This is a genomic window from Pseudomonas sp. NPDC088322 (assembly GCF_044740745.1).
GTDB lineage: Bacteria > Pseudomonadota > Gammaproteobacteria > Pseudomonadales > Pseudomonadaceae > Aquipseudomonas > Aquipseudomonas shirazensis.
Window position 1 is genome coordinate 569355 of the sequence record NZ_JBIURK010000002.1, and the last position, 115343, is coordinate 684697.

84 protein-coding genes and 3 pseudogenes (2 of these 87 cut by a window edge) are annotated in these 115343 nt (G+C 62.6%); 49 read left to right on the forward strand and 38 right to left on the reverse strand.

Going from position 1 to position 115343, the window contains the following annotated elements:
• Both ACIOAU_RS06865 and ACIOAU_RS06870 read right to left on the reverse strand, forming a co-directional pair.
• Positions 1-1130, reverse strand: the 5' portion of a protein-coding gene (locus ACIOAU_RS06865) for an ABC transporter substrate-binding protein (RefSeq protein ID WP_150569528.1). Its footprint begins 481 nt before the window's first position; 1130 of the gene's 1611 nt are visible here — the first part of the coding sequence; the start codon lies at positions 1128-1130; its stop codon lies beyond the left edge, outside the window.
• Between the two features lie 69 nt (positions 1131-1199).
• On the reverse strand, positions 1200-2354 hold the full coding sequence (locus ACIOAU_RS06870; RefSeq protein ID WP_101318620.1) for a mandelate racemase family protein: 1155 nt from the start codon (positions 2352-2354) through the stop codon (positions 1200-1202).
• Between the two features lie 352 nt (positions 2355-2706).
• Here ACIOAU_RS06870 and ACIOAU_RS06875 point away from each other — a divergent pair, with 352 nt between their 5' ends.
• Both ACIOAU_RS06875 and ACIOAU_RS06880 read left to right on the forward strand, forming a co-directional pair.
• Positions 2707-3432, forward strand: a complete 726-nt coding sequence (locus ACIOAU_RS06875; protein WP_101318618.1) for an oligogalacturonate-specific porin KdgM family protein — start codon at positions 2707-2709, stop codon at positions 3430-3432.
• An 83-nt stretch (positions 3433-3515) separates the two neighbouring features.
• Positions 3516-4340 (forward strand): NAD(P)-dependent oxidoreductase, encoded by an 825-nt coding sequence (locus ACIOAU_RS06880; RefSeq protein ID WP_150572971.1) that lies wholly within the window; start codon positions 3516-3518, stop codon positions 4338-4340.
• A gap of 21 nt (positions 4341-4361) precedes the next feature.
• Here the strand turns inward: ACIOAU_RS06880 and ACIOAU_RS06885 are convergent, their stop codons facing one another.
• Positions 4362-4841 (reverse strand): isochorismatase family protein, encoded by a 480-nt coding sequence (locus tag ACIOAU_RS06885; protein WP_401180868.1) that lies wholly within the window; start codon positions 4839-4841, stop codon positions 4362-4364.
• 150 nt (positions 4842-4991) lie between these two features.
• Between ACIOAU_RS06885 and ACIOAU_RS06890 the strand changes: the two genes are divergently transcribed.
• The gene (locus tag ACIOAU_RS06890) at positions 4992-6299 is read left to right on the forward strand and encodes an MFS transporter (RefSeq protein WP_401180870.1); all 1308 of its coding nucleotides are present in this window, start codon (positions 4992-4994) and stop codon (positions 6297-6299) included.
• 22 nt (positions 6300-6321) lie between these two features.
• On the opposite strand, the pseudogene ACIOAU_RS06895 reads toward ACIOAU_RS06890, so the two are convergent.
• Both ACIOAU_RS06895 and ACIOAU_RS06900 read right to left on the reverse strand, forming a co-directional pair.
• Positions 6322-6547: pseudogene (locus ACIOAU_RS06895) on the reverse strand (hypothetical protein).
• Complete coding sequence (locus ACIOAU_RS06900; protein WP_101318610.1) at positions 6544-6858, reverse strand: DUF2834 domain-containing protein; 315 nt, start codon at positions 6856-6858, stop codon at positions 6544-6546. The pseudogene ACIOAU_RS06895 and the gene ACIOAU_RS06900 overlap by 4 nt, the downstream one beginning before the upstream one ends.
• A 109-nt stretch (positions 6859-6967) precedes the next feature.
• On the opposite strand from ACIOAU_RS06900, the gene ACIOAU_RS06905 reads away from it, so the two are divergent.
• Positions 6968-7780: a helix-turn-helix domain-containing protein gene (locus ACIOAU_RS06905; RefSeq protein WP_401180874.1), complete on the forward strand. Its 813-nt coding sequence runs from the start codon at positions 6968-6970 to the stop codon at positions 7778-7780.
• On the opposite strand, the gene ACIOAU_RS06910 is transcribed toward ACIOAU_RS06905, so the two are convergent.
• Positions 7777-8718 carry a LysR family transcriptional regulator gene (locus tag ACIOAU_RS06910; protein ID WP_401180877.1) on the reverse strand — a complete coding sequence of 314 codons (942 nt, stop codon included), beginning with the start codon at positions 8716-8718 and terminating at the stop codon, positions 7777-7779. The genes ACIOAU_RS06905 and ACIOAU_RS06910 overlap by 4 nt on opposite strands.
• A 156-nt stretch (positions 8719-8874) precedes the next feature.
• Between ACIOAU_RS06910 and ACIOAU_RS06915 the strand changes: the two genes are divergently transcribed.
• From ACIOAU_RS06915 to ACIOAU_RS06925, 3 genes are read left to right on the forward strand one after another with little or no spacing between them, the layout of a single operon-like run.
• Complete coding sequence (locus tag ACIOAU_RS06915) at positions 8875-10017, forward strand: iron-containing alcohol dehydrogenase (protein ID WP_401180880.1); 1143 nt, start codon at positions 8875-8877, stop codon at positions 10015-10017.
• Positions 10018-10063: 46 nt separating this feature from the next.
• Entirely contained in the window at positions 10064-11407 is a 1344-nt protein-coding gene (locus ACIOAU_RS06920) for an MFS transporter (protein WP_401180883.1), read from the forward strand.
• A gap of 20 nt (positions 11408-11427) precedes the next feature.
• Positions 11428-13017 carry an aldehyde dehydrogenase (NADP(+)) gene (locus ACIOAU_RS06925; RefSeq protein WP_401180886.1) on the forward strand — a complete coding sequence of 530 codons (1590 nt, stop codon included), beginning with the start codon at positions 11428-11430 and terminating at the stop codon, positions 13015-13017.
• Between the two features lie 55 nt (positions 13018-13072).
• Here ACIOAU_RS06925 and ACIOAU_RS06930 read toward each other — a convergent pair whose 3' ends face one another.
• Positions 13073-13555, reverse strand: coding sequence for an Lrp/AsnC family transcriptional regulator (locus tag ACIOAU_RS06930; protein ID WP_101318597.1), 483 nt, complete (start codon positions 13553-13555; stop codon positions 13073-13075).
• 161 nt (positions 13556-13716) lie between these two features.
• Here ACIOAU_RS06930 and ACIOAU_RS06935 point away from each other — a divergent pair, with 161 nt between their 5' ends.
• From ACIOAU_RS06935 to ACIOAU_RS06945, 3 genes are all read left to right on the forward strand, one after another.
• Positions 13717-14757: a zinc-dependent alcohol dehydrogenase family protein gene (locus tag ACIOAU_RS06935; protein WP_188035748.1), complete on the forward strand. Its 1041-nt coding sequence runs from the start codon at positions 13717-13719 to the stop codon at positions 14755-14757.
• A gap of 386 nt (positions 14758-15143) precedes the next feature.
• Positions 15144-15542 carry a GFA family protein gene (locus tag ACIOAU_RS06940; protein ID WP_181089490.1) on the forward strand — a complete coding sequence of 133 codons (399 nt, stop codon included), beginning with the start codon at positions 15144-15146 and terminating at the stop codon, positions 15540-15542.
• On the forward strand, positions 15539-15991 hold the full coding sequence (locus tag ACIOAU_RS06945; RefSeq protein WP_401181119.1) for a GNAT family N-acetyltransferase: 453 nt from the start codon (positions 15539-15541) through the stop codon (positions 15989-15991). The genes ACIOAU_RS06940 and ACIOAU_RS06945 overlap by 4 nt, the downstream gene beginning before the upstream one ends.
• 40 nt (positions 15992-16031) lie before the next feature.
• On the opposite strand, the gene ACIOAU_RS06950 is transcribed toward ACIOAU_RS06945, so the two are convergent.
• Positions 16032-16544: an AAA family ATPase gene (locus tag ACIOAU_RS06950; protein ID WP_401180891.1), complete on the reverse strand. Its 513-nt coding sequence runs from the start codon at positions 16542-16544 to the stop codon at positions 16032-16034.
• 274 nt (positions 16545-16818) lie between these two features.
• Between ACIOAU_RS06950 and ACIOAU_RS06955 the strand changes: the two genes are divergently transcribed.
• The gene (locus tag ACIOAU_RS06955; RefSeq protein WP_401181122.1) at positions 16819-18045 is read left to right on the forward strand and encodes an MFS transporter; all 1227 of its coding nucleotides are present in this window, start codon (positions 16819-16821) and stop codon (positions 18043-18045) included.
• Between the two features lie 8 nt (positions 18046-18053).
• Here the strand turns inward: ACIOAU_RS06955 and ACIOAU_RS06960 are convergent, their stop codons facing one another.
• Entirely contained in the window at positions 18054-18347 is a 294-nt protein-coding gene (locus ACIOAU_RS06960; RefSeq protein WP_401180894.1) for a hypothetical protein, read from the reverse strand.
• Positions 18348-19159: 812 nt separating this feature from the next.
• Here ACIOAU_RS06960 and ACIOAU_RS06965 point away from each other — a divergent pair.
• The 7 genes and pseudogenes from ACIOAU_RS06965 to ACIOAU_RS06995 form a co-directional block, all read left to right on the forward strand.
• Positions 19160-19297, forward strand: a pseudogene (locus ACIOAU_RS06965) (HAMP domain-containing protein); the annotation flags it as partial.
• A 33-nt stretch (positions 19298-19330) separates the two neighbouring features.
• Positions 19331-20152, forward strand: coding sequence for a methyl-accepting chemotaxis protein (locus ACIOAU_RS06970; protein WP_401181125.1), 822 nt, complete (start codon positions 19331-19333; stop codon positions 20150-20152).
• Positions 20153-20421: 269 nt separating this feature from the next.
• On the forward strand, positions 20422-20574 hold the full coding sequence (locus tag ACIOAU_RS06975) for a hypothetical protein (RefSeq protein ID WP_401180896.1): 153 nt from the start codon (positions 20422-20424) through the stop codon (positions 20572-20574).
• Positions 20575-20748: 174 nt separating this feature from the next.
• Complete coding sequence (locus ACIOAU_RS06980; RefSeq protein ID WP_401180899.1) at positions 20749-21462, forward strand: AraC family transcriptional regulator; 714 nt, start codon at positions 20749-20751, stop codon at positions 21460-21462.
• Positions 21463-21566: 104 nt separating this feature from the next.
• Entirely contained in the window at positions 21567-23006 is a 1440-nt protein-coding gene (locus ACIOAU_RS06985; protein WP_401180901.1) for an efflux transporter outer membrane subunit, read from the forward strand.
• On the forward strand, positions 23003-24148 hold the full coding sequence (locus tag ACIOAU_RS06990; RefSeq protein WP_401180904.1) for an HlyD family secretion protein: 1146 nt from the start codon (positions 23003-23005) through the stop codon (positions 24146-24148). The genes ACIOAU_RS06985 and ACIOAU_RS06990 overlap by 4 nt, the downstream gene beginning before the upstream one ends.
• Positions 24138-25652, forward strand: coding sequence for an MDR family MFS transporter (locus ACIOAU_RS06995; RefSeq protein ID WP_401180907.1), 1515 nt, complete (start codon positions 24138-24140; stop codon positions 25650-25652). Before ACIOAU_RS06990 ends, ACIOAU_RS06995 begins: the two co-directional genes overlap by 11 nt.
• A 2-nt stretch (positions 25653-25654) precedes the next feature.
• Here the strand turns inward: ACIOAU_RS06995 and ACIOAU_RS07000 are convergent, their stop codons facing one another.
• A complete protein-coding gene (locus ACIOAU_RS07000; protein WP_401180910.1) occupies positions 25655-26569 on the reverse strand; it encodes a LysR family transcriptional regulator in 915 nt (304 codons plus the stop codon).
• Positions 26570-26688: 119 nt separating this feature from the next.
• Between ACIOAU_RS07000 and lysA the strand changes: the two genes are divergently transcribed.
• Positions 26689-27921, forward strand: coding sequence for a diaminopimelate decarboxylase (gene lysA / locus ACIOAU_RS07005; RefSeq protein ID WP_150572987.1), 1233 nt, complete (start codon positions 26689-26691; stop codon positions 27919-27921).
• A gap of 255 nt (positions 27922-28176) precedes the next feature.
• Here lysA and ACIOAU_RS07010 read toward each other — a convergent pair whose 3' ends face one another.
• From ACIOAU_RS07010 to ACIOAU_RS07020, 3 genes are all read right to left on the reverse strand, one after another.
• Positions 28177-29199 (reverse strand): methionine synthase, encoded by a 1023-nt coding sequence (locus ACIOAU_RS07010; RefSeq protein ID WP_401180913.1) that lies wholly within the window; start codon positions 29197-29199, stop codon positions 28177-28179.
• A 27-nt stretch (positions 29200-29226) separates the two neighbouring features.
• Positions 29227-30210 (reverse strand): DUF1852 domain-containing protein, encoded by a 984-nt coding sequence (locus ACIOAU_RS07015; RefSeq protein ID WP_401180916.1) that lies wholly within the window; start codon positions 30208-30210, stop codon positions 29227-29229.
• Positions 30211-30404: 194 nt separating this feature from the next.
• Entirely contained in the window at positions 30405-30992 is a 588-nt protein-coding gene (locus ACIOAU_RS07020) for a TetR/AcrR family transcriptional regulator (protein WP_401180919.1), read from the reverse strand.
• Positions 30993-31127: 135 nt separating this feature from the next.
• Between ACIOAU_RS07020 and ACIOAU_RS07025 the strand changes: the two genes are divergently transcribed.
• Positions 31128-32336 (forward strand): MFS transporter, encoded by a 1209-nt coding sequence (locus ACIOAU_RS07025; protein WP_401180922.1) that lies wholly within the window; start codon positions 31128-31130, stop codon positions 32334-32336.
• Positions 32337-32424: 88 nt separating this feature from the next.
• Here the strand turns inward: ACIOAU_RS07025 and ACIOAU_RS07030 are convergent, their stop codons facing one another.
• The 4 genes from ACIOAU_RS07030 to ACIOAU_RS07045 all read right to left on the reverse strand — a co-directional run bounded on the left by ACIOAU_RS07030 (position 32425) and on the right by ACIOAU_RS07045 (position 36771).
• Positions 32425-32712, reverse strand: coding sequence for a hypothetical protein (locus ACIOAU_RS07030; RefSeq protein WP_375139959.1), 288 nt, complete (start codon positions 32710-32712; stop codon positions 32425-32427).
• Between the two features lie 14 nt (positions 32713-32726).
• On the reverse strand, positions 32727-35201 hold the full coding sequence (locus tag ACIOAU_RS07035; protein WP_401180925.1) for a TonB-dependent siderophore receptor: 2475 nt from the start codon (positions 35199-35201) through the stop codon (positions 32727-32729).
• Between the two features lie 92 nt (positions 35202-35293).
• The gene (locus ACIOAU_RS07040; protein WP_220633405.1) at positions 35294-36253 is read right to left on the reverse strand and encodes a FecR domain-containing protein; all 960 of its coding nucleotides are present in this window, start codon (positions 36251-36253) and stop codon (positions 35294-35296) included.
• Complete coding sequence (locus ACIOAU_RS07045) at positions 36250-36771, reverse strand: sigma-70 family RNA polymerase sigma factor (protein ID WP_150572992.1); 522 nt, start codon at positions 36769-36771, stop codon at positions 36250-36252. The genes ACIOAU_RS07040 and ACIOAU_RS07045 overlap by 4 nt, the downstream gene beginning before the upstream one ends.
• Positions 36772-36930: 159 nt before the next feature.
• Here ACIOAU_RS07045 and ACIOAU_RS07050 point away from each other — a divergent pair, with 159 nt between their 5' ends.
• The 5 genes from ACIOAU_RS07050 (at position 36931) to ACIOAU_RS07070 (ending at position 43364) form a co-directional block, all read left to right on the forward strand.
• The gene (locus tag ACIOAU_RS07050; RefSeq protein WP_220633404.1) at positions 36931-37452 is read left to right on the forward strand and encodes a sigma-70 family RNA polymerase sigma factor; all 522 of its coding nucleotides are present in this window, start codon (positions 36931-36933) and stop codon (positions 37450-37452) included.
• Entirely contained in the window at positions 37449-38420 is a 972-nt protein-coding gene (locus ACIOAU_RS07055; protein ID WP_401180929.1) for a FecR domain-containing protein, read from the forward strand. The genes ACIOAU_RS07050 and ACIOAU_RS07055 overlap by 4 nt, the downstream gene beginning before the upstream one ends.
• A gap of 137 nt (positions 38421-38557) precedes the next feature.
• Positions 38558-40897, forward strand: a complete 2340-nt coding sequence (locus ACIOAU_RS07060; protein ID WP_401181127.1) for a TonB-dependent siderophore receptor — start codon at positions 38558-38560, stop codon at positions 40895-40897.
• 153 nt (positions 40898-41050) lie between these two features.
• Entirely contained in the window at positions 41051-41866 is an 816-nt protein-coding gene (locus ACIOAU_RS07065; protein ID WP_150569559.1) for a protein phosphatase 2C domain-containing protein, read from the forward strand.
• Positions 41867-42005: 139 nt separating this feature from the next.
• Positions 42006-43364 (forward strand): hypothetical protein, encoded by a 1359-nt coding sequence (locus ACIOAU_RS07070; RefSeq protein ID WP_401180932.1) that lies wholly within the window; start codon positions 42006-42008, stop codon positions 43362-43364.
• 61 nt (positions 43365-43425) lie between these two features.
• Here the strand turns inward: ACIOAU_RS07070 and ACIOAU_RS07075 are convergent, their stop codons facing one another.
• Both ACIOAU_RS07075 and ACIOAU_RS07080 read right to left on the reverse strand, forming a co-directional pair.
• On the reverse strand, positions 43426-44595 hold the full coding sequence (locus ACIOAU_RS07075; protein WP_401180935.1) for a GGDEF domain-containing protein: 1170 nt from the start codon (positions 44593-44595) through the stop codon (positions 43426-43428).
• Between the two features lie 285 nt (positions 44596-44880).
• The gene (locus tag ACIOAU_RS07080) at positions 44881-45765 is read right to left on the reverse strand and encodes a LysR substrate-binding domain-containing protein (RefSeq protein ID WP_401180937.1); all 885 of its coding nucleotides are present in this window, start codon (positions 45763-45765) and stop codon (positions 44881-44883) included.
• 102 nt (positions 45766-45867) lie between these two features.
• Between ACIOAU_RS07080 and ACIOAU_RS07085 the strand changes: the two genes are divergently transcribed.
• Positions 45868-46824, forward strand: a complete 957-nt coding sequence (locus ACIOAU_RS07085; RefSeq protein ID WP_150569561.1) for a DMT family transporter — start codon at positions 45868-45870, stop codon at positions 46822-46824.
• Here ACIOAU_RS07085 and ACIOAU_RS07090 read toward each other — a convergent pair.
• The 4 genes and pseudogenes from ACIOAU_RS07090 to ACIOAU_RS07105 form a co-directional block, all read right to left on the reverse strand.
• Positions 46800-47519 carry a DUF2063 domain-containing protein gene (locus ACIOAU_RS07090; RefSeq protein ID WP_401180941.1) on the reverse strand — a complete coding sequence of 240 codons (720 nt, stop codon included), beginning with the start codon at positions 47517-47519 and terminating at the stop codon, positions 46800-46802. The two genes, ACIOAU_RS07085 and ACIOAU_RS07090, sit on opposite strands and share 25 nt — an antisense overlap.
• Positions 47516-48346, reverse strand: coding sequence for a DUF692 domain-containing protein (locus ACIOAU_RS07095; RefSeq protein WP_401180943.1), 831 nt, complete (start codon positions 48344-48346; stop codon positions 47516-47518). The genes ACIOAU_RS07090 and ACIOAU_RS07095 overlap by 4 nt, the downstream gene beginning before the upstream one ends.
• 105 nt (positions 48347-48451) lie before the next feature.
• Positions 48452-48706 (reverse strand): annotated as a pseudogene (locus ACIOAU_RS07100) (hypothetical protein); the annotation flags it as partial.
• 215 nt (positions 48707-48921) lie between these two features.
• Complete coding sequence (locus ACIOAU_RS07105; RefSeq protein ID WP_101318527.1) at positions 48922-49485, reverse strand: DUF4174 domain-containing protein; 564 nt, start codon at positions 49483-49485, stop codon at positions 48922-48924.
• Positions 49486-49771: 286 nt separating this feature from the next.
• On the opposite strand from ACIOAU_RS07105, the gene pvdM reads away from it, so the two are divergent.
• The 8 genes from pvdM to ACIOAU_RS07145 all read left to right on the forward strand — a co-directional run bounded on the left by pvdM (position 49772) and on the right by ACIOAU_RS07145 (position 62361).
• Positions 49772-51145, forward strand: coding sequence for a pyoverdine-tailoring dipeptidase-like protein PvdM (pvdM, locus tag ACIOAU_RS07110; RefSeq protein ID WP_150569565.1), 1374 nt, complete (start codon positions 49772-49774; stop codon positions 51143-51145).
• Positions 51142-52422 (forward strand): aminotransferase class V-fold PLP-dependent enzyme, encoded by a 1281-nt coding sequence (locus tag ACIOAU_RS07115; protein ID WP_401180947.1) that lies wholly within the window; start codon positions 51142-51144, stop codon positions 52420-52422. Before pvdM ends, ACIOAU_RS07115 begins: the two co-directional genes overlap by 4 nt.
• Before the next feature lie 96 nt (positions 52423-52518).
• A complete protein-coding gene (locus ACIOAU_RS07120) occupies positions 52519-53328 on the forward strand; it encodes a formylglycine-generating enzyme family protein (protein ID WP_224786383.1) in 810 nt (269 codons plus the stop codon).
• Positions 53329-53363: 35 nt separating this feature from the next.
• Positions 53364-54380 carry a GNAT family N-acetyltransferase gene (locus tag ACIOAU_RS07125; RefSeq protein ID WP_312389384.1) on the forward strand — a complete coding sequence of 339 codons (1017 nt, stop codon included), beginning with the start codon at positions 53364-53366 and terminating at the stop codon, positions 54378-54380.
• A 330-nt stretch (positions 54381-54710) separates the two neighbouring features.
• On the forward strand, positions 54711-56459 hold the full coding sequence (locus ACIOAU_RS07130; RefSeq protein ID WP_401180950.1) for a BCCT family transporter: 1749 nt from the start codon (positions 54711-54713) through the stop codon (positions 56457-56459).
• A 197-nt stretch (positions 56460-56656) separates the two neighbouring features.
• On the forward strand, positions 56657-58312 hold the full coding sequence (locus tag ACIOAU_RS07135; RefSeq protein ID WP_150569569.1) for a cyclic peptide export ABC transporter: 1656 nt from the start codon (positions 56657-56659) through the stop codon (positions 58310-58312).
• Between the two features lie 93 nt (positions 58313-58405).
• Positions 58406-60877, forward strand: a complete 2472-nt coding sequence (locus ACIOAU_RS07140; protein ID WP_401180954.1) for a TonB-dependent siderophore receptor — start codon at positions 58406-58408, stop codon at positions 60875-60877.
• A gap of 287 nt (positions 60878-61164) precedes the next feature.
• On the forward strand, positions 61165-62361 hold the full coding sequence (locus tag ACIOAU_RS07145) for a colicin-like pore-forming protein (protein WP_401180957.1): 1197 nt from the start codon (positions 61165-61167) through the stop codon (positions 62359-62361).
• A 23-nt stretch (positions 62362-62384) separates the two neighbouring features.
• On the opposite strand, the gene ACIOAU_RS07150 is transcribed toward ACIOAU_RS07145, so the two are convergent.
• The 7 genes from ACIOAU_RS07150 to ACIOAU_RS07180 all read right to left on the reverse strand — a co-directional run bounded on the left by ACIOAU_RS07150 (position 62385) and on the right by ACIOAU_RS07180 (position 90366).
• Positions 62385-62720 (reverse strand): hypothetical protein, encoded by a 336-nt coding sequence (locus ACIOAU_RS07150; RefSeq protein WP_150569572.1) that lies wholly within the window; start codon positions 62718-62720, stop codon positions 62385-62387.
• 284 nt (positions 62721-63004) lie between these two features.
• On the reverse strand, positions 63005-73474 hold the full coding sequence (locus tag ACIOAU_RS07155) for an amino acid adenylation domain-containing protein (RefSeq protein ID WP_401180960.1): 10470 nt from the start codon (positions 73472-73474) through the stop codon (positions 63005-63007).
• The gene (locus ACIOAU_RS07160; protein ID WP_401180963.1) at positions 73471-76551 is read right to left on the reverse strand and encodes an amino acid adenylation domain-containing protein; all 3081 of its coding nucleotides are present in this window, start codon (positions 76549-76551) and stop codon (positions 73471-73473) included. The genes ACIOAU_RS07155 and ACIOAU_RS07160 overlap by 4 nt, the downstream gene beginning before the upstream one ends.
• 10 nt (positions 76552-76561) lie before the next feature.
• The gene (locus tag ACIOAU_RS07165) at positions 76562-77620 is read right to left on the reverse strand and encodes a TauD/TfdA family dioxygenase (RefSeq protein ID WP_401180966.1); all 1059 of its coding nucleotides are present in this window, start codon (positions 77618-77620) and stop codon (positions 76562-76564) included.
• Between the two features lie 69 nt (positions 77621-77689).
• A complete protein-coding gene (locus tag ACIOAU_RS07170; RefSeq protein ID WP_401180969.1) occupies positions 77690-86941 on the reverse strand; it encodes an amino acid adenylation domain-containing protein in 9252 nt (3083 codons plus the stop codon).
• Between the two features lie 91 nt (positions 86942-87032).
• Complete coding sequence (locus ACIOAU_RS07175; RefSeq protein ID WP_401180971.1) at positions 87033-89393, reverse strand: DNA polymerase II; 2361 nt, start codon at positions 89391-89393, stop codon at positions 87033-87035.
• Positions 89394-89445: 52 nt separating this feature from the next.
• Positions 89446-90366 carry a LysR substrate-binding domain-containing protein gene (locus ACIOAU_RS07180; RefSeq protein ID WP_101318503.1) on the reverse strand — a complete coding sequence of 307 codons (921 nt, stop codon included), beginning with the start codon at positions 90364-90366 and terminating at the stop codon, positions 89446-89448.
• 159 nt (positions 90367-90525) lie between these two features.
• On the opposite strand from ACIOAU_RS07180, the gene ACIOAU_RS07185 reads away from it, so the two are divergent.
• The 8 genes from ACIOAU_RS07185 to ACIOAU_RS07220 all read left to right on the forward strand — a co-directional run bounded on the left by ACIOAU_RS07185 (position 90526) and on the right by ACIOAU_RS07220 (position 96113).
• Positions 90526-91302 carry a YqcI/YcgG family protein gene (locus tag ACIOAU_RS07185; protein WP_150573473.1) on the forward strand — a complete coding sequence of 259 codons (777 nt, stop codon included), beginning with the start codon at positions 90526-90528 and terminating at the stop codon, positions 91300-91302.
• A 3-nt stretch (positions 91303-91305) separates the two neighbouring features.
• On the forward strand, positions 91306-91944 hold the full coding sequence (locus tag ACIOAU_RS07190) for a LysE family translocator (protein WP_150573474.1): 639 nt from the start codon (positions 91306-91308) through the stop codon (positions 91942-91944).
• A gap of 35 nt (positions 91945-91979) precedes the next feature.
• On the forward strand, positions 91980-93053 hold the full coding sequence (locus ACIOAU_RS07195; RefSeq protein ID WP_401180976.1) for a hypothetical protein: 1074 nt from the start codon (positions 91980-91982) through the stop codon (positions 93051-93053).
• 192 nt (positions 93054-93245) lie between these two features.
• A complete protein-coding gene (locus tag ACIOAU_RS07200) occupies positions 93246-93890 on the forward strand; it encodes a hypothetical protein (RefSeq protein ID WP_101322984.1) in 645 nt (214 codons plus the stop codon).
• A 92-nt stretch (positions 93891-93982) separates the two neighbouring features.
• Entirely contained in the window at positions 93983-94684 is a 702-nt protein-coding gene (locus ACIOAU_RS07205; RefSeq protein WP_101322983.1) for an AzlC family ABC transporter permease, read from the forward strand.
• Complete coding sequence (locus ACIOAU_RS07210) at positions 94681-94995, forward strand: AzlD domain-containing protein (RefSeq protein ID WP_101318495.1); 315 nt, start codon at positions 94681-94683, stop codon at positions 94993-94995. The genes ACIOAU_RS07205 and ACIOAU_RS07210 overlap by 4 nt, the downstream gene beginning before the upstream one ends.
• On the forward strand, positions 94992-95825 hold the full coding sequence (locus ACIOAU_RS07215; protein ID WP_401180980.1) for an AraC family ligand binding domain-containing protein: 834 nt from the start codon (positions 94992-94994) through the stop codon (positions 95823-95825). Before ACIOAU_RS07210 ends, ACIOAU_RS07215 begins: the two co-directional genes overlap by 4 nt.
• 60 nt (positions 95826-95885) lie before the next feature.
• A complete protein-coding gene (locus tag ACIOAU_RS07220; RefSeq protein ID WP_101318491.1) occupies positions 95886-96113 on the forward strand; it encodes a hypothetical protein in 228 nt (75 codons plus the stop codon).
• Between the two features lie 68 nt (positions 96114-96181).
• Here ACIOAU_RS07220 and ACIOAU_RS07225 read toward each other — a convergent pair whose 3' ends face one another.
• From ACIOAU_RS07225 to ACIOAU_RS07245, 5 genes are all read right to left on the reverse strand, one after another.
• Complete coding sequence (locus ACIOAU_RS07225) at positions 96182-96664, reverse strand: copper chaperone PCu(A)C (RefSeq protein ID WP_101322982.1); 483 nt, start codon at positions 96662-96664, stop codon at positions 96182-96184.
• A 6-nt stretch (positions 96665-96670) separates the two neighbouring features.
• Positions 96671-97276, reverse strand: coding sequence for an SCO family protein (locus ACIOAU_RS07230; RefSeq protein WP_101318489.1), 606 nt, complete (start codon positions 97274-97276; stop codon positions 96671-96673).
• A 234-nt stretch (positions 97277-97510) separates the two neighbouring features.
• Complete coding sequence (nfuA, locus tag ACIOAU_RS07235; protein WP_101318487.1) at positions 97511-98095, reverse strand: Fe-S biogenesis protein NfuA; 585 nt, start codon at positions 98093-98095, stop codon at positions 97511-97513.
• A gap of 58 nt (positions 98096-98153) precedes the next feature.
• Positions 98154-99188, reverse strand: a complete 1035-nt coding sequence (locus ACIOAU_RS07240; protein ID WP_101318485.1) for an acyltransferase — start codon at positions 99186-99188, stop codon at positions 98154-98156.
• A 142-nt stretch (positions 99189-99330) separates the two neighbouring features.
• Entirely contained in the window at positions 99331-101640 is a 2310-nt protein-coding gene (locus ACIOAU_RS07245) for a fatty acid cis/trans isomerase (protein ID WP_181089356.1), read from the reverse strand.
• Between the two features lie 164 nt (positions 101641-101804).
• On the opposite strand from ACIOAU_RS07245, the gene metH reads away from it, so the two are divergent.
• Both metH and ACIOAU_RS07255 read left to right on the forward strand, forming a co-directional pair.
• On the forward strand, positions 101805-105512 hold the full coding sequence (gene metH, locus ACIOAU_RS07250) for a methionine synthase (RefSeq protein ID WP_150569582.1): 3708 nt from the start codon (positions 101805-101807) through the stop codon (positions 105510-105512).
• A 103-nt stretch (positions 105513-105615) separates the two neighbouring features.
• Positions 105616-105834 (forward strand): DUF2970 domain-containing protein, encoded by a 219-nt coding sequence (locus tag ACIOAU_RS07255; protein ID WP_101318479.1) that lies wholly within the window; start codon positions 105616-105618, stop codon positions 105832-105834.
• 272 nt (positions 105835-106106) lie between these two features.
• On the opposite strand, the gene ACIOAU_RS07260 is transcribed toward ACIOAU_RS07255, so the two are convergent.
• Positions 106107-107183 carry an ABC transporter substrate-binding protein gene (locus tag ACIOAU_RS07260; protein ID WP_401180987.1) on the reverse strand — a complete coding sequence of 359 codons (1077 nt, stop codon included), beginning with the start codon at positions 107181-107183 and terminating at the stop codon, positions 106107-106109.
• Positions 107184-107394: 211 nt separating this feature from the next.
• Between ACIOAU_RS07260 and ACIOAU_RS07265 the strand changes: the two genes are divergently transcribed.
• The 5 genes from ACIOAU_RS07265 to ACIOAU_RS07285 all read left to right on the forward strand — a co-directional run bounded on the left by ACIOAU_RS07265 (position 107395) and on the right by ACIOAU_RS07285 (position 114165).
• Positions 107395-109047 carry a nitrite/sulfite reductase gene (locus ACIOAU_RS07265; RefSeq protein ID WP_101318475.1) on the forward strand — a complete coding sequence of 551 codons (1653 nt, stop codon included), beginning with the start codon at positions 107395-107397 and terminating at the stop codon, positions 109045-109047.
• The gene (locus tag ACIOAU_RS07270) at positions 109031-109525 is read left to right on the forward strand and encodes a DUF934 domain-containing protein (RefSeq protein ID WP_101318473.1); all 495 of its coding nucleotides are present in this window, start codon (positions 109031-109033) and stop codon (positions 109523-109525) included. The genes ACIOAU_RS07265 and ACIOAU_RS07270 overlap by 17 nt, the downstream gene beginning before the upstream one ends.
• A gap of 149 nt (positions 109526-109674) precedes the next feature.
• Complete coding sequence (locus tag ACIOAU_RS07275; protein WP_401180991.1) at positions 109675-111264, forward strand: hypothetical protein; 1590 nt, start codon at positions 109675-109677, stop codon at positions 111262-111264.
• Between the two features lie 389 nt (positions 111265-111653).
• A complete protein-coding gene (gene nhaA, locus ACIOAU_RS07280) occupies positions 111654-112844 on the forward strand; it encodes a Na+/H+ antiporter NhaA (RefSeq protein ID WP_259074157.1) in 1191 nt (396 codons plus the stop codon).
• Positions 112845-113247: 403 nt separating this feature from the next.
• A complete protein-coding gene (locus tag ACIOAU_RS07285; RefSeq protein ID WP_101318467.1) occupies positions 113248-114165 on the forward strand; it encodes a LysR substrate-binding domain-containing protein in 918 nt (305 codons plus the stop codon).
• Positions 114166-114214: 49 nt separating this feature from the next.
• On the opposite strand, the gene madM is transcribed toward ACIOAU_RS07285, so the two are convergent.
• Together madM and madL are read right to left on the reverse strand one after the other, a co-directional pair.
• Positions 114215-114976 carry a malonate transporter subunit MadM gene (gene madM / locus ACIOAU_RS07290; RefSeq protein WP_101318465.1) on the reverse strand — a complete coding sequence of 254 codons (762 nt, stop codon included), beginning with the start codon at positions 114974-114976 and terminating at the stop codon, positions 114215-114217.
• A 1-nt stretch (position 114977) separates the two neighbouring features.
• Positions 114978-115343, reverse strand: partial view of a malonate transporter subunit MadL gene (gene madL / locus ACIOAU_RS07295; RefSeq protein WP_150569602.1) — the 3' portion only. The gene runs 51 nt beyond the window's last position; only the last 366 of its 417 coding nucleotides appear in the window; its start codon lies beyond the right edge, outside the window; the stop codon is at positions 114978-114980.

The window sequence follows — 115343 nt, forward strand, 5'->3', positions numbered from 1 at the left end:
TCGGTGAGGACACGAATGGTGGTCTTGAAGCCGTTCGGGTAACCGGCGTCAGCCAACAGCTGTTTCGCCTCGGCGACGTTCAAGGTGTAGCCCGGATCATCCAGCCGCGCCGGCAAGCCGAGCGGCAGCGGGCGCTGGTTGAGCTGGCCGTAGTGCGGCATGACCGTCTGGTTGATGCCCTGATAGTCGATCAACGAGCGCACTGCCTTGCGTACACGGGCATCGTCATAGGGTTTGTTCTTGACGCTCAGTGCCACGTAGTAAAGGGTGCCGCGCTGGACGGTCTGGGTGCGAACCTTGTCGGACTTTTCCAGTGCTTCGATATCCGGTGCTGACATGCCCTTGGCCAGGTCCAGATCACCGCGCTCGACCATCAGGCGCAGCGACTGCGATTCGGTCATGTTGCGCATGACGATGCGCTTGAGCTTGGCCGGACCACCCCAGTAACCGTCGAAGCGGGTCATCAGGATCACATCGTTGGCGCGCCAGTCATTGAGAATGAACGGGCCGCTGCCGGCCGCATGAGTGGTCAGCCAGGCGCCGCCCATGTCATTGCCTTTCTGGTGCTGCTGGACCACTTTGCGGTCGAGGATGAAGGCGCTGGGCGAAGTGGCCAGGGTGTTGAGCACCAGCATCGGGTCGGTCGGGCGTGGCAGTTCGAGGACGAAGGTATGCTCGTCGCTGGCGCGCAGGTACTGCTCGGCGTTGCCGGCATTGAAACCATAGGCTTTCCAGGTCGACGCCAGGGCCAGGTTGAGCTTGAGCACGCGCTGCAGCGACCAGGCTACGTCTTCGGCGCTGAGGGCGTTGCCGGACTGGAATTTGACGTCCTTGCGCAGGTTGAAGGTAAGGGTCTTGCGGTCTGCGCTGACCTGCCAGCTTTCGGCCAGGGCCGGCAGCAGCTGGTCGGGTTGTTTGACATCCTGCACCAGCAGCATGTCGTACAGGTTGGCATTGACCTCGGAAACATCCAGCCCGGTCGCCGCAGCGGGGTCGAGCGAGAGCAGGTTGATCATGCTCATGCCGACGATCAACTGATCGGCCGGGGTCTTGGCGAATGCTGCAGGGACTGAGGTGAGTGCCAGCGACGCGGCAAACACCCCTGCCCAGAATGTGGGAAGTACGTTCATGTGAGATAGCCTTTTTATAGTTATTGGACTCTCGGGCGGCACGCGATGGCGCGCGCCGCCATGCACGAATCAGAAGCTGTGCAGCGTATTGGTCTCGACGTAGTCGAAGTCGATCTCCTCGCCCAGGCCCGGCAGGTCAGACAGGTGCACGAAGCCGTCCTGGTCCATCGGGTCGACCAGGCGCTTGAGGTAGGCCGGGACGTCGTCGTACTCGAGGAACGGGTGCAGCAGGCCGCGCTCGTACCAGCTGCAGTTCTTGATGGCGCCGACCACCGCCAGGTTGGCCGCGCCGTTGCCGTGGATCTCGCAGTCCATGCCAAACGCTTCGGCCATGTGCGCAACCTTCAGGCACGGGGCGATCCCGCCGACACCGGCAACCCCGGCGCGGAGAATGTCACAGACATCGTTCTTGACCCAGCTGGCGCGGCTCAGGTGCTTGCCGCCCAGGCTTTCCGGGCCAAGGATAGGGATGTCCAGCTGCCCCGCCAGCCAGGCATAGGACTCGGCCGAGTCTTCCATCATTGGCTCTTCGAACCAGGCGAAGTCGAGCTTCTCCAGCGCGCGGCCAACGGTCAGCGCTTCGGTCCGGCTGTACCAGTGGTAGCCATCGATCATCAACGCGATGTCCGGGCCAACCGCCTCACGCACCGCGGCGCAGGCCTTGATATCCATGCTCACGCTCGGCGCGAACGACACCGGCGGCATCCAGGTGTGCAGCTTGATTGCCTTGTAGCCACGCTTGACCAGGGTTTCGGCGAAGCGGCCGTACTCTTCCGGGGTCGACAGCCCACCTTCGAGCTCATCGCCACACATGGTTGAACCGTACGCCGGAACCTTGTCGCGAAAGCCACCGATCAGCTTGTGCACCGGCAGGTTCAGCTTGCGCCCGGCCCAGTCCCACAGCGCCTGTTCAACCAGCGCCAGCGCGCGGTCGGTCAACTGGCTGGCACTGCCGCGCTGCCAGTGTGCCAGGTCGTGCCAGATCTTTTCGCGGTCGAAGGCGTTGGCGCCGACCAGCACTTTGCGCACGAAGCCATCCAGCACGTACGGGCGAATCAGCTCGGGCGCACCCAGTGCAAAACCCTCGTTGCCGCATTCGGTCTTGATCCGCAGCAAGGCCATTTTGGCCTGGGTGACATCGCCCGGATGGGCATGGCCGGCGCTGTCTACGGCGCGTCGGGTGGGGTAGGAAAATACCTGGACGTTTACTGCAGTGATGATCATGGACGTCTGAGCCTTCTTATTGGAATTGTGGCGGAAAGGTCACGCTCTGGGGATGATCCTACGTCATCATACAACAATTGAAAAGCACCCCTTTGAAACTTTATAAACCGCGCAAAACCTCCCTTCTCTATACGCCATCAGCGACCTGGCACCCCGCCACGAACCTCTACAAACCTTGATATAGATGGCCTAATCCATGTCATCAGACAACATTTCAATAAAAAATAGACAACCCTAAAGTTGTACGATAACTTATTTGAAACATTTGCCACGGAGGGCATCCCCCACCCCGCACTCATCCTCACTGCCCGACCTCATAACGACCTCAACAAAAACAAAAAAAGAAGATCGCATGAACACCACACTCCGCACGCTTATCGCTGTCAGCACGCTTGGCCTGTCGCTCTACGCCCACGCAGATTCGGCCAGCATCAACTACCGGCACGGCTTTACCGAAGACGACAGCATTCACTCCGACCGGATCAAGCTGAACTACCGGATGGACAGTGGCCTGGGTTTTGGCGCCGAGATCAAATACAAGACTGCCGGCGACCGCGAAGACGTCGCCTACGACAACATGGTCAACAACGGCCATGAATTCACCGTCGACTACAACCACAAGCTCAGTGCCAAATCGACGCTGACCCCGGCCTTCCAGATGGACAGCTCGAAAGACGCCACCACCTACAAGTTCGGCCTCAAGTACAGCTACAAGATCAGCGACACCTGGTACGTCGCCAGCCGCGTACGCCACGACGCGCGCAGCCTCGACCGTGATCAGATCGATCACAGCAAAGAGCACCGCGCCAAGGACAACCAGAACACCACGCGCCTGGAAGGCTGGCTCGGCTACACCCCCAAAGGGCCGTGGGCGTTCGAGTATCAGTACATCCACTTCAGTACCGATTACATCCGCTACGACAACAAGAAGAGCGACTACGAGCAGAACCTGATCATCAAGTACAAGCTCAACAAACAGTGGGCGCCATTCATGGAGATCGGCGACATCAAGGTCAATTCCTACACCGATGACCGCCAGGCGCGCTGGCGCCTGGGCATCCAGTACAACTTCATGTAAGGCCTCGCTGGCGGGCGGCCACAAGGCCTGCCCGCTGCTACCGAGCACCGCCGAACCTGCACCTCCAACTACAGGCACCCGCCATGACTGCACCCTCCTCCACCTCGACCAAACCCTTCAACCGCCTGCTGCTGACCGGCGCTGCCGGCGGCCTCGGGCAGATCCTGCGCGATGCCTTGCAGGCGCACGCCAATGTCGTGCGAGTATCCGATATCAGTGAGATGGCGCCCGCTGCCGGCGACCATGAAGAAGTGGTCAGCTGCAATCTGGCCGACAAAGCCGGCGTGCATGCGCTGGCCGATCAGGTGGATGCCATCGTCCACCTGGGCGGTATATCCACAGAGCGCAGGTTCGAAGATATTCTCGACGCGAACATTCGCGGCACCTTTCATATCTATGAAGCGGCGCGCCTGCACGGTATCAAACGGGTGGTGTTCGCCAGCTCCAATCACGTCACCGGGTTTTACCCGCAGGATGTCCAGCTCGATGCTCATTCGCCGCGCCGACCGGACTGCTACTACGGGCTGTCGAAAGCCTACGGCGAAGACCTGGCGACGTTTTATTTCCATCGCTACGGCATTCAGACCGTGAGTTTGCGCATAGGCTCGTCATTCCCGGAACCGCGTAACCTGCGCATGCTCTCGACCTGGCTGAGCTACGCCGACCTGGCCCACCTGGTCGAACGCGCGCTGCTCGCAGAGGACGTCGGCCACACCGTGGTGTATGGCGTGTCTGCCAACCGTGACCTGTGGTGGAACAACCGCTACGCCGCGCACCTGGGGTTTGCGCCGCAGGACAGCTCCGAGCAGTTTAGGGGCAAGCTGGAGCAACTGCCCCAAGCCGCGGCGGACGAGCGCAGTGCCCTGCTGCAAGGCGGCGCCTTTACCAGCGCTGGCCCATTCGATTGAGCCCGGTCAGGTCGCAGCGGATCAGCCATGCAACCCGGCAAGTACCTCGGCCCGCGTGGTGACTTGGCGAAAGTGGTGCTGCCACAGCTCGATGCCGAGTTTGCCGGAACGGTCCAGCGACGAGCCGATGGTGAGGTCGGTGACCAGCGTCGGCGACAGACCGGCATCGAACAGGGCAAAGCCTGCGGCGAGCACGCAGGTTTCAGCTTGCAGACCACACACCAGCACACGCTCGACGTCCATCTGCTTGAGATAGTCGAGCATCGCTGCAGTGGGCCCGTAGCCGTGCTTGATAAACACCTGATCGACCTCCACCAGGCACTCATCCTGCGCCGCAGGGTGCCAGCCAAGCTGGCGCTCGAAGGGCGTCACCTGCTCGTCATGCAACTCGACCGAGGCAATGGTGGGGATGCGCGCAGAAAACGCCCGCACACCATCAACCAGCCATTCCGGCGGGCTGAACGTGGCCTGAACATCGACAACAAGCAAAACCTGACGCATAGGTTGTTCCGAATACCTGCAGAAGCCGGGCATTATATCGACGGATCGGCATGCCGGGTGTTTCCCGCCGGCATTGCCTCTGTTCTTTAGCTGCGGCGCCCGACAAAGCGCTGCAGCATGCGCTGCTCGCCCGCGCGTCAGGAGACCCGAATGCACCACCCCACAACCGCCCATGGCGCAGTCGCGCAGGGCCCGCACGCGCTCTATCGCAGGGTTACCTGGCGGCTTATCCCGTTTCTGTGCCTGTGCTACCTGGCGGCCTACCTGGACCGCATCAACGTCGGCTTCGCCAAGTTGCAGATGCTGACTGACCTGCAGTTCAGCAGCGCCGCGTATGGCCTGGGCGCGGGCTTGTTCTTCGTCGGCTATATCCTCTTCGAGGTACCCAGCAACCTGATCCTGCAACGGGTCGGCGCCAAGCTGTGGATCGCCCGCATCATGATCACCTGGGGCCTGTTGTCGGCCTGCACGCTGCTGGTAACCACCGCCACTCAGTTCTACCTGGTGAGGTTTCTGCTCGGCGTGGCCGAAGCGGGCTTTCTGCCGGGCGTGCTGTTCTACCTGACCCAGTGGTACCCAAGCTACCGGCGCGGGCGGATCATTGCCCTGTTCATGATTGGCCTACCGCTGTCGAGCGTGATCGGCGGGCCGTTGTCTGGCTGGATCATGAGCAGCTTCGACCAGTTGCACGGCCTGCGCGGCTGGCAGTGGCTGTTCTTGCTGGAGGCGATCCCCAGTGTGCTGCTGGGCGTTGCGACCTTGTGGATTCTGCCCAACAGCTTCCAGCAGGCACGCTGGTTGTCTGATGACGACAAGGCACAACTGGCTGCCGACCTCGCGGCAGACGATGCCGAAGACACAGGCAGCAAGCAGCGCTTTCGCGATGGCTTCTTCAACCTCAAGGTGTGGATGCTCGGCGGCATCGACTTCTCGATTTTGCTCAGCGCCTATGCCATGGGGTTCTGGATGCCGACCTTCATCCGCGACGCGGGGGTCAGCGATACCTTCCACATTGGCCTGCTCACGGCCATTCCGAGCCTGGCAGCGCTGATCGGCATGCTGCTGATCGGCGCCAGTTCCGACCGCTATCGCGAACGCCGCTGGCACATCATCGTGCCCTTCATTGTCGGCGCGATTGCCATGGCCAGCAGCACCTTGTTCAGCCATAACCTGCTGATGACGGTACTGCTGTTTGCCATCGCTTCAGCAGCGATCATCGGTGCAGTGCCGGTGTTCTTCAGCCTGCCGGCGACGTTTCTCAAGGGCACTGCGGCGGCCACTGCCTTCGCCCTCGCCTGCTCGCTGGCGAACATTGCCGGGCTGGTCAGCAACTCGCTGATGGGAGTGATGACCGACCTGACCGGCAACGCCCATGCCGCGCTGTGGGCATTTGCCGTCTGCCTGCTGCTCAGTTGCCTGCTGGTGATCGCTCTGCCGGCCAGGCTGGTCAACCGTTGATAGCCGCCGTAGCGGCGCGGCGTCATCCCATCGCCAGTTGGGTGGCAATGACCGCGCAAAAGCCCAGCAGGCATACCAGCGCAACCGCATAGCAGATCGTTCGCCACGGCTGCACACCGGCCAGATAGGTCAGTGTTGTGGAACGCCAACACGCTTAAGCGCAGGTGGCCCTGATAGCAAGAGATCGCAAGCAGCTTGAGAAACAGCAGCACAACACACAGCGCATACACCTGCAGGGCGTCATTCATGCTGGACGCTCACTGCTAACGCCTCGGATGGCCAAATACAGCAGCGGCCCCAGCGAGACGAACACCGCGGTCAGCAGCAAGTAAGGCAGCAGAGAAATCCATGTTCCACGACGGCGACAGTTATCGCTGACCATCCAGCAGCAGCCCAGCCCTGCCATCAGATACAGGTCGATGACGACCTGAGCTGTATCAGGGCGCGCCATCAGTTCCAGGCCAAACGCGACGAGCGACTGCTCGGCATTCAGCAGAGTCCAGCCGGTATACGCCGCAAACGGCACCAGCAAGGTCAGGGCAAGCAAACGCAGGGTCATCAGCCACTCCTTGGGTAGGGTTCGCCGGCAGAGTAGTGATAGTGTTGCGCCCTCTCAATGACCTGACAGGTCATGGACACAGGGCACCAAGGACGGTCAGAGTCGACGTATGAACCAGCCAATTTTCCATCGCCAGCAACCGGCCCCGAGCGCCTCGGCCGGTCAGCAGGTCCGCCAGTTGCGTCAGAAGGCGCGCCTCAGCCAGCTCGAACTGGCGCTGCTGGCCGGGGTTTCGCAGCGTCACTTAAGCTGCGTCGAAACTGGCCGTGCCAAAGCCAGCCCGAGCACTCTGCATGCCCTGCTCTCGGCCCTGGCCGCACCGCTGGAGCAGTGCAACCAGGTGTTCGTCGCCGCCGGCTACGCCCCGCGCTACGCCACATCGCCGCTGGATGCGCCGGAGATGAAGATGGTCCACGAAGCTATCGAACATATTCTGCACGCGAACAACCCGGCGCCGGCCATCGTCATCGCCAGCAACTGGGATGTCACCGCGGCCAATGCCAGTGCCGGCTTGCTGTTTGCCATGGCCGGCATCGCGCCCGAGGCGACTGCACGGCTGAATTTGCTCGACACACTGCTGCGCCCCGGCGGGTTGGGTGATCGGCTGGCCAATGCCGACGAGATTCGCGCGGTCGCCTGGCAGCGTGCGTCGCGGGAGGCCGTGGCTAGTCCCGAGCTCGCGCAGTTACTACGCGAGCTGCCGGCTCCCGCTGCTCAACTGCACGCGCCCGCAGCCATGCCGGTGTTGCTGACGCGGGTGAATACCGCGGAGGGTGAGCTGAGGTTTCTGTCAACCTTCACCACCTTTGGCATGCCGCTGGACATCACCGTGGAGTCGATGCGGATCGAGCATCTGATTCCGGCAGATGCGCCGACCCGGCAGCGGATGACGGCGGCGTATGAGCACTGGCTCGCTGGTTAACGCGTCGAGCCGCCAGCAGCAGCGCTGAGCAGCAAGCCGCGAAGCTGCTGCATGGCCGGCGTTTCCTGACTGGCCTGGCGTGTAACCAACTCATACGGGTCACTCACCGATTGGATTGCCAGCGGCAGAATGCAGATGCGGTGATGCTGCAGACACTGCTGGGCCACATCGATAGACACCAGCGCGACGAATTCAGGCTGGTTCTGCAACAGCGACAAGGTCGCCAGAATCGACGTGGTTTCCACCAGGTGCAGCGGGAAGCGCAGGCCGGCATCGTGGAATTCACGCTCCAGTTGCACGCGCATGGGCATGTTCGCCCGGTAGACAATCCAGCGGTTCTCGGCCAGCTGCTCCAGCCTCAAGGTCGCGGCGTCCTTGAGCGGATGATCGACGCTGGCGATCACTGCAAGTGTCTCGTGCTGGACGAACTCACTGGCGAACAAATGCGGTGAGCTGCTGACAGAGGTTCGGCACACAGCCATGTCCAGGCGGCCACTCTCAATCTGGCTGAGCAGAAACTGGCTGGTGCCCTCGACGATCTCGAAGGACATTTCCGGCTGGATCGCCGTGAGTTCTGATACCGCCTTCATCAGCAGCGGCACGGCGCCCATGATCGCACCCACCGCAAGCCTGCCGCCGACTCCACGCAAAATCGCATCGAGGTCATGCCGCAGGTTGGACAGGTCGGCCTGGATCACCCGAGCGGATCTGATCGCACAGTGGCCGGCAGCGGTCGGCTCCAGGCCACGGTTGGTGCGTCTGAACAGCAGCGTACCAAAGGTCGTCTCGATCTCCTGCAACGCTTTGCTCGCACCGGGTTGAGTGAGCCCGACGCTGTCGGCCGCGCCGAGCAGCGAGCGGTGCGCATCCAGCTCGATCAACAGGCGCAAATGCCTGGCGTGCAGCCGGGACATGATCGAGTTCAGCGATGGCGTCATTGGCTATGAGTCCTGGTTATAGCTGTATGGATTGTTCTCAGTACCACAGCCGTCAGGGGATTTCTATACTGGCCCCGCACGATGACGCACCCGGTGCGCCAGCAAGGCCCTGAGATTGGCCAAAAACAAAGAAGCCAAAAGGCTCCAGGAGAGCGCATGTCCCTGATCAACTACATCACTCAAATCCAGTTCGAGGTCGGCGCGATTACGCTGCTGCCCGTCGAATGCCAGCGCATTGGTATAACCCGACCTTTGATCGTGACCGACCGCGGCGTACGCGCCGCCGGGCTGGTCGACCGCGCGCTTGACGCCTTCGAAGGCGCTGACATGGCCCTGCCGATCTACGACGCTACGCCACCCAACCCAAACGAGAGCGCAGTCCGCGAAGCAGTCGCCATGTTCCGCGAATGTAACTGCGACGGCATCATCGCCATTGGTGGCGGCTCGGCCATCGACCTGGCCAAAGGCGTGGCCGTCTGCGCCCGCCATGAGGGCCCACTGAAGCGCTTTGCCGTGATCGAAGGCGGCCTTGCCCACATCACCGCCGCCACTGCGCCAGTGATTGCGGTACCGACCACTGCTGGCACGGGCAGCGAAGTCGGTCGCGGCGCCATCCTGATCCTCGATGACGGTCGCAAAGTCGGCGTGATCTCACCGCATGTAGTCCCTAAGTCAGCCATCTGCGACCCTGCGCTGACCGTAGGTTTGCCCGCCGCAATGACCGCTGCCACCGGCATGGACGCTATTGCGCACTGCCTCGAGACGTTCATGGCGCCTGCGTTCAACCCGCCGGCCGACGGCATTGCCCTGGACGGGCTATGGCGCGCCTGGCGCTTCATCACCGCTGCCACCGCCGACCCGCACAACCTCGAAGCGCGGACCAACATGATGAGCGCGTCACTGCAGGGCGCCCTGGCATTCCAGAAAGGCCTGGGCTGTGTGCATAGCCTGAGCCACGCGCTGGGCGGCATCAATCCGCGCCTGCACCACGGCACGCTCAACGCGATCTTCTTGCCGGCGGTGATTGCCTTCAATCGTCAGGCGGCGACGATGACCGCTGAACAGAAGACGATGCGCATTGCCCAGGCCATGGGCCTGGCTGACGACAGCCAGATCGAAACGGCCCTGCGTGACATGACCCGTGCCCTGGGCTTGCCGACAGGCCTGCGTGAACTGGGCGTCAGCGAAGCGATGTTCCCAGGCATCATCCAGGGTGCCCTGGCCGACCATAGCCACCGCACCAATCCCCGTGAAGCCAGTGCCGAGGACTACCGCTGGATGCTCGAGGCGTCCATGTAAACCCAAGCCGACAGCTAATCCCCAATAACAATAAAAGTGAACAGCCATGACCAGTAAATATGCGCAAGCCGAGCTTGACCGCACCGCAGAGACGGTGGCCAGCCGAAACCCGTTCAAGAAATACCAGTTCATCACTGTCAGCCTGCTGCTGGTGATTGGCATCATCAACTATGTCGACCGCAGCGCTCTGTCGATTGCCAACACCTCAATCCAGCGCGACATGGCCATCACGCCTTCGCAGATGGGCATCCTGCTGTCGGCGTTTTCCCTGGCCTATGCCTTCTCGCAACTGCCGCTGGGGGTGATCATCGATCGCCTGGGCAGCAAACTCTCGCTCGGCGCCGCCCTGTTGGGCTGGTCGGTGGCGCAGACCGCCTCGGGCCTGATCAACAGCTTCTCGGCATTCATCGGCCTGCGCATCGCGCTGGGCATCGGCGAAGCGCCGATGTTCCCCTCGGCGGCCAAGGCCCTGGCGGAATGGTTCGAGGCAGAAAAACGCGGGACGCCCACCGGCATCGTGCTGTCCTCGACCTGCATCGGCCCGTGCATCGCCCCGCCGCTGCTGACCCTGCTGATGATCAACTGGGGCTGGCGCGGGATGTTCATCGCTACCGGCGTGTTCGGCATCGTCATCGCGCTGTGCTGGTTCGCCTTCTACAAGAGCAAGGAGCGTTACCTGGCTGAATTGCCTGCCGAAGAACGCGAGCGCCTGCTGGCGTCGCAGACTCAGCAACAGGCCAACGTGGCACCGAAGCCAAGTTTGAAATCCCAGCTCAGCGCCTGGGCTGAACTGTTCCGCCACAAGAGCACCTGGGGCGCAGTGCTGGGCTTCATGGGCGTGATCTACATGCTTTGGCTGCACCTGACCTGGCTGCCCGGCTACTTCGAGCGTGAGCACGGTCTGGGCCTGTATCAGACCGCCTGGGTGGTGTCACTGGCTTACGTGTTCGGCGCCTTGGGCACCATCGTCGCCGGCCGGCTCTGCGACCGCCTGGTGAAAAAAGGCGGCACGGTGCTGGGCAGTCGCAAACGGGTGGTGATCAGCGCGTTGCTGGCAGCAGCGGCGTTCACCGTGCCCCTGGCCTTTGGCAGCGGCATTGTGCTCAGCCTGGCCCTGCTCTGCTGCGCCTTGTTCAGCATCAACATGGCCAGCTCCACCGCCTGGATGATCGCCAACACCATCGTCGACAGCCGCCAGGTCGCGTCATTCGGCTCCATTCAGAACTTCGGCGGCTACCTGGCAGGATCGGTGGCACCGATCGTCACCGGCTTCAGCATTCAGCAATCGGGCTCGTTCGCCTCGGCATTCCTCATCAGCGCCGTCGTCGCAGCGGTTGCCGCCATGGCTTACCTGTTGCTGTTGAAGCAGCCGATTTCTTCTGACAAGTAAATGGTTTACGGAGTAGAGCAATGCCACTTACCGGCGAACAAATAATCGGGCATCAACTGATTCGTGGCCAAGGCCGTGAACTGCTGGCGATCAACCCCGCGACTGAAGAGGCCATCCCCGCCCCTGTGTTCAACTGCGCCAGCGCCAACTTGGTCAAACAGGCCTGCGAGCTTGCCGACCAAGCGTTTGACAGCTTGCGTTCGACCAGCCCGGAACGGCGCGCGCAGCTTCTCGAAGCGATTGCCGACGGTATCGTCGGCCTGGGCGCAACCCTGCTTGAGCGCGCCCACAGCGAAACCGGGCTGCCTCTGGCCCGCCTGGAAGGTGAGCGCGGGCGTACCGTGGGCCAACTGCGGCTGTTTGCCTCGGTGCTGCGCCAAGGCCGCTGGCAGCAGGCGACCTTCGACTCTGCCCTGCCCGACCGAGCGCCACTGCCGCGCCCGGATCTGCGTATGTGCAAGGTGGCGCTGGGACCTGTGGTGGTGTTCGGCGCCAGCAACTTCCCGCTGGCGTTCTCGGTCGCGGGCGGCGACACGGCCTCGGCACTGGCCGCAGGCTGCCCGGTGATCGTCAAGGCGCACCGAGCACACCTGGGCACCAGTGAGCTGGTCGGGCGCGTGATCCAACAGGCTGTACAGCAGCTGGAGCTGCCCGAAGGCACTTTCTCGCTGGTGGTGGGTGACGGCAATGACGTTGGCCAACAACTGGTCGCCCACCCGGCCGTCAAGGCCGTTGGCTTCACCGGCTCGCGCAGCGGTGGCCTGGCCTTGCTACGGGCAGCCGCGGCGCGTGCCGAGCCGATCCCGGTGTACGCCGAGATGAGCAGCGTCAACCCGGTGTTCCTGCTGCCAGGCGCACTGGCAGCGCGAGCCGAGACAATAGCCGCAGGCTTTGCCGACGCGCTGGCACTGGGCGCCGGCCAGTTCTGCACCAACCCAGGCATCCTGCTGGCCGTTGCAGGGCCTGAGCTGGAAACGTTCGTTGCCCGTGCCGGAGCCTGCCTGGCTGACAAGGCCAGCCAGACGATGCTCACAACGGGCATTCACCAGGCATACCTGACCGGCCTGCAACGGATCGCTGCGCAGCCCGACACAGCACTGGTCGCCGCTGGCCAGCCGCCTTCTGGCGCGACGCAAGCGCAGGGTCATTTGTACCGCACGACCTTCGCCAATGTCGCGGCCAACCCGCAGCTGCTGGAAGAGGTGTTCGGCCCTGCGGCAATCGTCATCAGTTGCCAGAGCGTGGACCAGATGCTGGCCTTCGCCAGGTCGCTTGAAGGTCAGCTGACGGCAACCTTGCAGTTGACGGAGCAGGACCTGGAGGTTGCGCGCAGCCTGGTTCAGACGCTGGAGAAGAAAGCCGGCCGGCTGCTGGTCAACGGCTTCCCTACCGGCGTCGAAGTCTGCGATGCGATGGTCCATGGCGGCCCCTTCCCGGCCACCTCCGACAGCCGCAGCACGTCGGTCGGCTCGACCGCCATCGAGCGCTTCCTGCGACCGATGTGCTATCAGAACCTGCCGGATGCCTTGCTGCCTGACGCGCTCAAGCAAGACAACCCACTGCAGATCTGGCGCCAGCTTGACGGGGTAACCACAGCGCCGCTTGGCTGAATGAGCTTCGCCAGTAGCCAGCGCAAACGGTGCCCTGGTTACTGGCATCCGCCTGTCAAATACTCACCAGCTCGGTCACCGGCAGTCGATTGGAAGTCTTCAGCTCACGCAGGGAAATATTGGACCTGATACTGGAAACGCCCGGCAGGGTCCTCAGCACTTTTTCAACAAACCGGCTGTAGCTGTCGAGATCTCTGGCCACTACCTGCAACAAAAAGTCGGCCTCCCCCGTGGTGTTGTGACAGCTCAGCACCTGCGGCGCCGATTCGATGATCCGTTCGAATTTTGCAGTCGCTTCCTCACTGTGGTCCGTGCAGGAAATCTGCACGAAAGCCATCACCCCAAGGCCCAGCTTCTTTCTATTGAGCACTGCCTGGTAGCCTTCGATGACCCCACACTGCTCCAGGCGCTTTTGCTTTCGCCAACAGGAGGCTTCGCTCAAGGACAACTGCTCGGCAAGCTTGACGTTGGACAGCCTGCCGTCGCGTTGCAGTCTGTCTGATATCGCAACATCTACCTTATCCAGGCGTTCGGTCATGAAAGGACTCTTCAAAAGAAATGACTTTAAGCAAAGTTAATTTCAGCCAACCCTCAAAGTCAATTGCACTCTGAAAGGCAATTTCAGCTTGATTGCGGATAATTGACCGCACCCCAAGCGCTGAACCAGATTGTGCTGCCATGCACACGGAGGTCGTTGCCATGAAAGCTGTAGTGTACGAAGCCTTTAACCAGCCACCGCGCCTGATGAACGTCGCCGACCCAACCCCGGAGCGCCACGGCGTGGTCATCGAGGTCAAGGGCACCGGCGTATGCCGCAGCGACTGGCATGGCTGGAAAGGCCATGATCCCGACATTCAGTTGCCACACGTGCCAGGGCATGAACTAGCCGGAGTCATTGCCGAGGTCGGCAGCCACGTCAGCCGGTGGAAAGTCGGTGACCGCGTTACCGTACCGTTCGTGGGGGGGTGCGGGGCATGCCCGGAATGCAACAGCGGCAATCAGCAGGTCTGCCACAGCCAGTTCCAACCTGGCTTCACCCACTGGGGCTCGTTCGCCGAATACGTAGGCATCCACCACGCGGATCTGAACCTGGTCGCGCTACCCGAATCGATGGACTATGCCACTGCTGCTAGCCTGGGCTGTCGCTTCGTCACCTCATTTCGTGCGGTAGTTGATCAAGGCAAGGTCAGCGCGGGCCAATGGGTCGCCGTGCACGGCTGCGGTGGGGTTGGCCTGTCCGCGGTGATGATCGCTAACGCCCTGGGCGCGAATGTGGTGGCAGTCGATATTGCCGATGACAAACTGGCGCTGGCACGCACGCTGGGCGCCGTTGCCACGATTAACGCTACTCAGGTGGCGGACGTTGCCGAAGCGGTGATGGAGATTACCAAAGGCGGTGCGCATGTATCGCTGGACGCGCTGGGCCATCCGACTACCTGCTTCAACTCGATCAATAACCTGCGCCGTCGCGGCAGGCACGTACAGGTGGGCCTGATGCTCGCCGACCACGCCAGCCCGGCCGTGCCGATGGGCAAGGTGATTGCGCACGAACTGGAAATCTGCGGCAGCCATGGCATGCAGGCACACCGCTACGATGCCATGCTCGAGATGATTCACAGCGGCAAGCTGGCCCCGGATAAGCTGGTGGGCAAGACCATCAGCCTTGAGCAGTCGATTGATGCACTGGTGAACATGGACCGGTTCGAGACGGCAGGCGTGACGGTGGTCACGCAGTTTTGAGGTGGTGGTGAACCTTGCCTACTGAGGCCGCTGCGTAACTGCCTCAGCGGGCGACCAGCCCCCACCCAACGCTCGCTATGCCGCAATTTCATCAGAACCAGAGCACCGGGCTGGATCCGTTCGATGCAGTCTGGTTCAGGATTGGGGTGCAGCCACGTAGTGTGGAGATAACGACCTGACGATGTGAGCGTGGGAATTTGGGGCTGCTTTGCAGCCCTTTCGCGACACAAGGCCGCTCCTACAGGGGACCGCGTCAGCAGGTATTGCGCGGTCCCTGTAGGAGCGGCCTTGTGTCGCGATAGGGTCGCGCAGCGGCCCCATTACCCGCGACTAGACCCACCCAGCACAACTGGCTACGCTGCTCCTTCGCTCCCTTGGAGAAGCACATGACCGAAACCCATCGCGGCAGTTGCCTCTGCGGCGCCGTCAGCTACCAGCTACTCACACCGCCAAAAGCCGTCAGCCACTGTCATTGCAGTCAATGCCGCAAAGGCCACGGCGCCGCATTCGCGTCATACGCCAGCGTGCCACGCGACGCGCTACGCATCCTCAGTGGCGAGTCGAGCATCAGGGCCTATGCATCATCAGCCACAGTAAAACGTGAGTTCTGCAGCGAGTGCGGATCAACGCTGTTCTGGTCGCGCTCAACGGGTGAGTTCGCTGACTGGGTTTCGATTGCACTGGGCACGCTCGACACACCGTTGCTGCCAGCCAAACAGAAACACGTTCATCTCGAGTCCGCAGCACCTTGGTACACCCCCAACTCAAGCCGGGGCATAGGATGACTTCTGTGATTCGACCGGCAACCGTGGCGGACGCAGCAGCAATCAGCGCGGTCGTGATTGGCGCATTGCGTGTGTCCAACGCCAGGGACTACTCAGCAGACATCATTGAACAGGTGCAACGCAGTTTTTCACCCGCAGCGGTCGAGCAACTGATTGCCTTGCGTGAGGTGTATGTCGCAACTCTGCAAGATCAGGTAGTAGCTACGGCGAGCCTGGATGGCGGTGTGGTGCGCAGTGTATTTGTGAGGCCTGATTATCAGCGCCGCGGGGTTGGGCAGCAATTGATGCGCAAACTTGAGGCAGTGGCGCAGGCCAGAGGCCTCGGCGTGTTGAGCGTGCCCTCGTCGATTACTGCTCAGGCATTTTATCGGCGCTTGGGCTTCAGCGAGGTTCGCGACGAATTTCACGGTGCCGAGCGCACGATCATCATGCAAAAGACATTGCGATAGAAGCAGAAGCGGCCCAACTTCACGAGCGCACCGCGAATCCTTAGTCGAAACTCGCCAAAAACGCCTGAGTATCTTGATCAGAGCGCAAGCAAACCACCCGGCAACCCCGCGGTGCATCCGCCACCAACTGCTGCATCTTGCGCCGCGCCGACTGCCTGGTTTGCCACATGAAGCGGAAAAACTCAGGCAGATTGCTCAGCAACTCTGGGCAATCTGCCGGCAGGTCAGGCCGGGTTCGACCACGATTGAGCAACGTCCTTAGCAACACCCGCCAGAACCGCAGCGGAGTCGATCGGTCAATCCAGATCAACAGTTCGGCGCGCGCCAGCCGATTTTCCCAGGTCGCCGAATGCCCTCCTTCAAAGATCCACCGCTCACCCGCCTCGACCTCGCCGCACAGTCGGGTCTTCTCATCCCGGCTGCGTTCAACCCAGCCGGGCTGCCAGTGAATGGTGTCGATGTGCACGACCGGCAAACCAGTGCGTTCGCCCAGCTGCCGCGCCAGGGTGCTTTTGCCCGAACCCGGCTGCCCAACAATCATCACCCGTTGCATCGAAGCTCCTTTTCGCTGTGCGTGCTGAATCGAGGGGGCGCGATTGTAAGGGGGTGACCGGCACTGTCAATGCTGATCTGCCAGTTTCAGCCAAGATAGAAGCGCGCGCATGGCTGGCACTGGCAGCCGCTCTGTTCAGTACCTTTCATCGATACCACTGATGATTACTATCGAACCGCACGCCTGCCCGCTTGCCGCAGGCGACTTCTATAATGCCCGCCAATCCGCCCTCTCCCGCCTGCTCAAGGCGACCTCATCCTTGGAAACTAGCCTCATGCCAAGCGCCAGCCAGGCCCCTAGCGGCCTCCCTGAACACAATCAACAAAGCGTCGCACAGCAGTGGCTGGCGATCCTCTCGGTCGCTGTGGGCGCATTTGCCCTGGTTACCAGCGAGTTTCTGCCAGTGGGCGTGCTCAACGACGTCGCCCGCGACTTGGGCATCAGCGCCGGCCACGCCGGGCTGATGGTCACCGTGCCGGGCATCATGGCGGCCCTCGCTGCCCCGCTGCTGTCAGTCGGCATTGGCACTATGGACCGCCGTTACCTGCTGATCGGCCTGACCCTGATCATGATCATCGCCAACGCAGTGGTGGCTTACGCCAGCGACTTCAGCCTGCTGCTGTTCGGCCGCGTGCTGCTGGGCATCAGTATCGGTGGCTTTTGGGCCACCGCGATTGCCCTGAGTGGCCGCCTCGCGCCCAAGGGTGTCGGCGTGGCACAGGCGACCTCGATCATCATGGTCGGCGTAACCCTGGCCACCGTGCTCGGCGTGCCGGTCGGTACCTGGCTGAGCGGGCTGATGGGCTGGCGCATGACCTTCCTGGTGACCGCACTGGTGGGCATTCCGGTGCTGCTGGCGCAGGTACTTTTGCTACCGCGGCTCAATCCGGAAAAGGCCATCCGCGTCAGTGACCTGCCGGCGTTGTTCATCAATCCGCAGGCGCGGATTGGCCTGATTGCCGTGTTGCTGATTGGCCTGGCGCACTTTGCGGCATACACCTACGTGGCGCCGTTCTTCAAACAGAATGCCGGCTTCGACGGGCCGACCATTGGCTCGCTGCTGTTGCTGTACGGCGTGGCTGGTGTGCTGGGCAATATCTTCGCCGGCTTTGCCGCCAACCGCAGCGTGCGTCATACCTTGATGCTGGTGGCTGTAATGATCGGTATCAGCACTGCACTGTTCCCCCACTTCGCCACCGGCATGACCGGCGCGGCCATCTTGATTGCGCTGTGGGGCTTCGCCTTCGGTGCGTTCCCGGCCTGCGCCAGCATCTGGATGTTCATCGTTGCACCCAAGGACGTCGAACGCGGCATGCCGCTGTTCGTGGCGATGTTCCAGGTGATCATTGCGCTAGGCTCGTTCTTTGGTGGGCAGATCGTCGATCAGCTGGGTACGGCAGCGTTGCTCAGCCTGGCAACTGCTTTGGTCGGCTGCGGCTTCATGACGGTGCTGGTGCTGGGCCGCAAGGTCAGCAACCGCCTCGCGGTGCAGCCCTGCTGAGCCCGCGATCAACTGAGCGGCCAGAGCAGTTCCGCCAGGCTGGAAAGGCCATCGTTGAAGCGCCGTAGCGATCCGTCTTTCAGGCAAACAGCAAACACCAGCAATGGGGCATTCACGCAACAGAATGCGAAGATGCCCCAGAAGCCCTTGTCCAATAGAAAGATCGCAGTAACCGTCAGCACCAATACGGCGATAAACAAGTAGCCCATTCGCAACGGGATCAAACTTCTGCGATCTGTGTCGATGTTTCGCATCGCAGGCCTCTGCGCGGTGGTTAAGTAGACTAGTTCGGCGCGCAGCATGCTTGATTGCCGTAAATAACTACATAGCTGGGCTACATGGCGGTCAGCCATTTTGGCAAATCTGGAAGAGGTTTTTCCGATGATCCTTAATGTTTTCGGCTCTGTGTTCGATAACTAGAGAATCTTCCCGCCTGGTCTTCCAGGCATCGAATGGATTCTTCGACATGCTTCTGGGTAATCTGCGCCTGCAAACCAAGCTGTTACTGTCGCTCACCGTGGTCAACCTGATCAGCATCACCGCCTTCATCAGTTACGCCCAATACTCCAAGTCGCAGGACATTCGCGAGCAGATCGACAACCGCTTGCGCACCGTCGCCTACGCCGTCCCGCGGGTACTGGGTACTGACTATCTCAGCCGCACCCGCGAGGCCAATGGGCTGAAAGCCGGTGAATACGAAGCGCAGGTACGCAATCTTGGCGAGTACGCGCAGGAGGTCAATCTCAAATATGCCTACAGCTTGATGGTGGATGCGCAGGGCAAAGTAATTTATCTGGCCGACAGCGCCAGCGCCGATGACATCGCCCGCGGCACTTATTCCAAACACCTGGAGCACTATAGCGACGCAAGCCCCGCAGCGGTCGAGGCGTCACGTAGTGGCCAGGAGAAGTTCGATGAATATACCGACAGCTTCGGTAGTTTCCGTTCGATTTTCCTGCCTTTGCACAACGCCAGCGGCCAGCAGTACATCGTCGGCGTCGATGTCACGCTAGATGCACTAAATGCGGCGATTCAGGCCAGTCTGCATCGCTTGCTGCTGATTGGGGCGGCGTCGTTCCTGGTCGGTTTGCTGTTGTCCTGGTTTGCCGCCCGCATGTTGGTGCGTGGCATTCATCACCTGACCCGCCAGTTGAATGACATTGCTGAACGGCGTGATCTGTCGACTACCGTCACGGTGGTCAACGGCGATGAAATGGGTCAGATGGGCAAGCACTTGTCCAACTTGCTTCAAGACCTGCGCCAAACCTTGGGCAGCGCCTCCGGCATGGCCGAGAGCAACGAGCGGCTGGCAGAAATTTTTCTCCAGCTCGCTGACGAAATCAACCAGCGCATCAAGCACGCCGGCGTGCAGTTGGCCGATATCAACGAACACGGCCAATCCATCCGCCAGGCTGCCGAGAGCTCATCGAGCCTGGCCGATACGGTACGCGTCGACCTCAAATCAGCCGTTGGCGAATTGAGCCTGACTCATCAAGAGTTGAAGCGACTGATCGGTGACGTGCACGGCAGCACGTCGGCCAGCATCGAACTTGCCAGCGACCTGCAGAACCTTAGCCGTGAGGCTGAAAAGATCAGTCAGGTGCTGCAGATGGTCGCCGCCATTTCCGACCAGACCAACCTGCTCGCACTCAACGCCGCCATCGAAGCCGCACGGGCCGGTGATGCCGGTAGAGGCTTCGCAGTGGTGGCCGATGAAGTGCGCAAGCTGGCCGGACAGACCCAGGGCGTGCTGAACGATGCCAACCAGGTCATCAGTGCCGTCACCAGCGGCATCCGCCAGATCGCCGAACGGATGAACAGTACCGCCGAACAGTCGCGCAGCCTGGCGCAGACCTCCGACAATACCCTCGGTGTAATCGATGGTCTGGTGCGCCAGATGGGTCAGGTCAGTAGCGCGATGGACCGTGCCCTGAGTAGCAGTGAAGAGATTCAGCACGCGGTCACCGACATCTCTGGCCGGCTGGGCGGCATGCACGAAACCTTTGAACATACCTCGCAGGGCATCGCCGAGATTCACGATTCTGCGACCACCCTGGGCAGTACTGCCAGTGCACTGAAGGGCGGGCTGAGTGCATTTCGCACGTGATGGCGTGAACGCTGCCAAATCTGCCAGGCCCAAGCAGCCCCTCGTCAGTGGGGTAACGCTTCGGCGCTCAGCGTCGACTTGCTCATCGCTACCCCTGGAATAGGCCGCGAAGCGCTTTCGCTGTATGCGCTAGGCGCCGAGCATGTGGTCGACGTCGATCAGTCCGCCGCATTCCTGCAGCAAGCCCATGAACTCGCCGCAAGAAAGCCATTGTTTATGAGGGCCAGGGTGAGGGGAATGGGCTGACGTCGTATTGGCACATCCACCGCATGAGCGACATCGTTACCGCTGTGCTGCAAGCGTCGCTGCAACTGCAGGCGTTCACCGAATACCCGTACTCGAACCGCGAAGAGCTCTATGACATTTATGAGAGCAACGAGCTGCAGGTGCCGATGTGTTACACCTTGCTGGCTGTGAAATAGCTGCAACCGCAAGCAGGAACAAGCGCACGCTTATTGCGATAAAAAGCAATCAGCAACCGAAAAACGTTCTAAAAAAGCAAAATCCAGGCAGAATACCCCCCCGGGAAAGGAACATGTTGCAATAAGTCACCACCAGCCAACGGTATAATCAGATCCCTTCAAACGGAGCGATCCATGCAAACGCTGGGAAGGGATTATCAACACGGCGAGCACGTTGCCCATCACTGCCACGGCGAAGACCAGCTGATCTACGCCGCCAGCGGCATCATGCGTGTCAGCAGTGACGGCGGTAACTACGTCATCCCCGGCGGGCATGCCCTGTGGGTACCGGCCGGGGTCGACCACGCGATCGCCATGCAAGGCCAGGTGCGCATGCGCACACTGCTGCTTGAAGCGCACATCGACCGCTGTCAGGTGATCGTCGTTTCCGGATTGCTGCGCGAATTGATTCTGGCCGCGTCACGCCTGCCCGACCGACAGGACGGCGAACACATCCGCGCCCTGATCAAACACGAGCTGGCCAACGCGGCCCACCTCGATGCCTTCGTAGCGATGCCGCAGCATGCGCGGCTGCGAGCGTGGTGCGAGCGCTTTCTCGACGACCCGGCCCAAGACCTCACCCTGGAGCAATGCGGCAGTCAGCTCAACCTCAGTGCCCGCAGCGTGGCGCGGTTGTTTCAGCGGGAAGTGGGCATGTCCTATGGCGAATGGCGGACTCGCGCGCGGGTCATGCTCAGCCAGCAGAAGCTCGCCGAGGGCAAGCCGATCCTGACGGTGGCGCTGGAGCACGGTTACGAAAGCGCCAGCGCCTTTGCGGCCATGTTCAAGCGCACGCTCGGTCAGGCGCCGAGCGATTGGCAGTTGCGCCTGCTGGGCAGCAGCGACTAGCCAGCAGGTTGTCCCGTTTGCACGCATGGTTGGCGCGCTTGCGGCAGCGGCGCAGCGGGCGCGCTGAGTAACCTCGCATCACAGCCCCTGATGCGACATTTGTGATGCCTTTACGCCAATCCTCCCCCCGCCCTACCCGGCTTGCCTTGGCCATGCTCTGTGCGCTGACTGCCTGCGCCCGGCAACCTGCGCCCGCGCCGCCCCCCTTGCAGATTGATGCCCTGGCCAGCGTGCCCATCGGTACCAGCAGGCAGGCCCTGCCCGAGGACTGGTGGCGGCTGTTCAATGATCCGCAGCTTGACCGCTGGGTACAGCGCGCCCTGGCGCGCAATCAGGACCTGGCCCAGGCCGAAGCCAACGTACAGGCGATGCTGGCGGGCATTGCCGAGTTCGACGCCCAACGCTGGCCCGCCACTGCACTTGGCCTGGCAGCCACATACGGTAAAACTGCCGATGATCAGACCCTGGCCAAAGCCACCGACAGCCACGCCTCGGCGCAGTGGCAACTCAATCCGGGCATCGAGCTGGCCTATCAGGTCGATATCTGGGGGCAGGTACGCGCTGCCATCGAGCGCGCCGCGGTGCAGGCCGACGCCAGCGCCGCAGCACTGGACCTGGTGCGCCTGAATGTCGTCACTCAAACCAGCCGCGCCTACGTCCAGCACTGCACCTTCAGCGCCCGTCTGAAGCAGGCCAGGCAATCCCTGCACAGCCTTGAGCGCAGCGTGCAACTCAGCCAACGCCAGCAGCAAGCGGGCATCGCCACCGAGCTGGACCGTGAGCGCCTGCTCGCACTGCGAGAGCAGCTGCGCGCCGAATTACCGTTGCTCGAAGCGCACCGGCAGATGGCCCTGTACGAGCTGAACATGCTCAGCGGCCAGGCTGCGCCGGCAGAGGCCATAACCTGCGACAGCCCGCCCACGCTGGCGGCTGCGCTGCCGCTCGGCGATGGCTGGCAGTTGCTCGAGCGCCGCCCGGATGTGCGCCAGGCCGAGCGTGAGCTGCGCGCCGCCGGGCTGGACGTCGAGATCGTGACCGCCGACCTCTACCCCAAGGTCAGCTTTGGCGCTTCGCTGACGGCCGCCGACCAACACCTCGGTCACCTCGGCGACAGCCGCGCGGTGATGTTCGGCATCGGCCCGCTGATCACCTGGCAGTTCCCCAACGTGCGCGCCAACCGCGCCCGAGTGCGCAAGGCCGAAGCCTTGCAGCAGGCCCAACGGGCTCATTACCGAGGCGTCGCGCTGGCCGCATTGAAGGATGTGCGCCAGGCCCTCGCTCGCTTCGACGGTGAGCGGCGAAGCCTGCTGGCCGTCACCGCTGCGCTGGAGCACGGTCAACGTGCGCATGCACTGGCCGACTTCAATTACCGCGCCGGCGCCCTCGACGGCCTGGCGTTGCTCGACAGCGAACGCGAGCTGATAGGCCTGCGCGCTCGCCAGGTCGACGCCCAAGGTCGTCTCGCCCAGGCCCAGATCAACCTGTTGCGCGCCCTCGGCGGCCGCTGGCAGGCACCCATCAGTAAAACCGGAACCCAACCATGAACAGTGCCGTACAACCCACCGTGCCCAACGCTGCCGAGCAGCGCAGTAAAACCACAACCCGGCGGCGCCTGGTGCTGACGCTAGCGCTCGCCGTGACCGTGGTCGCGCTGGTGGCGCTGGCCAGTTATTGGTGGACCACAGGCCGCTATCTGCAGAGCACCGATGACGCCTACATCAAGGCTGACTGGGTGGCGCTGAGTTCGCGCGTGGCGGGCAATGTGGCGGCCGTTGAAGTCGAAGACGACCAACCGGTCAAGGCCGGAGACGTGCTGGTGCGCCTGCACGATCGCGACTACAGCGCCCGCCTTGATCAGGCAAAAGCCGGTGTTGCCCAGGCGCAGGCGGCACTGCTCGCAGCCGCTGCCAGCCAGCAACTGGCGGCCGAGCGGATCACCCTGCAACGCCAGGCCATCCTCCAGGCGCAGGCCGCCCTGCGCAGCGCCAAGGCCGAAGCACGCCGCAGCCAGCTCGATGTCCAGCGTTATCGCGAACTGGTGCGTGACCACGCCGCCACCGCGCAACGGCTGGAAACCGCCACCAGCCAGGCCAGCCAGGCGCAAGCGGGCGAGCAAGTCGCCCAGGCCGCGCTGCAGCAACAGCAAGCGCAACTGAACATGGCCAAACTGCGCGCCGCGCAGGTCGATGCCGAACTCCAGCAGTGCCAAGCGACCCTTTCCCGCGCGCAAGCCCAACAACGGCTGGCCGAACAGGATCAACAAGACACCGTGATTCGCGCCCCGATCGCCGGGGTGGTCGGCCAACGCCGAGTTCGTGCCGGGCAATATGTAGTGCCAGGCCAGCCGCTGCTGGCAGTGGTGCCGTTGCAGCAGGCCTACGTCGTGGCCAACTACAAGGAAACCCAGCTGGAGCACATGCGCCCCGGCCAGCCGGTACGTATCGCGGTCGACAGCTTTTCCGACCACGACCTGCAAGGGCATGTAGCGAGCTTGTCGCCGGCCTCCGGCAATGTCTTCGCGCTGCTCCCGTCCGATAACGCTACCGGCAACTTCACCAAGATCGTGCAGCGCTTCCCGGTACGCATCCTGCTCGATCAACCGTTGCCGGATCTGCCGATCCTGTCCGGCATGTCGGTTGTGACACGGGTCGACACGCGCCCGGGGGCAAGCACCGATGAGCACTGAGCAACCGGTATCGTTGCGTGCCTGGGTGGCAGTGCTGGCGGGGCTGTTCGGCTGCTTCATGGCCGGCATGAACGTACACGTCACCAGCGCGGCGCTGCCCGAGATTCGGGGTTCACTGGGGGCCAGCTTTGAAGAAGGCTCATGGATATCCACGGCCTATCTGGTCGCGGAAATCGTGATGATCCCGCTGACCGCCTGGCTGGTCGAAGTGTTCTCCCTGCGCCGAGTGATGTGGACCGGTTCGTTTATCTTTCTGCTCGCCTCGGTAGCCTGCTCGGCGGCACCCAATCTGGACACGATGATTTTCATCCGGATCATTCAGGGCGCGGCTGGCGCGGTGCTGATTCCGCTGTCGTTCCAGCTGATTATCACCGAGCTACCGGCGCGCAAGATGGCCATGGGCATGGCCCTGTTCAGCCTGGCCAACAGCGTCGCCCAAGCCGCCGGCCCGTCGCTGGGCGGCTGGCTCACCGACGCCTTTTCGTGGCGCTGGATCTTCTACCTGCAACTGGTGCCGGGTATTGCCTTGCTGCTCGCCATCGCCTGGTCGATCGAAGCCAAACCGATGCAGCTGGCGCGCCTGCGCCAGGGCGACTGGCTGGGCATCGCCGCCATGGTCATCGGCCTGGGCGGGCTGCAGATCGTGCTGGAAGAAGGCGGCCGCCTCGACTGGTTCAGCTCGCCGTTGATTGCCGGCCTCAGCCTGATTGCCGCCGTTGCGCTGGTGCTGTTCGTGGCGACCCAGCTGTTTGGCTCACGTGCCTTCATCAATCTGCGCCTGCTCGGCCACTACAACTTCGGCGTGGCCAGCGCGGCGATGTTCATCTTTGGCGCGGCTACCTTTGGCCTGGTCTTTCTGGTGCCCAACTATCTGTCGCAGCTGCAGGGTTTCAGCGCCCATCAGGTCGGCGTGGCGCTGATTGCCTACGGCGTGGTGCAACTGCTGCTGGCGCCACTGATGCCCCGCCTGATGGGCTGGACCAGTGCCAAGTTCATGGTCGCCAGCGGCTTTTTGATCATGGCACTGGGCTGCTGGTTGGGCGCGTGGCTGAGCGCCGATGCCGGCAACAACGTGATCATTCCCTCGACCGTGGTGCGCGGCATTGGTCAGCCGTTCATCATGGTGGCGTTGTCGGTGCTGGCCGTCGCTGGCCTGGACAAGCGCCAGGCCGGCTCAGCCTCGGCGGTGTTTTCCATGCTGCGCAACCTCGGCGGGGCCATCGGTACGGCGGGGTTGACGCAGATCGTCGCCAGCCGCGAACGGCTGCATAGCGAGCGCTTGCATGAGCACGTCACGCTGTTCTCGCCCGCCCTGCAGGAGCGTATCGGCCAACCGATGCAGAGCTGGCTGCTGCAGCAGCAACAGCTGCTCGAAGGGCTGGCCGGGACGATCCGCCGCGAGGCCTACCTGATGGCCTACAGCGATGCATTCTATGTGTCGTGCCTGGCGCTTACCGCCTGCGCAGTCGCGGCCCTGCTGCTGCGCTCGGAACGGGCAAAGTGAATTTACAGCCCCGTAGCCAAGGCATCACTCAGCTTGCGCGCTTGCGCCCGCAGCGCCTGGCAGAAACGATCGACCGCCGCCGAGCCGGGGCGGTGGTCTGGGCGAACCAACATCACTTTGTAGGGTACGCAGACACTCAGCCTGCGTATCGACAGGCCACGGCGCGCAGCGTCCAGGCCACTTAGCGGATTGATGACTGCCACGCCCAGCCCTTGCCTGACCATCGCGCATACCGAGGCGGCATTGGTCGTCTCGATGACGGTGCGCCGGTTGACGCCTGCCGCGCTGAAATGCTGATCCAGCTGCTGGCGATAGGTATCCAGGCTGGAGAGGTTGATGAAATCAACCTGGTGAAAGTCACTGAGCTCAAGCTGGCGCTTGTCGAGCAACGGGTGCTGATCCGGCAATAGGCAAACCATGCTTGCGCTGAACAACAACTCAGCGACGGTCCCGTGTGGCGTTTGCTCGACCTCGGTGAGCCCAAGGTCATGCTGTTGTGCAATCAGAGACTCTTCCAGCAGTGGCGACTCTTGCGCTTCGATCCGCACGCTCACGCCGGGGTAGTGTTGATGAAAGCTTTGGCACACCTCTGGCAGTAACGTCTGCGAAAACAGTGGCAGGCAAGTGATCGCCAACCTGCCCTGCTCAAAGTTGCGAATGGCCTGGGCACAGCGATCGATACGCTCCAGAGCGATATACGACCGCTCCACTTCCTCCAGCAGCAGCAACGCCTGCGCCGTCGGCTTCAAGCGTCCTGCTTCGCGGTCAAACAGGCTCAACCCCACCAGTTGTTCGAACCTCGCCAGTTCACGGCTGACGGTAGGTTGCGAGGTGAACAGCAGGCGTGCAGCCCCGGTCACGCTGCCGGCTGACATGATGGCCCGAAAGATCTCGATATGACGAAATGTAAGCTTCACAGCGGCACCGACGCAGCAGAATTGCCATATCAGATATGAATTGCTGACACATAAAAAGCTATTTTTATAAATACGTCGCTTACCGCAACCTTGGGTCCCTCCCGTACAAGGATTACCCCATGCCTGAATCCACCCCCTTCCACTTGCTGGCCAGCGCAGTTCGCCGCCATGGCTCGCCGTTGTGGGCCTACGACGCAAACACCATCAACGCCAGGATCGACCAGTTGCAAGGCTTCGATCTGGTTCGCTATGCGCAGAAAGCCAACCCGAATCTGCATATCCTGCGCCTGATGCGCGCGCGAGGCCTGGCCCTGGATGCGGTATCACTGGGCGAAATCGAACGGGCCCTGGCTGCAGGCGCCACGCTCGATCGGCAGCCAGCAGAGCTGGTACTGACCAGCGATGTGCTGGATCGCGCGACGCTGGCGCGGGTGGTCGAAGCGGGCATCGAGGTCAATGCGGGCTCGATCGACATGCTCCGACAGCTGGGCGAATGCTCCCCCGGGCACCGGGTGTGGCTGCGGATCAACCCGGGCTTCGGCCACGGCCACAGCCGCAAGACCAACACCGGCGGCGAAAACAGCAAGCATGGCATCTGGCACGAGCAACTCGGCGAGGCCCTCGACTGCATCCGCGCTCACGGCCTGCACCTGGTGGGCGTGCACATGCACATCGGCTCAGGTGTGGATTATGCGCACCTGGAGCAGGTCGCCCAGGCGATGGTCGAGTTGGTCGGCCGGCTGAACATGGATATCGAGGCGTTCTCGATCGGCGGCGGGTTATCGGTACCGTACCGGGACGGCGACACTCCGGTCGACATCCAGCGCTATGCCCGGACCTGGGCAGCGGCGAAAAGCCAGATCGAAACAATGCTTGGCCATGGCGTGCGCATGGAGATCGAGCCGGGGCGGTTCTTGCTTGCCGAGTCGGGTTACCTGGTGACCGAGGTGCGTGCGGTCAAGCAGATGGGCGGCAACCGCTTCATCATGGTCGACGCCGGCTTCAACGATTTGCTGCGCCCGGCGCTGTATGGCAGTTATCACCGGATGACAGTGCTTGATGCCAACGGCAATCCAGTCGAGCGGCCATTGCAACTGACTCAGGTGGCTGGCCCGCTGTGCGAGTCGGGCGATGTTTTCACCCAGGACGAGCACGGGCTGGCGGCGCAGTTGTTGCCCCAGGCCTGTGTCGGCGACCTGCTGGTGATCCACGACGCAGGGGCCTACGGCGCCTCCATGTCGTCGAACTACAACAGTCGGCCGTTGTTGCCCGAAGTGCTGATCGAGGATGGCGATATTCGTCTGATCAGGCGCCGACAAACCATTCAGGCGCTATTGGACCTGGAACTGTAAGAACCACGCTGATCGACTCGGGCCGAGCCGATCAGCGGCATTTCACCAGCGCCAAGCGACACGATCACCTGCGCAAGCAACGTGAACGCTCGCTGAGCGATGTCGACGCGCAGCTGCTGGAGGATCAAAGCCCTTGCGCGCATGAGCAATTGGGCACTGCCCGCGAGGCTGGCGCGCTGAACCGCTGCCTGGACACACTTGAAAGGTGCGCTGGCGGATCTGTAGACCAGACCCGCCACTGGCCCGGCAGGGGCTTCAGAGCTCTCGGCGAACGATCTCTGCACCCGCACTCAGCGCGCTCAGCTTGCCCTGGGCAACCTGCCGGGGCAACGGCGCCATGCCACAGTTGGTGCACGGGTACAGCTTGTCGGCATCGACGAACTGCAGTGCTTTGCGCAAGGTGTTGGCCACCTCCTCGGGCGTTTCGATGGTGTGGTTCGCCACATCGATCGCGCCGACCATTACCTTCTTGCCACGAATCAGCTCGATCAGGTCCATTGGCACATGGGAGTTGTGGCATTCGAGCGAGATGATGTCGATGCTGGACTTCTGCAGTTTCGGAAACGCCTCTTCGTACTGACGCCATTCCGAGCCGAGGGTCTTCTTCCAGTCGGTGTTGGCCTGGATGCCGTAGCCGTAGCAGATATGCACCGCGGTTTCGCACTTCAGGCCTTCGACTGCCCGCTCCAGGGCAGCAACGCCCCAGTCGTTGACTTCGTCGAAGAACACGTTGAAGGCCGGTTCGTCGAACTGAATGATGTCGACGCCTGCCGCTTCCAGTTCCCTGGCTTCCTGGTTGAGGATCCTGGCAAATTCCCACGCCAGCTTTTCACGGCTTTTGTAATGGCTGTCGTAGAGCGTATCGATCATGGTCATGGGGCCCGGCAGTGCCCACTTGATCGGCTGATCGGTGAGCTGGCGCAGATACCTGGCGTCTTCGACAAACACCGGTCTTGTCCGCGCAACAGCGCCTACAACGGTTGGCACGCTGGCATCGTAACGGTCACGGATCCTGACAGTTTCGCGCTTTTCGAAATCAACCCCGCTCAAATGCTCGATGAACGTGGTGACGAAGTGCTGACGGGTTTGCTCACCGTCACTGACGATATCGATGCCCGCCTGTTGCTGCGCTTGCAACGACAGACGCAGAGCATCCTGTTTACCCTCAGTCAGTTCATCGCCTTGCAGCTTCCAGGGCGACCAGAGTGTTTCGGGCTGGGCCAGCCAGGAGGGTTTCGGCAGGCTGCCGGCAGTCGAAGTGGGTAGCAGTTTTTTCACGGTAGATAACCTTGCTTTGTAAACGGCTCAAACCGCGTAGTTGGCGGCCCACTGTTCGAGAACAGCGCGGTGAGGTTTGATGAAGTGTTCGGCGACGAACTGGCCCTGCTCTTGCGCCAGCCGGCTGCGCTCTTCGCGGTCATAGACGATGCGCGTCAATGAATAATCTTCATGTTGCAGGCTTGGCCGGTACGACTTGCCCGCCGCGGAATTGGCGTTGTAGATCTCGGGACGATAGATCTTCTGGAAGGTGTCCATCGTGCTGATGGTGCTGACCAGCTCAAGCATTGTGTAATCGGCCAGCAGATCACCCGAGAAATAAAACGCCAGCGGCGCAACGCTGTTGGGCGGCATAAAGTAACGCACCTTCAAGCCCATCTGTTTGAAGTATTCATCGGTCAGCGAGTAATCATCCTGGCGATACTCGATACCCAGCACCGGGTGGTGATTGTCGGTGCGCTGATACGTCCTGCTGGTGGAAACGCTCAGGCAGATAACCGGGGGCTTGGCGAAGTGCTCGCGGTAGGCGCTGGACGTGACGAAGTGCTGGAACAGCTTGCCGTGCAGCTCGCCGAAGTTTTCCGGAACGGCAAACTCGGACGCGCCTTTGTTGTGCTGCAACAACAGCACACTGAAGTCGTAATCGCGCACGTAGGAGGAGAAGTTGTTGCCCACCATGCCCTGGGTACGCTCGCCGGTGACGCGATCCACTACGGTCGCCTTCAATATCTCGATCAACGGCAGGCCGCGCGCGCCGTCAGGTGCACCGAGGTCCATTTCAACCGAGATGATGTCCAGTTCGACGCTGTAGCGGTCCGCTGTCGGGTTGTCCCAATGGGCCAAGGCATTGAAGCGGTTGTCGATCATCTGCAGGGTATTGCGCAAGTTCTCCCGGCGGTTGCTGCCGCGCGCCAGATTGGCGAAGTTGGTGGTAATGCGGGTCTTTTCGCAGGGTTGATAGTTTTCGTCGAAACGAAGACTTTTCAGGGTAAAGGCAAACTGGTTATTCATCGCAACCTGACATCCTGTTGAGCGAGATGAAACCCGAAACCCGAACGCACATTTCCAGCAGTGGGCAACTCGGGCTTCAGTTTTATCGCGTAACTAAGTAGGACGTAGTCTAGGTTGCTGGCTGTGTGCAAACTAATGAAACGATTTCACAGCATCATTAGGCATATTCATGCAGGTATCCAGAGGTCCTTGGATCATGCTCTAAGCAGCAAACCGCGCAGCAGCAACTCCAATGCCGCGCTGGCCCGCTCCAGCTTACGGGAGGCTTGGTCGCCCTCCGCGATCCAGAACGCCGCTTCCGACAGACTGCCATAGATCAAGGATGCCAGCGCTTCCGAGTCTGCCTCGGCTACTACGCCTTGCGCCATCAGTTCATCTATCAACCCCGTCATCGACTCGACACAGTGGCGCTGCGCCTCAGCCGAGGCAGGGCCCAGCACCGCTCGGGCATCACGCAGCAACAGGCGCTGGATTTCCGGCTCGAGGGCCATCTGCAGATAGGCCTGGCAGCGACCGCTGAAGCCTTCCCAGGGGTTCTCAGCGGAATCAGAAATGGCCTGCAGCCGTGCGTCCACCTCGCTGTCGACCTGCTCGACTACCGCCGCCAGCAGCCCTTTCTTGTCACCAAAGTGGTGATATAGCGCGCCGCGGGTAAAGCCCGCCTGGGCGGTCAGGTCATCCATTGAAGTGTCGGCATAGCCACGCTCGGTGAACACCTTGCGCGCGGTGGCGAGCAAGGCTGCGCGGGTTTCTTCCATCTCGACACGGGTGCGACGAACCATCTGCGTTCTCCTGGCTACGGCCTGAATGATGATTTACATACGCAGCGTATGAATATACGATCGCTTTCATACACAGCGTATGTATTTTCCCTGCATGGGCAATGCACATGCAAGTCGGCATTTCAGGAGATCCCCATGGCCCCCACCTATCGAGCACTGTTCACCGCACCTGGCAGCACTGCTTTTACCGCCGCAGGCCTGCTGGCGCGGCTACCTCTGCCAATGACCGGTATCGGCATCATCACCCTGTTATCCCAGCTCTACGGCAGTTATGCCCTGGCAGGCCTGGTCTCGGCGACCTTTGTGCTGACCTACGCCCTGCTCTCGCCGCAGCTGTCGCGGCTGGTTGATCTGCATGGGCAACGCCGCGTGTTGCCGGTCGCGACCGCGATCAGCGTGGTCGGCCTGTTGATGCTGGCCGCCAGCGCCAGGTGGCAGGCGCCAGTCTGGTGTTTGTTCATCGCAGCACTGCTCGCCGGGTTCATGCCAAGCATGTCGGCAATGGTGCGGGCCCGCTGGACCGCCCTGTATCGCGGCCAGCCCTGCCTGCAAACGGCGTATTCGCTGGAAACGGTCCTTGACGAAGTGACGTTCATCCTCGGGCCACCGCTTGCGGTAGGCTTGTCTGTGGCGGTGTTTCCAGAAGCTGCGCTGTTGCTGAGCGCAAGCGTATTGGCGCTTGGCGTGACGGCGCTGCTGCTTCAACGTGCTACCGAGCCAGGCGTTGCTGCTGCCGATAATCTGGCTACACCAGCATGCTCGGTCATCCGCCTGGGCAGCGTGCGTCTGCTGACGCTGTTGATGGTGTGCATGGGCATCATTGTCGGCACCGTCGATATCGCCAGCGTGGCATTCGCCGAGCAGCTTCAGCACCCGGCAGCTGCGAGCGTGGTACTGGCCGCATATGCGCTCGGCTCTTGCGCGTCCGGCTTGCTGTTTGGCGTTTTGCAGACGAACGTTGCGCTGCATCGACAGCTGCTCATCGGTGCAGCCGCTACAGCCGTAACTACGCTGCCGCTGATGCTTGCGGGCAGCATCCCTGCCCTGGCTGCCGCAGTACTGGTGGCGGGCCTGTGCTTCGCACCCACCATGATTGTGGCGATGACCCTGATCGAGCGGTTGGTCCCTGAACAGCAAGTGACCGAGGGCATGACCTGGCTGCTGGCTGGGCTGAATGTTGGCGTGGCTATGGGCGCAGCGGGTGCCGGGCGAATCGTTGACGGCGCGGGTGTCCACGCTGGATTTGCCTTGGCCCTGGGGGCCGCCTGTGCAGTGCTGCTGGTGGCACTGCAGGCATCGCGAAAGCTGCACAGCCAGCAAACGGCTGCGCTGATGACTGAGTGAACGGTTCGCGCCACCTAACTGGCGCGCCTTGATAACAGACCGTTGGATGGTTGGGGGCTGCCGCGCAGCCCCCATGTCGAAATCCGGATCACTCCAACAGCGCTAGCAACCGCCCCGCCAGCTCAGCCGCATCCTGCTGATAATCCTTACCCCAGCGCACCGACCAGTCTCCAGGTCGCCCCTGCTCATCCCACTCGGCCAATGCCAGCGCATTGACGATCTCAAGTTCAAACCACAGCGCCTGCCAGGCATCGCTGTCCTTGACCAGCGCAGCGTCCTGCCAGAGAAACTCCGTGGCCGCGACGAACGCCGACCAGGCATAAATATCCTGCGCCGCGCGACCACCTAGCGCTAGCCAATAGGCCCGATCCATCAACGCAGTCTCCTTGATCAAAAGCTCGCCTTCACCGACGCCATGAAGTTGCGCGGCTCACCGTAGTAGTTGCCGAACGCCTCGGTGCCGATGGTTGCATAGTAACGCTTGTCGAACAGGTTATTGGCGTTCAGTGCCAGCGACCAGGTGTCATCGATGCGGTAACCGATCCGTCCATTCCAGACCACGTAACCTGCCTGGGTGATTTTCTCGCCGCTGGCAGGCGACAGGCGGAAATTGTCACTTTGCGCATTCACCCCTGCCCCAACCGTGAAGCGCTCGAGCGCCCCGCCCAAGGCATATTCACCCCACATCCGCAGTACATGCCGCGGCACATAGCTGTTGAACGCTGCGCCGTTGAGGCTGGCGTCGATGTCGTCGAGGGTCTTGGTCTGGGTGTAGGTATAGCCCGCCATCAGTTGCAGGCGCTCGATGACTTCGCCGCTGATTTCAGCCTCGAAACCCTGCGCACGAACCTTACCGGCGTTGACATAGCAATAGCCGTCGGAAGACGGGCATGACGAAAAGTAATCCGTCTGCGCCTGGTCCTTTTGGAGGGTGCGGAACAGGTTGAACGCGCTGTTGAGGCGACCGTCGAACCAGGCGCCCTTGATCCCCAACTCGTAACTCTGGCCTACCAACGGTTTGAGCGCCGATCCGGCTTCATCGCGGTAATTGCCTTGCGGGGTGAAGATATCCGAGTAGCTGGCGTAGGCCGTCAGGTTGTCATTGAGGTCCAGCAGTACGCCGGCAAACGGGGTCACCTGGCCGGTCTCGCGGCTGCGCGAATGCTGTGGGGCAACGCCGTTGAGGAACTCCGAATCGGTCTCTGAGCTGTACCAACTGACCCGTCCACCGACCACCAGCGTCAGCGGATCGGCCAGTTTCAGGCGCAGCGTCGAGTACACGCCTTTCTGTTTGGTAACCGATTTGACCGGGCCACCGCGCGACGCATTGTCGATGAAGTAGCTGTCATCCGGCTCAGGGATATTCTTGTCAGGGTTGAATACATTCTGTCGTTGCGGCAGAAACGCGACCGAATAGAAGTCGTCCTTGTCGGCGCGGCTCGCATTGGCGCCGAACACCAACTCGTGCTGCCGGCCAAACGCTGCGAACTTGCCATCGACATAGGCATCCAGACCATAGTCGACCTGGTCGTAGTCATACATGCTGCCGAGCATACCGGTGGTGTCGACGCCGGGGGTAACAGCGCCGGAGGCGAAAGCGTATTTGATATCCTGGGTGTTTGTTGAATGGACGCTGGCGACCTTGAGCTGCCAGTCATCATTGAACTGGTGCTTGAGGTCACTGAATACGGTAGTGCGTTGGCTGCGCCAGGTATTCCACGAAGGGTCCAGGCAGGTCGAGCGGCTCAGCTTTAGGTCACTGCGATCGCGATAGCGCGGCAAGCCACCCCAGCATGGATTGGCGTCGACGTCTTCATAGGCGACACCGAGGCCCAGGGTAGTGTCAGGGCCGAGATCGAAATCGAGTGCGCCGTAATAGACCTGATCCTTGCGGCTGGCGTCATCGGTGAAGTAGTGCCGGCTCTGCTGCGCGATCACCGCCCTGCCGCGAAGCGTGCCGGACGCATTCAGCGGGCCGCCCGTGTCGACCTGTCCACGGTAATTGTCCCAACTGCCGCCCGACAGGGTGACATCGGTGTGGGCAGCGGCCAGGCCACGCTTGCGCACAAAGTTGACGCCACCGGCGGTGCCGCCCGCGCCTTTCATCATGCCGGCGGCGCCGCGCAGGACTTCGACCCGGTCGTAATAGGCCATGTCACTGCTAAAGCTGTCGGCCTGCACGTACAGGTTGCCCATGTCCAGCGGCACGCCGTCGTACTGGTACTGGCCCGACATGCGGAAACCGCGAGAGTAGAAGTATTTTCCACCCATGGTCGAGTCATACACGGTGATGCCCGGAGTCTTTTCCATGACTTGGTCGATGGTGTTGAGATTCTGGTCATCGAGCAGCTTGCGGGTCATCACCGTGACCGACTGCGGTGTTTCCTTGAGCGAGTGCTCACCCTTGCCGATGGTGACCGCGCCGGTAGTATACGAGCCGCTGTTCTCGGTAGTGGCGCCAAGCACCTGGCCGTTGATGGTGGTGGCGCCCAGCTCCATTGCCGAACGAGTAGCGGGCGCAGCACGCAGCACATAGGTGCCGTCAGCCTGCGCTTCGGCCTGCAGGCCGCTGCCGGCAAGAATCCGCGCAAAACCTTCGCCAATGCTGAACTGCCCATTGAGCCCTGGCGACTGCAGCCCGGCTGTTTGGCGGCCATCAAAAGAGATCGCAGCACCCGCTGCGCTGGCGAAGCGGCCGAGTACCTCGGTCAGGCTGCCCGGGCCAATCGCGAACGCCCGCGCCGCGCCTTGCTCCTGCGCCGGAGCGGCGACTGTTGCCGTCGACCATACACTGGCCATGCTTGCGGCCAACAAACCAGCCCTGACTGCGGTCGCCAGACGACCCCGTTTGTGCATTGCAGACATGCCTACCCTCCCCCTGAACATTGCTCAATAAAACGTATTGGGGGATGAGCCGAACGGCGTCGGTAAAAAGTGCACATGCCTGCGAATTTTTTTCAATGGGCCACGGCCGCTGCCGAGACGTGCACCCAGTAGCGGCTGAAGCGCGTGACCCGCAGCGACAGGCCACTTTCCAGTGCGGTAAGGGCAAGGTCGGTGTCATCGACCGGGAACGCTCCGGAGACCTTCATCCGGGCAATCTGCGGATCGCAACGCAGCACGCCGCGGCGATAACGCGACAGATCCGCCAACAGCTCAGCCAACGGCCGCTCCACGGCAATGATGCTGCCCTGCTGCCAGGCGCCCACGGAGGCATCACTGCGCTGCACAGCCCCCGACGAGCGTTTATTGAAGTCCAGCCGCTGCCCCGCTTCGACCCGAATGGCTGCGCCAGCGCTGGCCGTGCGGACCTCTACCGCCTTCTCGATTACGGCGACCTCGGCGTTCTGCTCGTGAGTGCGAACGATGAAGCGCGTGCCCAGCGCCAGTACCTCGCCGTGACGGGTGTGGATTTTGAACGGCCGCTGCGCAGCGTCAGGGGCCGTGCTGATCAGAATCTCGCCCTGCAACAAATCAAGCAGACGCTGGCTGCCGTCGTACCTCACGTTGACTGCCGAATCGGTGTTCAGCCACAGGCTGCTGCCATCCGCCAACTGAAACTGGCGACGCTCACCAACCGTGGTCCGAAAATCGGCAAACAGCTGCTGCGGCGTATCACTGCGCCAGCTCAGCCAACCCAGTGACGCAGCAGGCACCAGGATCATGACGCTGCGCAGCACCTGTCGGCGCGAGCGCTCGAGGCCACGCAATGCCGGTGCCGCCACCGCACCTGGCACGCTGGCCATCTGCTCGGCAACGGCAGTCATGCGCTGCCAGGCCTGCAGGTGAACAGGATCGGCCAGCAGCCAGGCGTTCCAGGCCGCCCGCTCGGCGTCGGTAGCGACCCCTGATTGCAGCGCTGCGTACCAGCGCGCTGCGGCGCTGATCGCTTGCCGTTCAGCGAGGGTCAGGCTCATGCCAGCTGCATCTGGATCTGCATCAAGCAGCAGTGTTCCATGGCCTTGGCCATATGCTTGTTGACGCTGCGCAGGCTGATACCCAACTGCGCGGCGATCTGCGGGTAACTCAGGCCGTCGAACTGCGACAGGATCAGCACCTGTTTGACCTTGGGCCCCAGGCCTTGCAGCAAGCGGTCGATCTCGACCAACGCCTGCAGCATGATCGCCTGCTCTTCCGGAGACGGCTGCAGCGCTTCAGGCATGGCGGCCAGTGCCTGCAGGTAGGACTGTTCGAGCGAACGGCGCCGAAACAGGTCGATCAGCAAACCGTTGGCGATCCTCGACAAGTACGGCCGCGGCTCGCGGATCTCCAGGGCGCTGCGCGCCTTGAGCACGCGCACGAAGGTGTCCTGGGTCAGATCGGCGGCATCGAAAGCATTGCCCAGGCGCTGGCGCAACCAGCGATTGAGCCAGCCGTGATGCTCGCAGTACAGGTCATTGACGGCGGTGTGCAGGGACGCATCATTGGCGGACATGGCAATAGAACGTTTCGCGAGTGGTAATGACTCTTATTGTCGTGCGGTGGCCAGTAGCTTTGCAATAGCCAACCGATTCGCACCTGTTGCGCATCGCCCCGAGCCGTATATATGATAAGCATTATCGTTTGCGATACTTCTCATCGGCGCCTGCAGATCATGCTCCCATCCTCCCAACCTGCCCTGTGCAATGTGGCTGTGCTCTACCGTCAGCAACACAGCTGGTTGACGGGCTGGCTGCGGCAACGCCTGAGTTGCTCGCACAGCGCAGCGGATCTGGCCCAGGACACCTTCATGCGCCTGCTGGCCAAAGAGCAGCTGCCAGCGCTGCACGCACCGCGGACCTTTCTCGCCAAGGTGGCGCAGAGCGTGCTGTGCAACCATTACCGCCGGCAGAAAATCGAACGCGCCTATCTCGAAGCGCTGGCGGCAATGCCCGAGCTGGTTGCGCCAAGCCTGGAAACCCAGGCAATCCTGCTCGAAACCTTGATCGCCCTCGATGCCATGCTCGAAAGCCTCGAGCGGCCGGTGCGCGAGGCGTTTCTGCTGTCGCAGGTCGATGGCCTCGGCCACGCCGAGATTGCCGACCGGCTCAAGCTATCGGTAACTACCATCAAGCGCTACATCATCAAAGCCAGCGCGCGGTGCATCGTCCTCGATGACAGCCTGGACCTGCCGTGACCAGCAGCACGTCGCCGATTACCGCGGAAATAGCCGAGCAGGCCATGCACTGGCATTTCGAGTTGCAGGAACCTGAGGTCAGCCCGGCCACCCTCGCCGCGTGGATGGCCTGGAGGCAGGCGCAGCCGATGCATGAACATGCCTGGCAACGCGCCGAAGCATTCGCCCAGCGCATGGGCGACCTGCGTAATCCGGGCCAGCGCCGTCTGGCCCAGGCGGCGCTGCGCCCAGGCTCGTCGCGACGCAGTGTGCTCAAGCAACTGAGCGTGTTGATGGCCGCCGGCGCCAGTGCCTGGTACATGAAGGACACAGCGCTGGTGCAAGACTTCAGCGCCGATTATCACAGCCGGGTCGGCGAACAACGGCGCATCAGCCTGGCCGATGACACTGAGCTGCAATTGAACACTGACACGGCGGTCAACGTCGCCATCGAACAGAACCAGCGGCGGCTGCAACTGCTGCGCGGCGAGCTGTTGATCACCCGTAGCAGCGCCGGCGCCGGGCACTTGCTGTCGGTACACACCGCTCAGGGCCGGCTTGAGGCGCAACTGGGGCAGTTCAGCGTCAGGCAACGCGCAGGCGTTACTCAGATCAGCGTCTACCGCGGCACGCTGGTGCTCAGCCCTGCCCTGCTGGCACACCCGCCGATCACCCTGCAAGCCGGCGAGCGGGCCAGTTTTGCCGAAACCGGCCTAGTCAGCCGGCAACCTGAACCGCTCGCCGCCCCAGCTTGGAGCGAGGGCATGCTGGTCGCTCAAAACCAGCCACTGGCAGAATTCATCGCTGAACTGAGCCGTTACCGACGTGGCCATCTGACCTGTGATCCCGCTTTGGCCAGACTACGTGTATCCGGCACCTTCCCGCTGGCCGACACCGACAAGGTCATCCTCGCCGTGGCCAACACCCTGCAGCTTGAGGTCGAGCATTTCACCCGATACTGGGTGACATTGAAGCCACGCATCGCCTGACGCAAAAAAATCTGCGCAAGGGTGGTCCCTTTTTGATTCTCGCGAGACTTAACCCCCAGACAATCCATTCAATCGGGGAACAACGCGTGAATCTCAAGCATAAACTGGCCGGCGCCGTGGTCCAGGCCATCACCTGCATGACCGCCACCGCACCGCTGCTGATGCTGCCCACCTGGGCCAGCGCCGCCGAGCAGGCCCAGGCCGACTTCGACATCCCGGCCGGCCCGCTCGCGCCAGCCCTGAGCCGCTTTGGCCAGGCCGCCCATATTCTGCTGAGCTACCCCAGCACCCTCACCGACGGGCGCAGCACCGCCGGCCTGCACGGCAACTTCGACGTTGACCAGGGCCTGGCCATGCTGCTTGCCGGCAGTGGCCTGGAGGCCAGCCGCAGCGCCAACGGCAACTACACCCTGCAAGCCAGCAGCAGCGGCGCGATGGAGCTGAGCGCGGTATCCATCTCCGGCAAAGCCCCCGGCTCGACCACCGAAGGCACCGGCCTCTACACCACCTATTCGTCAAGCAGCTCGACCCGCCTCAACCTGACCCCGCAGGAAACCCCGCAGTCGCTCACCGTGATGACCCGCCAGCGCCTCGATGACCAGCGCCTGACCAACCTCACCGATGCCCTCGAGGCCACCCCCGGCATCATCGTCGTGCGCGACGGCCTCGGCGCCGAGAGCGACTCGTACTGGTCACGCGGCTTTGCCATCCAGAACTACGAGGTCGACGGCGTGCCCACCAACACTCGTCTGGACAACTACTCGCAGAGCATGGCGATGTACGACCGCGTCGAAATCGTCCGCGGCGCCACCGGTTTGATCAGCGGCATGGGCAACCCGTCGGCGACTATCAACCTGATCCGCAAGCGCCCGACAGCCGATGCGCAGGCCAGCATCACCGGCGAGGCCGGCACCTGGGACCGCTACGGCACAGGCTTCGACGTCTCGGGGCCGCTGACCGACGCGGGCAACATCCGCGGCCGCTTCGTCGCCGACTACAAGACCGAGAAGGCCTGGATCGACCGCTACTCTTCGCAGTCGCAGCTGATCTACGGCATCACCGAGTTCGACCTGACTGAAGACACCCTGCTGACCCTGGGCTTCAGCTACCTGCGCAGCGACGTCGACTCGCCGCTGCGCTCGGGCCTGCCGTCGCGCTTCAGCACCGGCCAGCGCACCAGCCTCAAGCGCTCGCTCAACGCCGCCCCGGACTGGTCCTACAACGACCACGAGCAAACCAGCTTCTTCACCTCCATTGAACAGCAACTGGGCAACGGCTGGAGCGGCAAGATCGAGCTGACCCACGCCGAAAATAAGTTCGATGAAGTGTTCAACTTCGCCATGGGCGACTTGAATACCGACGGCAGCGGCCTATCGCAACTGCCCGTGCGCTTCTCCGGTACGCCACGCCAGGACAACCTCGATGTCTACGCCACCGGCCCGTTCAGCCTGTTCGGCCGCGAGCACGAACTGATCACCGGGGTGACCTTGTCCCAGTACAAGGAAAGCGTGCCCGGCTGGGGCGGTTGGGGCTATGACTATGCCGGCTCGCCTGCCGGCGCGATCGACAACCTGTTCGACTGGGACGGCAACTCGGCCAAGCCCACCTTCACCGAGAGCGGCAAGTCGTCGATCGATGAAGACCAGTACGCGGCTTACCTGACCTCGCGCTTCAGCGTCAGCGAAGACCTTAGCCTGATCCTCGGCAGCCGCCTGATCGACTGGCAGCGCGACACCTCCGAGCGCCCTTACGGCGGCGCCGAGACCGAGGTCAAGCGCAAAGAGAGCGGCGTGTTCATCCCGTATGCCGGGGTGGTCTACGACCTTGATCAGACCTGGTCGCTGTATGCCAGCTACACCAAGATCTTCAACCCGCAAGCGTCGTGGGTGACAGACGAAGGCAACAACCCGCTCGACCCGATGGAAGGCGTCGGCTACGAGATCGGCATCAAAGGCTCGCACCTCGACGGCAAGCTCAACTCAAGCCTTGCGCTGTTCAAGCTGGAGCAGGACAACCTTGCCATCTGGCAGCACGACAACGTCTACAGTGCCGAGCAGGACACCACCTCCAAAGGCATCGAGCTGGAACTGAACGGCGAACTGGCCGAAGGCTGGCAGGCGTCCGCCGGCTATGCCTATTCGGTGACCACCGATGCCGATGACCAGCGCATCAATACCAACCTGCCGCGCAACAGCGTGAAGACCTTTACCAGCTACCGGCTGCACGGGCCGCTGAACAAACTGACGATTGGCGGCGGGGTGAACTGGCAGAGCAAGGTTGGCGCTGACTTGCACACCTTCAGCCAGAGCAGCTATGCGGTTACCAACCTGATGGCTCGCTACGACATCAGCCGCAACCTCAGTGCTGCGCTGAACATCAATAACGTGTTCGATCGCGAGTATTACAGCCAGTCCGGGTTATATAGCGTGTACGGCGCGCCGCGCAATCTGATGACCAGTTTCAAGTACAGCTTCTGAGGTTGGCCTGGGGACTCAACCCCCACCTACTGCCCTACTCGAATGCGACCAGGGTCATCAGGTATGCTGGAACGCGCCCGCGAGCTGAACGAACCCGCGGGCCAATACCCGGTCCAACCCCTCCCAGCCACCCGCCAAGAAGACCGATCGACCATGCACCTCGACCTTATCCAGAGCCTGAGCCTGGCCGGCAAGCCAGACGTCGCCAACGACGACCGCATTGGCAGCGCAGACCTGCACGCGTGGGTGATCGATGGCGCCACCGACCTCGGCCCGCCTGGCCTGCTCGGCCAACGCGGCGGCGCAGCATGGCTGGCGGCGGCAGCGCAGCGGGCTTTTGCGGGTGCTGAAGGTAACCTGGAGCAGGTGTGTGAATCGGTTTTCGAGCACGTTGCCCGTGACTACGAACGCCAGCGTCAGCGCCTTCCGCTCGCGACCTGGGAACTGCCCCGCGCCTCGTTCGCGGCGGTAGCGCTCGAAGGCGATCAGTTGAGCTGCAGCTTTCTCGGCGACTGCGCAGTGCTGCACCGCAGTGCGCAAGGCATTGCCTTCCTCACCCCCGCGCCAGACCGCCAGGCTGAAAGCGCCGAAGCCGCAGCCCTGGGCCCGGGCACTGGCGCCCATGGCGTACGCACACCGGCCATCATCGCTGACCGCAGGCTGGCGCGAGAGCGGCCCAAGGCAGTCCTCAGCGTAGATGCCCAGGCCGCCCGCGCTGCCCTGCGCTACACCCGCACGCCAGTGGCAGCGGGCGACGACCTGGTCCTGATGAGCGACGGTTTCAGCGCGTTGCTGGACAGCTACGCGGCCTTCACTCCCGCTGACTTCATCGCCCATCTGCTGCACCACGGCCTGGCGGATCTGGCACTGCAGCTACGTCGGATCGAAAAGGAGGATGCCGCCTGCCTGCGTTACCCCCGATTCAAAGCCAGTGACGATGCCTCCGCCATCTGGCTCCGGGTAAGCTGAAGCCCCCAACGGCAATGCTTGGGAAACGCCCTACAAACGCTTAGGAAGGATCGACCCTCTTGGCTCTTCCCAGGCTAAATCGATGCGCCGCATGATCCTCCCTCACACCAAGGCGATGTTTCCGAGGGAGAAATCAGGTTTGTCGGACTATCAAAACAAGCTGCGCCACTTGAGCGCTGAACAGGTCGAAAAGCTCTACCAGGAATACCTCGGTGGCGCCAAAAACGCCGCTCTGATTCAGCGCTATAACCTCGACCTTGCACCCAACTGCCTGATCAAGAGCTTTCCGCCGATCGCGTCGCCGGACGTGACCTGCCCTTACTGCGCCGTGCCGATGTATGAGCGACGCAAGGGCAAGACGGCGACCAGCTGGAATCTTGATCCAGCCTTCTGCAAGGGCTGCGATCATCGTCACCACCCGCCTGGCCGGACCCGCCTGCTGCGTTATTGCACCTGCGCGCCCTGCAAGGCATCACGAATGGCCCAGCAAAAGCAACAAACCCTGGAGCGTCGTCAGCGGATTCGAACACAGTGGTCGCTGGATGATATCCCCGGCGTGCCGCTCGCCTCGCTGGACTTCACCAGCAAAGTGCAACTGCTGGCCTTGCTCATGACCCATGCAGACCAGGCCAACCAGCGCCTGGCGCCCTTGGCCGAGTTGCGCGGCGATGCCCGCCTCACACCCACGCAGGACATGGACAGCGCGTTGTTGCAGACGCTGCGCGAGCGCAAAGTGCTGGTGATCGATCCAGGTTCAGCCGTGGATGCCTTCAGCACCGGCTCGGCACTGGTACCGCGGCTGGACAAAGTGTGCTGGATCGTCAATGTCTACCTGACCGGCCCGGAGCGGGCGAGCCTGACGCAACTGCAGCAGGCGCTGCTCGATGACTTGTCACAGGGGCCGCTGGCGGCCTGGCATGGCGAGATCGTCGAAGTACTCCACCGCTTGGCTGTGGAAGAGGTGTATGCCTACATCCTCAGCCGAGCGGCCGATCACGGCCTGCCGTTCGATGCGTGGAAAAAATCCCGTGAGGTGGCCGCGCAGCTCCTGTTACAACTGCCCATACGCAGTATCTGGTCGCTGACCAATACGGCCATTCGCGGCGCGCTGGCGTTTGCCGCGCAGTGTCAGGTAAACAAACACATCGCCTCCAATACCATCCCCGGGCGGATGCTCGCGCTTGGCCAGCGTGCGGTCGACGAGCGCTGGCCGTTTCGTTGGCCCGGCTACGAGGTGAAGGCGCCGCGGTCAGGCTTCAGCCAAGTCCTGCATGGCGTGGTACTGAAACTGGATGACCATGGCCTGGAACAGACCTTGTTTGCCTACATCAGCCAATTGCCCACGCCTGGCGGCGCAGCGGCCGCGTCCGCAGGCGGCACCAGGCTGCACTGCGTAAGCTGCGGTTCAGCGGCTGTGCATGCGCAAGCCAACCAGATTGAAACTGTAGTCAACTGCAAAGACTGCATGGCTCGCACGGTAATCATCAACGCGCAGTGACAGCTTTTCGTCGAGACCGCCCATAACCCGCTCCTCGCAGTCAATTAGTTGGCAGCTGTGCTCAATCGGCCACCGGAGTGCCCAGGGTCAAATCAACCAGACTAATGCTGTTGCGCCCTGCCCGCTTGGTTTCATAAAGCGCTTTGTCACCCTGCTCGATCAACGCTGTGAGACTACTGGGCGGCTGATCGAACAAGCTGGCACCAATGCTCAAGGTTACCGCCGCAGGTGTTGCATAAGAGCCTGAGGTCAGTAGCTGGAACTGCTCGCGCAGGCTGTCGCCCAGCTGGTTGACCCGTTCACGACTGGTGTTGCCAAGCAAGATGATGAACTCGTCGCCGCCCAACCGGGCAGCCAGCGCATGGGCAGGCACCAACCCGCGAATCATCTCGCTCAGCGCCACCAGCAGGCGATCGCCGGCAGCGTGGCCGAACAGGTCATTGACCATCTTGAAGTTGTCGATATCGATGATCAACAGCGCCCCCGGGCGCGCGGCGCTGACCTGACCCAGCAGGCGCGGCGCCCGCACCTCCAGAGCACGCCGGTTGTACATTGCGGTCAGCGGGTCGCGCGCGGCCAGGCGGGCGATCTGCTGTTCGCGGCGATAGCGCTCGGTGCCGGTCATCGACAATGCGATCAGCATGATCGCCATCGCCCCTTCAACCAGCGAAATCTGGATGATCTCGCCACGGAACGCCGCCAGGTCAATCAACGTGCCGGGCATCAATGGCGGGATCATCTTGGCCAGGTAGAACAGCCCGTGCAGCAGTAGCACAAAGCGCAACTGCACCGCACCCACGCTCAGCGACAGCCCATGCGGGCGCAGCAGCGAGCTGGCTTTGAGCGTTGTGACCGCCACCAGCAGCGAGTTGGCCAGCAGCATCAGTTTTGACCATTCAGGCCCGTCTGGCAGCAGCAACAGTGCCGTCCAGATGACAAAAATCGAATACCAGCCCCGTGACAGGCGAGTTTCGGTGAAGCGCGCCACCCCCAGCAGGAACAAAAAGTGCGCCGTAACCAGCAGGCCATTGGCGAACCAGATGCCGATCAACAGCATTCCCTGCAAACGCATCAACGACAGTACGCAGCCGACGGTAATGGTGGCGAAGCCTGCGCTCCAATACAGCAATGAAGATTCACGCACGGTGCGCCACTCGACCGCCAGGTACAGCGCCGCAGCGGCGGCAAGGGCTATCGAGATGGTCAACATCGTTGGGGGGTCGAGCGCCATGGATTGACGGGCCTGTATGCAGAAGTGATGAAATGGCACGGTGTAAACCGCTCTGCGCGACCCTGCGCGGTATGCCTAGCGCACGATTTCCGTCGTGGCGATTTGTTCATGCATCATCCGCACCAAAACGCAATTGTCCAGTGGTCTGCTCAATAAAAACCCTTGTCCTTCATGGCACTGGTCATCCAGCTCCTTGAGCGGTCATGGTCTGCAACGCGCCCTCGATGTCGTTGAGCATGACGTTCTCGGTGATCGCAGCTGCCGACCGGGGCTCTGGGCGGCGTCTCACTGCACGGTCAGAAAGCTCACCAGCAGCCGTCCATGCGAGCTGAGTCCTTCCCAGCTGCGAAAGCACACCCTGAGCTCCAGCGTGGCCCAGCGCTCCTGCAGTGGCAGCCAGCGCACGTCCAACTCCTGCTCGGCGCGCACGGCAGCGGTCTGCGGCACGATGGCAATGCCGGCGTGTTGCGCGACCAACTGCGCTATCGCCTCGAAGCTGGGCGCCCTGACCCGCACCTTCAATGGCATGGCCAGGTTCATCGCCAGCTCCTCGACAAAGCGTTGCATGGCGCGTTCGGCCGGCAGGCAGACAAAAGCAAAATCCAGCGCGTCGACCAGCCGCAACGGGCCGCGCTCGGCCAGCGCATGCTCGGCGGGCACCAGCAGCACAAGACGTTCGGTACGAAACGGCAGCGACACCACACCGTCATTGACCAGGTTGCCGTCATACACGCCGATTTCGCACTCGCCGGCCAGCACCACGCGCAGTACATCGATGCTTTTGTGCTCGACCAACTGCAGATCGACCTGCGGGTAGTCCGCCAGGAACGGCCCCAGCACCGCCGGCAGCAAGGTGCTGTTGGTCACCGTCGACGCGGCCAGATGCAGGGTGATTCGGCGTTGCCCGGCCAGTTCGTGCAGGGTCGCCTGCAGCTTGCTTGCCTCGCCGAGCACGCCACGGGCAGCTTCCAGCACCAGCCGCCCGGAGGGCGTCAGTTGCATACCGTCGGCGCGGCGGTTGAACAAGGTCAAACCGCTGCGTTGCTCGAACAGACGCAGGCGGTTGCTGGCAGCCGAGACGGCTACCGGAAAGGTAGCCGCGGCTTTACTCAGGCTTCCACTGCTGGCGATCGCCGCGATCAGGCGCAGATCAGCAAGGTCGAAGTGCATCAGGTCTTCTCCAAAAACGAAAGCCTTGTTCGCTAAATAGCGATTCTACAGTGCGCCGCGTTATGCGCAGAATAAACCTTACCAATTGTTTCCGGATTCGCCATGTCTCGCTTACACGCCATGCTCAAACGCCAGATCGACAACGGCAGCCTGTTTGCAGTGCTCGCGGCACTGGGCTTCAGCTTCAAGGCGATCTTCGTCAAACTCGCCTACGCCGCAGCTGCGGTAGATGCAATCACCCTGCTGGCGATGCGCATGGCGTTGGCCCTGCCGCTGTTTGTCTGGTTGCTGTGGCTCAGCCAACGCCAGGGTGGCGAACGGTTGACGGTGGCCGATGGGCTGCGGGTGGCAGTGTTGGGGCTGCTTGGGTACTACCTGGCCAGCTGGTTCGACTTTTATGGCTTGCAGTACATCAGCGCGGGGCTTGAGCGGCTGATCCTGTTCACCTACCCCACCTTGGTACTGCTTATCCAGGCCGTCGCCCTGCGTGAACGGCCCACCTTGCGCACGATGGCGGCGATGGGGCTTTGCTATCTCGGCCTGGGCATCGCATTCGTGCACGATGTCAGCAGTGCCAGCGCAGGCCAGCAGATCATTGTCGGCTCGTTGTGGGTGTTCGCCAGCGCGGTCACTTACGCGATGTATTACTGCGGCACCGGCATGCTGCTCAAGCGCATGGGCTCTATGCGCCTGGCCGGGTTGTGCGGCACGGCTTCAAGTTTGATGGTGCTAGCCCACTACCTGCTGGTGGCGGATGTAAGCCAGCTGGCGCAGTTGCCGGCTGCGGTGTGGGCCAATGCCGGACTGATGGCAGTATTCTCCACGGTGCTGCCGATCTACTGGCTGGCCCTGGCGATTCAGCGCCTGGGGCCTACCCAGACGGCGGCTGTCGGCAACCTCGGCCCGGTACTGACGGTGCTGGCGTCGTGGGCGATTCTCAGTGAGCAGATTTCACTGTATCAGGTGGCGGGCATGGCACTGGTGCTGTTGGGAGTCACCCGGTTGAAGCCGCCGGCGAAGAAATCCGCCGAGGCTCAGGCCGAGGCACCTGCCAGGTAATTTGCGGCGATGACAAGCTGCTGCGCGTGCAGGTCTTCGAGCAGCGCCAAGCCCTGCGCCTGAACCTGCTCGTCGCCCAGCGCCTGCAAGCGCTGCCGTCCGCTGCCGCTGAGCCCGGCCAGTAACTGGTAGGCCATTGGGGTGAGTCGGGCGAAACGCACCTGCAGGTGCTGATCGCGATAAACCACCAACAAGGTTGGCGATGCAGGTGGCGCTGAAGGCTGATAGCCGGGGCCGATCCGATCGACCGGCCAGCGGTACGCCAGGATCCGCGCCAGGCACGACAGTGTTGGCTCGCCCTCCAGCAGATCGGCTGTATCCAGCTGGGTGAAGGCCTCATCAGCGCTCAGGAAAAGCTGCGCTTCGATCCATTCGTAATGGGCCAGTTCCAGTTGCCACGGGGCGTCCAGATCAGCCTCGTGCAGGTACTCGATGAATGCCCCGCCGACCTCGGTAAACAGCGGCGTCTGGCTACGGTAAGCGGCATAGAAATCACGCACTCTGGCGTGCCAGACCAGCTCGCCCAGGGTTGCTCGCATGACCGGGAAACTGGCTGCCAGCAGCCCTTCGATGCTGTTGTAGCACAGCTCGCGATAGACCCGCAGGCGCCGAGCCTCGATATCGGCCGGCGGCGGGTTGCGCACGGGGTCGCGCACGTAGTTGGCCATCTGCAATTGCTGCTGATGCAGGTTCATGCTGCACGCCTCGCGCGGGCTTGTTGCGCCATTGCAATGCGCGCCGTTTCGGCCAGAAGCTCGGCCAATGGCGGGTAGTTGAAATCGCGTTCAAGAACCGTCGGCTGCACGCCAAAGCGCTCGCAGGCCACTGCGTACAGGTCCCAGACGTGCTCTTTCACCGGCGCGCCGTGAGTGTCGACCTTGAGGTCGGGGGCTTCGTCATAGTGACCCGCCACGTGCATGGCAGTGACCCGCTCGCGGGGCAAACCGTGAAGAAAGTCGACGGGGTCATAGCGATGATTGCAGGCATTGACGTAGACATTGTTGATATCCAGCAGCAGATCGCAGTCAGCCTCGTCCAGTACCGCGCGGATAAACGCCAGTTCACTCATGGCCTGGTAAGGCGCGGCGTAGTAGCTGATGTTTTCGACCGCGATTCGCCTGCCCAACTGGTCCTGAGTCTGGCGAATGCGCGCGGCGACGTGGCGCACGGCTTCATCGGTGAAGGGTATCGGTAACAGGTCGTAGAGGTGACCGTCATCGCTGCAATAGCTGAGGTGTTCGCTATAGTGCCGGACCTCAAAGCGATCCAGAAACTGCCGGGTGCTGGTCAGCAGGGTCCGGTCCAGCGGTGCGATGCCGCCGAGTGACAGCGATAGCCCATGGCAACTGATGGCAAAGCGTTCAGCCAGCTGGGCCAGGCTGCGGCCATGGCTGCCACCGACACCGATCCAGTTTTCCGGGGCGCACTCGAGAAAGTCTACCGCCCCCAGGGGCATCGTCAGCAATTCGGGTAACAGGCCGCGACGGAGGCCTAGGCCGGTGCGCAGATGCGGGTTGTTCATGCTTGGTACTCCGGGCAAGTGCCGCAGGCCTGATCCATATCGAGGATCGAGGCCTGCGGACGTTGGCGGTCAGGACTTGGCTTTGCCTGCCTGTTTCTCGCTGGCACCGCATTTGCCCTCACCGCACTTGCCTTCGGCCTTGCCGGCTTTGGCCTCACCGCCGCATTTGCCTTCGGCTTTGCCAGCCTTCTCACTGCCGCCGCACTTGCCTTCGCCGCATTTGCCTTCCGCGTCGGTCTTGGCGGCGGCCAGTTGATAACCCTGGCTCATCGGTTCGACGGCGAAGGCGCTATTGCCCAACAACAGGCTGCCGACGACAGCAGCGCCAAGCAGGCCAAGGGTGTTTTTCGACTGTTTCATGGTGGTGCTCCACTTGCGGTTGGTAGTGGAGCCATTGAGCCGCAGTGGTGTGTCGGTGATGTATCGGCACTGCGGTGCTTTTGTATGGGAGTGGGTCAGGAATAGGTGTGGATACAGAGTGATACACGCGGGCGGGTGGACCGCTACGCAATCCTTTCCGGCCGGCTGGCGTCCGGGGAGACCGCTTGGTGCCGCGTGTATACCTTCATTCGCGCTCAATCCTCCAGCGGCTTGGGTGGCGCCGCTGGCTTGGCCGGCTTGGCAGGCTTGACGTTCTTGGCCTCCTTACCCTTGGGCTCCGGAGCAGCTGCCGCAACCGGCGCCGCAACCGCTGCAGCCTTCTCGCTGGCAGGCAACTCGTCCACCGCCTTGAAGATCACCTGCGGATCAAGCTTGTCGCCGCTGTCGTCATCCTTCAACACATGAAACTCGCCATCCTTGCCCACCAGAATGACCTTGGTGCCTTTGCTCGCACCAAGTTTCAGTTCACGAATCAGGGCCATGGTGGTCTGCTGCTCAAGGTTTTTCCCTTCGCGCGTACCCGCTAGGCCAGCAACGCTGTAGAGCACCAGCTGACGCTCTTCAAAGGCCTTTTTGGTCGCCGATTCATTCAGTGCCTCGTTAAGGCCACGCAAGGTCGGGTCAGCTGGGCTGGGGGCAATCACCACCAACGGCCTGGCCTTGCCCAGCTCCTTTGCCAACGGCGCATCGCTGTCGGCGGCAAGCAAAGGGCCAGCTACGGCTAGCAACGTGGCGAGGGTCAATGACCGGACAAGCATGCACATCTCCTTATTCTCTCGATGAAACAAAGACTACAGATCGGGGAGAAAGATCCTGTCGGCGAGCCTAAACCAAGTCATCCAACACCCGCTTGGCTCAAGCGTAACTGCCGATTTCCAATACCTTCGCAGATCAGGACGACAGCACCTACGGAAAATGCCTACGCCCTGTTTGAGCATAGCCGATTGCCGCCAGGCGATTAATTTTTCCCCGTGGCCACACGTCCTTCCCCTCATAGCGTGTGGCTTGAGCCACGCCCGGTTACCACCCTGATCCGAGATGGCAATGAACATACGATTGCGCAACAAGGCGCTGTACCTGGGCCTGCCCCTGCTGCTGGCGCTGGGTGGCGGCGGCTACCTGGCCTGGGACCACTGGAGCAACCGCGGCTACCCCGCCGAGGTGACCCAGCAGGCGGACGCGCTGCATGAATACATGCTCACCTTTGACAGCCATATCAGCCTGCCGCTGGACTACGCCAGCGCCGGCAACGAGTTCGATAAAGACGGCGCGGGCCAGTTCGATCTGGTCAAGCTCAACCGTGGTCGGCTGTCCGGTGCCGCGCTGAACCTGTTTGGCTGGCCAGAGATGTGGAACGGCGACAATGCGCCGCACAAGCCAACCGCCGCCTTTGTCGATGAAGCGCGCCACCAGCAGGAAGTGCGCTACCGGATCATCACCGGCCTGGTCCGCGACTTTCCCAATCAGGTCGCCATCGCCTACAGCCCCGACGACTTCCGCCGTCTGCACGGCGAAGGCAAGTTCGTGATCTTTCTGAGCATGCTCAATGCCTACCCACTGGGTAATGACATCGATCTGCTCGACACCTGGGCTGCGCGCGGCATGCGCATGTTCGGCTTCAGCTATATCGGCAACAATGCCTGGGCCGACTCATCGCGGCCGATGCCGTTTTTCAACGACACCCCAAATGCCCTCGGCGGCCTGTCGGCAATTGGCAAGCAGGCCGTGCAGCGGCTCAATGACCTGGGCGTGATCATCGATGTGTCGCAGATGTCGACTCCAGCGCTGGAGCAGGTCGCCCAGCTCAGCCGCGCACCGCTGGTAGCGTCGCATTCAGCGCCGCGGGCGTTGGTGGACATCCCGCGCAACCTCAGCGACCGCGAGCTGCAGTTGATCAAGGACAGTGGCGGTGTGGTCCAGGTGGTAGCGTTCTCGCAATACCTCAAACCACTGACCCAGGGCACCCGCGACAAACTCAACGCGCTGCGCCAGCGCTTCGACCTGCCGCCCCTGCAAGACCTGGCCATGGCCCTGATGCCTGGCGACCCGATCATTGCCGGCTGGCCCGAGCAGCGCTTCGGCGAGTACGCAGGCGCGCTGTACGGCATTCTCGAAGACGAGCCCAAGGCCACGTTGCAGGATTTTGTCGCGGCCATCGACTACACGGTGGCCAAGGTCGGCATCGATCACGTCGGCATCAGCTCGGACTTCAATGAAGGCGGCGGTGTGCAAGGCTGGGACAACGTCGGCGAGGTCCGCAACGTCACAGCCGAGCTGATCGCCCGCGGTTACTCAGAGGCCGATATCGCCAAGCTCTGGGGCGGCAACTTCATGCGCGTCTGGGCGCAGGTGCAAAAAGCGGCGCAACCGGTCGCCAGCCTGCAATCGGCCAGCTCTGTCGTGGAGGCACAGCCATGAACCCGCGGCGGACCTTTCTCAAGCAGGCCGGGGTGCTCGCCGCCACGTTGCCGCTGGGCCAATACGCGCTCGCCACGGCTGCTGAAAATCCTGCGACCAGCGCCAGCGGCGACAAATGGCGTGACCTGCAGCAGCTGTTCGAGCAGGACCCTAGCTACCTGCACCTGTCCAACTTCCTGGTCACCTCGCAGCCGCGCCCAGTCCGCGAGGCAATCGCCCGCTACCGCGCACAGATCGACCGCAATCCGGCCCTGGCAATGGACTGGGACCTGCAGGAAACCTGGAAGCGCGAGGGCCAGGTCCGCCGCGCCGCCGCTGAATACCTGAAGGTGAGCCCGGCCCAGATCGCCCTCACCGGCAGCACCACCGAAGGCCTGGCGATGGTCTACGGCGGCATCCATGTACGCCCGGATCAAGAGATCCTGACCACCGTGCACGAGCACTATTCAGCCGAAACCAGCCTCGACCTGCGCACCCGCAAGCAAGGCACCCAGGTGCGCCGCATCACCCTGTTCAAAGACCCGGCGCTGGTCAGCGAAGACGAAATTCTCGGCAATATCCGCCAGGCCATCCGCCCGCAGACACGCGTGCTGGGCATGACCTGGGTGCAGTCGGGCAGCGGCGTCAAACTGCCGGTTGCGCGTATCGGCGCGCTGGTGCGCGAGGCCAACCGCGACCGCGCCGAACAGGACCGCATCCTGTATGTGATCGACGGCGTGCATGGCCTTGGCGTGGAAGACCTCGACGTACCGAGCATGGACTGCGACTTCTTCATCGCCGGCACTCATAAATGGTTGTTCGGCCCACGTGGCACCGGCATCGTCTGCGCCCGCAACGCCAAGGTCGAACACCTGACGCCAATGGTGCCAACCTTCTCCGAAGACACCGACTTTGCCACTACCTTTACCCCCGGTGGCTACCACGCATTCGAGCACCGCTGGGCGCTGGATGAAGCCTTCAAGTTGCACCTGCAATTGGGCAAGGCCGACATCCAGGCGCGCATCCATCAACTCAACAGCTACCTCAAGCAGCAACTGTCGACGGTGCGAGGGGTCGAGCTGGTAACCCCCCGCAGCCCGACGCTTTCCGCCGGTTTCTGCTTCTTCCGGGTCAAGGATCGCGACTGCGACGAGGTCGCCGCCTACCTGCAGAAAAACAAAGCCATGGTCGATGCGGTGTACCGCGATGTCGGCCCGGTGATCCGCACCGCGCCGGGCCTGCTCAACGACGAAGACCAGCTCGAGCGCTTTGTCGCCCTGCTGCGCAAAACGGTGTAACCCATGTATTCGCCAACGAGAATTGCCATGTCCCAGCCCACCTCGCGCCCTACCCTCGCCCGCCTGCACGGACTGACCCTGGCGCTCGCCGCCGGCATGCTGCTCAGCAGCGGCGCCCAGGCCGCAGCGCCCGGCACGGTGATCCGTGACTGCAAGGACTGCCCAGAGCTGGTGGTACTGCCCGCAGGCAGCTTCAGCATGGGCACCCCCGAGGGTGAAGTCGGCCGCCAGCCCGATGAAGGCCCGCAGCATGAGGTGACCTTCAAGCGCCCTATCGCCATCAGCCGCTTCCAGGTACTCAAAGGCGAGTGGGATGTGTACCTGCGCGACAGCGGCTACCGCATGCCCAGCGGTGATGACCGCGAAGGCCGCCAGTGCATCGCCGGCATCCCGCGCTACAAGTACGAAGCGCGCAACCCGGCGGTGTGCCTGGACTTCAACGAAGCCCAGGCGTACATCCAATGGCTGTCGAAAAAGACCGGCAAGCAGTACTTCATGCCCAGCGAAGCGCTGCGTGAATACGCCGCCCGCGGCGGCAGCAAAGGCCCGTTCCCGTTCCCGCTGGACCCGGACAAGGAATACAGCATCGCCCTCAATGCCAACACCTACGGCCCAGCAGACGGCTTTGCCAATATCGCCCCGGCCGGCAGTTTCAAGCCCAACGCCTTTGGCGTCTATGACATGCACGGCAACGTTTCCGAATTCACCCCTGACTGCTACCGCGACAGCTATGAAGGCGCACCCAACGACGGCAGCGCCTGGACCGAGCCTGGCTGCAAGGTGCTGTCGATGCGCGGCAACGACTGGATCGAGCCGCCGATCTTCTCCCGCTCCGGCAACCGCAACGCCACCATCCCGTCCGACCGCGGCGACTGGCTGAGCTTTCGCGTTGCCCGCGAACTGTGACCGCCACCCCACCCGTGCCCCGAGGGAGCCCTGCCATGCCCGCACCACTGTTCAGCCTGACCTTGCCTGATGGCCGCCGCGCCAGCACTCACGGCGACACCGCCGAGGGCGTGCTGCAGGTCGGCGACCTGCCCTCGCTCAGCTACCGTTTCGACGGCGAGCGCGTGCTGATCGACAGCCCGCTGCCCGCGCACTACCCCGCCACCGCCTTGCTGGCAGTGATCGGCAGCCACTTTGCCTACCGCAAAAAATCCGCCGTGCTCAACATCAACCTCAAAGCCCCGCAGGCATTCGCCGTTGCGGCAATCCGCCAGGGCGTGTTCGACACGCAGCTGCCCAGTGCAGATGGCAGCCTCGAACTGCAATGCCGACGCGCCACCTTCTGGCAGAACCCGCTGGCATGGCTGACCGCACCGGCCAGTGTGCACACGGCCCCGCATTACTGTTTCAGCGGCGAAAAACGCCACCCTCAGCGCCCCCCTATCCCTGCCGGCGAAGTCTATCGGCGCCACCTGCCGGGCCTGAACAGCACTTTCAGCCTGCGCACCATCGACCCCGACCGCGACCTCGAAGCCTTCAACCGCTGGATGAACCTGGAACAGGTGGCGTACTTCTGGGAGCAGACCGGCAGCCTCGAAGAGCACGCCGCCTACCTGCGCGAGATGCTCGACGACCCGCGCGTGCATCCGCTGATCGGCTGCTTCGACGATGAGCCGTTCGCCTACTTCGAGGTGTACTGGTGCAAGGAAGACCGCATCGCGCCGTTCTATGACGTGGCCGACTACGACCGCGGCTGGCATGTGGTGGTCGGTGAGAGCAAGCACCAGGGGGTGGGCAAGCTCAAGGCCTGGTTCAACTCGCTGATGCATTACATGTACCTGGATGATCCGCGTACTCAGCGCATTCTTGGCGAGCCGCGCATCGATCACACGCGCCAGATCGAATTTCTCAAGTCGCAGGGCTTCGGCCACTTGAAAGACATCCAGTTCGTGCACAAGAAGGCCGCCTTGCTGCGTCTTGAGCGCGAATACTTCTTCGAACGCAGCCTCTGATCTGCGTCGTTAAAGGGTTTGGCCTGCCATCAGGCCGAACCCGCTAAGCAACCGGCTGCCCGCCACCTTCCCCGTTGAATCCCCCGCCTCTGCTCAGGGCAAGCGCCCGCCTGACCGTCCTTCTCCCGCCGTTGCCCTGCACCAAATCCCCCCTGCGCAGTTGTCGCAAGTCGTCAAAAGGATTGCGCATGGACGCTCTCAGAACAGGCGGCGTGAACAGGAAATGGATAATCGGCAGGCCTCCAGTGCGCACTGACGTCGGACTGTTTGCAGCGTTACCGAGAAAACAAGAACAAAGACCTGCAAAATTTCAAGGTGGGTAGTTAATTTATGGCAATGGAAAACAACGCTGAAACCCTCGCACTCGGCGTGACCGACCCCTCCAAAACAGAAGAAGCGCGGCAAGATCGGCATCTAGAAGGCAAGATCGACTGGATCGTGTTCGGCATTACCAGCATCACCGCAATCGCCTTCATCCTCTGGGGCTTCCTCAGCCAGCTGACTCTTGCCGCCAGCGCGTCAGCGGCGCAATCCTGGGTCATCATCAATTTCGGCTGGTTCTTCGTGCTGACCTCTACGCTGTTCGTGATTTTCGTGCTCTGGCTGGCGGCGAGCCGGTACGGCAGGATCCCACTCGGGCGTGACGGCGAGGTGCCCGAGTTTCGCACAGTGTCGTGGGTCGCGATGATGTTCAGTGCCGGCATGGGCATCGGCCTGATGTTTTTCGGCGTCGCTGAGCCGCTGTCTCACTACATGACGCCACCTCCCGGCTCAGCGGCCCCCCAGTCCAACGAAGCGATGCAGGTGGCGATGGCTACCACCCTGTTCCACTGGACGCTGCACCCGTGGGCGATGTACGCGATTGTAGGCCTGGCGATTGCTTACGGTACGTTTCGGCGTGGCCGCTCGCAGCTGGTTTCGAATGCATTTCGTCCCCTGATCGGCAAGCATGCCAACGGGCCGCTGGGGCGGGTAATCGACATGATGGCCATTTTTGCCACCTTGTTTGGCTCTGCCGCTTCACTGGGGCTTGGGGCGCTGCAGATCGCCGGCGGCCTGGAATACAACGGCTGGATCGAACACCCTGGCAAAATCTTCTACCTCGCCATCGTGACCGTGCTGACCATCGCCTTCGTTGCCTCTGCGGTGTCCGGGATTGGCAAAGGCATCAAGTGGCTGTCCAACGTCAACATGATCCTGGCCCTTGCCTTGGCCGTGTTCGTATTCCTGGTCGGCCCGACGTTATTGATGTTGAACCTGCTGCCGACCTCTATCGGTGTCTACATCAAGTTGCTACCGGAAATGATGGCGCGTACCAGCGCCAGTGGCGGCCCGCAGATGGACAGCTGGCTGGCCAGCTGGACCGTGTTCTACTGGGCATGGTGGATTTCCTGGACGCCTTTTGTCGGCATGTTCATCGCCCGCATCAGTCGCGGCCGGACCATCCGCCAGTTCGTCAGCGGCGTGCTGCTGGTGCCAAGCCTGGTCAGCCTGATCTGGTTCACCTTGTTCGGCGGTGCAAGCATCGATGCAGTGCGCGAGGGCAGCCTGCTGCTGGTGGACGGCGTGGTCAACAGCAACACCGCGCTTTACCAGCTTCTGGACGGATACCCGCTGGCAAGCCTGACGTCGGTGTTGGTCATGGTGCTGGTGGCGATTTTCTTCGTGTCCGGGGCGGACGCTGCTTCGCTGGTGATGGGCACGCTGTCGGAGCGCGGGACGACGACACCGTCGCGGTCCACGGTGATTTTCTGGGGCGGCCTGACCGGCACCGTTGCGGCGATCATGCTCGCAATTGGCGACCCGGCGAATCCCGGCGCGGCCCTTACCGGTCTGCAGAACCTGACTATCGTCGTGGCCCTGCCCTTTGTGATCGTGATGGTATTGCTGTGCGTGGCGCTGTATCGCGATCTGCGCAGGGATCCGATGATGCTGCGTCACGTGCGTGCCAGCGAACTGATCGAAAAGGCAGTACTGTACGGCGCGGTGAAGCATGGCGAGGAGTTTTACATCGTCGTCCAGGAAACCAAGTCTGCACCTAAGCACGCGAGTGAAAAACAGCACGCAACCGAGTCGTAACGGCTATCTGAATTGGCTTCAACCTGAGCGGCTCTGCGAATGGTGGACATTTCTGTCCACCATTAGCGCGAGCAGCTCATCCTCCCCTCTCTCCTCGCTAAATCCCCCTCCTCCCGCTTCGTCCTCTCTGCAGGGATACGCCAGCCTTGCGCGCACGGCTATCTGTCTTTTTCTCGCCGTTCGACTCAGGAGTTTCCATGATCAGCCCTCCACGCAGCCGCAGCGCCTTCGCCGACCTGCTGCGCCTGCTCAAGCCGTTCTGGCCCCTCGTGACTGTGTCCATCGTGCTGGGCATGGTCGGTGGCTTGTCGATTACTGTGTTGCTGGCCACCATCAACAACGCCCTCAACAGCGAGGCTGGCTTGACCGGCAACGTCGTCGCCGCCTTCGCCGGCCTGTGTCTGCTGGCGCTGTGCTGCTCGATCCTGTCGGACATGAGCAGCAACCGCGTCGGCCAGTACATCATCCGCCGCCTGCGCCTGGAGCTTGGCGAAAAGGTCCTCAGCGCACCGATTGCGCAGATCGAGCGCTACCGCAGTCACCGGCTGATCCCGGTGCTCACTCACGACATCGACACCATCAGCGACTTCGCTTTCGTGTTTGCCCCGCTGGCCATCTCGCTGACCGTCACCCTCGGCTGCCTGGGCTATCTGGCCATGCTGTCGTGGCCGATGTTCCTGATGATGCTGGTGGCCATTGCCATCGGCTGCACCGCGCAGTTCGTCGCCCAGAACAAAGGCCTGAAAGGCTTTCTCGCAGCACGTGATGAAGAAGACAACCTGCAAAAGCACTACCGCGCGATTGCCGATGGCGCCAAGGAACTGCGCATTCACCGCCCGCGCCGCCAGCGCATGTTCACCCAGCGCATCCGTGAAAGCGCTTCGCTGATCTGCCGCAAGCAGATCGAGTCGGTGAACATCTTCATCGTCGCCAAGACCTTTGGCTCGATGCTGTTCTTCGTCGTGATCGGCCTGGCGCTGGCCATGCAAGCCTACTGGCCCGACAGCAACAAGGCGGTGATGAGTGGCTTTGTGTTGGTGCTGCTGTACATGAAAGGCCCGCTCGAGCAGTTGATTGCCAACCTGCCGATCGTCAGCCGCGCGCAAATTGCCTTCCGGCGCATTGCCGAGCTGTCCGAGACGTTTTCCTCGCCGGAGCCACATCTGCTGCTCGACGCCCCGGCCAACCCCGCGCAAGCGGTGCACGAGCTGGAACTGCGCGACGTGCGCTATGCCTTCCCGGTAGTTGACGGCGCTACGCCGTTTGCCCTCGGGCCGGTCAACCTGAAGATCCGCCAGGGCGACATTGTCTTCATCGTTGGCGAAAACGGCTGCGGCAAGACCACCCTGATCAAACTGCTGCTGGGCCTGTATGAGCCGCAGCAAGGCGAAATACGCCTGAACGGCCAGGCGGTAACGGCACAAAACCGCGATGACTATCGCCAGTTGTTCACCACCATCTTCGCCGACTACTACCTGTTCGACGACCTGGTCCAGGGCGACGGCGACCTGCCGGCAGACGCTGCCCGTTACCTGGAACGTCTGGAAATTGCCCACAAGGTAAGCATCCGCGACGGCGCCTTCACCACCACCGACCTCTCCACCGGCCAGCGCAAGCGCCTGGCGCTGGTCAATGCCTGGATCGAAGAGCGGCCGGTGCTGGTATTCGACGAATGGGCCGCTGACCAGGACCCGACCTTCCGCCGCATCTTCTACACCGAGCTGCTGCCCGATCTGAAACGGCTGGGCAAGACCATCATTGTCATCTCCCACGACGACCGTTATTTCGATGTAGCCGACCAGCTGGTACGGATGGATTCGGGCAAGGTGCGCAGCGATCTGGAGCCGGCCTGAAAAAACTTTTCCGGTTTTCAGCGGGTCATGCGTTCCATTGTAAGTTGAGACGCAATCGCATTAACACTTACGCCATATATAAGAGCCGACACAATGCCAGCACCACACCGCCTCACCCCACTAGGAAAAGCACTGCTTCTGCGCCATGCCTTGCGCCCATCGTTGAGCATGAGCGCTCTTGGCCTGGCCCTGGCCCTGCCCTATGCAACGGTTGCTCAGGCGCAGGACCTGGCTTTCGACATTCCGGCGCAGCCGCTGAGTAGCGCGCTGCTCAGCTTCGGCAAGCAGACCGACATGCAGATCCTGTTCAGCCAGGACACCGTGCAAGGCCGCCGCAGCGCAGCAGTAGCCGGTCGCCTGTCGCCTGAGCAAGCACTGGCGCGACTGCTGCAGGGCACTGGCGTCAGCTACAGCGTGCAGGGCAACGTCGTCACCCTTGGCGCTCCGCGGGCGGCGGATGATTCGGCCATGCAGTTGGGTGCAACGAACATTTCCGGGGCGGCGTTGGGGATCACCACCGAAGGAACAGGTTCGTACACCACCGGTGAAACCGCAGCGGCTACGCGCTTGCCTCTGAGCCTGCGCAAGACGCCGCAGTCGGTCAGTGTGGTCACTCGCCAGCAGATGGATGATCAGAACCTGCAAAGTGTTTCCGATGTGCTCAAGCAGACGCCGGGGATTACCGTCAACCAGGAGAGTTCGGAGGCGTACAGCTTCTACTCGCGGGGCTTTCAGCTGGAGAACTTTCAGTTTGATGGTGTGCCGAGCTTGTCTTCCGACGGTGGCTCGCTGCGGGACAACTACAGCATTGGTAACACCATCATCTACGACCGCGTTGAAGTCCTGAAGGGCGCTACCGGATTGGTCAACGGTGCTGGGTACCCATCTGGAGTCGTCAATCTGGTACGCAAACGTCCGACCAGCGAATTCAAGGGGCAAGTCGGTGCTGGCGCAGGCTCGTGGGATAAATACACCACTGATCTGGATCTGTCTGGACCACTGACTGAAAACAAGAACATCCGCGGGCGGATGGTTGCCGGGGCCCAGACCAACAAGAGCTACATCGATTACCTGGAAGGTGATCAGTACATCTTCTACGGCGTTGTTGAAGCTGATCTGAACGAGGACACCATGCTGACCGTGGGTTACGACACCCAAAAGGATCAGCATAACGGTTCGACAACTGGTGCGTTGCCCGCCTTCTACGTGAATGGCCAAACAATCAAGTTCGACCGGGACATGAACGCTGCCGATAAATGGACATGGCGCAACCAGGAAACTCAGCGTGCCTTCGCGGAGATCAGCCATGATTTTTCCAACGGATGGGAGCTAAAAACCCAAATCAGTGGCAGGAAGTACAGTTCGCGCGAGCTCATTTCCGGCCTGACCAGCGCACCGGTGGAACTGGATAACAGCGCTCAGCACGGTTTCTATCAAGGCGGTGCCTCGAAATTCAATACCACGACCAAGGAAAAAGGTCTGGATATCTACGCCCGTGGTCCGTTCACATTGGGCGGCAGGACGCATGAGGCAGTGTTTGGTTATAGCATCGCTCACACCCGCTCGGTGTCTGAACGGTACGACAACGACTTCACCGATCGCACAGTGGATGACGTATTCGACTGGGACAACAATGCGTTCAAGCCAGATGAGTATAATTGGTGGCTCACCTTCGATATCGAGTCGCGCCAGAAAGTCGCTTTCGCTTCGACAATTCTGAAACCGACTGACCAGCTTTCGGTGATCCTCGGCGCACGCGTGGTTGATTACAAGTGGCGTAACCAGAACGTCTTTGCAACGTTCAACCCTGAAGACCCGAAGGCTTCGGTTTCCGGGGAAGTTGTGCCATATGCCGGCCTGACCTACGACCTGGACGATCATCACACGGTCTATGCCAGCTACACCGACGTCTTCAAACCGCAACCCTTCAACTTGACTCCGAGCGGCACTGCACTGGACCCGCTGACCGGGCAGAGCTACGAGATCGGCATCAAAGGCTCGTACCTGAATGACCGCCTGAATGCCAGCATGGCCCTGTTTGAGCTCCAGCAAGATAACTTCGCAGAAGCGATTGCTGGCGATAATGGCGGGGCGTACCGAGCCGTTCAAGGCGTGACGACCCGTGGTGTGGAGCTGGAGGTTGCGGGACAGGTATTGGAAGGCCTGCAGGTGCAGGGGGGCTACACCTTTGCCGAATCGCATGATGCGGATGACCGTCGCGTTGCGGCCAATCAGCCTCAGCATATGTTCAAGGTGGCGACCAACTATCGCCTGCCCGGCGATCTGAACAAGGTCACGGTGGGCGGTAACGTGTACTGGCAGAGTGGGACCTATTTCCTGCCGGGCGACTGGTACACCGTCAGCGATCCTACTGCCAAGTTTGAGCAGAAGGCTTACACCCTGGTGGGCCTGGTGGCTGGGTATGATGTCAGCAAGGACCTGAAGACCACGGTCAACGTCAATAACCTGTTCGACAAGCATTACTACAGCGGCATTGGTAACTACGGCACGGCCTTCTGGGGTGCACCGCGCAACGTAATGTTCAATGTGAAGTACAGCTTCTGATCTGACTCGCAGTCTCGCGAGTTCAAAGCCCCCACCGGGATTCCGGCGGGGGCTTTTTGTTGCCATGCGCTTTGCAGGGCAGCGAGATGCATGCACACCTAAGCCAGCGAGCAAGCAACTGCCCCCTCCCCCGCAACCTTGCAAGGGGTTACGCCAACGCACAGCATGCATTTATGCATTTTATGGTTGATGCGATGCATTTATGCATATAGAGTGGCTTCACCTGCACGAACAGCAGGCCGGAGCAAAACTGCTCCGCCATCTAGTACAGCGAGGAATATCACTCTATGCAAATCAATCTCCCAGCAACCTTTGTCGGTGCACAGCCTCCCGGTGGCAATGATCCTTATGGGATCGGTTTCAATGTACATTCTTTCCAATTCGGCGGTTCCCAAGCGTCTACACACATGGCTTATGCAAAATATGAGCTTCAAGATGCAAACAGAGGCTTGGCGAAAGAAATCGGCCGTATTGAAGCAGAGGTGAAAAAAACCTTTGCTGAGACCTCGAAAGGTCTCGACCAACAGCTGAGCAATCAACTTACCGCCGTAGGCGCCACCACAGCAAATGCAGCCAGTAATGCTGTAAAAATAGAAAAACTTATTACAAATCTGGGTGAAGACCGAGCAGTAGCACTGGAAAAAGCTAATGCTTTTTTTGGCAGCAATCCCCTTACAATTTCGATGAAGGTCAAAGCGAGCAAACTTAAAGTAGGAGGCCACCCTCGTGGCTACATGGCCATGGCACTGCGCATTCAGACGGAATACGGCTTGTCGTACGCTGAAGCGCATAAGGTCCTTTGGCTGGATGCTGCAATCGAGTCCATGGGTAAGCGCCTCGCTGAAGAACGCGTCAAAGCACAACAGCAACGCGAGGCGGAAGCTAAACGTCTAGCCGATGAGAAAGCCAAGGCTGAGGCTGAAGCCGACCACATGGCAGCGGTCAAATTCGTTGTCGACTTTTATGGCGAAGTAACAGACAAATTCGGCAATCAACTGGCCTCGCAAGCTCGGGAACTGGAACAGGCTGCTCAGGGTAAACGCATCCGGTCCGCAGCTCAGGCGATCAAGGCATTCGACCAATACCGGGAAGGCATTCAAAAGAAGTTCGGCGTCGCAGATAGGGCTGCAATCGCCACTGCGCTGAAGGCCATGGATAAGAAACAAATGTCGGAGAACCTTGCACGCTTTGCCAAAGGTTTTGGCCTTACCGGCATGGCCATGGATGGGTGGGACTTGGGAAAAGAAGTAGTAAAGGGCCTCGAGACCGATAATTGGAATCCGTTCTTCCTGAAAGCTGAAACTCTCGCGGCGGGCGCACTTGCAGGCTTTCTATTATCAGCGGTCTTCAGCCTGACATTAGGTATTCCGGCAGGTGCTGCCGGGATCTTGGCCTTTGCCTTGCTAATGGCAATTGTCAGCGCTGCGATTGATGAAAAACAGATGAAGAAATTCAACGATTTTATTTTGTCGTACGCACCCTGATTTTAAAAGGCTGACGTATTGAGTCAGCCTTTTCTCAACCCTGTAATAATGAAAAACAGCCCGCCAACCGGCAGCGCAGCCGCCAGGCAAAAAAGGTGGTAAAACATGATGAAGGTGTTGTTTCTGGGAGTTTCAACACCAAACAATTTATGCCACAAACCGTATGTAAATGTAGCGTGCGCGAACTGTTCAAAGAACCGGGTAGCATAAGGAAATAATAGGCAGCTGGCGACCACCAATAGGGTGCAGATGATGTTACTTTCTAATGATTGCACATCACGCCAATACCAGCTGATCAAAAATGCACAGCTATACAGCAAGCCGCGCTTGAGTTGGCGAACATAGTATTGAGTGTCCATTCTTGATATCTCCCGACCGGCTTAGACCAGGTTGACGACCCTCTCCCGCTGCCGATCAACCCGGGCAAATGTAGCGTGCATAATAGCGCCCCGCACCGACGCATGCAAAATGCATATTCCCATGTGCGTCTCCCTCATTCAGGTCTCTACGCAAAGCCAAGCGGCTGGGTCGCAACGACTTCAGGCAGCGCAATTGAGCTACTGCTAACGGGTGCCGCCCATATGTCATCGCAAAAAAAGAGGCACCTTTCGGTGCCCCTTTTTCCACCCTTCACGACAAGCCATCACGCCGCCAACGGTCGTTTGCCCAACACCTCCCCCAGGTTGCGATCAACTCGCCCATCCACCAATTGCCACAGCACCTGCAACAATTGCTCGTTCAGCAAACCCACCGCATCCTCAGCGAATGCATCGAGTCGGTAGTCAAAGCGCAGCTGCAATTGGCCTTTCAGCTCCACATACAGCGTTAGCGGGGTATTGGCCTGTTCGACACTGTTCATGGCCTGCAAGCGCAAGCCGCGGCTGTCACCGCTCGCTTGTGCGGCGCTGACCGGATAGTTCTCGAAGACAATCACGGTATCCGCCAGAGCACCGCCCAGACCCGCCCAACCTTCGATCTCAGCCGGTGCGTTATAGCCATGCTCGCGCACTTGCAGGTTGCGCGCCTGCAAATCCTGCAGCCAGTCGCCCAGCCCTTGTAGACGATCTATTTCGGCCACCAGTGGCACATCGTTGATATACAGGCCCAACTGCCGCTCGATATCGCGCAAGTGCGGCGGTCGTCCAGACAAGGTCACGCCGCAGGCGACTGTCGATTCACCCGTGTGATGGTGCAGCAGCAACAACCAGGCGGCCTGCATCAGCGTGTTGACGGTGATTTTCTGCCGGCGGGCAAAACTGGCAACCTGCTCGGTCTGCAGTGCGTCAAAGCGGTAGGCCAACTCGCCATGCACTCCTCCCGCTGCCGCAGTGCGACCGATCGCGCAGCGCTGCAGCAAGGTCGGCGTGTGCAACGAGGCCAGTTGGCCTTGCCAGAAGTGCTGATCGGCAGAACGGTCACGGCTTTGCAGCCAGGCAATGTAATCGCGATAGCCACCACCACTGCGCACCAGCGCCTGCCCGGTGTAGGCAGCCAGGACATCGTTGAACAGCTGAAAACCACTCCAGCCATCCAGCAGAATATGGTGATTGGTACACAGCAACCGATAGCGCGCACCACCGCGGTGAATCAACACCAACCGCAACAACGGCTCAGCATCCAGTTCAAACCCACGCAGGCGCTCATCATTGGCCAACTGTTCAAGCTGAGCAGTGCTCAGTTCGCAACCATCCACCTGCCGCAACGGCAACCGCACCTGGCGATGCACCACCTGCACCGGAGCAGCCAACGGCGCCGCCCAGGCAAATCGGGTACGCAGGATCGGATGATGATCCATCGCCGCCTGCCAGGCCTGGCGCAGCCGCTCCGGGTCGACGCCATCGAGGTCCATGCACATCTGGTTGACGAAGTCGCCCGCCACCGCGTCGTGCAGCTCATGTTGCAACAGGTACTGTTGCATCGGCGCCAGCGGATAGATGTCTTCGATGGCCGCAGGCGCGACGCCAAGTGCGTCCAGCTGGGGCTGCGCAAGACCGGCCAAAGGGAAGTCGGATGGGGTGACGCCGGCGTGGCGCTCGTCGCAGCAATGTTCGATCAGCTCGGCCAGCGCCTGCACATAGGCATCCGCCAACGCCTGCATCGGCGCAGGGTCGAACATCGCCTGGCTGAAACTCCAGTCCAGGCGTAGACGGCCGTCATACACCTTGCCACTGATCGACAGCCAATTGCCCAGCGGCGCCTCAGCGCTGGAATCGCTGCCATGGGCTTCGCTGGCCGGGCTGAACAAGGCATCATCCTGGCTGAAGCTGCCGTCGAACTGGCCGAGGTAGTTGAAGGTAATGCGCGGTACCGGCAGCGCAGCCAGTTGCCGACGAGTGTCCGCCGAACCGAGGTAACGCAGCACGCCGTAGCCCAAACCTTTGTCGGGGATGGCGCGCAGTTGTTCTTTGATGGCTTTGATAGAGCTTGCAGGATCGTTAGCCGGTGTCAGCTTCAACGGAAACACCGAGGTGAACCAGCCGACTGTGCGGCTGAGGTCGATGTCGTCAAACAGCGCCTCGCGGCCATGGCCTTCGAGCTGGATCAAGGTCGAGCCGGCGCCGGTCCACTGGCCCACCACCTGGGCGAGCGCGGTGAGCAGCAGGTCATTGACCTGTGTCCGATAGGCTGCCGGCGCTGCCTGCAACAGGCGACGGGTCTGTTCGGTGTCGAGCTGGGCGTGCACGCTGGTGGCATCGAGGCCGCTGGCGATCGCGTTGGCTGCAACACCGGGCAGACCGGTAACCGCGCCGCTGAGCTGGCTGCACCAGTAATCCAGTTCGGCTGGCGCGGCGGCGCGCTGCGCATGAGTCTGCAAGCGCTCGGCCCAGCGTTGATAGGCGCTGGATTTTGCCGGTAGTTGCACTGGCTGGTTTTGCAGCGCTTGCTGATAGGCCTGTTGCAGGTCTTCGAACAGCACCCGCCAGGACACGCCGTCGACCACCAGGTGATGCACCACCAGCAACAAGCGCTGGCTGCCATCAGCCAAGGTCGCCAGCACTGCCCGCAACAACGGCCCGGCAGCCAGATCAAAACTGCGCTGGGCAGCTTCGCAGCGTGCTTGCAGTTCAGCGGTATCGGCCACCTCGACCTGCCACAGCAGGCTCTGAGCAACGTCTACGTCACGGTAGTGCGCCTGCCAGCCATCGGCTTGCTCGACAAACGCCAGGCGCAACGTATCGTGGTGTGCGACCAAGGCCTGCAGCGCCTGCTCCAGCGCGGCGGCCTGCAATGGCTCACGGCCTTTGAGCAGTACCGACTGGTTCCAGTGATGCCGGCTCGGGATCGGCTCCTCGAAGAACCACTGCTGCACCGGCAGCAGTACCTGCGCACCGGTTACCGGGCCTTGGTCGATCTGCTCGCCCTCACCCACTTCAGCGACGGCAGCCAAGGCCTGAATGGTTTGCTGCTCGAACAGGTCTTTGGGCGTAAAGCGAATCGACGCCTGCCGCGCACGGCCAACCAGCTGCAGCGAGATGATCGAGTCGCCACCGAGTTCGAAGAAGTTGTCGGTGACGCCAACCGGCTCGACCTTGAGCACCTCCTGCCACAACGCAGCCAGCGTGCTTTCGACGTCATTGCGCGGTGCCACGTAGCTGCGCGCAGCGTGGTCAACCGTCGGCAGCGGCAAGGCCTTGCGGTCGAGCTTGCCATTGGGTGTCAGCGGCAGTTGCTCGAGCAACAGCCAATGCGCGGGCAGCATGTAATCGGGCAACGCGGCCTTGAGTTCGGCCTTGATCGGCTCGAGCAAGGCTGCATCGGTATGCACCTGGCGTTGGCCAGCGGCGGCCACCAGATAAGCCACCAGCCTGCGCCCTTGTGCAGTTTCCTGCGCCAGCACCACGGCTTCGCTGATGGCGGCAAAGCCCATCAGGCGGGCTTCGATCTCGCCTAGTTCGATACGGAAACCGCGAATCTTGACCTGGTTGTCGATGCGGCCGAGGTACTCGAATACCCCCGCCTCGTCCTGGCGTACCACATCGCCGGTGCGGTACAACCGCGCACCGGCTTCGCCGTAAGGATCGGGCACGAAGCGCTCGGCACTTTGTCCAGGGCGGTTGAGGTAGCCGCGAGCAAGCCCGGTGCCGCCGATGTACAACTCACCCGCCACACCGACCGGCAACAGGTTGAGGTCGGCGTCGAGCACGTACGCGCTGCGCTCGCCCACGCAACTGCCAATCGGTGCATAGGCCGCGCTGCAGACGTCATTCAAATCAGTGCGCCAGACCATCGGCGTGACCACGGTTTCGGTCGGGCCGTAGCCGTTGATCATCATCTTCGGCTTGAGCACCTGCTGCACCAGCTCGAAGCTGGCCTGCGGCATGGCATCGCCACCAAAGCTGTACAGGCGCATCGGCGGTGGATTGCCGACCCGCTGCACATGCTCGGCAAGCTGGTGCAGATAGGCCGGCGGGAACCCGGCCATGGTCGCGCCGTACTCGCGCAGCGCCTCGCAGGTCTGCTCCGGGGTCCACAGGCTGTCGTCGCGCAAGAGGATGCTGCTGCCATGCAGCAAGCCGGTCAGCCAGCGTTCATGAGCGCCGTCGAAGGCGAACGAGAGGAAGTGCAGCTCGCAATCGGCCGGCGTCATGCGATAGGCATCGCCGGTGCTGCGACAGTGCATCGCCAGCGGGCCGTGGGCGACAGCGACGCCTTTGGGGCGGCCGGTGGAGCCTGAGGTGTAGATGATGTAGGCCAGGCTTTCGGGCGCAACCTCGACGGCAGGTGCGCTGCTCGCGTGCTGGCTGAGGTCAAGGCTGTTCAGCTCGAGCACCGCCAGCCCCGGCGGGATCGGCAGTTGCGCGCGCTGTGGCGCCTCGGTCAGCAGCAGGCTGATGGCGGAATCTTCCATCAAGTACGCCAGACGCTCTTGCGGATAGCTGAGGTCCAGCGGCACGTAGGCGCCACCGGCCTTGAGCACGGCGAGCAGGGCCACCAGCAAGCCGTCACTGCGCGGCAACGCCACGCCCACTCGCAGCTCCTGGCCGACGCCGCGGGCGAGCAGCTCATGGGCCAGGCGGTTGGCACGCCGGTCGAGCTCGCCATAGCTGAAACGCCGGCCATTGAAGATCAGTGCCTGACGCTCTGGCCAGGCGCCGGCCATGGCGCCGATACCCAGGTGTACCGGCGGTTCGGCGAAGCGTGGCCAGTCGTGGCACAGCGCAGCGCGCTCCGCTTCGGTCAGCAGTTCGATGCTGGCCAAGGGGCGCTCGGCGTCGACCATGAAGGCGGCCAACAGCTGCAACAGATGGCCATTGAGACGCTCGATGGCGGCGTGGGTAAACGCTGCGCGGTCGTAGCCGTAGCTGATACTCAGGCGGCGTTCGGCTGCAACTGCCACGGCCAGCGGATAGTTGGTCCGTTCGCGGCTGGCGACGTCGCCAAAGCGCACGCTGCTCTCGGCTTGTTGGCCCAGTGCCTCGGCCACCGGATAGTTGTCGAACACCAGCAGGCTGTCGAACAGTGCCTCGCCGCCGGTGCCGGCCCAGCGCTGGATATCGTTAAGCGGCGTGTGCTCGAACTCACGCGGGGCGAGGTTTTCGGCCTGGACGCTGTGCAGCCAGTCGCCGACGCGCTGGCCTGCCTGTGGGGTGGCAATGACCGGCAAGGTGTTGATGAACAGCCCGACCTGGTGCTCGATCCCCGGCAGCTCTGCCGGCCGCCCGGCCACCGTGGCGCCAAAGGCCACGCTGGCTTGGCCGGTATAGCGCTGCAACAGCAGCAGCCAGGCCGCTTGCACCAGGGTGTTGACGGTGACTTTCTGTTGCCGGGCAAACGCCTGCAGGTGCTGGCTGTTGGCTTCGTCCCAGTCATGGTGAAACTCGCCATGGCCACTCGCACCCGTGCCCCGGGCCAGGCTACCGGCCAACCGGGTAGGCTCGTCCAGGGCCGTCAGGCGCTGGCGCCAGAAGCTTTCGCAGGCGGCGCTGTCCTGGCGCTGCAGCCAGCCGATGTAGTCGCGATAACGACCAGGCTGACGAGCCGGCTGCAGGCCGTGATAGCGCTGCATCACTTCGCTCATCAGCTGCGAGCTGCTCCAGCCGTCCATCAGGATGTGATGGTTGGTGTAGATCAGGTGCTGCTTGTCGCCGCCCAGCTCCAGCAGGAGCAGACGCAGCAATGGCGCCTGATCAAAGCGCGAACAGGCCTGCCGCTCGGCAGCGGCCAATGCCTCCAGATCCACGCCTTGGCCATCGAGCACCTGCAACGGCAGCTCGACCTGACGATGGACAATCTGCACCGGCTCACTCAGCTCGCCCTGCCAGTGGAAGGACGTGCGCAGGATGTCGTGGGCTGTAATTGCATCCGCCCACGCCTTGCCGAAACGCTCGGCGTCGAGGCCTTGCACCGGCACCTGCAGCTGATTGACGTAGTCGTCCGAGGCTTGCTGGTAGAGGGTGTGAAAGAGCATGCCCTGCTGCATCGGCGCCAGCGGATAGAGGTCGGCGATGGCCCGCGGTGCTACCGGCAAGGCGTCCAGTTGGGTTTGCTCGAGCGCCGCCAGCGGGAAGTCGGACGGCGTCACTCCGCCGTTTGCCAGCTGGCAGCAGTGCTCGATCAGCGCCAGCAGGGTAGCCTGATAATCGTCGGCCAGCCGCTGCACCGTGGCATCGTCGAACACCTCGCTGCTGAAGCTCCAGCTCAGCGCCAACTCGCCGCCGTAGACCTGGCTGTTGAGGGTCAGCCAATTGCCCAGCGGGGCACGGCTGTCGCGCTCGTCCCCGGCGTTTTCCGCTGCCGGCGCAAACAGCGAATGCTCGTCGAAGCTCTGGTCGAACTGGCCCAGGTAGTTGAAGGTGATCGCCGGTTTCGGCACTGCCGCCAACGCGGCGCGGCAGGCATCGGCACCGAGATGACGCAGCACACCGAAGCCCAGACCATTGCCCGGCACCTGGCGCAGTTGCTCCTTGATTGCCTTGATCGAACTGGCGATATCGTCGGCTGGGGCCAGACGCACGGGGTACAGGCTGGTGAACCAGCCAACTGTGCGTGACAGGTCGATTTCAGGGAACAGCTCTTCGCGGCCGTGCCCCTCCAACTGCACCAGCACCTCAGGGCGACCGGTCCAGCGGCAGACCACTTCGGCCATGGCCAGCAACAGCAGGTCGTTGATCTGCGTGCGGTAGGCTCGTGCAGCGTCATGCAGCAGGCGGGTGGTGGCCTCGCGTGGCAGACGGGTGTTGATAGCGCGGCCATGGCAGGCCAGGTTGGCGCCGTGTGGGCGGTCCAGTGGCAGGCTGGCATCAGCGTCACGCAAGCGTTGCCAGTAGGCCAGTTCAGCCTCGGTCAGCGCGCCGCGGGCATGCTCGCGCAGGCGCAGGGCCCAGCTCTGGAACGCGCTGGTCTTGGCCGGCAGACGCGCCAGCGTGCCCTGTTGCAGATCCCGGTACAGCTGCTGCAAGTCTTCCAGCAACACCCGCCAGGACACGCCATCGACCACCAGGTGGTGGATCACCAGCAATAGCCGCTGGCTGCCATCGGCAAGGTCCATCAGCACCGCGCGCAGCACCGGGCCGTTGCTCAGATCCAGACTGGCTTGTGCACGCTGGCCCAGATCGCGCACAGCGGCTTCGTCGGCCACGGCTTCGTGCCACAGGCAAGCCTCGATGCTGTCGACGTGGCTGGCCTGCCATTGCCCGGCAACCTGCTGATAGCGCAGGCGCAAAGCGTCATGGTGCTGTTGCAGGGTGCTCAGTGCCTGAGCCAGCAGTGCCACTTGCAGCGGGCCGCGTGGCGTCAACAGCACGGACTGGTTCCAGTGCTGCAACTGCGGGATGTCGCTGGCGAAAAACACCTGCTGGATCGGCGTCAGCGGCATCTCGCCGCGCACTGGGCCCTGGTCGATCTGCAGCACTTGGATACAGCTGGCAACGGCTGCCAGCTCAAGGATGGTCTGGCAGCGGAAGACGTCTTTGGAGGCGATATGAATGCCCGCCTGACGCGCCCTGCCGACCATCTGGATGGCGATGATCGAGTCACCGCCCAGTTCGAAGAAGTTGTCGCTGATGCCCACCCGCTCGACACCGAGCAGCGCTTGCCAGATTTCTACCAGTTGACCTTGGACGTCGTTGGCGGCAGCGCGATAGTCGGCCTGGCTGCTGACGTCGGGTTGTGGCAGTGCCTTGTGATCCAGCTTGCCGTTGGCGGTCAGCGGCAGCGTCGGCAACAGCAGCAGATGGCTCGGCACCTGATGCGCTGCCAACTGCTCGCCCAGCCACTGACGGATTCCGGGCAGATCGGCCTCGGCGGCGACCAGATAAGCCACCAGCTGTTTGCCGGTCGGGCCGTGCTGAGCAACCACGGCGCATTCACGCACCTGTGGGTGGCTCTGCAGGCAGGCCTGCACCTCGCCAGGTTCGACCCGGTAGCCGCGAATCTTGACCTGGTGATCGACCCGGCCAATGAACTCCAGAAGGCCATCGGCGCGGTAGCGCGCCTGGTCACCGGTGCGGTACAGCCGCGTGCCATCGGCGCTGAACGGGTTGGGCACGAAGCGCTCGGCGGTCATGCCGGGACGCAGGTGATAGCCACGGGCGACGCCGGCACCGCCCAGGTACAGCTCACCGGCACAGCTCACCGGCAGCGCGCCAGCATCACTGTCGAGCACATAGGCGCGCAGATTGGCCAGCGGCCGCCCCAGCGGCAGGCGTGTAGCGTGCGCCCAGTCGCCATCGAGGCTTTGGGTGATGGCGCCGACCGTGGTCTCGGTCGGGCCGTAATGGTTGACCACGCAGCAGGCCGGGGCCAGCTGCTGGATGCGTTGCAACAGCCTTGGCGGGCAGGCTTCGCCGCCCAGCACCAGGCACTGCCGGGGGATGACTGCGGCGTTATCTTCGCCAAGCAGCGCCGCCAGGTGCGACGGCACGATCTTCAGCACATCGATCTGTTCGTTGTGCAGATAAGCACCCAGGGCGCTGCCATCGACCGCCATGTCGTTGTCGATCAGGTGCAAGGCCTGGCCGTGGCACAGAGCGCCAAACAGCACGGTATGACCAAGGTCAGCGGCCATGGTCGAGACCAGCGCCATGCTCCGCGCCTGAGTGATCGGCAGGCGTTCGCCGATGGCTGCAACGTAGTTGGCCAGCGCGCCGTGGCTGACGGTGACGCCCTTGGCGCGACCGGTGGAGCCGGAAGTAAAGATGACATAGGCCAATTGCTGCGGGTCGCTGATCGGCGCCAGCGCCCAGCCTGCGCCGGACAACGCCTGGGTCGGGTCGGGCAGCAGTTGCTGGCGCACGCCGGTCAGCTCGGCAAAGCGCTCAGCCAGCGGCGCCTGCACCAGCAGGTGCTCGAGGGCGCTGTCGGCGATCATCTGGTTGAGACGTTGCTGCGGGTACTCGGGCGCCAGCGGCACATAGGCGCCGCCGGCCTTGAGCACTGCCAGCAGGCCGACGACCATCTCCAGCGAGCGCTCGGCAGCGATACCGACCAGTACATCGGCGCCCACGCCCTGCTCGCGCAAGCGCCCGGCCAAGGCTTCGGCCTGGCCGTCGAGCTGGGCATAGCTGAGGCGCCGTGCGCCTTGCACCACAGCAATGGCCTCAGGTGTGGTTTGCGCATGGGCACTGATCCGCGCTGGTACATCGAGGGCGCGCTGCTGCAACGGGCCGCCTTCGGCCCATTGCGCTAACTGCTGTTGTTCTGCAGGGCTGTACAGCGCTAGGTCGCCAATCGCCTGCTGCGGATCGCGCAGTGCATCAGCGAGCAGATTGCGCCAGTGCTCGGCTAGGCGGGCAATGGTGCTGGCGTCGAACAGATCAGTGGCGTACACCAAGGCTGCATACAAGCGGCCATCGGCTTCGCGGGTGCTCAGGGTCAGGTCGAAGCGCACCGCTTCATGCCCGCTGCCCTGCACCTCGACGGTCAGGCCCGGCAATTCCAGGCGGCCGGCGTCGGCTGCGTCGACCAGATGGTTATAGAGCACTTGAAACAGCGGGCTACTGGCCAGATTGCGCTCGGGTTGCAGGGCATCGACCAGTTGTTCGAACGGCGTGTCCTGATGCGCCTGGGCCTCGAGGACCCGGCTTTTGACCTGGGCCAGCAGCGCGGCAAAAGTCTGCTGGGGCGTGATATCAGCCTGTAACACCTGCGTGTTGACGAAAAAGCCGATCAACCCCTCGACTTCAGCGCGAGTACGGTTGGCCACGGGCGTGCCGACGCGGACTTGAGCGGCGCCACTGTAACGGTGCAGTACGGCCTGGAAGCTGGCCAGCAGCAGCATGAACAGCGTGCTGCCGGTCGCCGCCGACATAGCGCGCAGGCGCGCGCCAAGGGCTGCATCGAATTCGATTTCATGGCGCGCACCGCGGTTGCTGCGGCTGGCCGTGCGTGGCCGGTCCAGTGGCAAAGCCAGCTGCACGTGCTCGCTACCGAGTCGCTCGCGCCAGTAGGCCAGCTGCCGCTCGCCCTCACCGGCCTCCAGCCACAGCCGCTGCCAGTGGGCGTAGTCGGCGTAGTGCACGGCCAGAGGCGGCAGCGCAGCGCGCTGGCCCTGCAAGGCCTGGCGATAACCTTCGCTGACTTCGCCAACCAGGATCGGCAACGACCAGGCATCGCAGACAATATGGTGGCTGCAGAACAACAGCACATGCTGCTCGGCATCGAGCTTGATCAGCGTTGCCCGCAGCAGCAAGTCACGCTCCAGATCGAAGGGCTGCTCGGCCAGCGCCGTCATCTGTTCGGCCAATAGCGCTTCGGCGCCCTCACCCGCGGCACTGAGGTCGAGCCGGGTCAGGGCAAACTGACGCTGCGGGTGGATCACCTGCAACACCTGCTGCTCGTGCCAGCGGAAGCTGGTGCGCAGCACTTCGTGCCGCTCGATCAACTGCCCGATCGCCTGCTCCAGCGCGGTGCTGTTCAGCTGTCCACGCAAGCGCAGCTGCGCGGGTTGGTTATAGGCGCTGGACTGCGGGTCCAGTTGCCATACCAACCACAGCCGCTGTTGCGCATACGAGGCCGGCAACTCGCTGATGCCCGCCTCGCGCGGCGGAATCGGCAGAATATCCAGCGACAGCCCCTGGGCGATCATCTTCGCCTGCAGGGCGCTGCGTTCCGCTGGGCTGAAGCCGGCAAAGCGTTTGGCCAGGGCCAACATCCGATCGGGTAGCTGACTCATTGCTGCTCAGCCTCGGCGAACAGGGCTTCGAGGGCATCGAGCTTGTCTTCGTTGACTTCGTTATCGCGGTGCAGCTCGACCTGCTGGGCCAGCAACTCGACGGTTTCACCTTCGAAAAATGCGCGCAGCGGCAGGTTGATATTGAGCTCGCTGTGTACCCGCGAGCGAATCCGCGTGGCCAGCAACGAATGCCCGCCGAGGGCGAAGAAGTTGTCGTGGATACCGACTTGCGGCAGCTCCAGCGCCTCTTGCCAGATGCGCGCCAGCGTCTGCTCCAGCTCATTGCGCGGTGCGACGTAGGCCTGACCGCGTTGCTCGCGGGCACTCAGCGCGTTGCGGTCTAGCTTGCCGTTGGGGGTCAACGGCATGCGCTCGAGCGCGTTGATGAAGGCTGGCACCATATGCTCGGGCAATTGCTCGCGCAGCAGCTCCAGCAGCGCCGCTTCACTGGCATCGGCAGGCGCGTCGGCGTGCAATACCACATAGGCGGCCAACTGCTTGCCGGCTGCGGTATCGCGGGCAACCACCGCCGCTTCGCGGACACGGCTGTCAGCGCCGAGACGCGCTTCGATCTCGCCCAGCTCAATACGGAAGCCGCGAATCTTCAGCTGGAAATCGAGGCGTCCAAGGTAGTCGAGCACGCCGTCCGGGCGGCAGGCCACGCGGTCGCCGGTGCGGTACAGGCGCGCCCCGGGTACTGCCCCGTGCGGGTCCGGCAAGAAGCGGCTGGCGGTCAGGCTCGGCCTTGCCAGGTAGCCGCGGGCAAGGCCGGCGCCGGCGATATACAGCTCACCCGGGCGACCGAAGCCGACCAGTTCGCCCTCCTCGTCGAGCACCTGCAAGCGGGTGCCGGCAATCGCCGTGCCGATCGCCACGCGCTCGGCCAGCACGGGCTCGGCAACTGCCTGGGCAGTGCACCAGACGGCGCTCTCGGACGGCCCGTACTCGTTGACCAAGAGTGTCTGCGGCAAGCGTTGCTGGTGGCGCTCGCTGAGCTCGACCGGGCAGGCCTCGCCGGCCACGATCACACAGGTCAGGCCGGCGTCAGTTGGCAGTGCTTCGAGGATCTGCGCATAGAACGATGGCAGCGCGAGGAAGTGCGAAATTTGCTGGTCGGCAACCTGCTGGGCGATCTGCAACGGGTCTTTGTGTGCCTGCTCGGCCGGCAGGCACAAGCTGCCGCCTTGAGCGAGGGTCCAGAAAATGCCGGCCACCGAGCTGTCGAACGAGAACGACGACAGCATCAGGAAGCGTTGGATCGGTTCACGGTAGAACTGCAACCGCGCCTGGGTCGAGGCACAGGCGTTGGCATGGCTGATCATCACGCCTTTGGGCAGGCCGGTGGAGCCGGAGGTGTAGATCACATAGGCCAGGTCGTCGCTGTGATTGCTGGCCGGCAGCGGGCTGGCGTCGCCCTCCTCTAACGTCTGCGCGGTCACTTCCAGCTGCACGGTTGCAGCGGGCAGCGTCAGTGCTTCAGGCAGCGTCTGCAAGCGCACCAGGCAGCGGACGCCAGCGTCTTCAAGCATGAAGCTCAGCCGTTCGTGCGGATAGGACGGATCCAGCGGCAGATAGGCGCCGCCAGATTTGAGAATGGCCAGCAGGGTCACCACGATTTCCACTGAGCGGCCGCCGTAGACGCCCACCAGGGCATCACGGCCGACACCTTCGGCTTGCAGGCGCCGCGCCAGGCGGTTGGCCTGGCGGTCGAGTTCGGCGTAGCTCAGCTGGCGGCCTTCGACCTGCAAGGCGATGTGCTGCGGATGCAGCGCGGCGCGGCGTTCGAACAGTTGGTGCAGCAGTTGCGCCTGCGCCGTCTGCAGGCTGGCACTATGGTCCAGCGCCGCCAGCACCTGCTGCGACTGGCCGGCATCGAGCGTGGCGATGTCGCTGACGGGGTGCTCAGGCGCGGCCGCAGCCCCGGCGATGAACACAGCAAACTGGGCCAGCCAGGCATCCAGCAAGCCCGGTGCGAGCAGGCCGATCGGGGCCAGTAGTTGCAGAATCAGTTGCTGACCGCAGCGGCGCGCCTGCAGGTGGAGTTTTTCGGCTTGAGCGGGATCTTGCGCCAGCACCAGATCGTGCTCAGTCTCCAGCTCGATGTCAGCGCCAAGCAGCAACGGGCCGGGATGGTCCAGATTGCTCTCGAACAGCTCCACTTCATTGAAGCATTCAAGCCAGGAGCGGCTCTGCGCCACCTGCTGGGCAAAGCCCTGCAGGTGCCCGCGCACAGACTGCTGCGCCGGCACCTCTGCGGCAACCGGCAGACGCCGAGCGAAGTGGCCCAAGGTGGCGAGCAATTGCTCGTTGCGACCGTCCACCAGCAGGCTCAGCAAAACTCGTTGCTCGCCCACCAGGCCGCCCAGAAAACCTGCCCATAGCCCGCCAAGCGCTACCTGCGCCGGCAGCCCAAGCTGCGCCGCCAAGCTAGCCACGGTCGCCAATGGCAACTCCAGACGGCTCGACTCCCGCTCGCCGCCCAGGCCAACCCGACGCTCGAATGGCAGCTGCGGGGCATGAGTAAATTGCGCCAGCAGACCGCGCCAATGGGCCAGGCCCTCTTGGCCCAGTTGCTGCTCGGCAAGCTCCTCCTGCCAAGCGGCGTAGTCGGCATATTGCAAGGCATCGAATTCAGGCAATGTCTGGCCCTGGCCAAGCGCCGCCAGTTCATCAGCCAACAGGCGCAGGCTGGTCCGGTCAAGGCTGGCCAGCGGCGCGGCGAGCAGCACTTGCTCAGCCCAACGCACTGCCACCAGCGGCGTCTCTGCCAACGCTGCGCGAGCCAGCTCGCGGGCGTGCTCGAGGTCATCCGCGTGCATCAGGCGTACCTCGGCCTGCGCGCTGATCGCCTGGGCGGGCAACTGCAGGCCAGGCACCTGGGTGTAGCGAGTGCGCAGGATTTCGTGGCGCTCGGCCAGTTGCAGCAGCGCGGCGTGCCACTGCGCGTCGTCACCGACAACGCTGGCAGGCAGCTGCAGGGTGGCCAGCAGCGGGCGCCCGGCATTGCGTTCGGCGCGCAGCAGTGCGGCTTGCTGGGCGGAGGTCTGGAAGATTTCTGCTGGAGTGCTGTACGTCATGCTGATGTCCTTAACCAATGGCCACGTCGGTGCTTTTCAGCGGGATTGCCATTGCGGTGAGAATTTTGCGCGGGCCGCTGTAACCGTTGCGGGCATGGATGGTGAAGATGTTGTCCAGCACCACCACGTCGCCCTGCTGCCACGGGAACTCGACCATCACCTCGCGGTACAGCTGCTGCAGGTGGCGGATGTAGTCTTCGGGGATCGGCGAGCCGTCACCGAAGTAGGTGTTTTGCGGCAGGTCCTGCGGTTCGAATTCGGCCAGCAGGCTGTCGCGAATGCTCTCGGGCAGGGTCAGCGCGTTGAAGAAGGTGGCGTGGTTGAACCACACCGTTTCGCCCGTACGCGGGTGGCGCACCACCGCGGGGCCTTGTTGGCGGGTGCGCAAGCGATTGCCGGGCTTCCACTCAGGTGCGATACCAATCCTGGCGCAGTAAGCCTCGACTTCGGCGCGGTCTTCGGTCTGGAACACCGTTTGCCAGGGCAGGCCCATGCCGTCGCCGTAATTGCGCACGTAGAGCACGCGCTTGCGGATGAATTCATCGCGCACCTGCGGGTCGATGCGTTCGAGCAGCAGCCGGGTATCACCGAACGGCGTCTCGCCGCCGGTGGCCGAGGGCTGGTCGCAATAGAAGTACAGGTGCAGCGGAAACACCGGCGAATAGGAGTGCTCGTTGTGCGGGAAAATCTTCTCTGCCGACGGGTAGTCGGTGGAACTGTAGACGTTGAGCTTCTTGGTGATCTGGGTGCGCGGCGAGGCGCGGAACAGGTACTCCAGCGCGCCGCCGGAAATCGCATCGACGCACTGGTTGAAGGCGTGGATATCCGGCACGTTGAAGCCACGAAACAGCAGGGTCGCATGCTGGTCGAGCTTGCTTTCGATCAGGGCGCGGTTCTGCCCGGCCCACTCGATCAGGTTGACCCCGGGCATGCTTGGCGTGCACACCAGCGGCAGCGGGCGGTCGGCGAACATCGGGCTGAAGGTGACCAGGCTGGACTGGTCCAGGCTGAGGCTCTTGCGCCGCCCCTTGCCCAGCGCCGGTATCACTTGCGACTCGAAATTCGACATTGCACCTCTCCCATTCGTGTATCAGGTGGCGCCCCCTGGCGCGCACCTGCCTGACTGTCCTTGCCGCCGTTACTCGACCGCCACCCGGCCTGGGCGACGGCGCTGGATCGGCTGTTGCTGCAATTGCGCCTGGCGCTCGGCCAGGGCCTGTTGCTCGGCCGCCTGTTGCACCTGTGCTGCACCTTCAAGCAACTGCGCCAAGGCCGCCTGTGGGTCGCCAAGCATGTGCTCGAACACCCCTTGCAACTGGCCAAACAGGCAGGCCATGTCGGCACTGGCGTAGAGCCCGGCATCGCACTTGAGCCCCAGGTATATGCCGGCGGGCGCGTTGACGAACTCGGCGATCAGGTCCAGCTCGGCGGCGGCTTTACCGGCCGGCAATGGCTGGATCTCGAGGCCGTCGATCGACAGCGGCACATCGCTGCTGTCCTGATAGATGAACTTGATCGCAAACAGCGGTGAACGCCCTGCCCTGCGCGGAACTCGCAGAGCTTCCACCAAGCGCTCGAACGGCAGGTCCTGGTGGTCGGCAGCGCCGATCACGGTGCTGCGCGCCGCCTCCAGCAACTGGCTGACGCTGGCCTGTGGCTCGACCGTCAATTGCAGTACCAACTGGTTAACGAAGAACCCCACCAGATCTTCAACCCCGGCGTGGTTGCGGTTGGCCACATCGGTACCCAGGCGCACCCGGCTGCTGGCGCTGCGCTGGGCCACTACCACGCTGAAGCCGGCCAGCAGGAGCATGTACAAGGTCACCCCCCACGCCGTGGCGAATTCGCGCAGGGCCTCGCTCAGGGCCGGGCTGAAGTGGAACTCGTGCACCTCGCAATAGGCGGCATTGGCCGAGGCTGCCTGGCGTGTAGGCGATGCCGGCAGGCTGGTCAAGCGGTGGTCATCGCCCAACTGGGCGCGCCAGTAGGCCAGCTGCCGCTCGAGTTCACCGGCCGCCAGCCACTCGCGCTGCCAGACGGCGAAGTCGACGTATTGCAGGCGTGGCTCCGGCAACGCCGATGGACTGCCGCTGCGGGCCGCTTGGTACAGGCTGACGAACTCCGCCGGCAGCAGACCAAACGACCAGTGATCGGCGACGATATGGTGCAGGGTGATCAGCAGCACATGGCGCTGCTCGCTCAGACGCAGCAGGCGCACGCGCATCGGCGAGCCGTCGACCAGGTCGAACGGCTGGCGGGCTTCGCTCTGCAGGTGCTGCTCGAGCGCAGCCTGCCCTTCGGCTGAGCCACGCAGATCAGTGAAGGCAAATTCCGGCGCCAGCTGCTGATGCACTTGCTGCCAATGCTCGCCATCGGCTTCGAAATAGGTGGTACGCAGCACTGCATGGCGCTGTACGAGCATGTCGAAGGCCTGGCGCACCGCGCGCGGGTCCAGCGTGCCGGTCAGCTCGAGCGCGCGGGCAATGTTGTACATCGAGCTGTGCGGCTCGAGTTGCCAGAGGAACCACAGCCGCTGCTGGGCAAACGACTGCAGCTGCGGCTGGCGCTCATCGACCCGGCGCAGCACCGGCATGCTCGCGGCGCGCTCGCTGTGTTCGATGCTGGCGACAAAGTCTTGCAGGGTAGCCGCCTCGAACAGGCTGCGCAGGGCCAGCTGTACGCCCAGCTCCTGACGCACCCGGCTGATCACCTGCGTGGCCAGCAGCGAGTGGCCGCCTAGGGCAAAGAAGTTATCGCCGAGGCCGACCTGCGCCACGTCCAACACCGACTGCCAGATGGCGGCAACACGGCGCTGTAGATCGGTTTGCGGCAGCGCCTGGCTGTGGCTGACGGCCTGCGGCGCGGGCAGCGCCTTGCGGTCGAGCTTGCCGTTGGGGTTGAGCGGCAGGCGCGCCAGCAGGATCAGCTGGTTGGGCTGCATGTAGTCCGGCAAATCGGCTTTCAACGCGTCTTGGATAACGCCGCGCAGGTCATCCTGCGCTGGCACGGCCAGCGCCTCCAGGTCATCGACTGGCACCACATAGGCCACCAGTTGCAGGCCATGGCGGGCTGGCAGCGCTACGACCACTGCCTCGCGCACGGCGGGATGAGCCGCGAGGCGCGCTTCGATTTCGCCAAGCTCGATGCGAAAACCACGGATCTTCACCTGGTGGTCGATGCGGCCGACGTATTCGATAGCACCTGCCGGGTTATAGCGCACCAGGTCGCCGCTGCGGTACAGCCGCGCGCCGGGCTCGCTGGCAAACGGGTCGGGCAAGAAGCGCTCGGCGGTGAGCGCCGGGCGGTCGAAATAACACTGTGCAAGGCTCGCCGCAGCGCCAATCCACAGCTCTCCGGTTGCGCCGGCCGGCAGCAGCTCGGCGCCAGCATCAAGAATGCGCAAACTGCGCCCGGCAATCGCCTGGCCGATGGGCACGCCATATACGGCACTGGCGTCGGCCAACTGGCAGTCATGCACGCTGGACACCACCGTCGCCTCGGTCGGGCCGTAGGTATTGACCAGGCGCACCGCGCCCAGCCCGGCCGCATGCCACAAGCGCAAGCCCTCGACCGACATCGCCTCGCCGCCGACGTGCACCTGGCGCAACCGCCCCAGGCTGCGGCCTTCGCTGGCACACAGCTTGGCCAACAGATGCCAGTAGGCAGCAGGCAAGTCGGCCAGGGTCACGCCCTGCTCGACCAGCACCTCGGCCAACTGCTCGACCGACCACGGCTGGTCATCGCGCATGATCAGCGCCGCGCCGACGCTCAAGGGTGGGTAGCACTGCTCGACAAAGCCGTCGAAGCTGAACGTGGCGAACTGCAGGACGCGGTCGCTGGCGGCAAGTCGGGAATAGTCAGCGGCGCTTTCGCAGAACTCGCGCAGGGCCGCATGGGCAATCGCCACGCCCTTGGGTTTGCCGGTGGAGCCTGAGGTGTAGATGACGTAAGCGAGGTCTTCAGGACAAGCGCGGTTTGCCGGCTCCAGCGTGGATGCGTTGGCCAGCTGATCGCCCAGCGCGTCGAGTTGCAGCCGCGTCAAGCCAGCCGGCAGTGCCAGATGAGCAAGCAGCCCACCCTCACTGAGCAACAGGTCGAGACGGCTGTCCTCGACCATGAACAGCAAGCGCTCGTCCGGGTAGCTGGGGTCGAGCGGCACATAGGCGGCACCACTTTTGAGCACTGCCAGCAGGCTGACGATCAACTGCGGGGTACGCCGCAGTGCCACGCCGACGCGTTGGCCGGGGCCGACGCCGGATTCGATCAGGCAATGGGCAAGGCGGTTGGCCTGTTGGTTGAGGCTGGCATAGTCAAGGCTTGCCGCCGAGGTCCACACCGCCAATGCTCCAGGCGTGCTGGCGGCCTGAGCAGCGATACGCTGATGCACCAGCGCTTGATCACGCAGCGCCATGCAGCTGTCGCCCTGGCGTTGCAGCAGGTTGTGCTGGCCGGTGTTATCAAGCAGGGTCAGGTTGCCGAGCACGCCTTGCGGGGCGGCGACAAACTGCTCAAGCAGGTGGCGCAATTGGCTGCACAGCCCGGCTACTTGCTCGCTGCTGAACCGCGCCAGATCGAAGCTGAAATCCAGGCGCAGGGTCGCGCCCAGTTCGATGCCGAGGGTCAGCGGATAGCTGGTCTGCTCGTGGTTGCTCAGGTTGCGCATGCGCAACCCGCTGCTGTCAGCCTGGCTCAAGGCCTCGGCCACCGGGAAGTTTTCGAATACCAGCAGGCTGTCGAACAGCGCGTTGCCCTGCTGCCCAGCCCAGGCCTGGATCTCGTACAGCGGCACATGCTCAAACTCGCGCAGCGCCAGGTTGTGCGACTGCAAGGCCTGCAGCCACTGCGCCACACTGTGCTGCGGGTGCGGCTGGCAGACGATCGGCAAGGTATTGATGAACAGCCCAAGCTGCGCGTCGATGCCCGGCAACTCGGCCGGGCGGCCAGCCACGGTGGCGCCGAAGGCTACGCACGCTTGCCCACTGTAACGCTGCAACAACACCGCCCAGGCGCCTTGCAGCAAGGTGTTGAGGGTGACTTTATGGGCGCGGGCGAACGCCTTCAGCGCCTCGGTCTGCACGGGCTCGAGCTCGGCCAGCAGCTGCCCGTAGCCGCTGCCGTGCGCCGGTCGGCGCAGGCTTTCGGCGAGCAGGGTCGGCTGCTCCAGCGCTGCCAGGTTGACTTGCCAGTAGGCCTTGGCAGCTTCAGCAGAGCGCCCCTGCAACCAGGCCAGATAGTCGCGGTAACGCCCTGGTGCAGCGCTCGGCTGTACGCCTGCATAACGGCCGAGCACCTCGGCCAGCAGGCTGGCGTTGCTCCAGCCGTCGAGCAGAATGTGGTGGCTGGTGTAGATCAGGTGCCAGTCGCCGCTACCGGTCGGCACCAGGCTCAGGCGCAGCAATGGCGCGCGAGCCAGATCGAAGCCCAGCGCGCGCTCGGCGGCGGCCAACTGGTCAAGGTCATGTTCACCCGCTTCGAGCAACGTCAGCGGCAGTTGCAGCTGGCGATGGACCAACTGATGCGCGTGCTCAAGGCCCTGCCAATGGATGCTGCTGCGCAGGATCGGGTGATGATCCAGCGCAGCTTGCCAGGCCTGACGGAAGCGCTCGACGTCGAGGCCGGCGATGTCCAGGCGCATCTGGTTGACGTAAGCGCCGTCTGCCGGCTGGTACAGGCTGTGAAAGAGCATGCCTTGCTGCATCGGCGCCAGCGGGTACAGGTCTTCGACCTGATCGGCGCTGGCCGGCAACTGATCGAGCTGCGCCTGGCTGATGCTGGCGAGCGGGAAGTCCGAGGGCGTCACCTGCCCGGCCGGCACTTGCAGGCAGTGGGCAATCAGCGCGTGCAGCTCCTGCAGATAACCGTCGGCCAGTTGCTGGATGCTGGCATCGTCATACATGGCGCTGCTGTAGCCCCACTGCAAGGCCAGCTCCCCGGCATACACCTGGCCCTCAACGGTCAGCCAGTTGGCCAGCGGCGCTTGAGGGTCCTGCGCCTGGCCGCTGCGTTCGCTGGCCGGGGCGAACAGCGCCGCCTGGTCGAATTGGCCATCGAATTGGCCCAGGTAGTTGAAGGTCACCCGCGGCGCTGGCAGCGCGGCCAGTTGTGCGCCGACGGCAGGCTCGGCGAGGTAACGCAGCAGGCCATAACCGAGACCCTTGCCGGGCACCCCGCGTAGCTGCTCCTTGACCGCCTTGATCGAACCCGGCCAGTCGGCCGGGACTTGCAGGCGCACCGGGAACAGGCTGGTGAACCAGCCGACGCTGCGGGTCAGGTCGAGGTCATCGCCAAGGTCTTCGCGGCCATGGCCTTCGAGCTGGATCAGGCAGCCTGGTTGCGCCGTCCAGCGTTGCAGCAGGCGCGCCAGAGCGGTCAGCAGCAGGTCGTTGACCTGGGTGCGGTAAGCCGCCGGGGCGACTTGCAAGAGTTGCCGGGTGGCCTCTCGCGACAGGCGCGCTTCGACCTTGCGCTGCAGTTGATTGGTCAGGGCGCCGTGGGGGCGGTCGCACGGTAGTTCGGCGATGTCTTGATGCTGGGCAAGCCAGTACGGCAGCTGATCGAGCACAGCCGGTACGTGCTGCTGCAGGCGCGCGGCCCAGGCTTGATAGCTGCTGGTCTTAGCCGGCAGCCTGGCTGGTTGGCCGGCGGCCAATTGCTGATAAGCCAGTTGCAGGTCTTCGAGGAGCACCCGCCAGGACACTCCATCGACCACCAGGTGGTGAATGACCAGCAGCAAGCGTTGCTCGCCATCAGGCAGCTCTACCAACAGCGCACGCAGCAGTGGCCCTGCCTGCAGATCGAGGCTGCACTGCACCCCATCGCAGAGTGCTGCCAGTTGGGCGGTGTCGGTTACCTGCGCGGATTCCAGCACTCGAGCGCTGCTGACCGGCGCATACGCCTGCTGCCAGCCTTGCGTCTGCGCGGTGTAACGCAGGCGCAGCGCATCGTGCTGGGCCAGCAACAGTTGCAAGGCTTGCTCGAGCACTTCGGCTTGCACCGGTTCACGCGGGCTCAACAGCAGCGACTGGTTCCAGTGACTGCGCTGCGGCATGTCCAGCGCGAAGAACGCGTGCTGGATCGGCGTCAGCTGTACGTCGCCGGTTGCCGGCCCCTGCTCTTGCTGGCCCTGGCTGTCGCGCACCGCGACCTGGGCCAGGCTACGCACTGTCTGATGCTGGAACAGGTCACGCGGCTTGAGCCGCACGCCGGCCTGACGCGCGCGACTGACCACCTGAATGGAGACGATGGAGTCGCCGCCAAGCTCGAAGAAATTGTCTTCCAGACCCACCTGGGCTACGCCGAGCACATCCTGCCAGATCCCGGCCAGCAGCCGTTGCAGTTCGTCCTGCGGGGCGATATAGATTTGCTGCGGCGCCGCCTCCGGCAGCGGCAAGGCTTTGCGGTCAAGCTTGCCGTTGGCAGTCACGGGCAGCTGGTCCAATGCCAGCCAGTAGGTCGGCACCATGTACTCGGGCAGGCATTCGAGCAGCGCGTTCTTGAGCTGGGCCTGCCAGCCCTCCTGTGGCTCCTGAGCAAGTACCAGATACGCCACCAGGTGTTTGCCTTCCTGCACCAGCACGACCGCCTCATCGACCTGCGGCTGCTGCATCAGGCGCGTCTCGATCTCGCCCAGCTCGATGCGCAGGCCACGCAGTTTGACCTGATGGTCGAAGCGGCCCAGATATTCGATCACCCCGTCGCGGCGCTGGCGGACCCGGTCACCGGTGCGATACAGCCGCTCACCGGCAACGAACGGACAGGCGACGAAGCGCTCGGCGGTCAGCCCGGGGCGGCGATGATAGCTGCGCGCCAGGCCGATCCCGCCCAGGTACAGCTCGCCGGCAACACCTGCCGGCACCGGTTGCAGCTGGGCATCCAGCACCAGGGTGCGCAGGTTGGCAATCGGCTGACCAATCGGCACGGCCAACGCGCCTTCGTCGATGCAGGTCCAGTGCGTGACATCGATGGCTGCTTCGGTCGGCCCGTAGAGGTTGTACAGCGCAGCCTGCGGCAAGCGGGCAAAAACCTGCTGCTGCGCTTCCAGCGGCAGTGCCTCGCCGCTGCAGACAATGCGCTGCAGGCTCTGGCAGGCCTCAACGCCGTGTTCATGGATAAATGCCTGCAGCATCGAAGGCACGAAATGCAGGGTGGTCACGCCGTTGTCGACGATGGTTTCGATCAGCCGCTCTGGGTCGCGATGTGCACCGGGTGCAGCGACCACCAGGCAAGCGCCGGTCAGCAGCGGCCAGAAGAGCTCCCACACCGACACGTCGAAACTGAACGGGGTTTTCTGCAGGACCACATCGCTGCTGGTCAGTGCATAGGCCTGCTGCATCCAGCACAGCCGGTTGACCAGCGCCGCATGGCTGTTGCCCGCGCCTTTGGGTTTGCCGGTGGAGCCTGAGGTGTAGATCACGTAGGCCAGGTGCTGGGGCAAGGTCTGCGACAGTGGTACTTGCTCGGAGTAGTCGTCGAGCCAGCCTTGCGACTGATCCAGATCGATCATCTGCAGGCCGGCCTGCCCTTCCAGCAGCGGCCGCAGCGCACGCTGAGTCAGCAACAGGCGCACGGCACTGTCGTCGATCATGTAGTGCAGGCGTTCCTGAGGGTATTCCGGGTCAAGCGGCACGTAGGCACCGCCGGCCTTGTGGATGGCCAGCAGGGCCACGACCATTTCCAGCGAGCGCTCCAGGCATACGCCGACCAGCACATCCGGGCCAACTCCGCGCTCACGCAGCAGGTTGGCCAGCTGGTTGGCGCGGCGTTCGAGGGCCGCGTAGCTCAGGGTCTGTTCGGCGAAACGCACGGCCGGCGCATCGGGCGTGCGCTGCACCTGCTCGCCAATCAGGCTGTGCAGGCACTGATCCAGCGGATAGGCCTGGGCGGTCTGGTTCCAGCCGCTGATCAGGGTGTCGTGTTCTTCATCCGCCAGCAGCGCCAGCTCGCCAACGCGCTGATTTGGGTCAGCCACCAGCGCTGCCAGCAGGCCGGTGAAGTGTTTGGCCATGCGCGCAATAGTGGCGGCGTCGAACAGTTCATCCGCATACGTAAGGGCGCCGCGCAGTTGCCCGCCCTGCTCATAGGTATCCAGAGTCAGGTCGAACTGAGTGGTGCGGCTCTGCCACTGCACCGCACTCAGGCTCAGGCCCGAGGCCGTTTGCAGGCTGGCCATGTCGGCTACGTGCGGCTGGTGGTTGTACATCACCTGAAACAGCGGCGTGTGGCTCAGGCTGCGCTCCAGCTGCAGCGCTTCGACCAACTGTTCGAAAGGCAGATCCTGATGCGCCTGGGCCCCGAGCACGCGTTCCTTGACCGCTTGCAGCAAGCTGGCGAATGGCTGCAGGGCGTCGACTTGAGTGCGCAGCACCAGGGTATTGACGAAGAAGCCGATCAGGCCTTCGATCTCGCTGCGGTTGCGGTTGGCGATCGGTACGCCGACACGCAGGTCGGTTTGCCCGGTGTAGCGCAGCAGTAGCACGTTGAAGGCGCCGAGCAGCAGCATGAACAAGGTCACGTTGTGCTGGCGGGCCAGTTCGCGCAGGCCGTCGGCCAACGCTGTGTCGATGGCGAATTCCAGGCGCCGGCCGCGCTGGCTTGGCAGCGCCGGGCGTGGATGATCGGTGGGCAGTTCAAGCGGATCGTGCTCGTTGCCGAGCGCATTCTGCCAGTAGCTTAGCTGACGCGCCTGCTCACCCGCCTCGAGCCAGCGTCGTTGCCACAGGGCATAGTCGGCGTACTGTACCGGCAACAGCGCCAGCGCAGGATTCTTGCCCAGCGCGAAAGCGTCGTAGCAACGAGTGAATTCTTCGATCAACACGTTCATCGACCAGCCATCGGAGACGATGTGGTGCAGGGTCAGCAGCAACACGTGCTCGTCGCTGGCCAGACGCAGCAGGCTGACCCGCAGCAGTGGGCCTTGCTCAAGGTCGAAGGGCTGCACCGCCTGGGCTTCGGCTGCCTCTCGTACCGCCTGCTCGCGCGCATCAATAGCCAGCGCCGAAAAGTCCTGATGAACGATGTGCAGCGGCTGCTCGGCGGGCACCTGCTGCACGCTGTCGTCATCACGGCGCCGGAATACAGTGCGCAGGGTCTGATGCCGCTCGATCAGGTTGGCGAAGGCGCGCTCCAGCGCGTTGATGTCCAGCGCACCTTTGAGCCGCACTGCACCGGGCAGGTTGTAGGCGCCGCTGTGCGGGTCCAGTTGCCACAACACCCACATGCGCCGCTGGGCATAGGACAACGCCTGGCGATCCTCGGCGGGCACGTCGGCCGGGATCGGAAACTGGGCAAAATCCACCCCTTCGCGGGCCAATGCAGCGAGAAACAGCTGACGTTTCTCCACCGGCAGGCCAATAAAGCGACGAGCGAGTTTCAGGGCGTCTTCAGCATTCATTGTGTGGGCATCCGAATCTATAGGCGTGGGGCGGTGGCGAACCATCCCTATAGAACGAATGCAACGAGGAAAAATTAGCGCCCGTGCGGGCTCAGAACAGCATCAGCTGGCGACCAGTCAGGGCGTTGAAATCGTCACCGACAAACGGCAGGATCGCGTCCGCCACCGGTTGCAGTTGGCGGCTCAGGTAGTGCTCGTAGTCGATCGGCGACTGCAGGTTTTCCAGCGGTTCGGGGCCTGCTGTAGTGATCACATAGCTGATCCAGCCGCCGCGCTGGTACTGCTTGGGACGGCCCAGCCGCGCATTGAAGTCATCGGCCAGACGCGCCGCACGCACGTGCGGCGGCACGTTGCGCTGGTAATCGGCCAGCGGCCGGCGCAGACGCTTGCGGTAGATCAGCAGCTCGTCCTGCGCGCCAGCGAGGGTGCGCTGTACGTAATCGCGTAGATAGTCACGATAAGGTTGGTTGCGAAAGATCCGCTCATACAGCCCTTGCTGAAACTGCCGGGCCAGTGGCGACCAGTCGGTGCGCACCGACTCCAGGCCCTTGTAGATCATCTGCAGCTCGCCATCGGCGCCCTGCACCAGACCTGCGTAGCGCTTCTTGCTACCCTCCTCGGCGCCGCGGATGGTCGGCATCAGAAAACGCTGGTAATGGGTTTCGTATTGCAGCTCGAGTGCACAGTCGAGGTTCAGGCTCTGACGCAGGTGCTCGCGCCACCACTGGTTGACCTTGGCCACCAGCGCCTTGCCGATGCTCGCCGCCGCCTGCTCGTCGTGGGCGTGCTTGAGCCAGACGAAGGTCGAGTCGGTGTCACCGTAAATGACGTCGTAACCCTCGGCCTCGATCAGGGCGCGGGTCTGGCGCATGATTTCGTGGCCACGCAGGGTGATCGACGAGGCCAGGCGCGTGTCGAAGAAGCGGCAACCGTTGGAGCCGAGCACGCCGTAAAAGGCGTTCATGATGATCTTCAAGGCTTGCGAGAGTGCCGCGTTACCGTCGCGCTTGGCCGCTTCCCGGCCTTGCCAGACGCGCTCGACGATGGCTGGCAGGCAATGCCGGGTGCGGGAAAAACGTGCGCCGCGAAAACCCTCGACCGAGTGCTGGTCATCGGGCTGGCTGAGCCCTTCGACCAACCCGACCGGGTCGATCAGAAAGGTGCGGATAATCGACGGGTACAGGCTCTTGTAGTCAAGCACCAGCACCGAGTCATACAGGCCGGGGCGCGAGTCCATGACAAAGCCCCCAGGGCTGGCAGTGTCCGGCTGGCTGCCCATGTTTGGCGCGACAAACCCCATCCGGTGCATGTGCGGAATGTACAAATGGCAGAACGCCGCGACCGAGCCACCGCTGCGGTCCACCGGCAGACCGGTGACGCTGGCGCGTTCCAGGAGGAATTCGAGCAGGCGGGTATGGGCGAAAATCCGCGTGACCAGCTCGCAGTCCTTGAGGTTGTACCGGGCCAGGGCCGGCTTGTCCTCGGCGAACATGCGGTTGATTTCGTCCATGCGCTGGTACGGCGTATCGATCGCCTTGCCTTCGCCGAGCAGGGTCTGGGCGACGTTCTCCAGGCTGAATGAAGGGAAGCTCCAGGTCGCCGAACGCAGCGCCTCGATGCCGTCGATCAACAAGCGGCCCGGCGCCTCGACGAACACATGGTTGCGCTCGGGGTGTGCGCGCAGGGTCAGTGGTGCGCCGTTACGGCCAAGCAGCAGCGGCACCTGCAAGCGCGCGGCGTGCTCGTGCAGCAAGCGCAGATCGAACTGCAGCACGTTCCAGCCGATGATCGCATCTGGGTCGTGGCTGGCCATCCATTGATTGAGGCAGTGCAGCAGTTGCGCGCGGTCGGCGCAGTAGTGCAGATCGAAGTCGACGATGCTGTGGTCGCCATTGGCCGGCCCGAGCATGTACACCTGACGCTGGCCGCAGCCCTCGATGGCAATGCTGTACAACTCGCCACGCTCGGTGGTTTCGATGTCCAGCGAGGCCAGGCGCAACGGCGGGCGGTAATCGGGGTGCGGCTTGAGCTGACCGTTGCAGAGCACGCCGTGGGCATCCGGCTGGCCGCTGAAGAGCACCGGCGCGGTAATGAAGCGCTCCATCAGGTAGCGTTCCGGTGGACGGATATCCGCCTCGTATACATCGATACCAGCGCTGCGCAGACGGTGCTCAAGCTGGATCAGCTGGCGATGTTGGCGGCAGTACAGGCCCAGCACCGGGCGTTGCTCGAAGTCGCGCAAGCGCAGTGGTTTGAGCTCAGCACCCTGCTCGCCCTTGAGCACTGCGCGGGCGTGGGCGGCGAACCGCTCGGGGATGAACGCCACCGATTCCTGCGGCGCCAGACGCAGCTGGCGCGGGCCCTGATCGGTCGCCAGCCAGAACTCCACGCAGGTGCCTTCGGGCGTATCGTGCCAATGTCGGGTGAGGACAAAGCCCTGCTGCAACTCCACTGCGATGACCTCTGTGATACGGCGTACTGAGCAGGGATTCTACCCTGTTGCGTCAGCCGTAGAGGTAGTTGATCTCCTTGGACACCAGCGGCGGCACCTGGGCCAGCAGAAAATCGCGCAGCCGCAGCATCTGCCGAGCCTTGGGGCTGGCCTTGAGCCAGGTCATGTAATAGCCGTCGCCGGTTGCCACGGCGTGCTTGAACGGCATTACCAGGCGCCCGGCAGCGACGTCGGCGCTGGCCAGCACCAGGTCCACTACCGAGATGCCCAGGCCTTGCTGGGCGGCGGAAATACCTTGATCAAGGGTGTCGAACACCTGCCCCTGGTCGATGCTGATGTGCAATGCGTCCATCCGCGCCAGCCAGCGCCGCCAGTCACGCCGGTCGGTCGAGGGGTGCAGGAAGTCGCACTGACTGAGTATGGCCAGATCCGGGTTGGGGTCTTGCAGGTAATCGGGGTGGCAGACCGGAATCAGCCACTCGTCGAACAGCTTGAAGCCCTCGACGTCGGCAGGGAAACGACCGTTGGCCAGAAGAATCGCGCAGTCGTACGGTTCTGAATAAAAATCGACGCTATCGATGTCCATCCACACGCTCGACAGCTGCACGCTGCAGCTGTTTTCCACCTTCTTGAAGCCATCCAGCGCGCGCAATAGCCAACGTACGGTGAGCGTCGACGGTGCTTTCAGGCGCAAGCCATAGCGATCCTGACGCAGCAAGGCGCAGGCGTTTTCGATGATCTTGAAGCCGACCTTGAGCTCCTGCGCCAGCAAGCGGCCATGTTCGGTCAGGCGCAGCTTGGGCCCGCGTCGTTCGAACAGGCTGCAGCCAAACATCGACTCAAGGGTCTTGATGTGATGACTGACGGCGCCCTGGGTCAGGGCCAGCTCTTCGGCTGCACGAGTGAATGAGCCGTAGCGCGAAGCCACTTCAAAAGCGCGCAGGGCATGCAGTGCTTGAATCCGTTCTGACATCTATGGCCGTCCGCAGCATGAGTGAGACTAATAGTAGGTCATAAATCCAGGCGTTTTACAACGCTGGGCGCATCTCAGAAAATGCCTGTAAACCATAAATACATAGAGCTAATCAGCCTTAGCTAGGCAGAAATGATCATTAGAACGTCTGGGGAAACCATGTTTACGGGATATGGAAACTGCTATCGCCTGGATGCGCTAGAGCTGGCCGCCGAACATGTCCAGAATACGAGTCACTGGACCTTCAAAACCATAGAACACTTTCGCGCAATTCTCGCCAATCCTGAATTTCCTTGTTTGTTTGGCCGCAAGGCGGTCGGTGCCAAGACGTGTCACATTGTCTTCGCCCGTGCTGAGCACATGGCTGATGACATGGCCAAGGGCTTGACCGACTACGTGCGCACCATCGAACCGATACCTCGCAAGCAACGCATCGGCACCCCGCTGCTGGTGTTCATCGAAACCGCCCCTGGCGGCAGCCTCGACGAGCAGCAGGCGCTGGCCTGGAAAGTGCTGCAAGGCGTGCATGCCCGCGACCCGCAGCCCTGGCCTCAGGACGTGCCGGGCGACCCGCACGATAATCAATGGTCGTTCTGCTTCGCCGGCATGCCGCTGTTCATCAACATGAACTTCCCGGCGCACCGGCTGATGAAGAGCCGCAACCTGGGCGACAGCATGGTCTTCGTGATCAACCCCCGCGAGAGCTTCGAAGAAGTCGCGAGTGCCCAGACCGAGAGCGGTCAGCGCATTCGCGCGCGGATTCGTGAACGGGTCAGCCACTACAACGACGGTGTCGTACCTGACTCGCTGGGGTACTTCGGCGAAGACGACAATTTTGAATGGAAGCAGTACCAGTTGCAGGAGCAGGGGTCGCTGAACCCGTCGCGCTGCCCTTTCCATGCCCACAAGGCACCCGACACACTGATCGAGAACTGAATCGTGAATACCGCCCTGACTGCCACCTATGCCCTGACCGTGCTGCTGCTGATCGCCACCCCCGGCCCAGTCGTCGCCCTGATCGTCAACACTGCTGCAGCGTCCGGCTCACGCAAGGCGCTGTTCACGGCCATCGGTACCAACTGGGCATCACTGGTCCTGATCGGCGCTGCGGCCTGGATCATCATGACCAGCGCCGCCATCGACAAGGTCTGGCTCAACGGCATGAGCCTGCTCGGTTGCCTATTCATCGGCTACATCGCCGTGGCGACTCTGCGCGAGGCACTGCAACCGCCTACGCCTATGGCTACAGCGGCAGCCGTGGCAGAAACGCCGCAACCGGCCCGCGGCGGCTTGCTGCAGGGGTTCATGGTGGGCATTTCCAACCCCAAGGACATCATCTTCTTCATCTCGTTCTTCCCGCAGTTCATCCAGATCACCGAGTCGTTCGGCAAGAGCATGGTGGTGCTGTCGCTGCTGTGGATCGCCATCGATTTCGCCGTACTCAGTCTGTATATCTTCGCCATCGGCAGGATCGCTTCGCAGCGCAGCAGCCGCATGATCAGCCTTGCCTCCGGCGTAGCGCTGCTGCTGATTGCAGCGGTCGGCCTACTTTACAACCTGAAGGAACTGACGGCCTGAGCCGCACACGCCTGCTGACCGAGTGAGGAGGTTTGATGAGCCTGATCGACAGCGCCACGGACGGCCAACTGCTTCCCTTGCAACTGGACTACCAGCGCTTTATGCAGCTGGGCAGCCGGCGTTTGCCGCAAACCCTGTACATGCACGAACGGGGTTATCGCTCGGATACCATCAATACCGATGCATTGGGCTTGCGCTATAGCCACTGGGCGGGCAAGCGCTACTCGCCCGCCGAACGTGGCAGTACGGCGCGAGTCAACTTGCTGGTGGGCGGCTCGACCGCTTTTGGCATAGGCGCGAGCGGTGATGACGCTACGGTTGCCTCGCACCTGTCGGCGCTCACCGGTGAGGTCTGGCTGAGCCTTGCTGGCTGCGGGCTGAGTGCTACGCAAGAGCTGCTGCTGTTCCTTACACACCAGCATCGGCTGGGCAAGATCGGCCATGTGGTGATCCTCAGCGGGCTCAACACGTTGGCCCAGGAGGCCCTCAGCGAGTTGCTGGCCACGGGTTCCGACCCGCGTCAGGCATACCTGAACAGCTTCAATGAGACCTTGCAGGCACCGCCCTGCAAAGACGTCGAGTCGCTCTGGCAACGCTTGCGCCAGGCGCTGGTGCCACGCCGCGAGCAGCCTGCCTTGAGCTGGTCGCTGCCGCCTGCGGACAAGCGCCTGATGCGCGCTGCCGACTGTATTGGGCGCACCTTGCGCCAGTGGGACCGCTTGCTGGCCGACAGCCATGCCACCCTCACCTTCATCTTGCAGCCGCTGCTGCCCTGGTGCCGCGAAACGGTGCCCGCGGCTGAGCAGGCCAGGCTCGATGCCTTGCAACAGCAGCCGGTACCGTTCGATCAGTTGCTGGCGGGCGTTTTCGATGCCGAACGGCACTCGGCATTCTTTCGCCGGATCAAGAACCAAGCCGATTCTGTCGCCTGTTATGACATGAATTGCATGCTCGACAGCTCACCGGTATTCGCCCAGTCACTGTTCGTAGATCGCTTGCATTTCAATGACTTGGGGAACAATACCTTGGCCAAGGTGATCACTGCCAAGCTGGGCCTGGCGCAGGATAAACAACGCCCGCGCAAGGTGACGCCGATCAAGCTCGTCTGATAAACGCGGCCATGGTCTATCGGCATGGGCCTCGGGATGGCTAGAATAGCCGGTCATCGCTGTGATTTACCGAGGCATATGCGCATCTGCAAAGAACATCGAAGCTCCAACGCTGCCAACAGCGGCACGCCACGTTCAATCGTCACGCGTGCTGTCCTGTTCTCGCCCCTGCTCATCGCCCTGGCTGCGCCCATGGCAGACGCGCTTGAGAGCCAGATCGACCCGCACGCTGATCTGCTCTACCGGCAGGCCTTGCCGCTGCTCGAGCAAGCCGACAGCGTGAGCGACAGTCCCTCGCCGCTACGCTCGGTTGCCGATAGCGACCCCGAGCTGAGCCGCCAAGGCCAGGCGCTGGCGCAGACCCTGCCGACCGCGGTGGCGTTGCTGAAAAAGTCGGTGGCGCTGGGGCATCCGGTGGCGCAATACCGGCTGGCGCTGTATTACATGACCTACCTGCCTGCCGCGCAGATTCCCGACGCCGCCTGCCCCTTGCTCGAGGCCAGCCTGCAGCAGGGCTTTGCCCCGCCCGCGCCGGCCATTTCGACCTGGTGCCCACCGTACAACGCCAGTCCGGCGTATCGCGACGCGATGGAAGCCATCCCCAACATGGCCACGTTGTACGCGCAGTACTACCCGCAACCCGCTGTGCGCCTGGCCTGTAACCGCAGCCAGCCACAAGGGTTGCAGATGCAATGGGGGCGGCAGCGCGATTATCAGGCCGAGGTCTACCGGTTGCTGGGTGATCTGGACCCGCAGCATCGGCAGACACTGCTGCAGAAGGCAGTAGAGATCAACGGCTGCGCCGCTGCGCAGCAACGCCTGACCAGCAATCGCTGAAGCACAGGCTGGCCGTAGACGAGCAAGATCGTTCAAGCCAGCCTTGAGCTGTTCTGCCATGCTGCGCTGCCTTGTTGTTTGCAGCCGTCATCATGCCCAGCAGTCAGCCAATCACTCGCCACGCCTTTCTCCACGGTGCCATTGCCAGCCTGCCGCTGTCGCTGGCGGTTGCTCCCTGGGGCCTGCTGGCAGGCTCGATGGCCATCGAGGCGAACCTCAGCCCATGGCAAGGCCAAGGCCTGTCGGCGATCGTGTTTGCCGGTGCAGCGCAGTTGGTGGCGATCGGGATGCTCAAGGGTGGCGCCAGCCTGCTGTCGATCCTGCTCACGACCTTGCTGCTGACCTCCCAACATTTGCTCTACGGGCTGTCGATGCGCCCGCTGCTGTCGGGCCAGCCATTGCGCTGGCGGCTGGGCCTGGGTTTCCTGCTCACCGATGAATTTTTTGCGCTGACCAGCCACTACGACCAACAGCAGTTCAACCGCTGGTATGCCTTGGGCGTTGGCCTGACCTTCTACGTGGCGTGGAACCTGTTTACCTTGGCCGGCATTGTGCTCGGCCAGAACATCCCGCACCTGGACCAACTGGGGCTGGATTTCTCCATCGTCGCCACCTTCGTTGCCCTGATAGCGCCCACCGTGCGCAACGTGCCGGCATTGGTGTGCGTGCTGGTATCGCTGTTCAGCTCGGTGCTGTTCACCTACTGGCACTGGGAGACCGCATTGATTGCAGCAGGGTTGCTGGGCATGGGTGCAGGCTTTGTCTGTCAAAAACTGGCTGGAGCACGGGCATGATCTGGTTGTTGATCTTGGGCATGGGCCTGCTGGTATTTCTCAACCGCTACGCGTTTCTCGAACCGCGTTTACCGCTGCGCCTGAGCTCCAACGCACGGCAGTTTCTCGGTTTTGCCGTACCCGGCATGCTCACAGCCATCTGCGGGCCAATCATCTTTCTGCCTGAGCACCAGCTTGACCTGAGCCTGACCAATCCGTACCTGCTCGGTTCGGTGGTGGCTGTGGCGCTGGTGCTGTTGACCCGCAGTGTGCTGCTGAGCATGCTGGTAAGCATGTTGATCTTCTTCCTGCTGCGCAGCTGGCTGGCATGAGCACACCCCTGCGTGAACAAACCCACCTCTGGCAGGCGCCGGCACTTGGCGACGTCGAGATGCTGCACGCGCGTTATGTGCAGCAACGGTTTGCCCCGCATGTGCATGAAGGCTATGTGTTCACCGTGATCGAATCGGGCGCGCAGCGCTTCTGGCACCGTGGCAGCGAGCACCTGGCGCCGGTGGGCAGCATGGTCCTGATCAACCCCGACGAACTGCACACCGGCGCTACTGCGCACGAGACCGGCTGGCGTTATCGGGGCTTTTATCCCGAGCAGGCACGGGTTACGGGCGTGCTCGACGAGCTGGAACTGAGCGGCCAGGGCATGCCGTACTTTCAGCAGAGCGTGATCAAGGATCCCGCCCTGGCGGCGGCGTTCAGTCAGTTGCACCAGCTCTCGGAAGCCGGGGCTAGCGCCTTGCAACAGCAGACTGCCTGGCGCCAAGCGGTGCTGGCCCTGGCCCAGCGCCACGGCCAGTGCAGCAAGCCACGCGATCCAGGCCGTGAGCCGCTGGCTGTCGCCCGCGCCCGTGAGCTGCTGGAAAGCCAGCTCGCCAACCCGCCGTCGTTGGAAGCGTTGGCGGCGGCAGTTAACTTGTCTGCGTTTCACTTTGCCCGGGTATTCTGCCGAGCCACCGGCCTGCCCCCGCACAGCTGGCTCAAGCAACGGCGCCTGGCCCGCGCGCGGGAGCTGCTCAAGGGTGGCATGGCCGCTGCCGATGCCGCGTTCGCCCTGGGCTTTGCCGATCAAAGCCATCTCAACCGCCAGTTCAAGCAGGCCTACGGCGTCACCCCTGGCGCCTACCGCAGCGCCTGCCTGAGCCGCTGAGGCGCCCGGCAAATTCTGCCAGCGCTGCTACACTTCAAGCGCTGAACGGAGGAACCTGCCATGTCTGCAAAAGAGCTCAACACCCTGCTGACGTTGATGAATCAGCGCCAAACCCACTTGACCAGCGCGTGCAAGGAAATTGCCGCTTGGATCGACCGGCAGGGTGATGTGCCCGCAGCCGGCAAGATCCGCGACAGCTTGCGGGCACTGGAGGCTGAAGAAGCACAGGTGCGCAAAACGCTGACCTCGCTGAAGACCGACCGCCCGCTGCCACGTTTTCGCGGTTGATTCTCGGCAAAAAAAAGCCGCTCTTCAGGGAGCGGCTTTCTTTACTGAGCGAATAGCTCCGGCAGCTGTCAGTGCTGATGGGCGTGCTCGTGGCCACCAGTGTTGCCATCGGCTGTCAGGCCACGCACGGGCGCCTGGACCTGCAAGGTCTGCTTGGCGCCCTTGGCGTCTTCGATGGTCAGCGTCAGCGGCACTTGGGTGCCTTCCTTGACCTGCTCATGCAGGCCCATCAGCATCACATGGTAGCCGTTCGGATCCAGGCTCACGGCTTTGCCGGCAGGCAGCTCGATCGACTTGACCTGGCGCATGCCCATGACGTCACCGTTCATGGTCATCTCATGCACTTGCACGTCCTTGGCTACTGGCGAAGCGACCCCGACCAATTTGCTGTCGGTGGTGGCAGTCAGCACCATGAAGGCGCCGGTAGCATGCTGCTGCGGCACGGTTGCTCGCACCCAGGCATCGCTGACGCTGGTCTCGGCCAGGGCCGGCAGCGCCATGCCCATCAGTGCCAGAGCGGCCAGGCCGCGCTTGATCGGTTGCAGCGAAATTGCCATTTAGCAGATCTCCATCAGGGTAAGCAGGTCTTCTGTGCATTCCTTGGCATTCAGGGAATGCCCCAGGCTCAGGCGCAGTGTGCTGCGCGAATCGTAGACGTAGCTGGTGGACGAGTGGGAGATGGTGTACGTGTCGCCGGTGGGGACCTTTTCGTAGAACACCTTGAACTCCCGCGCAACCGCGGCGATCTCTTCCGGCGTACCGGTCAGGGCCGTGAACGATGGGTCGAATGCCTTGACATAGGCGTCAAGCACTTCGGGCGTATCACGTTCGGGGTCGAGGGTGATGAATACCACCTGCAAGAAGCCAGCATCGCGGCCCATCAGCTTCTTGATCTGGGCGGCACGCGCCAGCGCAGTCGGGCACACGGCCGGGCACTGGGTGAAGCCGAAGAAGATCATCGGCATGGTGCCGTAGAAGCTCGACAAGGTCCGCACGTTGCCCTGGCTATCGGTCAGGCGGAACGAACGGCCGAGGATTTCGTTGCTCATGTTCTTGCCGTACTTGAAATCAAGGCCGCGCGCCGGGTTGCAACCGGCCAACAGGCCAAGCCCGAGTACGCCCATGCCGGCGACAACGGCACGCCGGCTCAACAGATCAGTCATGGAACCATCCTTTACAGGGAAGGTGCCAGCCCCTGGGCAGGGCCGGTCAAAAAGCCGCAGCATTCTGGCATGACCTCTGTTAGCTATCTACCCAACAAAGCCGGTGATCGGCCTGCAGCCCTTGTAATACGCGGCTGCGACCTGTTGTCGCGGGGGTTGAATCAGTAACAGATTGTTGCTAGAAGCGCGACCCGCGCGTTGCTGCCCGGGTCTGCTTGCGCACCACTACCGCTATCAGTAGTAGGCGTTTTCTTTCTGGGTATGGTCGGTCACATCGCGCACGCCCTTAAGCTCAGGAATGCGTTCGAGCAAGGTGCGCTCAATGCCGTCCTTGAGGGTCACGTCGGCCTGGCCGCAGCCTTGGCAACCACCACCGAACTGCAGGACGGCAATGCCGTCGTCAACTACGTCGATCAGGCTCACTGCGCCACCGTGGCTGGCCAGCCCTGGATTGATCTCGGTTTGCAGGTAGTAGTTGATGCGCTCGTTGATCGGGCTGTCTTCGTTGACCATCGGCACTTTGGCGTTTGGCGCCTTGATGGTCAGCTGGCCGCCCATACGGTCGGTGGCGTAGTCGACCAGCGCGTCATCCAGAAACGGTTCGCTGACGGCGTCGATGTAGGCCGTGAAGCTTTTCAAGCCGAGGGCAGTGTCCTCTGGCTTCTCTTCGCCCGGCTTGCAGTAGGCAATGCACGTCTCTGCGTACTGGGTGCCTGGCTGGGTAATGAATACGCGGATGCCGATACCCGGGGTGTTCTGCTTGGAGAGCAGATCGGCCAGGTAATCATGGGCGGCGTCGGTAATGGTTATAGCGCTCATGGAAGTTCCTCACAGACTTGCTGGCAAGTGTACGCCAACCCAGGCCCCGAACAAAGTCCTAGCATTTGACTCGGGATAGCTCCCAGGCTGGCTGCTGCGCCGAACGTGCGTCGATCCAGGCCTTCATCCGTTGATACAGGCCGCGTTCCAGCCATTGGTAGCTCAGCCACGACATTAGTCCAATGGACGGCACGCAGAAGGCGAAGACCAGATAAGGGTTGAGTGCAAAACGCTCGCTGACGAACCAGCCAGCATGCAGCACCAGCACATGGATCAGATATACCGAGTAGGAGCAGTCACCGAGCATCTTGAGCAGCTGGTTGCCACGGAAATACGGCTCAAGCGAGATGAACGCCAGCACCACCAGCGCGCTCGGCAGGCCCCAGTGCAGCAGGCGCAGCGACGCATCCAGCCGGTATAGGGCAAACCCGGCCAGCGCCAGCAATGCCAACGGCAGCCAAAAGCCCTCGCGGATCAGACCTCGGCGGTAGAGCACGCCCAGGCCGATACCTAACAGAAATTCGTAGATGATGCCGTTGTTGTAGAAGTGGCTGACCACCCCCAGCCGCCCCAGAACTTCGCTGACCAGCAACAGCGCGGCCGTGACCAGCAGCAGGTGCAGACGCCGACGTACCATGAAGGCGAGGCCGAACAGCAGATAGAAGAACATCTCGAAATTCAGTGTCCAGCCCACATTGAGCGTTGGATACATGCCGTAGCCGCCGGGGTTTTCTGCCGGGATGAACAGCAACGACAGCAGCAAATGCTGCCAGTCGAACACCTGATGCGGCATCCAGCGGCTGGCGCCGAACAGCAGCAGGGCCATCAGAGCGGTGTAAAACCAGTAGGCGGGTATGATGCGCAACGCGCGGTTGAGCAGAAACTGACTGGGGACGATGTCCTTGTCACGGGTCGACAGGTAGATCACCAACCCGCTGATCACAAAAAAGATATCCACCCCAACTGCGCCGCGCTCGGCGAGCAGGGCGCCAACGGGGCCGCTGGCGTGGAAGTCGAAGAATATCTGCATGAAATGGTGGCAAACCACCACCCAGGCGGCGAACGCCCGAAGTGCCTGAAGCGAGTACAACATGCAATGCCCTGTGGTCCTGGTGCATTCAAGCCTGGGGTTCGGCGCAGACGCGCCACCGAGAGCGGCGAGCCGAACCACAGACCACTTGCTATTGGGACCACGACATCGATGAAAAGATCAGCCCTCCTGCCGGGCGGTCAACTCACAGGTTTTCATAGCGGTTCATGTCCAGCACGCCCGCTTCCAGCGGATCGGTCTCCTGGATAAAGGTATTCAGATCGTGGAAGTACTGCCAGAACTGCGGGTGACTGCGGCGCACGCCCCAACGCATGACGATGCGCTCGAACTTGGCCGGATCATCGCGCGCAGCTTCCATGTCTTCGACCCACTCCGGGACATCGCTGGCCGGGATGTTGAAGATGAAATTGGGGTAGCTGCTGAGCACGCCCGGCACCAGGGTCAGGGTGTCCAGACCCGGCTGATAGCGCGATTCCTCACCCAGCAGGAACGCCACGTTGCTGTGCGCACGGTTGCGCAGCAGGCTGTAGACCTGGCGTTGCCCACCCTGCCCTTCGATACGCAGCATGCTCGCTTCGGGCAGCTGATTGATTACCTTCAGGCCTGCGGCAGGACGTGATACCAAGCGGCTGAGGCTCTGCTCGACATCGCGAAACTCGGCGCTCATCTGCGGCCGCGAGCAGTACGCGCCCTGGCAGCGGTTGATCGGGTCGGGCGTGACATTGAGGCTCTTGGTGCGCTGCAGCAATTGCAGACCGAAGTCGCGCTTGGGGTCACGTTCGTCGAGCTTGAAAGCGCTTGCCGTATCGGTGTCGATGTCTTCGTAATCCAGCCACATCTTGACCTTGCCGGTGGTCTGGTACCAATCGCTGAGGATCGCGCCGCGCTGGTCAGCGGGCATCAACCGCAGGAAATTGACCTCGGCGCCGTTACGGATCAGGTCGAAGTAGAGCCGGGTCTGCAACTGGTGCGAGACGTTGCCGAACACATCGAAGTTGACCGCCAGTTGGTAATAGGTGCGCTCAAGCAGCGGGTAGTCGAACAGCCAGCTAGTCAGTGGCACGTCGCCAATCAAGCCTTTGCTCACCGAGGCGCTGTCGAAGTGGCGGAAGATGCTCAGCAGCGCGTTGTCATTACCGGCCCACAAGGTCGACCAGCTCGGCGCGGGGGCTTCAGCATAGGCTTCGCGGCGCAGCTTTTCGTATTCGTTACGCTTGTCGCGGTAGGAATGCCAGAGGCTGATCACGCTGCCAACGTCGTCGATCTGGCCGGGCATGGCCAACAACGGCGTCGCCTCACCGCGATAACGTGCGTCGGTGATGTACAGGTCATGTGCAGGCTCCTGGAACAATGCCCAGAAGTTGTCGCGAATCACATCGGTGGCAATCTGCCCACGGCAGACCGGCCCGCGGATGAACGTGCGCACGAAGTACTCGGCGTTATCCAGCATGAACTGGTAGCGCGCCACCGCCGGGATCGCTTCGAAGGTCTCGAACGGGTTGGCCCGGTGCCTTGGGCCATAGCCTGGCAATGAGGTGGCATGCCAGTCGCCACTATAGAACAGCTGCTTGACCCGTTTGAGCTTCTGCGGCCCGAGCGGGTAGCTGATGTGCGTTTTGTGAACGATCACGCCTTGCACCGGGACCAACCGGTAATAGAAGTCAGTACCGGGCGGGTCGTTGGGTCGGCGAGTGGCGATGATGTCGGCCGGCTGACCGCTGGGCGTGCGCGAACGCACCCACTGGAAGAAGTGCCCAGGCTGGCCACCGACGAAGTCGATATGGGCAAGAAACAGATGTTCGTACAGCCAGCGACCGATCAACGCCTCGGATGAGCCTGGGCGGTTTAGCAACGCTTCCCACTCGGCGATCTGGCTGGCTTCCGCAGCGCTCGGCTGTAGCGCCTGGGCATCGACCGGCGCGCCGGCTGCCAGCCAGCGCTGCAGGGTCTGGTATTCCTGATCGGTCAGGCCGGTGACGGCCAGGGGCATACCTTCGCCAGGATGAACACCGGCGTAGGCATCGAATTCATGGGGCAACGGGCACATATTGTTGCGATTGAGGCCCAGCACAATGCTCTCGGGCAGTTTGGCGTTGGGCGTCAGCGGCGTCTTGTGGCCCAACTCGAGCATGCGCGCCATCAGCGCCGCCTGACTGCCCTGGCCGTCGAGCACCGAATAGAAGCCCTGCTTGCGCCAGGCCTGCTCGCTATGGGCGTCATAGAACAAACGCGTGGTCGGCACCGCCTGGCTGCGGTCGCCTTGATACACCGGCACCTTGGAGGCGCCGCGCTGGGCGCCGTCGGCACTGCCCAGGTTGAGCTGGCAAGCAGCGTCGTTGCAGGCGTGGCAGGCCACACACTTGTTGGTAAAGATCGGCTGAATGTCCCGGGTGTAGGAGATTGCCGGGCTCGATTGCGGGGCCTGCCCCAGCGCCATGCTGCTGACCGACAGGGCCAGCGTGCCAGCTAGGGCAAGTAAACAGCGGTGAATCATGTGCCGAATGTCCTGGTTTCGAATAAAGCCATCACGGTGTATCTAACGGGCCGGCGGGATGCGTAAACATGAGAGAAATTCATGCAAAAGCCCTACGCACCTAAAAACCGCGCAGCTTTGCTATCATTCCGCACCTTCTGTTTTTCGCCCGACCAGGTAGTCCTATGTCCGACCGTAGCGCTCGTCTCCAAGCACTCCAGCACGCACTCAAGGAGCGCATACTGATCCTCGACGGAGGCATGGGCACTATGATCCAAAGCTATCGTCTCGAGGAACACGACTATCGTGGCACGCGCTTTGCCGATTGGCCAAGTGACATCAAGGGCAATAACGATCTTTTGCTGCTGACCCAGCCCGATATCATTGCCGCGATCGAGAAAGCCTACCTCGACGCTGGCGCCGATATCCTCGAAACCAACACGTTCAACGCCACGCAGATTTCCCAGGCCGACTACGGCATGGAAGCGCTGGCCTATGAGATGAACCTGGAAGGCGCGCGTATTGCCCGCCAGGTGGCCGACGCAAAAACCCTGGAGACGCCAGACAAGCCGCGCTTCGTCGCCGGCGTGCTCGGCCCGACCAGCCGCACCTGCTCGATTTCGCCCGACGTCAACGACCCGGGCTATCGCAACGTCACCTTCGACGAGCTGGTAGAAAACTACATCGAGTCGACCCGCGGGCTGATTGCCGGGGGCGCCGACCTGATCCTGATCGAAACCATTTTCGACACCCTCAACGCCAAGGCGGCCATCTTCGCCGTGCAGCAGGTGTTCGAAGACGACGGCATCGAGCTGCCGATCATGATCTCCGGGACCATCACCGACGCCTCCGGGCGGACCTTGTCCGGGCAGACCACCGAAGCCTTCTGGAACTCGGTGCGTCACGCCAAGCCCATTTCGGTCGGCCTCAACTGCGCCCTCGGCGCCAAAGACCTGCGCCCGTACCTGGAAGAGCTGTCGACCAAAGCCGACACCCACGTTTCTGCGCACCCCAACGCCGGCTTGCCGAATGCCTTTGGCGAATACGACGAAACCCCGGCAGAAATGGCCGAAGTGGTCGAAGAATTTGCCGCCAGCGGCTTTCTCAATATCATCGGCGGTTGCTGCGGCACCACCCCAGGGCACATTCAGGCGATTGCCGAGGCCGTGGCCAAGTACCCGCCGCGGGTCATCCCGGAGATCGCCAAGGCCTGCCGCCTGTCGGGCCTGGAACCATTCACCATCGACCGCCAGTCGTTGTTCGTCAACGTCGGCGAGCGCACTAACATTACCGGTTCGGCCAAGTTCGCCCGGCTGATCCGCGAAGAGAACTACACCGAGGCGCTGGAAGTCGCCCTGCAGCAGGTTGAAGCCGGCGCGCAGGTGATCGATATCAACATGGACGAAGGGATGCTCGACTCCCAGGCTGCCATGGTCCGCTTCCTCAACCTGATTGCCGGTGAACCGGACATCTCGCGCGTGCCGATCATGATCGACTCGTCCAAATGGGAAGTGATCGAAGCCGGCCTCAAGTGCATCCAGGGCAAGGGCATCGTCAACTCGATCTCGATGAAAGAAGGTGTAGATGCCTTCAAACATCACGCCCGCCTCTGCAAGCGCTATGGCGCAGCGGTAGTGGTAATGGCCTTCGACGAACTGGGCCAGGCCGACACAGCGGCGCGCAAGCGCGAAATCTGCCAGCGCAGCTACGACATTCTGGTCAACGAAGTGGGCTTCCCAGCTGAAGACATCATCTTCGACCCGAACATCTTCGCCGTTGCCACCGGCATCGAAGAGCACAACAACTATGCCGTCGACTTCATCGAGGCCTGTGCCTTCATTCGCGATCATCTGCCCCACGCACTGACCAGTGGCGGCGTCTCCAACGTATCGTTCTCGTTCCGTGGCAACAACCCGGTGCGTGAGGCGATTCACTCGGTGTTCCTCTACCACGCGATCCAGAATGGCCTGACCATGGGTATCGTCAACGCCGGCCAGCTGGAGATCTACGACGAGATCCCGCCTGCGCTGCGTGAGAAGGTCGAGGACGTGGTGCTCAACCGCACCCCCGAAGGCACCGACGCGTTGCTGGCGATTGCCGACGACTACAAGGGCGGCGGCGCCACCAAAGAGGTCGAGAACGAAGAGTGGCGCTCGCTGCCGGTCGGCAAGCGCCTCGAACACGCACTGGTCAAAGGCATCACTGCGTTCATCGTCGAAGACACCGAAGAATGCCGGCAGCTGGCGACGCGCCCGATCGAGGTTATCGAAGGGCCGCTGATGAGCGGCATGAACGTGGTCGGCGACCTGTTCGGCGCGGGCAAGATGTTCCTGCCACAGGTGGTCAAGTCGGCCCGCGTCATGAAGCAGGCGGTGGCCCACCTGATCCCGTTCATCGAAGCGGAAAAAGGCGACAAGCCCGAAGCCAAGGGCAAGATCCTGATGGCCACGGTCAAGGGCGACGTGCACGACATCGGCAAGAACATCGTCGGCGTGGTGCTCGGTTGCAACGGCTATGACATCGTCGACATGGGCGTGATGGTCCCGGCCGAGAAAATCCTGCAGACCGCCCGCGAGCAGAAGTGCGACATCATTGGCCTGTCCGGGCTGATCACGCCGTCGCTGGACGAAATGGTCCACGTCGCCCGCGAAATGCAGCGCCAGGACTTCCACCTGCCGCTGATGATCGGTGGCGCGACCACCTCCAAGGCGCACACCGCAGTGAAGATCGAGCCCAAGTACTCCAACGACGCGGTGATCTACGTGACCGACGCCTCGCGTGCGGTCGGCGTGGCCACCCAGTTGCTGTCCAAGGAGCTCAAGCCGGAGTTCGTCGAGCGCACTCGCCTGGACTACATCGAAGTCCGTGAACGCACCGCCAACCGCAGTGCCCGCACCGAACGCCTCAGCTACGCCCAGGCGATTGCTGCCAAGCCCAAATACGACTGGGCCGAGTACACCCCGGCAGTGCCCTCCTTCACCGGCGTCAAGGTGCTGGAAGACATCGACCTGCGGACCCTGGCCGAGTACATCGACTGGACCCCGTTCTTCATCTCCTGGGACTTGGCCGGCAAGTTCCCGCGCATCCTCACCGACGAAGTGGTCGGCGAAGCGGCTACCGCGCTGTATCAGGATGCCCGCGAGATGCTCGACAAACTGATCGACGAGAAGCTGATCAGCGCGCGTGCGGTGTTCGGCTTCTGGCCGGCCAACCAGGTCGCCGACGACGACATCGAAGTGTACGGCGCCGATGGCCAACCGCTGGCCAAACTGCACCACCTGCGCCAGCAGACGATCAAGCCCGACGGCAAGCCCAACCTGTCGCTGGCCGACTTTGTCGCACCGAAGGACAGCGGCGTCAGCGACTATATCGGCGGCTTCATCACTACCGCCGGCATCGGCGCCGAGGAAGTGGCCAAGGCTTATCAGGACAAGGGCGACGACTACAGCTCGATCATGGTCAAGGCGCTCGCCGACCGCCTCGCCGAGGCCTGCGCCGAGTGGCTGCACGAGCAGGTGCGCAAGGACTATTGGGGTTATGCCCGTGATGAGCACTTGGACAACGATGCGCTGATCAAGGAGCAGTACAGCGGTATCCGCCCTGCCCCGGGCTACCCAGCGTGCCCAGACCACACCGAGAAGGAAACCCTGTTCCGCCTGCTCGACGGCACGGCCATTGGCGAGACCGGCCAGAGTGGTGTGTTCCTTACCGAGCACTTCGCGATGTTCCCGGCGGCAGCGGTCAGCGGTTGGTACTTTGCCCACCCCAAGGCGCAGTACTTTGCCGTGGGCAAGATCGACAAGGACCAGGTCGAGCGCTACAGCGAGCGCAAAGGCCAGGCGCTGAATGTCACCGAGCGCTGGTTGGCACCTAATCTGGGTTACGACAACTAAAGCGTGCCAGGGGCTAGCGCCTGCCAGGGGCTGCTGCGCGGCCCCTGCCTGCTGAAGGTCTACACTGTGCACTGATCGCCTGCGCTACCTACAGGAGGCCAGCATGGACGACCCCAGCCAAGGCAAACCGCCGACCTTCTGGCAGATGCTGCACAGCGTGCTTGCCGCTGCCCTGGGCGTGCAGAGCGGCAAGAACCGCGCTCGCGACTTCACTCATGGCAAGGCCAGCCATTTCATCGCCTTGGGCGTGCTGTTCACGCTGGTATTCGTACTGGTGCTGATTGGCCTGGTGCAACTGGCCATGCACCTGACCGCCCGTTGAAAGGCAAGCCGCCCGTGGCGGTGCCTGCCACGGGCGGTTCAGGTTGCAATCACGGTCGACAGCAGTGATGCGCTACTGATGGCTGACCCAGTACACCGCAGTGACGACGACCAGCACGATCAGACACAGGATCGCCCAGGCATCGACACTGCTGTCGCTTTTGCGCAGCTTGGTGGAGTTACCCATTGCATTGCCTCTTGTAGTGGTTATGGGAATGCACATACACCACCAGCAGTTAAGTCGAGCAATGCCCTTGATTCAAGCAGGGTCTTTCAATAGTCGACCGGTGACGTCAGAAACGGGTAACGATAATCGGCTGGTCGCCCTTCGGCGCTGAAACGGTGGAAGTCCAGACCATAATCGTCGCCCTCCTGCAGGGCCAGCCAGCGCCGCGCCTTGGCCTGATCTATTGACTGCAGCACCGGCAAGCTGTATTCGCCGCCACCGTCGCGATTGATGGCGATGCCCTGGGCGTGGTCATGCAGCATGACCATGGCCCAGCCGCCGACAGTGAAATGGCCGCCCATCAATACGCTGAGGCGCCCGTCGATACGCGCGCGCAGCGCTTCAGGCGAGCTGTTGACCGCACCGAACAGCACATCCACGCCAGGTTTGCGCCCCGCTGCCTCGAACGCCTGCATCGCTCCAAAAGACATTTCGTCATTGGCCGACCACACCAACTGCGCTTGCGGATAGCGCTCGAGCAGCAGCTGCGCTTGCTCGAACGCGCGCTCGCGGTTCCAGCCGCCGTATACCACCTGGCGCAAGCGCACCTGCGGGTGATCGGCCAAGGCCCGGCGCATGCCATGCTCGCGGAGTTGCGAGGCCGGGGTGGTCTTGACGCCGGCAAATGCCAGCAGGTCGATCGGCTCGTCCGATGGCGGCAACTTCGCGACCATCTCGCGCAGCATCTGGTAACCGGCCTGCTCATCGTTACTGGTCAGCGTGCCCAGCACTGGCGGGTATTTGTCCGGTTGTGCCCGGACGCTCTCGAGCTGGTTATCGGTCAGGCCGTTGTTGACCAGAAACAGCTGCACGCCGCTGTCGCGGGACAGGCGAATGATCTCCGGAGCGACATACAGCTCGTTGACCAGCACCAGATAGTCGGGGCGCTGCGGCCCGCTCAAGATAGCCCGCGCCTGGCTCAACACCAGATCGGCGCGGCGCTCACTGTATTCCACCCGCAGCTGCATGCCGAGATCGTCAGCCGAGGCCTGCATGAAGCGCGTGTATCCCACCCAGAAGTTCTCGTTGGCATGACCCGGGTTGAGAAACACCACGGACGCCGCCTGCGCACCGGCCGATAACGGCAGAAACAGGCACAGACTCTGGCACAGCGCTTTGAACATGGGTGCATCTCTGTGGAGCAAAGCGCGGATTATACCCAGCGCAGACGCCTGGAATAAATGCCAGTCAGTCTCACTTAGTCCGTTTAGTTCTTTTCATATGCAAAAACATCACTTTAGCGCATAAATGCAACCTGATATCGTTCCCCGGCTCCGAACCGGAGTGCGCGGCCGTGCGCGCGATTAGCTGCATGCAGCCTGAGACAGGACTTTTATGTACGTATACGACGAGTACGATCAGCGGATCATCGAGGACCGCGTCAAGCAGTTCCGTGATCAGACCCGCCGCTATCTGGCCGGTGAACTGAGCGAAGAAGAATTCCGCCCTCTGCGCCTGCAGAACGGCCTGTATGTCCAACGTTTCGCCCCGATGTTGCGGGTGGCCGTGCCTTACGGCCAACTCAACTCGACGCAAGTGCGTGTGCTGGCGAAGATCGCCCGCGACTACGACAAGGGCTATGCGCACATCAGCACCCGGCAGAACGTCCAGTACAACTGGCCGGCGCTGGAAGACATCCCGGACATTCTTGCCGAGCTGGCCACCGTGCAGATGCACGCGATCCAGACCAGCGGCAACTGCCTGCGCAACACCACCACCGACCAGTTTGCCGGCGTCGCCGCCGACGAGCTGATCGATCCGCGCCCATGGTGCGAGATCATCCGTCAGTGGACCACCTTCCACCCCGAATTCGCCTACCTGCCGCGCAAGTTCAAGATTGCCGTGAACGGCTCGAAGGACGACCGCGCGGCCATCGAAGTGCACGATATCGGCCTGGAGCCGGTGCACAACGAAGCTGGCGAACTGGGCTTCCGCGTGTTGGTCGGCGGCGGCCTGGGGCGTACCCCGGTGGTCGGCTCGTTCATCAACGAGTTCCTGCCGTGGCAGGACCTGATCAGCTACCTCGACGCGATCCTGCGCGTGTACAACCGTTACGGTCGTCGTGACAACAAGTACAAGGCGCGGATCAAGATCCTGGTCAAGGCCCTGACCCCGCAAGTGTTCGCGGAAAAGGTCGAAGCCGAAATGGCCCACCTGCGCGGTGGCAACACGACCCTGACCGAAGCCGAGATCGAGCGCGTTTCGCGCCACTTCGTCGACCCGGCCTACCAGGCGCTGGACAACGTCGACTACGCCGAGCTCGACCAGGAGTTCCCAGGCTTCGCCCGCTGGCGTTCGCGCAACACCCGTGCGCACAAGCGCCCAGGCTATGTGGCCGTGACCCTGTCGCTGAAGCCGACTGGAGTTGCCCCGGGCGACCTCACCGACAAGCAGCTGGATGCCGTTGCCGATCTGGCCGAGCGCTACAGCTTCGGCTTCCTGCGGACCTCGCACGAGCAGAACATCATCCTTGCCGATGTCGAGCAGCGTCAGCTGCACACACTCTGGCAAGAGCTGCGCGAAAGCGGCTTCGCCACGCCGAACATCGGCCTGCTGACCGACATCATCTGCTGCCCGGGTGGTGACTACTGCTCGCTGGCGAACGCCAAGTCGATCCCGATTGCCGAGTCGATCCAGCGTCGCTTCGACGACCTCGACTACCTGTTCGACATCGGTGAGCTGGACCTGAACATCTCTGGTTGCATGAACGCCTGCGGTCACCACCACGTCGGCCACATCGGCATCCTTGGTGTCGACAAGAAGGGCGAGGAGTTCTACCAAGTCTCGCTGGGTGGCAACGCCGCCCGTGACGCGAGCCTGGGCAAGATCCTCGGCCCATCGTTCGCTCAGGACCAGATGGCCGATGTGATCGAGAAGCTGATCGACGTCTACGTTGAACAACGTACCGAAGAAGAGCGCTTCATCGACACCTACCAACGTATTGGCATCGACCCCTTCAAGGAGCGCGTCTATGCAGCGAATCATTAAGAACAACCAGCTGGTCGACGAAACCTGGCACTTGCTGCCCAAGGATGCCTCGTTCGACGAACTGACCAACTGCGACGACTACATCGTGCCGCTGCAACTCTGGCGCGATCACGCCCATGCGCTCAAGGCCCGCGATGGCGGCCTTGGCGTATGGCTGGACAGCGACGAAGAAGCTGAAGAAATCGGTGACGACGTTGCGCATTTCCAGGTAATTGCCCTGAACTTCCCGGCCTTCACCGATGGGCGCAACTACTCCAATGCGCGCCTGCTGCGTGATCGCTATCAGTTCAAGGGTGAGCTGCGCGCAATCGGCGATGTCCTGCGTGACCAGCTGTTCTACCTGGCGCGCTGCGGCTTCGATGCATTTGCCATTCGCGCTGACAAAGACCCCGTCGATGCCCTGGAAGGCTTGAAAGATTTTTCGGTGACCTACCAGGCCGCGACCGACGAACCGCTGCCGCTGTTCCGCCGCCGCTGATCGTCTGTGCTTGAGCAATCAGCCCGCCCCTTGGCGGGCTGATTTGTTTCTGGCTGGCGCAGCCCCGCCAATACCTGCATGAACGCTAAGGTTTTGCCTGGCCGTGCCGATACCTTGGGTTAGACCCTAGATCTGCACGGAAGCCGACCATGAATGCGATAACTGCTGCGCAGCGCCTAACCCCAATCTACAACGCTCCGCCGCCTGTTCAAGTGCAGGCGGTTGCCCAAGCCAGCCAACCCCTGACCTCGCCAAGCACTTCGGTCAGCCTCGGCCAGGCGGTGGACGCTACCCCCGACCCGACCTACACCGCCAACGGTACGCTGGCCAACGGTACTCTGGCTGGCCCGCAGGTGCGCCACGTCTGGGAGCGGGAAGGATCGGACAAGCTCAGCATTGCCCTGATGAACAGCATCCAGTCGTCGTCCAATGGTGGCCGCTTCCAGAACATCGGCGCCGCGCTGCTGGAGCAATTGGCAGGCAATGGCGGCAAGGCCGTTTCGCAGTCCATCATGACCATCGCCAGCGGCGAGCAGCCCAATGAGGCTGCCCTGCAATTGCAGCTGGCCAACCTGCGCTCGCACCCCACCAATGGGGTGACATTCAGCCTGACCACGGCCTCCGGAGCGACCGTCAACCTCTCCCTGGCGAGCAGCGCACAAGGCCTGGCCGTGAGCGCCGAGGTGCTTGGCGGTGAACTGAACGACGAAGAACTCCAAGGCCTGGCGGCAATGGCCGACGACTTCCAATCGGCGCTCGACGGCCTGACCCAGGTGCCGCCGCGCTTGCAGCTCGGTAACCTGGTCAAGTTTGACACGACGCTGTTCAGCGGCCTGCAACTGAACGCCAAGCTGGACGTCAACGGCGAACCACAGACCTTTGACCTCAGCGTCAACGAGCAGTCGCGCAACCTGACACTGGACGGCCCCTCCGGGCGCGTACAGATGAACCTCGACACGCCGGACGCTGCCAAACTGGGCAGTAGCAGCCAGCGCCAGGCCGCCATCAGCAATTACCTGAGCCAGTTCGACGCCGCGCAAAAGCGCGGTAAAGGCGATGAGAACCTGATGAACCTGTTCAAGGACGCATTCACCCAGCTCAACGCCGTCGATGACGGCAAGCAGGCGGTGACCGAGCGTGGCTCGTTGCAGAGCGCCAGCGACCGCGCCCTGCTCAGCGGCCTGGCCGACTTCAATGCCTCGATCAGCCAGACCTCGCAGCAGAGCAACCCGATGCGCCTGGAAGAATCCGACCGCTTCGATTACCGCGCGTCGCAATCGACCAGCATTACAGGTGGCGGCCAGCTGACCCGCTCGGTGCAGCAGGATCAGCAGAGCGCACTGAAAGCGGGTTACCACCTGGGCCTCAACCCGCTGACCAACATGCAGCTAGGGCTGGACCGCGAATCGCAGAACTACCGCTATCACGAGATCAACGACCAGGCCAGCAGCAGCACGCGCCTGGCCTTCGACAAAGGCCGCCTGGTCGAAGCCAGCGCCTCGCAATCCGCCAGCCAGAGCGAGCGGGTGCGTACTTATGTGAATGGCGACCTGACCGATGACGTGACCACGCCAAGCTCGAGCAGCCGCAGCCAGAGCCTGCTGACCGTACTGGACGACAGCTTCCGTCAGGAGCGCATGGCGCGCGAGCAGAGCGGCATCTCGATCCTTGATGATGCACTGCAGTCGCTACGCAGCCGCTGGCAGCTACAAGGGTCGACTGCGGCCATCGGCGGCTAACGCCTGACCGCGCTCGAGCAGACGCCCGCAATGGGCTGATGCTCGAGCGCGGCGCCCCATTGCAACATTTCGATGCAGACCCCTCGCCCACTTTGACTGCCAACTCTGTATAATTCGCCGCCTGGCGTGTGCTGCGTGCGCCCGGGAGCTATCCCGAATACGGAGAACATTCATTTGTTTTCCGAGAGTCCATCCATGTTGCACGCAGCCTTGCTATTCCTTTGGCGTATGCCGTTTCCGCGTTTTTTGCCGGGTACGTGCTCGCTGCATCCCCTTCCCTTCTTCTCGCCTATTGTTGCAGTGGCCCATTCGGTGCCAGCGCTTTGCCGTGGCCGTCGTTCGGCCAATGCCTGCAGCATCCAGGGCGAATCCATGAACGAGGACCTCGCATGACCGTTTCACTGAACAACGCCCAGCGGCGCCCATTGCTGCAGCGCCTGCTCGCCAGCGAAGCCGCAGGCGGCGTGGTGCTGATGCTTGCCGCAGTAGTGGCCATCATCATCGCCAACAGCCCATGGGCCGCAGCCTATCAACACCTGCTGCACCTGCCCCTCGGCCCCACCTTCACGGACAAGCTCGGGCCGATGACCGTGCACCTGTGGATCAACGACGGCCTGATGGCGATCTTCTTCCTGATGGTCGGCCTGGAGATCAAGCGCGAGATGGTCGACGGCCGCCTGGCCACCTGGGAGCAACGCCGCCTGCCAGCGCTGCCAGCGCTGATGGGCATGGCAGTGCCAGCGCTGATCTACCTCAAGGTGTCCGCTGTAGAGCCCGGCCTGGCCGGTGGCTGGGCAATCCCCGCCGCCACCGACATCGCCTTTGCCGTCGGCGCCCTGGCGCTGCTCGGCAAGCACGCACCGCTGTCGCTGAAAGTGATGCTGGTATCGGTGGCGATCATCGACGACATGGGCGCAGTAGCGATCATCGCGCTGTTCTATACCTCCTCGATCAACCTCATCGCCCTCGCCGGCGCCGGCGCTATCGTCGCCCTGCTGCTGGGCCTGAACCGCCTGCGCGTGGTCAGCCTGTGGCCATACATGATCGGCGTCGCCGCCCTGTGGTACTTCACCCTGCTGTCCGGCGTGCACGCGACCATCGCTGGCGTGGTCGGCGCACTGCTGATCCCCTACACCGCCGGCGATGCCAAGAGCCCGCTGCTGACGCTGGAGCATGCCATTGCGCCGTGGGTAGGTTTCCTGATCGTACCCGCGTTTGGCTTTGCCAATGCTGGCGTGGCGTTTACCCATTTGAGCTGGAGCGACGTGTTTGCGCCGTTGCCGCTGGCGATTGCCCTTGGGCTGCTGCTGGGCAAGCAGGTTGGGGTGTTTGCCGGGGTGTTGCTGGCGGTCAAGACTGGCCTGGCTTCGAAGCCGCAGGGGGCCAGCTGGTTGCAGATTTACGGGGTGGCCATGCTCTGTGGGATTGGTTTCACCATGAGCCTGTTTATCGGTGAGTTGGCGTTTCCGGGGCAGGCTGAGCTGATTGATAAAGCCAAGATCGGGATTTTGCTGGGGTCGCTACTGTCGGCGGTGATTGCTTGTTTGATATTGCGCTTTGCGCCTAAGACGGTGAAGTGAAGGGGAACGGCGCCGCGTCAGCGGCGCCGTTCAGCCGCGGCTGTCATGGCTAGGAACCACAACTTGTCACTCGCCATCTGTTGGTACATCGTCTGCCGCCTGTTCAACGTCAAAGCTGCAGCGCCGCCTGCTGAAGCCTTTGAAGAGGCACCCGCACGCGAACCGTCGCGCAAGAAAAAACTATACGGTCGTCGCCGCACACGACTCCCCAAAGAGTAGTTTGCCCACGGCCTCTGCACGCAAAACCACATCGCAATAGCTGCCGAGGCCATCCACAATCCACCACTGTTCACCCACCCTGAATACAAATTGCCGCCCAAGCCGCAACCCCCTATCCTGATCCCGCCCTACCCCTCGCTCGCCATCAGCAACTGAAAACCGCCCCACCGCTCCCGAGGCCCACATGCAGATCGACGAAGAGCTCACCCTGAAGAAGCTCGAAATATTCCTCGCCTTCATGCACAGCGGTAACCTGGCCCGTGCAGCCAGCGCGCTCGACACAAGCAGTGTCAGCGTGCACCGGGCCATCCATTCTCTGGAAAACGCCCTGCGCTGCCCGCTGTTCAAGCACGAGGGCCGCACATTGACGCCGCTGGAGAGCGCCTACGTGCTTGAAGAGAAGGCCCGCAAGCTGATCCAGGACACCACCGAGATGGTCCGCGCCACACGCGAGGCGGCGGGCTTTTCGTCGGAGCGGTTCAAGCTAGGCGCGCTGTATTCGCTGACGGTGAAAACCGTGCCGCTGCTGGTAATGGGCTTGAAGCTGCGCCGCAGCGAGCTGAACATCGACCTGACCCTAGGCTCGAACGTGGACTTGATGTACCGCCTGAAAAACTTCGAGCTGGACGCGATTCTGGTCTCGCTGGATGAGAGCACCTGCGATGCGGCGTGCGAGCAGTTACCGCTGTTCTCGGACGATATCTTCCTGGCGGTGCCGACCGATTCGCCATTTGCTCAGGAGCAGGAGGTCGACCTGGCGGATCTGGCCAATTCGACCTTCATCACCCTGACCCAGGGCTTTGCCACCCACCGCGATGGCGAGCGGGTATTCGAGCAGGCGGGGTTCAAGCCGAATGTGGCGATGCAGGTGAATGACATTTTTACCCTGCTGAGCATGGTCAGTTCGGGGGTGGGTTATGCGCTGTTGCCGGGGCGGATTTCGGCGGTGTACGAGAACCGGATTAGGCTGATCCCGCTGCAGGCGCGTTACCGTCATCAGCAGCATATCGGCGCGGTGTTCTTGAAGACTCGCGAGCGCGACCCGAACCTGCTCGCCTTGGTTGCCGAATGCCGGATGTACAGCCGCCAACGCGAAGGCTGAAACGCAAACGCCCCGGCGTTCGGGGCCGGGGCGCTTGTCAAAGGTACTATCAGCCGACCAGGCCGCGTACGCAGAAGTACAGGATCGATGGCCCCATCAAACAGCCAAGACCGGTGTGGAAGGTTGCGGTCAATGCGCCGTATGGCACCAGCCTGCGGTCGGTTGCCGCGAGGCCTGCGGTAACGCCGCTGACGGTACCGGCAAGGCCGCCGAAGACCATCGCCGAGCGTGGGTTGTCCAGCGCCAGCCAGCGCGCCGAGACGGGGGTGAAGACCATCACCAGAATAGCTTTGATCAGGCCGGTGGCGATCGACAGCGCCATCACTTCGGAACTGGCGCCCAGCGCGGCACCGGTGACCGGACCGACGATGTAGGTGACGGCGCCGGCACCGATGGTGGTGATACTCACCGCGTCGCGGTAGCCGAAACTCCAGGCGACTGCCGCACCGACCACGAACGGCAGCACTGTACCCAACAGCAGTGCGATTGCGCCGATCATGCCGGCCTTACGTGCTTCGGTGGCCTGCACTTCAAAGGCGGTGGCGACGATAGCGAAGTCGCGCAGCATGGCGCCGCCCATCAAGCCGATGCCGGAGAACAGGGTCAGGTCGGCCAGGCCTTTTTGCCCGCCGGTGAGGGTGCCACCGACCCAGGCCAGCACCAGGCCGATGACGATGGCAATCGCCGAGCCGTGCACGCGGCCAAAGGTCAGACGCTTGGAGAGGATTACCGAGATCCACATCACTGCGCCGACTACGGCGAAGGCAGTGATCAGGCTATTGTGTTCAAGTGCTTTGAGGATGACTTCCATATCAGCGACCTCCGACCGGTGCGACTGCAATGGAGGTTTCAACGACCTCCTTTTCCAGCGGTTCTCCGCGGTGGGTGCGACTGATCAGGGCGATGGTGGCGCCACACAGCAGGACCGAGCCGATCGCTGCCAGCAGCGCGACCGGGCCGCCATGCAAAGCAGTGACGACGTTTTGCTGCGCAGCCATGGCCACCACGATTGGGATGTACATCGCGCCCCAGAAGCCCACGCCCAGCTCGCACTCTTTGCTCATGCCGCCGTTACGCTGCATGTACAGGCGGGCGAAGATCAGCAGGATCATGGCAATGCCGACCCCGCCGACGTTGGATTTGACCCCGAGCAGAACGCCAAGGAAGTCGCCGAGGAT

Coding starts and splice junctions, on each gene's coding strand:
- ACIOAU_RS06935 (WP_188035748.1), top strand. CDS start 13,717: ATGAAAGCTGTAGTGTACGAAGCCTTTAACCAGCCACCGCGCCTGATG.
- ACIOAU_RS06970 (WP_401181125.1), top strand. CDS start 19,331: ATGGCCGAGAGCAACGAGCGGCTGGCAGAAATTTTTCTCCAGCTCGCT.
- ACIOAU_RS06995 (WP_401180907.1), top strand. CDS start 24,138: ATGAGCACTGAGCAACCGGTATCGTTGCGTGCCTGGGTGGCAGTGCTG.
- ACIOAU_RS07240 (WP_101318485.1), bottom strand. CDS start 99,188: ATGTTGTACTCGCTTCAGGCACTTCGGGCGTTCGCCGCCTGGGTGGTG.
- ACIOAU_RS06870 (WP_101318620.1), bottom strand. CDS start 2,354: ATGATCATCACTGCAGTAAACGTCCAGGTATTTTCCTACCCCACCCGA.
- ACIOAU_RS06960 (WP_401180894.1), bottom strand. CDS start 18,347: ATGCTGCGCGCCGAACTAGTCTACTTAACCACCGCGCAGAGGCCTGCG.
- ACIOAU_RS06900 (WP_101318610.1), bottom strand. CDS start 6,858: ATGACCCTGCGTTTGCTTGCCCTGACCTTGCTGGTGCCGTTTGCGGCG.
- ACIOAU_RS06925 (WP_401180886.1), top strand. CDS start 11,428: ATGCCACTTACCGGCGAACAAATAATCGGGCATCAACTGATTCGTGGC.
- ACIOAU_RS07065 (WP_150569559.1), top strand. CDS start 41,051: ATGCACCTCGACCTTATCCAGAGCCTGAGCCTGGCCGGCAAGCCAGAC.
- ACIOAU_RS07200 (WP_101322984.1), top strand. CDS start 93,246: ATGGCAGACGCGCTTGAGAGCCAGATCGACCCGCACGCTGATCTGCTC.
- ACIOAU_RS07080 (WP_401180937.1), bottom strand. CDS start 45,765: ATGCACTTCGACCTTGCTGATCTGCGCCTGATCGCGGCGATCGCCAGC.
- ACIOAU_RS07015 (WP_401180916.1), bottom strand. CDS start 30,210: ATGAATAACCAGTTTGCCTTTACCCTGAAAAGTCTTCGTTTCGACGAA.
- ACIOAU_RS07130 (WP_401180950.1), top strand. CDS start 54,711: ATGGCAATGGAAAACAACGCTGAAACCCTCGCACTCGGCGTGACCGAC.
- ACIOAU_RS07095 (WP_401180943.1), bottom strand. CDS start 48,346: ATGAACAACCCGCATCTGCGCACCGGCCTAGGCCTCCGTCGCGGCCTG.
- ACIOAU_RS06915 (WP_401180880.1), top strand. CDS start 8,875: ATGTCCCTGATCAACTACATCACTCAAATCCAGTTCGAGGTCGGCGCG.
- ACIOAU_RS06950 (WP_401180891.1), bottom strand. CDS start 16,544: ATGCAACGGGTGATGATTGTTGGGCAGCCGGGTTCGGGCAAAAGCACC.
- ACIOAU_RS07245 (WP_181089356.1), bottom strand. CDS start 101,640: ATGATTCACCGCTGTTTACTTGCCCTAGCTGGCACGCTGGCCCTGTCG.
- ACIOAU_RS07135 (WP_150569569.1), top strand. CDS start 56,657: ATGATCAGCCCTCCACGCAGCCGCAGCGCCTTCGCCGACCTGCTGCGC.
- ACIOAU_RS07205 (WP_101322983.1), top strand. CDS start 93,983: ATGCCCAGCAGTCAGCCAATCACTCGCCACGCCTTTCTCCACGGTGCC.
- ACIOAU_RS06930 (WP_101318597.1), bottom strand. CDS start 13,555: ATGACCGAACGCCTGGATAAGGTAGATGTTGCGATATCAGACAGACTG.
- ACIOAU_RS06920 (WP_401180883.1), top strand. CDS start 10,064: ATGACCAGTAAATATGCGCAAGCCGAGCTTGACCGCACCGCAGAGACG.
- ACIOAU_RS07115 (WP_401180947.1), top strand. CDS start 51,142: ATGAACCCGCGGCGGACCTTTCTCAAGCAGGCCGGGGTGCTCGCCGCC.
- ACIOAU_RS07215 (WP_401180980.1), top strand. CDS start 94,992: ATGAGCACACCCCTGCGTGAACAAACCCACCTCTGGCAGGCGCCGGCA.
- ACIOAU_RS07045 (WP_150572992.1), bottom strand. CDS start 36,771: ATGTCCGCCAATGATGCGTCCCTGCACACCGCCGTCAATGACCTGTAC.
- ACIOAU_RS07255 (WP_101318479.1), top strand. CDS start 105,616: ATGGACGACCCCAGCCAAGGCAAACCGCCGACCTTCTGGCAGATGCTG.
- ACIOAU_RS07025 (WP_401180922.1), top strand. CDS start 31,128: ATGGCCCCCACCTATCGAGCACTGTTCACCGCACCTGGCAGCACTGCT.
- ACIOAU_RS07085 (WP_150569561.1), top strand. CDS start 45,868: ATGTCTCGCTTACACGCCATGCTCAAACGCCAGATCGACAACGGCAGC.
- ACIOAU_RS06945 (WP_401181119.1), top strand. CDS start 15,539: ATGACTTCTGTGATTCGACCGGCAACCGTGGCGGACGCAGCAGCAATC.
- ACIOAU_RS07220 (WP_101318491.1), top strand. CDS start 95,886: ATGTCTGCAAAAGAGCTCAACACCCTGCTGACGTTGATGAATCAGCGC.
- ACIOAU_RS06890 (WP_401180870.1), top strand. CDS start 4,992: ATGCACCACCCCACAACCGCCCATGGCGCAGTCGCGCAGGGCCCGCAC.
- ACIOAU_RS07145 (WP_401180957.1), top strand. CDS start 61,165: ATGCAAATCAATCTCCCAGCAACCTTTGTCGGTGCACAGCCTCCCGGT.
- metH (WP_150569582.1), top strand. CDS start 101,805: ATGTCCGACCGTAGCGCTCGTCTCCAAGCACTCCAGCACGCACTCAAG.
- ACIOAU_RS07260 (WP_401180987.1), bottom strand. CDS start 107,183: ATGTTCAAAGCGCTGTGCCAGAGTCTGTGCCTGTTTCTGCCGTTATCG.
- ACIOAU_RS06980 (WP_401180899.1), top strand. CDS start 20,749: ATGCAAACGCTGGGAAGGGATTATCAACACGGCGAGCACGTTGCCCAT.
- ACIOAU_RS06975 (WP_401180896.1), top strand. CDS start 20,422: ATGAGCGACATCGTTACCGCTGTGCTGCAAGCGTCGCTGCAACTGCAG.
- nhaA (WP_259074157.1), top strand. CDS start 111,654: ATGACCGTTTCACTGAACAACGCCCAGCGGCGCCCATTGCTGCAGCGC.
- ACIOAU_RS07150 (WP_150569572.1), bottom strand. CDS start 62,720: ATGGACACTCAATACTATGTTCGCCAACTCAAGCGCGGCTTGCTGTAT.
- lysA (WP_150572987.1), top strand. CDS start 26,689: ATGCCTGAATCCACCCCCTTCCACTTGCTGGCCAGCGCAGTTCGCCGC.
- ACIOAU_RS07050 (WP_220633404.1), top strand. CDS start 36,931: ATGCTCCCATCCTCCCAACCTGCCCTGTGCAATGTGGCTGTGCTCTAC.
- ACIOAU_RS07160 (WP_401180963.1), bottom strand. CDS start 76,551: ATGACGTACAGCACTCCAGCAGAAATCTTCCAGACCTCCGCCCAGCAA.
- ACIOAU_RS07195 (WP_401180976.1), top strand. CDS start 91,980: ATGAGCCTGATCGACAGCGCCACGGACGGCCAACTGCTTCCCTTGCAA.
- ACIOAU_RS06885 (WP_401180868.1), bottom strand. CDS start 4,841: ATGCGTCAGGTTTTGCTTGTTGTCGATGTTCAGGCCACGTTCAGCCCG.
- ACIOAU_RS07105 (WP_101318527.1), bottom strand. CDS start 49,485: ATGCTTGTCCGGTCATTGACCCTCGCCACGTTGCTAGCCGTAGCTGGC.
- ACIOAU_RS07210 (WP_101318495.1), top strand. CDS start 94,681: ATGATCTGGTTGTTGATCTTGGGCATGGGCCTGCTGGTATTTCTCAAC.
- ACIOAU_RS06990 (WP_401180904.1), top strand. CDS start 23,003: ATGAACAGTGCCGTACAACCCACCGTGCCCAACGCTGCCGAGCAGCGC.
- pvdM (WP_150569565.1), top strand. CDS start 49,772: ATGAACATACGATTGCGCAACAAGGCGCTGTACCTGGGCCTGCCCCTG.
- ACIOAU_RS07040 (WP_220633405.1), bottom strand. CDS start 36,253: ATGAGCCTGACCCTCGCTGAACGGCAAGCGATCAGCGCCGCAGCGCGC.
- ACIOAU_RS07035 (WP_401180925.1), bottom strand. CDS start 35,201: ATGTCTGCAATGCACAAACGGGGTCGTCTGGCGACCGCAGTCAGGGCT.
- ACIOAU_RS07125 (WP_312389384.1), top strand. CDS start 53,364: ATGCCCGCACCACTGTTCAGCCTGACCTTGCCTGATGGCCGCCGCGCC.
- ACIOAU_RS06955 (WP_401181122.1), top strand. CDS start 16,819: ATGCCAAGCGCCAGCCAGGCCCCTAGCGGCCTCCCTGAACACAATCAA.
- ACIOAU_RS07180 (WP_101318503.1), bottom strand. CDS start 90,366: ATGTCAGAACGGATTCAAGCACTGCATGCCCTGCGCGCTTTTGAAGTG.
- madM (WP_101318465.1), bottom strand. CDS start 114,976: ATGGAAGTCATCCTCAAAGCACTTGAACACAATAGCCTGATCACTGCC.
- ACIOAU_RS06880 (WP_150572971.1), top strand. CDS start 3,516: ATGACTGCACCCTCCTCCACCTCGACCAAACCCTTCAACCGCCTGCTG.
- nfuA (WP_101318487.1), bottom strand. CDS start 98,095: ATGAGCGCTATAACCATTACCGACGCCGCCCATGATTACCTGGCCGAT.
- ACIOAU_RS06910 (WP_401180877.1), bottom strand. CDS start 8,718: ATGACGCCATCGCTGAACTCGATCATGTCCCGGCTGCACGCCAGGCAT.
- ACIOAU_RS07285 (WP_101318467.1), top strand. CDS start 113,248: ATGCAGATCGACGAAGAGCTCACCCTGAAGAAGCTCGAAATATTCCTC.
- ACIOAU_RS07270 (WP_101318473.1), top strand. CDS start 109,031: ATGCAGCGAATCATTAAGAACAACCAGCTGGTCGACGAAACCTGGCAC.
- ACIOAU_RS07140 (WP_401180954.1), top strand. CDS start 58,406: ATGCCAGCACCACACCGCCTCACCCCACTAGGAAAAGCACTGCTTCTG.
- ACIOAU_RS07020 (WP_401180919.1), bottom strand. CDS start 30,992: ATGGTTCGTCGCACCCGTGTCGAGATGGAAGAAACCCGCGCAGCCTTG.
- ACIOAU_RS06875 (WP_101318618.1), top strand. CDS start 2,707: ATGAACACCACACTCCGCACGCTTATCGCTGTCAGCACGCTTGGCCTG.
- ACIOAU_RS07170 (WP_401180969.1), bottom strand. CDS start 86,941: ATGAATGCTGAAGACGCCCTGAAACTCGCTCGTCGCTTTATTGGCCTG.
- ACIOAU_RS07060 (WP_401181127.1), top strand. CDS start 38,558: ATGACCGCCACCGCACCGCTGCTGATGCTGCCCACCTGGGCCAGCGCC.
- ACIOAU_RS07165 (WP_401180966.1), bottom strand. CDS start 77,620: ATGTCGAATTTCGAGTCGCAAGTGATACCGGCGCTGGGCAAGGGGCGG.
- ACIOAU_RS07275 (WP_401180991.1), top strand. CDS start 109,675: ATGAATGCGATAACTGCTGCGCAGCGCCTAACCCCAATCTACAACGCT.
- ACIOAU_RS06905 (WP_401180874.1), top strand. CDS start 6,968: ATGAACCAGCCAATTTTCCATCGCCAGCAACCGGCCCCGAGCGCCTCG.
- ACIOAU_RS07155 (WP_401180960.1), bottom strand. CDS start 73,474: ATGAGTCAGCTACCCGATCGGATGTTGGCCCTGGCCAAACGCTTTGCC.
- ACIOAU_RS07120 (WP_224786383.1), top strand. CDS start 52,519: ATGCTGCTCAGCAGCGGCGCCCAGGCCGCAGCGCCCGGCACGGTGATC.
- ACIOAU_RS07075 (WP_401180935.1), bottom strand. CDS start 44,595: ATGGCGCTCGACCCCCCAACGATGTTGACCATCTCGATAGCCCTTGCC.
- ACIOAU_RS06985 (WP_401180901.1), top strand. CDS start 21,567: ATGCCTTTACGCCAATCCTCCCCCCGCCCTACCCGGCTTGCCTTGGCC.
- ACIOAU_RS07090 (WP_401180941.1), bottom strand. CDS start 47,519: ATGAACCTGCATCAGCAGCAATTGCAGATGGCCAACTACGTGCGCGAC.
- ACIOAU_RS07230 (WP_101318489.1), bottom strand. CDS start 97,276: ATGACTGATCTGTTGAGCCGGCGTGCCGTTGTCGCCGGCATGGGCGTA.
- ACIOAU_RS07185 (WP_150573473.1), top strand. CDS start 90,526: ATGTTTACGGGATATGGAAACTGCTATCGCCTGGATGCGCTAGAGCTG.
- ACIOAU_RS06940 (WP_181089490.1), top strand. CDS start 15,144: ATGACCGAAACCCATCGCGGCAGTTGCCTCTGCGGCGCCGTCAGCTAC.
- ACIOAU_RS07265 (WP_101318475.1), top strand. CDS start 107,395: ATGTACGTATACGACGAGTACGATCAGCGGATCATCGAGGACCGCGTC.